The organism is Acinetobacter portensis (assembly GCF_023158935.1).
Lineage (GTDB): Bacteria > Pseudomonadota > Gammaproteobacteria > Pseudomonadales > Moraxellaceae > Acinetobacter > Acinetobacter faecalis.
Genome location: NZ_CP096120.1, coordinates 1,093,272 through 1,208,614 on the forward strand (window position 1 = coordinate 1,093,272; position 115,343 = coordinate 1,208,614).

At 35.7% G+C, this 115,343-nt stretch carries 113 protein-coding genes and 2 pseudogenes (2 of these 115 cut by a window edge); 44 read left to right on the forward strand and 71 right to left on the reverse strand.

Going from position 1 to position 115,343, the window contains the following annotated elements:
• From thiS to MZO21_RS05470, 4 genes are all read right to left on the reverse strand, one after another.
• Window positions 1–82, reverse strand: partial view of a sulfur carrier protein ThiS gene (gene thiS / locus MZO21_RS05455; protein ID WP_171501214.1) — the 5' portion only. 116 nt of this gene lie to the left of the window's left edge; only the first 82 of its 198 coding nucleotides appear in the window; its start codon is at window positions 80–82; its stop codon lies beyond the left edge, outside the window.
• 21 nt (window positions 83–103) lie between these two features.
• Complete coding sequence (locus tag MZO21_RS05460) at window positions 104–469, reverse strand: DUF423 domain-containing protein (RefSeq protein WP_154772180.1); 366 nt, start codon at window positions 467–469, stop codon at window positions 104–106.
• A 121-nt stretch (window positions 470–590) separates the two neighbouring features.
• Window positions 591–1,460, reverse strand: a complete 870-nt coding sequence (gene rpoH, locus MZO21_RS05465) for an RNA polymerase sigma factor RpoH (protein WP_154772179.1) — start codon at window positions 1,458–1,460, stop codon at window positions 591–593.
• Window positions 1,461–1,584: 124 nt separating this feature from the next.
• Window positions 1,585–1,818: a sulfurtransferase TusA family protein gene (locus tag MZO21_RS05470; RefSeq protein WP_154772178.1), complete on the reverse strand. Its 234-nt coding sequence runs from the start codon at window positions 1,816–1,818 to the stop codon at window positions 1,585–1,587.
• A 380-nt stretch (window positions 1,819–2,198) separates the two neighbouring features.
• Between MZO21_RS05470 and MZO21_RS05475 the strand changes: the two genes are divergently transcribed.
• Both MZO21_RS05475 and rhlB read left to right on the forward strand, forming a co-directional pair.
• The gene (locus MZO21_RS05475) at window positions 2,199–2,414 is read left to right on the forward strand and encodes a cold-shock protein (protein ID WP_004280099.1); all 216 of its coding nucleotides are present in this window, start codon (window positions 2,199–2,201) and stop codon (window positions 2,412–2,414) included.
• A gap of 98 nt (window positions 2,415–2,512) precedes the next feature.
• Entirely contained in the window at window positions 2,513–3,664 is a 1,152-nt protein-coding gene (rhlB, locus tag MZO21_RS05480) for an ATP-dependent RNA helicase RhlB (RefSeq protein ID WP_154772177.1), read from the forward strand.
• A gap of 94 nt (window positions 3,665–3,758) precedes the next feature.
• Here the strand turns inward: rhlB and MZO21_RS05485 are convergent, their stop codons facing one another.
• Window positions 3,759–4,139: a hypothetical protein gene (locus MZO21_RS05485; protein WP_154772176.1), complete on the reverse strand. Its 381-nt coding sequence runs from the start codon at window positions 4,137–4,139 to the stop codon at window positions 3,759–3,761.
• Window positions 4,140–4,360: 221 nt separating this feature from the next.
• Between MZO21_RS05485 and MZO21_RS05490 the strand changes: the two genes are divergently transcribed.
• From MZO21_RS05490 to MZO21_RS05535, 10 genes are all read left to right on the forward strand, one after another.
• The gene (locus MZO21_RS05490; protein WP_154772175.1) at window positions 4,361–4,936 is read left to right on the forward strand and encodes a nitroreductase family protein; all 576 of its coding nucleotides are present in this window, start codon (window positions 4,361–4,363) and stop codon (window positions 4,934–4,936) included.
• Window positions 4,937–4,957: 21 nt separating this feature from the next.
• Entirely contained in the window at window positions 4,958–6,028 is a 1,071-nt protein-coding gene (locus MZO21_RS05495) for an NAD(P)H-dependent glycerol-3-phosphate dehydrogenase (RefSeq protein ID WP_154772174.1), read from the forward strand.
• A gap of 76 nt (window positions 6,029–6,104) precedes the next feature.
• Window positions 6,105–6,560, forward strand: coding sequence for a phosphoglycerate mutase family protein (locus MZO21_RS05500; protein WP_154772173.1), 456 nt, complete (start codon window positions 6,105–6,107; stop codon window positions 6,558–6,560).
• A gap of 235 nt (window positions 6,561–6,795) precedes the next feature.
• Entirely contained in the window at window positions 6,796–7,797 is a 1,002-nt protein-coding gene (locus tag MZO21_RS05505; RefSeq protein ID WP_154772172.1) for a quinone-dependent dihydroorotate dehydrogenase, read from the forward strand.
• A gap of 1 nt (window position 7,798) precedes the next feature.
• Complete coding sequence (locus MZO21_RS05510; RefSeq protein ID WP_154772171.1) at window positions 7,799–8,383, forward strand: CvpA family protein; 585 nt, start codon at window positions 7,799–7,801, stop codon at window positions 8,381–8,383.
• A gap of 24 nt (window positions 8,384–8,407) precedes the next feature.
• Window positions 8,408–9,946: an amidophosphoribosyltransferase gene (gene purF, locus MZO21_RS05515; RefSeq protein WP_154772170.1), complete on the forward strand. Its 1,539-nt coding sequence runs from the start codon at window positions 8,408–8,410 to the stop codon at window positions 9,944–9,946.
• Window positions 9,947–10,034: 88 nt separating this feature from the next.
• The gene (locus MZO21_RS05520) at window positions 10,035–11,924 is read left to right on the forward strand and encodes a M48 family metalloprotease (RefSeq protein WP_248102268.1); all 1,890 of its coding nucleotides are present in this window, start codon (window positions 10,035–10,037) and stop codon (window positions 11,922–11,924) included.
• Window positions 11,925–11,995: 71 nt separating this feature from the next.
• Complete coding sequence (locus MZO21_RS05525) at window positions 11,996–12,658, forward strand: hypothetical protein (RefSeq protein ID WP_248102271.1); 663 nt, start codon at window positions 11,996–11,998, stop codon at window positions 12,656–12,658.
• A 14-nt stretch (window positions 12,659–12,672) separates the two neighbouring features.
• Complete coding sequence (locus MZO21_RS05530) at window positions 12,673–13,650, forward strand: 2-hydroxyacid dehydrogenase (protein ID WP_154772167.1); 978 nt, start codon at window positions 12,673–12,675, stop codon at window positions 13,648–13,650.
• 74 nt (window positions 13,651–13,724) lie between these two features.
• On the forward strand, window positions 13,725–15,170 hold the full coding sequence (locus MZO21_RS05535; RefSeq protein ID WP_154772166.1) for a M48 family metalloprotease: 1,446 nt from the start codon (window positions 13,725–13,727) through the stop codon (window positions 15,168–15,170).
• Window positions 15,171–15,299: 129 nt separating this feature from the next.
• Here MZO21_RS05535 and MZO21_RS05540 read toward each other — a convergent pair whose 3' ends face one another.
• Both MZO21_RS05540 and rpsU read right to left on the reverse strand, forming a co-directional pair.
• Window positions 15,300–15,746: a GatB/YqeY domain-containing protein gene (locus tag MZO21_RS05540; RefSeq protein ID WP_154772165.1), complete on the reverse strand. Its 447-nt coding sequence runs from the start codon at window positions 15,744–15,746 to the stop codon at window positions 15,300–15,302.
• 34 nt (window positions 15,747–15,780) lie between these two features.
• A complete protein-coding gene (gene rpsU / locus MZO21_RS05545; RefSeq protein ID WP_001136722.1) occupies window positions 15,781–15,996 on the reverse strand; it encodes a 30S ribosomal protein S21 in 216 nt (71 codons plus the stop codon).
• A gap of 146 nt (window positions 15,997–16,142) precedes the next feature.
• Between rpsU and tsaD the strand changes: the two genes are divergently transcribed.
• The gene (gene tsaD, locus MZO21_RS05550; RefSeq protein WP_154772164.1) at window positions 16,143–17,159 is read left to right on the forward strand and encodes a tRNA (adenosine(37)-N6)-threonylcarbamoyltransferase complex transferase subunit TsaD; all 1,017 of its coding nucleotides are present in this window, start codon (window positions 16,143–16,145) and stop codon (window positions 17,157–17,159) included.
• A gap of 51 nt (window positions 17,160–17,210) precedes the next feature.
• Here the strand turns inward: tsaD and MZO21_RS05555 are convergent, their stop codons facing one another.
• The 18 genes from MZO21_RS05555 to MZO21_RS05640 all read right to left on the reverse strand — a co-directional run bounded on the left by MZO21_RS05555 (window position 17,211) and on the right by MZO21_RS05640 (window position 40,694).
• Window positions 17,211–17,567, reverse strand: coding sequence for a hypothetical protein (locus tag MZO21_RS05555; protein WP_248129650.1), 357 nt, complete (start codon window positions 17,565–17,567; stop codon window positions 17,211–17,213).
• Between the two features lie 219 nt (window positions 17,568–17,786).
• Window positions 17,787–18,104, reverse strand: a complete 318-nt coding sequence (locus MZO21_RS05560; protein ID WP_154772162.1) for a hypothetical protein — start codon at window positions 18,102–18,104, stop codon at window positions 17,787–17,789.
• A 167-nt stretch (window positions 18,105–18,271) separates the two neighbouring features.
• Window positions 18,272–20,893, reverse strand: coding sequence for a DNA mismatch repair protein MutS (gene mutS, locus MZO21_RS05565; protein ID WP_154772209.1), 2,622 nt, complete (start codon window positions 20,891–20,893; stop codon window positions 18,272–18,274).
• A 90-nt stretch (window positions 20,894–20,983) separates the two neighbouring features.
• Complete coding sequence (locus tag MZO21_RS05570; protein WP_154772161.1) at window positions 20,984–22,207, reverse strand: GGDEF domain-containing protein; 1,224 nt, start codon at window positions 22,205–22,207, stop codon at window positions 20,984–20,986.
• Between the two features lie 172 nt (window positions 22,208–22,379).
• The gene (locus MZO21_RS05575) at window positions 22,380–24,383 is read right to left on the reverse strand and encodes an esterase/lipase family protein (protein WP_154772160.1); all 2,004 of its coding nucleotides are present in this window, start codon (window positions 24,381–24,383) and stop codon (window positions 22,380–22,382) included.
• Window positions 24,384–24,494: 111 nt separating this feature from the next.
• Entirely contained in the window at window positions 24,495–25,331 is an 837-nt protein-coding gene (locus tag MZO21_RS05580) for an ABUW_2363 family tetratricopeptide repeat lipoprotein (protein ID WP_154772159.1), read from the reverse strand.
• Window positions 25,332–25,453: 122 nt separating this feature from the next.
• Complete coding sequence (cysE, locus tag MZO21_RS05585) at window positions 25,454–26,260, reverse strand: serine O-acetyltransferase (RefSeq protein ID WP_154772158.1); 807 nt, start codon at window positions 26,258–26,260, stop codon at window positions 25,454–25,456.
• 14 nt (window positions 26,261–26,274) lie between these two features.
• The gene (locus tag MZO21_RS05590) at window positions 26,275–27,102 is read right to left on the reverse strand and encodes an RNA methyltransferase (protein WP_154772157.1); all 828 of its coding nucleotides are present in this window, start codon (window positions 27,100–27,102) and stop codon (window positions 26,275–26,277) included.
• A 27-nt stretch (window positions 27,103–27,129) separates the two neighbouring features.
• A complete protein-coding gene (dnaE, locus tag MZO21_RS05595; RefSeq protein ID WP_154772156.1) occupies window positions 27,130–30,699 on the reverse strand; it encodes a DNA polymerase III subunit alpha in 3,570 nt (1,189 codons plus the stop codon).
• A gap of 268 nt (window positions 30,700–30,967) precedes the next feature.
• On the reverse strand, window positions 30,968–31,663 hold the full coding sequence (locus MZO21_RS05600; protein WP_154772155.1) for a methionine ABC transporter permease: 696 nt from the start codon (window positions 31,661–31,663) through the stop codon (window positions 30,968–30,970).
• Window positions 31,660–32,685, reverse strand: coding sequence for a methionine ABC transporter ATP-binding protein (locus tag MZO21_RS05605; RefSeq protein WP_154772154.1), 1,026 nt, complete (start codon window positions 32,683–32,685; stop codon window positions 31,660–31,662). The genes MZO21_RS05600 and MZO21_RS05605 overlap by 4 nt, the downstream gene beginning before the upstream one ends.
• Window positions 32,686–32,758: 73 nt before the next feature.
• On the reverse strand, window positions 32,759–33,628 hold the full coding sequence (locus MZO21_RS05610; RefSeq protein ID WP_154772153.1) for a MetQ/NlpA family ABC transporter substrate-binding protein: 870 nt from the start codon (window positions 33,626–33,628) through the stop codon (window positions 32,759–32,761).
• Window positions 33,629–34,148: 520 nt separating this feature from the next.
• Complete coding sequence (purD, locus tag MZO21_RS05615) at window positions 34,149–35,432, reverse strand: phosphoribosylamine--glycine ligase (protein WP_154772152.1); 1,284 nt, start codon at window positions 35,430–35,432, stop codon at window positions 34,149–34,151.
• Between the two features lie 161 nt (window positions 35,433–35,593).
• Window positions 35,594–37,168: a bifunctional phosphoribosylaminoimidazolecarboxamide formyltransferase/IMP cyclohydrolase gene (purH, locus tag MZO21_RS05620; protein ID WP_248102274.1), complete on the reverse strand. Its 1,575-nt coding sequence runs from the start codon at window positions 37,166–37,168 to the stop codon at window positions 35,594–35,596.
• Window positions 37,169–37,262: 94 nt separating this feature from the next.
• Window positions 37,263–37,532, reverse strand: coding sequence for a DNA-binding transcriptional regulator Fis (gene fis / locus MZO21_RS05625; RefSeq protein WP_001086304.1), 270 nt, complete (start codon window positions 37,530–37,532; stop codon window positions 37,263–37,265).
• A gap of 387 nt (window positions 37,533–37,919) precedes the next feature.
• Complete coding sequence (locus MZO21_RS05630) at window positions 37,920–38,780, reverse strand: DUF3426 domain-containing protein (protein ID WP_154772150.1); 861 nt, start codon at window positions 38,778–38,780, stop codon at window positions 37,920–37,922.
• Window positions 38,781–38,800: 20 nt separating this feature from the next.
• Complete coding sequence (gene prmA / locus MZO21_RS05635) at window positions 38,801–39,703, reverse strand: 50S ribosomal protein L11 methyltransferase (RefSeq protein WP_171501213.1); 903 nt, start codon at window positions 39,701–39,703, stop codon at window positions 38,801–38,803.
• A 118-nt stretch (window positions 39,704–39,821) separates the two neighbouring features.
• Window positions 39,822–40,694, reverse strand: coding sequence for a bile acid:sodium symporter family protein (locus MZO21_RS05640; protein ID WP_154772149.1), 873 nt, complete (start codon window positions 40,692–40,694; stop codon window positions 39,822–39,824).
• A gap of 290 nt (window positions 40,695–40,984) precedes the next feature.
• Between MZO21_RS05640 and mnmG the strand changes: the two genes are divergently transcribed.
• The 3 genes from mnmG (at window position 40,985) to MZO21_RS05655 (ending at window position 45,187) form a co-directional block, all read left to right on the forward strand.
• Window positions 40,985–42,865: a tRNA uridine-5-carboxymethylaminomethyl(34) synthesis enzyme MnmG gene (gene mnmG / locus MZO21_RS05645; protein ID WP_154772148.1), complete on the forward strand. Its 1,881-nt coding sequence runs from the start codon at window positions 40,985–40,987 to the stop codon at window positions 42,863–42,865.
• Between the two features lie 292 nt (window positions 42,866–43,157).
• A complete protein-coding gene (mhpT, locus tag MZO21_RS05650; RefSeq protein ID WP_154772147.1) occupies window positions 43,158–44,357 on the forward strand; it encodes a 3-(3-hydroxy-phenyl)propionate transporter MhpT in 1,200 nt (399 codons plus the stop codon).
• Window positions 44,358–44,524: 167 nt separating this feature from the next.
• Window positions 44,525–45,187: an IS1595 family transposase gene (locus MZO21_RS05655; protein ID WP_152875444.1), complete on the forward strand. Its 663-nt coding sequence runs from the start codon at window positions 44,525–44,527 to the stop codon at window positions 45,185–45,187.
• A 293-nt stretch (window positions 45,188–45,480) separates the two neighbouring features.
• On the opposite strand, the gene MZO21_RS05660 is transcribed toward MZO21_RS05655, so the two are convergent.
• The 3 genes and pseudogenes from MZO21_RS05660 to MZO21_RS05670 form a co-directional block, all read right to left on the reverse strand.
• The gene (locus MZO21_RS05660) at window positions 45,481–46,482 is read right to left on the reverse strand and encodes a helix-turn-helix transcriptional regulator (RefSeq protein WP_248104240.1); all 1,002 of its coding nucleotides are present in this window, start codon (window positions 46,480–46,482) and stop codon (window positions 45,481–45,483) included.
• A gap of 123 nt (window positions 46,483–46,605) precedes the next feature.
• Window positions 46,606–47,016, reverse strand: a pseudogene (locus MZO21_RS05665) (transposase family protein); the annotation flags it as partial.
• Between the two features lie 37 nt (window positions 47,017–47,053).
• A complete protein-coding gene (locus MZO21_RS05670; protein ID WP_152872730.1) occupies window positions 47,054–47,458 on the reverse strand; it encodes a transposase family protein in 405 nt (134 codons plus the stop codon).
• Window positions 47,459–47,741: 283 nt separating this feature from the next.
• Here MZO21_RS05670 and MZO21_RS05675 point away from each other — a divergent pair, with 283 nt between their 5' ends.
• The gene (locus MZO21_RS05675; RefSeq protein ID WP_154773457.1) at window positions 47,742–48,152 is read left to right on the forward strand and encodes a BLUF domain-containing protein; all 411 of its coding nucleotides are present in this window, start codon (window positions 47,742–47,744) and stop codon (window positions 48,150–48,152) included.
• Window positions 48,153–48,207: 55 nt separating this feature from the next.
• On the opposite strand, the gene alr is transcribed toward MZO21_RS05675, so the two are convergent.
• From alr to ppsA, 12 genes are all read right to left on the reverse strand, one after another.
• Complete coding sequence (gene alr, locus MZO21_RS05680; RefSeq protein ID WP_171501346.1) at window positions 48,208–49,281, reverse strand: alanine racemase; 1,074 nt, start codon at window positions 49,279–49,281, stop codon at window positions 48,208–48,210.
• Window positions 49,282–49,332: 51 nt separating this feature from the next.
• Window positions 49,333–50,778 carry a replicative DNA helicase gene (gene dnaB / locus MZO21_RS05685; RefSeq protein ID WP_154773458.1) on the reverse strand — a complete coding sequence of 482 codons (1,446 nt, stop codon included), beginning with the start codon at window positions 50,776–50,778 and terminating at the stop codon, window positions 49,333–49,335.
• Window positions 50,779–51,003: 225 nt separating this feature from the next.
• Window positions 51,004–51,450, reverse strand: coding sequence for a 50S ribosomal protein L9 (rplI, locus tag MZO21_RS05690; protein WP_171501347.1), 447 nt, complete (start codon window positions 51,448–51,450; stop codon window positions 51,004–51,006).
• Window positions 51,451–51,459: 9 nt separating this feature from the next.
• Window positions 51,460–51,687, reverse strand: coding sequence for a 30S ribosomal protein S18 (rpsR, locus tag MZO21_RS05695; RefSeq protein WP_004278792.1), 228 nt, complete (start codon window positions 51,685–51,687; stop codon window positions 51,460–51,462).
• A 12-nt stretch (window positions 51,688–51,699) separates the two neighbouring features.
• On the reverse strand, window positions 51,700–52,089 hold the full coding sequence (gene rpsF, locus MZO21_RS05700; protein ID WP_154773459.1) for a 30S ribosomal protein S6: 390 nt from the start codon (window positions 52,087–52,089) through the stop codon (window positions 51,700–51,702).
• A gap of 237 nt (window positions 52,090–52,326) precedes the next feature.
• Window positions 52,327–53,205: a heme o synthase gene (gene cyoE / locus MZO21_RS05705; RefSeq protein ID WP_154773460.1), complete on the reverse strand. Its 879-nt coding sequence runs from the start codon at window positions 53,203–53,205 to the stop codon at window positions 52,327–52,329.
• Window positions 53,206–53,215: 10 nt separating this feature from the next.
• A complete protein-coding gene (gene cyoD / locus MZO21_RS05710) occupies window positions 53,216–53,545 on the reverse strand; it encodes a cytochrome o ubiquinol oxidase subunit IV (protein WP_171501349.1) in 330 nt (109 codons plus the stop codon).
• A complete protein-coding gene (cyoC, locus tag MZO21_RS05715) occupies window positions 53,542–54,162 on the reverse strand; it encodes a cytochrome o ubiquinol oxidase subunit III (RefSeq protein ID WP_154773462.1) in 621 nt (206 codons plus the stop codon). Before cyoC ends, cyoD begins: the two co-directional genes overlap by 4 nt.
• Before the next feature lie 4 nt (window positions 54,163–54,166).
• On the reverse strand, window positions 54,167–56,155 hold the full coding sequence (gene cyoB / locus MZO21_RS05720; protein WP_154773463.1) for a cytochrome o ubiquinol oxidase subunit I: 1,989 nt from the start codon (window positions 56,153–56,155) through the stop codon (window positions 54,167–54,169).
• A gap of 3 nt (window positions 56,156–56,158) precedes the next feature.
• Window positions 56,159–57,199 carry a ubiquinol oxidase subunit II gene (cyoA, locus tag MZO21_RS05725; RefSeq protein WP_154773464.1) on the reverse strand — a complete coding sequence of 347 codons (1,041 nt, stop codon included), beginning with the start codon at window positions 57,197–57,199 and terminating at the stop codon, window positions 56,159–56,161.
• Window positions 57,200–57,505: 306 nt separating this feature from the next.
• Complete coding sequence (locus MZO21_RS05730; protein WP_154773465.1) at window positions 57,506–58,282, reverse strand: RDD family protein; 777 nt, start codon at window positions 58,280–58,282, stop codon at window positions 57,506–57,508.
• Between the two features lie 78 nt (window positions 58,283–58,360).
• The gene (gene ppsA / locus MZO21_RS05735; protein WP_154773466.1) at window positions 58,361–60,742 is read right to left on the reverse strand and encodes a phosphoenolpyruvate synthase; all 2,382 of its coding nucleotides are present in this window, start codon (window positions 60,740–60,742) and stop codon (window positions 58,361–58,363) included.
• A gap of 153 nt (window positions 60,743–60,895) precedes the next feature.
• Here ppsA and ppsR point away from each other — a divergent pair, with 153 nt between their 5' ends.
• Complete coding sequence (ppsR, locus tag MZO21_RS05740; RefSeq protein WP_154773467.1) at window positions 60,896–61,732, forward strand: posphoenolpyruvate synthetase regulatory kinase/phosphorylase PpsR; 837 nt, start codon at window positions 60,896–60,898, stop codon at window positions 61,730–61,732.
• A gap of 111 nt (window positions 61,733–61,843) precedes the next feature.
• On the opposite strand, the gene MZO21_RS05745 is transcribed toward ppsR, so the two are convergent.
• From MZO21_RS05745 to MZO21_RS05760, 4 genes are all read right to left on the reverse strand, one after another.
• On the reverse strand, window positions 61,844–62,407 hold the full coding sequence (locus MZO21_RS05745; protein ID WP_154773468.1) for a flavoprotein: 564 nt from the start codon (window positions 62,405–62,407) through the stop codon (window positions 61,844–61,846).
• Window positions 62,408–62,565: 158 nt separating this feature from the next.
• Window positions 62,566–63,567 carry an LLM class flavin-dependent oxidoreductase gene (locus tag MZO21_RS05750; RefSeq protein WP_248103442.1) on the reverse strand — a complete coding sequence of 334 codons (1,002 nt, stop codon included), beginning with the start codon at window positions 63,565–63,567 and terminating at the stop codon, window positions 62,566–62,568.
• Between the two features lie 131 nt (window positions 63,568–63,698).
• Complete coding sequence (locus tag MZO21_RS05755; protein WP_154773470.1) at window positions 63,699–64,196, reverse strand: hypothetical protein; 498 nt, start codon at window positions 64,194–64,196, stop codon at window positions 63,699–63,701.
• Between the two features lie 211 nt (window positions 64,197–64,407).
• Window positions 64,408–64,836: a glycine zipper domain-containing protein gene (locus tag MZO21_RS05760; protein WP_154773471.1), complete on the reverse strand. Its 429-nt coding sequence runs from the start codon at window positions 64,834–64,836 to the stop codon at window positions 64,408–64,410.
• Window positions 64,837–65,255: 419 nt separating this feature from the next.
• On the opposite strand from MZO21_RS05760, the gene prfA reads away from it, so the two are divergent.
• Both prfA and prmC read left to right on the forward strand, forming a co-directional pair.
• A complete protein-coding gene (gene prfA, locus MZO21_RS05765) occupies window positions 65,256–66,344 on the forward strand; it encodes a peptide chain release factor 1 (RefSeq protein WP_154773472.1) in 1,089 nt (362 codons plus the stop codon).
• On the forward strand, window positions 66,345–67,163 hold the full coding sequence (gene prmC, locus MZO21_RS05770) for a peptide chain release factor N(5)-glutamine methyltransferase (protein WP_171501348.1): 819 nt from the start codon (window positions 66,345–66,347) through the stop codon (window positions 67,161–67,163).
• A 62-nt stretch (window positions 67,164–67,225) separates the two neighbouring features.
• Here prmC and MZO21_RS05775 read toward each other — a convergent pair whose 3' ends face one another.
• Window positions 67,226–67,576 (reverse strand): hypothetical protein, encoded by a 351-nt coding sequence (locus MZO21_RS05775; protein WP_248103440.1) that lies wholly within the window; start codon window positions 67,574–67,576, stop codon window positions 67,226–67,228.
• A gap of 419 nt (window positions 67,577–67,995) precedes the next feature.
• Here MZO21_RS05775 and MZO21_RS05780 point away from each other — a divergent pair, with 419 nt between their 5' ends.
• The 4 genes from MZO21_RS05780 to MZO21_RS05795 are packed head-to-tail and all read left to right on the forward strand — an operon-like array spanning window position 67,996 to window position 70,926.
• The gene (locus tag MZO21_RS05780; protein ID WP_407061232.1) at window positions 67,996–68,769 is read left to right on the forward strand and encodes a HesA/MoeB/ThiF family protein; all 774 of its coding nucleotides are present in this window, start codon (window positions 67,996–67,998) and stop codon (window positions 68,767–68,769) included.
• A 58-nt stretch (window positions 68,770–68,827) separates the two neighbouring features.
• Window positions 68,828–70,126, forward strand: coding sequence for an ABC1 kinase family protein (locus MZO21_RS05785; RefSeq protein WP_154773474.1), 1,299 nt, complete (start codon window positions 68,828–68,830; stop codon window positions 70,124–70,126).
• Between the two features lie 31 nt (window positions 70,127–70,157).
• Complete coding sequence (folB, locus tag MZO21_RS05790) at window positions 70,158–70,538, forward strand: dihydroneopterin aldolase (protein WP_154773475.1); 381 nt, start codon at window positions 70,158–70,160, stop codon at window positions 70,536–70,538.
• A complete protein-coding gene (locus MZO21_RS05795) occupies window positions 70,495–70,926 on the forward strand; it encodes a 2-amino-4-hydroxy-6-hydroxymethyldihydropteridine diphosphokinase (RefSeq protein WP_154773476.1) in 432 nt (143 codons plus the stop codon). The genes folB and MZO21_RS05795 overlap by 44 nt, the downstream gene beginning before the upstream one ends.
• Before the next feature lie 71 nt (window positions 70,927–70,997).
• Here MZO21_RS05795 and MZO21_RS05800 read toward each other — a convergent pair whose 3' ends face one another.
• Window positions 70,998–71,483: a transposase gene (locus tag MZO21_RS05800; RefSeq protein ID WP_227557093.1), complete on the reverse strand. Its 486-nt coding sequence runs from the start codon at window positions 71,481–71,483 to the stop codon at window positions 70,998–71,000.
• Window positions 71,484–71,530: 47 nt separating this feature from the next.
• Window positions 71,531–71,836: an IS630 transposase-related protein gene (locus MZO21_RS05805; RefSeq protein ID WP_087547287.1), complete on the reverse strand. Its 306-nt coding sequence runs from the start codon at window positions 71,834–71,836 to the stop codon at window positions 71,531–71,533.
• Window positions 71,837–71,912: 76 nt separating this feature from the next.
• On the opposite strand from MZO21_RS05805, the gene MZO21_RS05810 reads away from it, so the two are divergent.
• From MZO21_RS05810 to MZO21_RS05820, 3 genes are all read left to right on the forward strand, one after another.
• A complete protein-coding gene (locus MZO21_RS05810) occupies window positions 71,913–72,461 on the forward strand; it encodes an Ail/Lom family outer membrane beta-barrel protein (RefSeq protein ID WP_154773477.1) in 549 nt (182 codons plus the stop codon).
• A 250-nt stretch (window positions 72,462–72,711) separates the two neighbouring features.
• Window positions 72,712–73,251, forward strand: coding sequence for an Ail/Lom family outer membrane beta-barrel protein (locus MZO21_RS05815; RefSeq protein ID WP_248104181.1), 540 nt, complete (start codon window positions 72,712–72,714; stop codon window positions 73,249–73,251).
• A 244-nt stretch (window positions 73,252–73,495) separates the two neighbouring features.
• Window positions 73,496–73,729, forward strand: a complete 234-nt coding sequence (locus MZO21_RS05820; RefSeq protein ID WP_154773517.1) for a hypothetical protein — start codon at window positions 73,496–73,498, stop codon at window positions 73,727–73,729.
• A gap of 62 nt (window positions 73,730–73,791) precedes the next feature.
• Here MZO21_RS05820 and MZO21_RS05825 read toward each other — a convergent pair whose 3' ends face one another.
• Window positions 73,792–73,980 (reverse strand): hypothetical protein, encoded by a 189-nt coding sequence (locus tag MZO21_RS05825; RefSeq protein ID WP_154773516.1) that lies wholly within the window; start codon window positions 73,978–73,980, stop codon window positions 73,792–73,794.
• 284 nt (window positions 73,981–74,264) lie between these two features.
• Here MZO21_RS05825 and MZO21_RS05830 point away from each other — a divergent pair, with 284 nt between their 5' ends.
• Window positions 74,265–75,425, forward strand: a complete 1,161-nt coding sequence (locus MZO21_RS05830) for an MFS transporter (RefSeq protein WP_171501353.1) — start codon at window positions 74,265–74,267, stop codon at window positions 75,423–75,425.
• 13 nt (window positions 75,426–75,438) lie between these two features.
• On the opposite strand, the gene MZO21_RS05835 is transcribed toward MZO21_RS05830, so the two are convergent.
• Genes MZO21_RS05835 through MZO21_RS05845 form a run of 3 tightly spaced genes read right to left on the reverse strand, consistent with a single transcriptional unit; the run spans window position 75,439 to window position 77,743 of the window.
• On the reverse strand, window positions 75,439–76,869 hold the full coding sequence (locus tag MZO21_RS05835; protein ID WP_248104178.1) for a sensor domain-containing diguanylate cyclase: 1,431 nt from the start codon (window positions 76,867–76,869) through the stop codon (window positions 75,439–75,441).
• Between the two features lie 35 nt (window positions 76,870–76,904).
• Window positions 76,905–77,390, reverse strand: a complete 486-nt coding sequence (locus MZO21_RS05840; RefSeq protein ID WP_227557093.1) for a transposase — start codon at window positions 77,388–77,390, stop codon at window positions 76,905–76,907.
• A 47-nt stretch (window positions 77,391–77,437) separates the two neighbouring features.
• Window positions 77,438–77,743, reverse strand: coding sequence for an IS630 transposase-related protein (locus MZO21_RS05845; protein ID WP_087547287.1), 306 nt, complete (start codon window positions 77,741–77,743; stop codon window positions 77,438–77,440).
• A 210-nt stretch (window positions 77,744–77,953) separates the two neighbouring features.
• On the opposite strand from MZO21_RS05845, the gene MZO21_RS05850 reads away from it, so the two are divergent.
• Window positions 77,954–78,439 (forward strand): hypothetical protein, encoded by a 486-nt coding sequence (locus tag MZO21_RS05850; RefSeq protein ID WP_154773514.1) that lies wholly within the window; start codon window positions 77,954–77,956, stop codon window positions 78,437–78,439.
• A 73-nt stretch (window positions 78,440–78,512) separates the two neighbouring features.
• On the opposite strand, the gene accC is transcribed toward MZO21_RS05850, so the two are convergent.
• The 5 genes from accC to MZO21_RS05875 all read right to left on the reverse strand — a co-directional run bounded on the left by accC (window position 78,513) and on the right by MZO21_RS05875 (window position 83,626).
• Window positions 78,513–79,871 carry an acetyl-CoA carboxylase biotin carboxylase subunit gene (gene accC, locus MZO21_RS05855; RefSeq protein ID WP_154773513.1) on the reverse strand — a complete coding sequence of 453 codons (1,359 nt, stop codon included), beginning with the start codon at window positions 79,869–79,871 and terminating at the stop codon, window positions 78,513–78,515.
• Window positions 79,872–79,888: 17 nt separating this feature from the next.
• On the reverse strand, window positions 79,889–80,311 hold the full coding sequence (gene accB / locus MZO21_RS05860; protein WP_154773512.1) for an acetyl-CoA carboxylase biotin carboxyl carrier protein: 423 nt from the start codon (window positions 80,309–80,311) through the stop codon (window positions 79,889–79,891).
• 17 nt (window positions 80,312–80,328) lie between these two features.
• Window positions 80,329–80,784, reverse strand: a complete 456-nt coding sequence (gene aroQ / locus MZO21_RS05865; protein WP_154773511.1) for a type II 3-dehydroquinate dehydratase — start codon at window positions 80,782–80,784, stop codon at window positions 80,329–80,331.
• An 806-nt stretch (window positions 80,785–81,590) separates the two neighbouring features.
• Window positions 81,591–82,421 (reverse strand): hydroxyethylthiazole kinase, encoded by an 831-nt coding sequence (thiM, locus tag MZO21_RS05870; protein ID WP_154773510.1) that lies wholly within the window; start codon window positions 82,419–82,421, stop codon window positions 81,591–81,593.
• A 41-nt stretch (window positions 82,422–82,462) separates the two neighbouring features.
• On the reverse strand, window positions 82,463–83,626 hold the full coding sequence (locus MZO21_RS05875; RefSeq protein ID WP_248103364.1) for a hypothetical protein: 1,164 nt from the start codon (window positions 83,624–83,626) through the stop codon (window positions 82,463–82,465).
• A 354-nt stretch (window positions 83,627–83,980) separates the two neighbouring features.
• Here MZO21_RS05875 and pepN point away from each other — a divergent pair, with 354 nt between their 5' ends.
• Both pepN and MZO21_RS05885 read left to right on the forward strand, forming a co-directional pair.
• Window positions 83,981–86,590, forward strand: a complete 2,610-nt coding sequence (gene pepN / locus MZO21_RS05880; protein WP_248103355.1) for an aminopeptidase N — start codon at window positions 83,981–83,983, stop codon at window positions 86,588–86,590.
• 228 nt (window positions 86,591–86,818) lie between these two features.
• Window positions 86,819–87,043 carry a hypothetical protein gene (locus MZO21_RS05885; RefSeq protein WP_154773507.1) on the forward strand — a complete coding sequence of 75 codons (225 nt, stop codon included), beginning with the start codon at window positions 86,819–86,821 and terminating at the stop codon, window positions 87,041–87,043.
• A 44-nt stretch (window positions 87,044–87,087) separates the two neighbouring features.
• On the opposite strand, the gene MZO21_RS05890 is transcribed toward MZO21_RS05885, so the two are convergent.
• Window positions 87,088–87,534, reverse strand: coding sequence for a universal stress protein (locus MZO21_RS05890; RefSeq protein WP_154773506.1), 447 nt, complete (start codon window positions 87,532–87,534; stop codon window positions 87,088–87,090).
• Between the two features lie 127 nt (window positions 87,535–87,661).
• On the reverse strand, window positions 87,662–88,105 hold the full coding sequence (locus MZO21_RS05895) for a universal stress protein (protein WP_248103358.1): 444 nt from the start codon (window positions 88,103–88,105) through the stop codon (window positions 87,662–87,664).
• A 251-nt stretch (window positions 88,106–88,356) separates the two neighbouring features.
• Between MZO21_RS05895 and MZO21_RS05900 the strand changes: the two are divergent.
• Window positions 88,357–89,362, forward strand: a pseudogene (locus MZO21_RS05900) (alpha/beta hydrolase).
• 101 nt (window positions 89,363–89,463) lie between these two features.
• Here the strand turns inward: MZO21_RS05900 and MZO21_RS05905 are convergent.
• The 4 genes from MZO21_RS05905 to MZO21_RS05920 form a co-directional block, all read right to left on the reverse strand.
• On the reverse strand, window positions 89,464–90,639 hold the full coding sequence (locus MZO21_RS05905) for a benzoate/H(+) symporter BenE family transporter (RefSeq protein ID WP_154773503.1): 1,176 nt from the start codon (window positions 90,637–90,639) through the stop codon (window positions 89,464–89,466).
• A 127-nt stretch (window positions 90,640–90,766) separates the two neighbouring features.
• Complete coding sequence (leuE, locus tag MZO21_RS05910) at window positions 90,767–91,414, reverse strand: leucine efflux protein LeuE (RefSeq protein WP_171501352.1); 648 nt, start codon at window positions 91,412–91,414, stop codon at window positions 90,767–90,769.
• A gap of 71 nt (window positions 91,415–91,485) precedes the next feature.
• Window positions 91,486–92,475: a transaldolase gene (gene tal / locus MZO21_RS05915; protein WP_154773502.1), complete on the reverse strand. Its 990-nt coding sequence runs from the start codon at window positions 92,473–92,475 to the stop codon at window positions 91,486–91,488.
• 74 nt (window positions 92,476–92,549) lie between these two features.
• Window positions 92,550–93,455, reverse strand: coding sequence for a LysR family transcriptional regulator (locus MZO21_RS05920; protein ID WP_154773501.1), 906 nt, complete (start codon window positions 93,453–93,455; stop codon window positions 92,550–92,552).
• Between the two features lie 111 nt (window positions 93,456–93,566).
• Here MZO21_RS05920 and aceI point away from each other — a divergent pair, with 111 nt between their 5' ends.
• Window positions 93,567–93,992, forward strand: a complete 426-nt coding sequence (gene aceI, locus MZO21_RS05925) for a chlorhexidine efflux PACE transporter AceI (RefSeq protein ID WP_154773500.1) — start codon at window positions 93,567–93,569, stop codon at window positions 93,990–93,992.
• Window positions 93,993–94,703: 711 nt separating this feature from the next.
• On the opposite strand, the gene MZO21_RS05930 is transcribed toward aceI, so the two are convergent.
• Entirely contained in the window at window positions 94,704–96,233 is a 1,530-nt protein-coding gene (locus tag MZO21_RS05930) for an acetyl-CoA C-acetyltransferase (RefSeq protein ID WP_154773736.1), read from the reverse strand.
• A 241-nt stretch (window positions 96,234–96,474) separates the two neighbouring features.
• On the opposite strand from MZO21_RS05930, the gene MZO21_RS05935 reads away from it, so the two are divergent.
• From MZO21_RS05935 to dnaX, 6 genes are all read left to right on the forward strand, one after another.
• Complete coding sequence (locus MZO21_RS05935; RefSeq protein ID WP_154773735.1) at window positions 96,475–97,866, forward strand: 3-oxoacyl-ACP reductase; 1,392 nt, start codon at window positions 96,475–96,477, stop codon at window positions 97,864–97,866.
• Between the two features lie 142 nt (window positions 97,867–98,008).
• Window positions 98,009–98,863: a MaoC family dehydratase gene (locus MZO21_RS05940; protein WP_154773734.1), complete on the forward strand. Its 855-nt coding sequence runs from the start codon at window positions 98,009–98,011 to the stop codon at window positions 98,861–98,863.
• Between the two features lie 70 nt (window positions 98,864–98,933).
• On the forward strand, window positions 98,934–100,190 hold the full coding sequence (locus MZO21_RS05945) for a serine hydrolase domain-containing protein (RefSeq protein WP_154773733.1): 1,257 nt from the start codon (window positions 98,934–98,936) through the stop codon (window positions 100,188–100,190).
• Between the two features lie 86 nt (window positions 100,191–100,276).
• Entirely contained in the window at window positions 100,277–100,732 is a 456-nt protein-coding gene (locus MZO21_RS05950) for a copper resistance protein NlpE N-terminal domain-containing protein (protein ID WP_154773732.1), read from the forward strand.
• Window positions 100,733–100,765: 33 nt separating this feature from the next.
• The gene (locus MZO21_RS05955) at window positions 100,766–101,506 is read left to right on the forward strand and encodes a hypothetical protein (protein ID WP_154773731.1); all 741 of its coding nucleotides are present in this window, start codon (window positions 100,766–100,768) and stop codon (window positions 101,504–101,506) included.
• A 58-nt stretch (window positions 101,507–101,564) separates the two neighbouring features.
• Window positions 101,565–103,589, forward strand: a complete 2,025-nt coding sequence (gene dnaX / locus MZO21_RS05960) for a DNA polymerase III subunit gamma/tau (RefSeq protein ID WP_154773730.1) — start codon at window positions 101,565–101,567, stop codon at window positions 103,587–103,589.
• Window positions 103,590–103,657: 68 nt separating this feature from the next.
• On the opposite strand, the gene MZO21_RS05965 is transcribed toward dnaX, so the two are convergent.
• The 3 genes from MZO21_RS05965 to MZO21_RS05975 form a co-directional block, all read right to left on the reverse strand.
• Window positions 103,658–104,227 carry an OmpW/AlkL family protein gene (locus tag MZO21_RS05965; protein ID WP_248103361.1) on the reverse strand — a complete coding sequence of 190 codons (570 nt, stop codon included), beginning with the start codon at window positions 104,225–104,227 and terminating at the stop codon, window positions 103,658–103,660.
• A complete protein-coding gene (locus MZO21_RS05970) occupies window positions 104,228–105,091 on the reverse strand; it encodes an IS982 family transposase (protein ID WP_004679438.1) in 864 nt (287 codons plus the stop codon).
• Between the two features lie 88 nt (window positions 105,092–105,179).
• Complete coding sequence (locus MZO21_RS05975) at window positions 105,180–105,392, reverse strand: hypothetical protein (protein WP_228273455.1); 213 nt, start codon at window positions 105,390–105,392, stop codon at window positions 105,180–105,182.
• Between the two features lie 574 nt (window positions 105,393–105,966).
• Here MZO21_RS05975 and MZO21_RS05980 point away from each other — a divergent pair.
• Genes MZO21_RS05980 through MZO21_RS05995 form a run of 4 tightly spaced genes read left to right on the forward strand, consistent with a single transcriptional unit; the run spans window position 105,967 to window position 109,701 of the window.
• A complete protein-coding gene (locus MZO21_RS05980; RefSeq protein WP_154773083.1) occupies window positions 105,967–106,476 on the forward strand; it encodes a low molecular weight protein-tyrosine-phosphatase in 510 nt (169 codons plus the stop codon).
• Between the two features lie 10 nt (window positions 106,477–106,486).
• On the forward strand, window positions 106,487–107,530 hold the full coding sequence (murB, locus tag MZO21_RS05985; RefSeq protein WP_154773082.1) for a UDP-N-acetylmuramate dehydrogenase: 1,044 nt from the start codon (window positions 106,487–106,489) through the stop codon (window positions 107,528–107,530).
• A gap of 3 nt (window positions 107,531–107,533) precedes the next feature.
• On the forward strand, window positions 107,534–108,658 hold the full coding sequence (locus MZO21_RS05990; protein WP_154773081.1) for a YdcF family protein: 1,125 nt from the start codon (window positions 107,534–107,536) through the stop codon (window positions 108,656–108,658).
• Window positions 108,658–109,701 (forward strand): alpha/beta hydrolase, encoded by a 1,044-nt coding sequence (locus MZO21_RS05995; protein ID WP_248103685.1) that lies wholly within the window; start codon window positions 108,658–108,660, stop codon window positions 109,699–109,701. Before MZO21_RS05990 ends, MZO21_RS05995 begins: the two co-directional genes overlap by 1 nt.
• Before the next feature lie 59 nt (window positions 109,702–109,760).
• Here MZO21_RS05995 and MZO21_RS06000 read toward each other — a convergent pair whose 3' ends face one another.
• The 5 genes from MZO21_RS06000 to MZO21_RS06020 form a co-directional block, all read right to left on the reverse strand.
• On the reverse strand, window positions 109,761–110,207 hold the full coding sequence (locus tag MZO21_RS06000) for a VOC family protein (protein ID WP_432613356.1): 447 nt from the start codon (window positions 110,205–110,207) through the stop codon (window positions 109,761–109,763).
• Window positions 110,208–110,328: 121 nt separating this feature from the next.
• On the reverse strand, window positions 110,329–112,002 hold the full coding sequence (locus MZO21_RS06005) for an FMN-binding glutamate synthase family protein (RefSeq protein ID WP_248103688.1): 1,674 nt from the start codon (window positions 112,000–112,002) through the stop codon (window positions 110,329–110,331).
• A 163-nt stretch (window positions 112,003–112,165) separates the two neighbouring features.
• Window positions 112,166–113,326 (reverse strand): cupin domain-containing protein, encoded by a 1,161-nt coding sequence (locus tag MZO21_RS06010; protein WP_154773078.1) that lies wholly within the window; start codon window positions 113,324–113,326, stop codon window positions 112,166–112,168.
• A 422-nt stretch (window positions 113,327–113,748) separates the two neighbouring features.
• Entirely contained in the window at window positions 113,749–114,342 is a 594-nt protein-coding gene (locus tag MZO21_RS06015; protein ID WP_248103691.1) for a Maf family protein, read from the reverse strand.
• Window positions 114,342–114,725 (reverse strand): DUF2237 family protein, encoded by a 384-nt coding sequence (locus MZO21_RS06020; protein ID WP_154773076.1) that lies wholly within the window; start codon window positions 114,723–114,725, stop codon window positions 114,342–114,344. Before MZO21_RS06020 ends, MZO21_RS06015 begins: the two co-directional genes overlap by 1 nt.
• 141 nt (window positions 114,726–114,866) lie before the next feature.
• Between MZO21_RS06020 and MZO21_RS06025 the strand changes: the two genes are divergently transcribed.
• A protein-coding gene (locus tag MZO21_RS06025; RefSeq protein WP_248103695.1) for a phosphoglycerate kinase crosses the window boundary here: on the forward strand, window positions 114,867–115,343 show its beginning. It continues 711 nt past the right edge of the window; 477 of the gene's 1,188 nt are visible here — the first part of the coding sequence; it begins with the start codon at window positions 114,867–114,869; the stop codon falls past the right edge of the window.

A 115,343-nucleotide genomic window follows, 5' to 3' on the forward strand; every position in this document is an offset into this window, starting at 1 on the left:
CTTCTAATGCAAGTTCCTGAATAAGTTCTAATAAGTTGGAACATGTTGTATTTTGAAGTTCGCCATTTAAATAAATTTGCACGTTTTTATCCCTAAATTGTCATCATTTCGTGTATTTAAATGCATTCCATGCAAGGACTAGCCATCCTGCAATCATGAGTGCACCACCAATAGGTGTAATTGCACCCAAACCACGTGGTAATCCTAAAGCCATGATATATAAAGAACCGCAGAAAAATAAAATGCCAATTTGTATCAGTAGGAAACTAATTTTAATAGGTATTTGTGGAACAACTTTCGCAATAATTGAAAGTACCAATAAACCTAAAGCATGATAGAAGAAGTAGTCGGTTGCTGTTTGCCACCATCCTAATTGAGCTTCTGTTGCATATGCTTTTAAACCATGTGCACCAAATGCACCTAACATAACTGCAATTGCTAAATTTAATGCAGATATCGCAAGCCACATAAGCCAATCTCCTATACAAAATTTGCGCTTAACCTTAGCATATTTTCATTATTTGATTAAATGAAATAGAACGCCAAAGCATTAAAAAAGGGCACTAAGCCCTTTTTTAAATATTGAAAAATTAGTTCGAAGACATTGCAACTTTAATTTTTTCCATCGCATTTTTTTCTAACTGACGAATACGTTCTGCCGAAACATTATATTCAGCAGCAAGTTCATGTAGGGTAGACTTATCATCATCTAACCAACGACGTTGCAAGATGTTGCGTGAACGATCATCTAGTTGATCCATCGCATCGTGAAGGGCATTTGTACTTTGCTCTTCATAATCTTCATTTTCAACAAGTTTTGCAGGATCGTAACGGTTGTCTTCTAAATATAGTGCAGGTGCTACATAAGTAGAGCCTTCATCGTCATCATCGCCAGATGCTTCAAATGCAGCATCATAAGCAGTTAAACGACCTTCCATTTCTAGCACTTGTTCTGCGGTAACGTTTAAGTCCTTTGCAATAGACTGTGCTTCTTCAAGTGTGAGTTTTTTAGAAGATTTTTTTAAGCTACGTAAGTTAAAGAATAATTTACGCTGTGCTTTTGTGGTCGCAATTTTAACAATACGCCAGTTACGAATAACATATTCATGAATTTCGGCTTTAATCCAATGCACGGCAAATGAAACCAAACGTACGCCCATCGTTGGGTCAAAACGTTTTACTGCTTTCATTAAACCTAAGTTACCTTCTTGAATTAAATCGCCTTGAGGTAAACCGTAACCTGCATAACTGCGGGCAATATGAACCACGAAACGTAAGTGAGACATCACTAACATTTTTGCGGCGTCTAAATCTTGATCGTAGAAATAACGATCAGCCAATTCTTTTTCTTGTTCGGCAGTTAAAATTGGAATTTGGTTGACAGTACTAATATAAGCCCCAAGGTTTGAACCTGGTGCTGATAATGACAGGGGCATCAACTGATTGCGGCTGTCACTCATAGGAACTCCTTTAGGATGTGTCGATGAATTATCAATGACATTCATATTAATGTGAATATCCAACTAAATTAAGTGGAAATGGTGAAGAAATGTAATTTTTTATGCCAAAGGATTAAAAAATGAATTATTGAGCAATTATATAATGAAATTCATGATTTGAAATACTTTTAGCTTCACATTTTAATTTGTTGAGTTCGCAATATCTCAGCACATCTTGTTGGCTATGTGGGTCAGATGACTTCAGTAAGAATTGCTGACCTGACGCATTTTTGAGTGCTTTTTTTAGCATTAATAGGGGCATAGGGCAAGGTTTGCCCATTGCATCTATAATATCTAGAGTTTGTTTTACGTCTTGCATTCAATTTAAAACCGTTTAAAAACAGGTCAATTATACTAAAAATTGGCAGAAAAAAGCGAAAATGTGAATTTTTATTTATTCTGAATAAGATTAGATATTTAAATTAACTATCGAAAAATAAATATGATTAAATCTGAATAAGATATGTGAAAAAACTCTATTATTTGTAATAAACCCATGATAAGCTCAAAGTGAATTAGATGTTACGGTAACTATAAAGTTATTGGGCAACCTAGTTAGAAATGGATGTAACCGGATTTTGTTAATAGTTTTACAGAATGATTATAAGTTTGGAAATAAAAAAAATGTTTTTAAGCTTTGTTTGTCTGCTGCTTGCAACACCGGGTGGTCCTTCAATTAAGTCTATGAGGATTAACTAAATGACAGCTGCTCGCGAACAAGGCGTAGTTAAGTGGTTTAACGACACTAAAGGTTTTGGTTTCATTCAACGCAATGGCGGTGATGACGTATTCGTTCATTTCCGTGCTATTCAAGGCGACGGCCACCGTTCACTTCGTGACGGCCAACGCGTAGAATTCAGTGTTGTTAAAGGCCAAAAAGGCTTCCAAGCTGAAGAAGTTCAGCCGTTAGACTAATAGAAAAATTAGACTAATGAAAACGCTCCAATGTTTATTGGAGCGTTTTTTGTTTATAATGTATAAAATTTATTATTTATGAGTTAGAGCACATTAATATGTCAGCTGGTTTTGAAACCTTAAATTTACATCCAAATTTGAAAAAAGCAATTGATGCGTTAGGCTTCACTAAAATGACATCAATTCAAGAAAAGGTTTTAAAATTTACTTTGGCGGGACACGATGCAATTGGTCGCGCGCAGACAGGTACAGGTAAAACTGCGGCCTTTCTTGTTAGTGTAATTAATGACTTATTAAATAACCCGATTAAAGAACAGCGTTTCCGTGGTGAAACTCGTGCACTTATTTTAGCGCCTACGCGTGAGTTGGCATTGCAAATTGAAAGTGATGCAAAAGAACTTACTAAGTTTACAGATCTACATTTAGTTACTTTGTTAGGTGGTGTAGATTTTGACAAGCAAAAAGCTGAACTGAGCAAAAACTTTGTCGATATTATTGTAGCAACGCCAGGTCGTTTAATTGACTTTGTAGAGCAAAAAGAAGTTTGGTTAGATCAAATTGAATTTTTAGTGATTGACGAAGCAGACCGTTTACTGGATATGGGTTTTATTCCTTCAGTAAAACGTATTGTTCGCTATTCACCACGTAAAGAACAGCGTCAAACCCTCATGTTCTCTGCAACATTTAGCTACGATGTTTTAAATCTTGCACAACAATGGCTATTTGAACCCGTTACTGTTGAAATTGAACCTGAAAAGAAAACCAATGCAGACGTAGAACAACGTGTGTATATGGTGGCTAAAACTGACAAATACAAATTGTTAGAAGAAATTTTACGTGATGAACCGATTGAAAAGGTGATGATTTTTGCGAATCGCCGTGATCAAGTACGTAAGCTATATGATCATCTTAAACGTGATGGTTATAAAGTTGTGATGTTGTCGGGTGAAATTGCACAAGACAAGCGTTTGAAAATGTTAGATCAATTTAAAAATGGTCAACACAATATTATGATTGCAACTGACGTTGCGGGTCGTGGTATTCATGTAGATGGCGTGTCTCATGTTGTGAATTTCACTTTACCTGAGCAGTCGGATGATTATGTTCACCGTATTGGTCGTACAGGTCGTGCGGGAACACGTGGTGTGAGTATCAGTTTCTTATCTGAAGATGATGCGTTCTACTTACCAGAAATTGAAAAAGCGATTGGACAAAAATTACCACTTACGCGTTTAGATGGTTATTGCTAATTGCAACAGTTTTTAGAAAATGAAATCTAATGATTAAAAATAAATAAAAAACCGCTCAATTGAGCGGTTTTTTATTGCGTATTTCATTTGAAAATTATTTGGCTTGGCATTGAAATGTTAGAACTGTTTGATAGTCATCATCTTTTGAAATATCTGCACTTTTACCTGCAATAGTACCCAGAATTCCTGCGGCAGCTTGAATCATTTTTCCTGTTTGTTCATCTACAACGCCTTTGAGTGCACCGTTATAAGTGGTTTTTTCATCTAAAACGATAGCAATTGATTTACCACACGTTTTATTTGCAGCAAGCACAGCATTGTTTTTAGCAATGACTTCGGATTTTCCTAAGCCTGTAACTTCGTATTGGTTATTTGGTTTTTGAATAGCAATTGTATTATTAACAGGATTGGAGCTACATGCACCAAGTAGTAAAGCGCTGGCAAGTGTAGAACCTAAAATTAGAGTCTTATTCATTTGTTTATTCTCCTGATATATTAAATATATTGGAACATAGCTTTATGCTGAAATAATTAAGAGTTTGTATGAGATTAGCAGTCTTATATAAGAAAAATGTGATAAATCACATGCATTGGAAAAAATCATGATTTTATCCTATGAAATTACATAACACATTTGTCTTGAATGCCTGAGTTTATGCTAATCTTAATAAAATTTTTAAGTAGATTATGAAGTCAATGGCGGATACAGCGGTCGATATCATTCATCAAAATATTCATCAACGTCAGTCTATTGGTCACTTGGTTGAGCCAGCACCCAATTCAGAACAATTAGAAAAAGCTTTTCTTGCTGCACTTACAGCACCAGATCATCACCGTTTAAAGCCAACACGTTTTGTGGTGATTCCAGAAGATCAGCGTGAAGCATTTGGCGAGTTGCTTTCTCAAGCTTTGGCAGATACTGGGCAAACTGAAATTGCACAATTAGAACGTGTGAAAAATCATCCATATCGTGCGCCATTATTGGTTTTGGCGTTAACACAATTTGTTGATCATCCTAAAGTTCCTTATTTTGAGCAAACCTTAAGTACGGGTGCAGCAATTCAAAACTTTTTATTGTCATTACAATCGCAAGGTTTTTCTACCATGTGGCGTAGTGGTGCTGTGGTTGAATCGAATCATTTTAAACAAGCACTAAAATTAGGTGAAAATGATTTAATTTCAGGCATTATTTATATTGGAACAGCGGTAAAAGCGATTCCACCGCGCGGTGAAATTCATACAAATGAGTTTGTAAGTTTTTGGAATAAGTAATTTAGATTTTGGAAAATTAAAATGAGTGAATTGGATTTTGCAAGTTTTTTGAATAATGAAACTGAAGTAAAAAACACAGGCTTACGCGTAACTGTTTTAGGTGGTGGTAGTTTTGGTACGGCTATGGCAAATACAACCGTACGTAATGGTTGCGACACCATGATTTGGATTCGTGATGAAGCAACGGCTAAAGAAATAAATGAAACGCATATTAATAAGCGTTATTTGCCAGATTTCACCTTAGAAAAAGAGTTGAAAGCTGTATCGGATATTGAAGTTGCTGTTCGTGACCGCGATATTATTTTAGTTGCTATTCCAAGTCATTCATTCCGTGAAGTTTTACGTCAGATCCAACCTTATATTTCATCGCAAGCTGTAGTTTCTTTAACAAAAGGTATTGAGGCAGATACCTTTAGTTTTATGAGCGATATTATCCAAGAAGAACTTCCTGAAGTTCCTTTTGGTGTGCTTTCTGGACCAAACTTAGCCAAAGAAATTGTAGCGGGTCAGCCTGCGGGTACTGTAATTGCAAGTGATTCAGAGCTTGTACGTAATGCGGTTCAACATGCTTTGCATAGTGCGCTTTTCCGTGTGTTCGCAAGTGATGATGTAAATGGTGTTGAGCTAGGTGGTGCACTTAAAAATATTTATGCCGTTGCAATGGGGATGGCTGCTGCATTTGGTGTTGGTGAAAACACCAAAAGTATGATTTTAACGCGTGCTTTGGCAGAAATGAGCCGATTTGCAGTTGAGCTTGGTGCAAATCCATTAACCTTCTTAGGGTTATCTGGTGTTGGTGATCTATTTGCGACGTGTAATAGTCCACTGAGCCGTAATTACCAAGTGGGATATTCTTTAGGTAAGGGGAAAACGCTAGAGCAAGCAACAACTGAGCTTGGTCAAACTGCGGAAGGTATTAATACGATTATTCAAGTACGCACCCGTTCTGAAGCATTGGGTGTGTATATGCCAATTACGTGTGCCTTGTATGAAATTATTTTCAAAGGTGCGCCTGTTAATTCCATCGCATTTTCTATGATGAAAAATGGTCATCGAAGTGATGTTGAGTTTATTTTACCGCATCAACAATAAAAAATAGAAAGATGGCAATTTCATTAAATTGCCATCTTTGAATCGTTATACTTTAAGAAAATAAATAGGCAGTATTATGCAACTTACTCTTGTTCGTCACGGTGAAGCAGCTCCAGCAATTATGGGGAATGACAATAAAAGACCTTTAACAGCGCGTGGTCATAATCAAGCCAAAGAAACGGCTGATTTTTTAAAAGATGTGATTAAGCCTGAAGTATTTGTCGTGAGTCCTTTATTGCGTGCACAGGAAACACTTGCACATTTAAAAGCATATTTTAAAGATGTGCCTGTGGTTATTTGCAATACCATTAAACCTGAAGATGATGCAAAAGTTGCGGTCGAGTGGTTGTCTCAATTACCGTATGAGTCGATTGCTGTGGTTTGTCACATGAATGTGGTTGCGCATATTTCTTCTATTTTAACGTCAGAATCATTTCATCCATATCAATTGGCAGAAGCACGAATTTACGATCAATTGGTGATTGCAGATGGATTATCTACCTTAAATAAGGCGTTTATTCCAAGTAGTTAAGTATTCAATTTGGCTTGTTATTTGTGTTTGTAAATTTATTGTTAATAACTAGATTTATTACACAAATAACACAATTAAACTTAAGTGCTGAATAATTTTAGTTTATTACGCCAATTAGTTTAAATTAACAACAACAGGGTATTAAACGGTAAAAATAAAACACTGCAAAGCATGGTGTTTTCTACGACCTATGCCTATAATATGTCGACTTAAAAAGCAGTAGACTTTTACCGATATGTTGTATTCTCTTGCTCGCCCTTTGTTGTTTTCTTTAGCACCAGAGCGTGCACATGAGCTGACACTATCTTTATTGAAATCAACCCATAAAATGGGCTTGATGCGACAAAATGTTCCCGCAAAACCTGTAACCTGCATGGGAATTCAATTTCCAAACCCTGTAGGTTTAGCAGCAGGTCTAGATAAAAACGGTGCCTATATTGATGCATTAGCAGATTTAGGTTTTGGTTTTATCGAAATTGGTACAATTACACCACGTCCACAAGCTGGCAATCCGCACCCTCGTTTATTCCGCTTACCAAAAGCAAAAGCCATTATTAACCGTATGGGTTTTAATAATGATGGTGTAGATAAACTTATTGAAAATGTGAAAGCATCAAAGTTCAAAGGAATTTTGGGTATTAACATTGGTAAAAATGCCGATACACCTGTAGAAAATGCTGTAGACGATTATCTCATTTGCTTAGAGAAAGTTTATAACTACGCATCTTATATTACGGTGAATATTTCATCTCCAAATACAAAGAACCTACGTAGTTTACAAAGTGGCGATGCTTTAACAGAGTTATTATCTACACTGAAAAAGCGTCAACTAGAATTGGCTGAAGAAAATTCTCACTATGTACCTTTGGTTCTTAAAGTTGCACCAGATCTTGAAGCTGAAGATGTTCAATTCATTTCAAAACAGCTGATTGAATTTAAGATTGATGGTTTGATTGTGACAAATACAACATTGTCACGTGAAGGCGTTGAAGGTTTGCCATTTGCAGAAGAAGCGGGTGGTTTATCGGGTGCGCCTGTTTTTGAAAAAAGTACAGCATGTTTGGCTGCATTTTCAAAAGCATTGAATGGTGAAGTTCCATTAATTGGTGTTGGTGGAATTTTGTCTGGTGAGCAAGCTGTTGCTAAGCGTGAAGCTGGTGCAAGTCTTGTTCAGGTGTATAGTGGTTTAATCTATACAGGTCCAGACTTAGTTAAAGATTGTATTAACGCGCTTTAATATGAATACGATAGATATCTTTATATTGATCATTTTGCTCATTGGAGGGCTAAACGGTTTGCGACAAGGATTTATTAAAGCCTTTGCGAACTTGGTTGGATGGATTTTTGCATTAATTGTTGCTGCAAAATACTCATCTAGCTTAGCACCACTAATGTCCGCATTGAGCTCAGATCCTGTTGTTCAAAAGATATCTGCATTCGCTTTCATTGTTTTGGTTATTATTGTATCAACATGGATTGTGACCTACCTTTTAAATGGAATTTTAAAATCACTTAAACTTGGCCCTTTAAATAGATTGGCAGGTGGTGCTTTTGGAACGTTAAAAGGTTTGTTGGTTGTACTTATCACTATGCAAGGAATTGGACCTTGGGTGGAAAGCTCACCACATTGGAAGCAGTCTAAATTTATACAAAACTTGCTGCCATATGCGCCTTGGGCATCTGCATTGTCTAAAGAAGCTGCAAATGAAGCGTTAAAGCACATGAAGTCTGAAGATGCCCCGACATCTTCAGATTCAGCACCTGAAAACTCACATAAAAACAGTGAGAAATCGGGTGAATCAACGAATAATCCTTTTTATTAATCCTAGCTTGTCTGCGAGGTTGTTATGTGTGGAGTTGTTGGTATAGCTGGTAAGTCACCTGTTAACCAAATGTTGTTTGATGCTTTGACGATGTTGCAACATCGTGGACAAGACGCAGCAGGAATAGTGACATGTCACGATGGACGTTTATTCCTTCGTAAAGACAATGGTATGGTGCGTGATGTATTCCATACTCGTCATATGCGTGCCTTAAAAGGTAACTACGGTATTGGTCATGTGCGTTATCCAACTGCGGGTTCTTCAAGCAGTGCAGAAGCACAACCGTTCTATGTGAACTCACCATACGGTATTACTTTGGCGCATAATGGTAACTTGACCAATGCTAAAGAAATTCATGATGATCTATTCAAAACTGACTTACGTCATATGAATACAGATTCAGATTCAGAAGTATTATTAAACGTATTTGCACATGAATTGCAAAAACGTGGCAAGTTAAATCCAACTGCCGATGATATTTTCCATGTTGTAACTCGTGTACATGAGCGTTGCAAAGGTGGTTATGCAGTTGTTGCAATGATTACAGATCATGGCATTGTTGGTTTCCGTGACCCAAATGGTATTCGTCCATTAATTTTAGGTTCGCGTGATACTGTTGATGGTAAAGAATATATCTTAGCTTCAGAATCTGTTGCATTAACGGCATTAGGTTTTAAAGTTGAGCGTGATGTTCTACCTGGTGAAGCTATCTTAATTAATAACGAAGGTCAGTTATTCACGAAGCAATGTGCTGAAAATCCAGAATATCGTCCATGTATTTTTGAATATGTTTATTTTGCACGTCCAGATGCAACAATTGATGGTATTTCAGTTTATAAAGCTCGTTTGAAAATGGGTGAAAAGCTTGCGCAAAAAATTTCGCGTGAGTGGGGCGAAGAACACGATATTGATGTTGTTATTCCAATTCCAGATACTTCACGTACTTCGGCATTAGAGCTTGCAAACTTCTTGGGCGTAAAATTCCGTGAAGGCTTCATGAAAAACCGTTATATCGGTCGTACTTTTATTATGCCTGGTCAGCAGCAACGTGAAAAATCTGTACGCCAAAAGCTAAATCCTGTAGAACTTGAGTTCCAAAACAAGAATGTTTTACTTGTAGATGACTCAATTGTACGTGGTACAACGTGTAATGAAATTATTCAAATGGCACGTGATTCAGGCGCGAAAAAAGTATTCTTTGCTTCTGCTGCACCAATGGTGAAATATCCAAACGTGTACGGTATTGATATGCCGGTGAAATCAGAACTTATTGCATCTGAACGTAGCGTTGAAGAAATTCGTGAAATTATTGGTGCAGATCGTTTAATTTTCCAAGATTTGGAAGATTTAAAAGATGCAGTAAGAACGACCAAAGTTCCTGAAGTTAAAGATTTTGACTGTTCTGTATTTGATGGTGTTTATGTTGCTGGTGGAATTGACGAGCAATACTTAGATAACCTTCAAAAGCAACGCAGTGAATCTGCAAAAGCTAAAAAAGATCCTTACATCGACGTAAATGTTGATGCTGCTTCTGTAGATTTAACAGGTCTACAAGAAGGATAAAGATTTTCTTAGATTTAGAAAAGCGGGAAATTCCCGCTTTTTTAATTTATGATGTAGCTATACACTAAAAATATTGGGAAAATTTACATTGAATGATGTAAGTTGTTATTTTATAAAAAATAAAAATATGGTTTTAGCGACATTTATTTGGGCTATTGCTGTTATTTTAACACTCAGCATTTTAAATATTTTGCTTGGTGTTTTAGTGCATTATTTCGATGAAAGCCAAGCCATCTTATGGAATGATTTTAGCCTTAGTTTTGCAATTTTGATTTTATCTATTATGGGTATTTCAATTGCAATTGAGTGCTATGTATTTCGTTCTGGCGGTCATTCATTAGCTAGAAAGCTTAAAGCAAGATCATTAAATTTTTTAGAAAGCACGCCAGAAGAACATGCAGCACTTACTATTGTCGCTAAATTATCAGAAAAATTTAATATAGAAACACCTGCTGTTTATGTTCTGGCAGATGAAGTTGGTGTGAATGCATTAACTGCAGGGTTTTACCCCAAAGATATTGTGATTATTTTAACTTGGGGTGCACTGCAAAATTTAGATCGGCAAGAGTTATATGGTTTATTGAGCCATGAATTTAACCGAATTTTGTCGGGTGAAACGGCTGAAAATACCAAAATTAAGATTTTATACAGTAGTCTAACGTCATTTGGTCAACTAGGAAGTAAATTGGCTAAACGTGGATTTAATCGTAATTACATGCAAGATCCGCATAAACTTTCAACAGCTTTTATTGCGCTTGGTGGTGTAATTTGGCTATTTGGTAGTTTGGGTGTGTTAATTAATCGCTTGGTTAAATATATAACTTTAAGTGGGCGCACGTTTGAAAATGATTTAAGTACAAAAGAATTAATAAAAAATAATGCGAATATTCAAATTTTATTACGTATTTATGTTCATCATGCAGGTTCACAAATTCATAGTGAATTTTCTGAATCTATTTCACATATGTGTTTTGCGAACTCATTAAGCCCTCAAAGTTGGATGAATATTCACCCAAGTATTGAAGCGCGAATATTTGAATTAGATTCAACTTTGGTAAAAGACTTGCAACTTGAAAATTTAAAAAAGATACGCTATTTGCCTTGGTTTAGTTTGTTTAGACCACTTGAAGAATTTAGTAGTGAATATTCAGTGCCATGGCAATCACCACAGCCATTGCCGCTATTGCGTTTATCACCGATTAGTTTTGCTTTAAAAGATGCAATTAAGCCACTTAATCCAGAAGTACGTGCAAACATGGAACGTCCAGAGCTTATTCAGCGAGCCTTGCAAACAGCAACTGGTTCTCGGGAAGTTATGGTTGCTATTTTAATGATTCGTCAGTATAGAGAGTTTATACCGGCGGAGGCTGAAGTTAGTCGTGCAATTGTGGATGCACTTCTTAATGAAGATGGTCGTACACACGTGGCAATTTTCCATGAGGCATGTGGAAATATTGGCAGTATGCCTGCAAGTGTTGCACGTCAATTTTTAACAAAGCTTGCTAAAATTATTCAAGAAGATGGTGAAATTGGTCTGCTAGATGCATTGCTTTTAGAGCGTGTTAAATATGAAGTGAATTTATTGCCACCGCATATTCCAACGTCTTTAGAAGAAGTAAAAATGCATATAGTGCGTTTAATTGATGCGCTATTACACGTTCAGCAAATTAATAGTGAAAGCCAATTAGAAGTAAGAGAGCGAATTCTAAATCGAATATTAAGCCCTGAAGAAGCTATTTTGTACGAAGATATTTCCGATGAGCCGATAGATTTAGCAGAAATTTTGCAAGATATGTCTGGTTTGTTATTGCGTGAGCGTTTAAATATTCTAAGCATTGCTGAAGTTTGCTTGTGGAATGATCGAATTATCACACAAGATGAGTTAGATGTTTTAGAGCTTTTATATTGGCGATTGGGTTTTGAGAGTGATGAAATTGTTAAACTTATGCATAAGAAAAATAGTTTGATTATTATTTAACATAGTGATTTAAATATAAGAGAATATTAAACGTATTCTCGTTAGAATAGACATAGTAGTTTAATAGATAATTGAGTGTAGATAATTTGATGATTGGGCATTCACGTGAAGTATTAGCAAATTTAGGAATCGATATTTGGGTTTCTAAAGGAGCAATGTGCCAACAATTACCTCAATCTACAATTTGGCGAGATCAAAATACGCCTGAAGTAATGTTGGATATCACATCACATGTTGAAATATCTACAACAGATGAACTTCTCAATGATCCAATCTTGTCATTTGAAGCAGAACAGTCAAAACAAGTTCAAGGGAAGCTTGAACAAAAAGAAGAACCCATTGAGGCAGTCGAACAAGAACTACGTCCAAATGTTATTTTACAGCCATTTAATATTCAGGCTTTAGTGTTGTCACACCTTGTTATTCTTATGGAAGGTACGAATATTACTTCAGATCAGCAATTGTTGTGGTCGAATATTCAACGTGCTGTTCAAGCGGAATTTACTGAATTGAATTGGCCTTTTGCATTGCCTGAATTACAAGATGGTTATGGTGTGGAAAGCTTTATTCAAGGCTTTTTAGATGTTATTTCCACAGAAAAAACCGTGTTGGTTTTAGGGCAAGTTCCTCATTACACAAAATCAAATATAATGCATTTGGCAAGTTTACAGGAAATGTTAGATGAGCCACTCTTGAAAAAGAGATTATGGAAATTTATACAAAATAAAGTCTAAATATTGGAAAGGGAATGAAGAAAAAAGTTGTTGTATTTAGCCAAATAGATTTAGAAATATTAGAAAAACTTCAAGAAAAATATCAAGTCAGCATCATTAACCCTAAAAATGGGGATGTGAATGCACAGATTTTAAAAGAAGTAAAAGATGCCAACGGTTTAATCGGCGCAGGTCGCTTACTTAACGAAAGTAACTTATCTTCTGCAACTCAGCTAAAAGTTATTTCTAGTGTAAGTGTTGGTTATGATAATTATGATCTAAATTATTTGAATCAGCAGAAAATTCTACTTTGTAATACGCCACACGTACTTACAGAAAGCACAGCAGACTTAGCATTTACTTTGCTTATGAGTGCGGCTAGAAAAGTTCCATCACTCGATGTTTGGGTGAAAAATGGTGAATGGAAACGTACTGTTGGGGTGGGGCAATTTGGTTTGGATGTGCATGGAAAGACACTTGGAATTATAGGGTTAGGGCATATTGGTGCAGCAATTGCACGACGTGGTTTTTATGGCTTTAATATGAATATTTTATACCATAATAGAAAACCAAAATTAGAAGTTGCTCAATCTTTAAATGCAGAATATTGCGAACTGAATGATTTACTTAAACGTGCAGATTTTATAGTTGTAGCTGTAGATTTAAATGCAGAATCTAAGGCTTTAATAAGTGAAAAAGAATTTAATTTAATGCAGAAACATGCGGTCATTATCAATATTTCCCGTGGTTCTGTTATTGATGAAATCGCCTTAATAGAGGCATTAAAAAATAAAAGAATATTCGCAGCAGGTTTAGATGTTTATGAAACTGAGCCATTGCAAAGTTCTGAGTTATTTCACTTAGATAATGTGGTTACTTTGCCGCATATTGGGTCTGCAACAACAAGCACACGTAAAAAAATGGCAGAGCTTGCTTATCAAAATTTAGTCGATGTTTTGGAAGGGAAGCAACCACAATATATTGTGAATAAAGAAATTTCTGCAATCGAATAACAGATCTTTGCATTAATCTTCATATTTGAGTGCTATATTTTATAAGTTGAGTATCTTAGGGATTGAGTTTAATTTTGAAAAAAATTATTTTTGCGGTTGGGCTTGGATTAAGTTCGGCAATTACATGTGCCCATGATGATTCATTTTCATTCAATCAAAAAACTCAATTTACTGTTCCTGAAATTGGCAGTGGTGTTGGTCTGTTAGATCAACAAAATGAAAAATTTATTGGCGAAAAAGTATATCGAGAAGTTCATCGACAAATGCCAATTTTGAATAATCCGTGGCTAGAAGATCAATTATTTTCAACATTTTCACAAATTTTAAGCCAAACTCAACTTTCGAAACCTGTTGGTCTTGTTGTTATTAACGATAATCAAATTAATGCCTTTGCGGTGCCTGGTGGTTTATTTGCTTTAAATACAGGATTGATTACTTCAGCAAGAACAATGGATGAAGTGGTAGGGGTAATGTCACATGAAATTGCACATGTAACACAACGTCATTACAGTCGGTCACAAGAAGCATTTAAAGGGCAAGGTTTATTGGCTTTGGCGGGTATTTTAGTTGGTGCTTTGGTTGCAACGCAGTCGGACTCAAATGCTGGTGCTGCTGTGATGTTAGGCTCGCAAGCAGCGTTAATAGACAAACAACTTTCGTATAGCCGTAACCAAGAGCGCGAAGCTGACCGTATTGGCATGCAATATATGTATGCGGCAGGTTATAACCCTGAAGGTATGGCAGACTTTTTTGAGGTGATGAACCGTGCTACTGCGCGTGTGAGTTATCTACCAGATTTTTGGTTTACCCATCCGCTCACAACTGAGCGAATGAGTGAAGCGCGTTTACGTGCAAGACAACTTCCAAAAGTACGTCAAAAACTAGATCAAACAGATTTTGAAATACTAAAACAATATACTGCGGTTTTATCGAATCAGCGTACAGAGCAACAGCTTAAAAATATGGCTGCTCGCAATACTTTGCCTAGCCAAATTGCATTGGCAGCTTATTATTTAAATTCAGGGGAATATAACTCCGCTCAAAATGCGTTAAATGCGGCTAAACAACATAATACGCCACATAATCTTTTAACTTTAATTCAGACAGATATTTATTTAGCCCAAAATAAAATTGATTTGGCTTTAAGTGAAATTCAGTCAATTGCTAAAGTCACGCCTGAAAATAGAGCCTTAAATTTTAAACTTGCAGAAGTGTTTATTCGAAAAAATATGCAAGCTGAAGCGCAAGCGACTGTTCAAAGATTTATTCGAAAAAATCCGATTGATTCTAATGCATGGTTGCTTATGCAGCAGTCTGCAAATGCAGATAAAGCCAATCCTCTACGTACAGTTAACGTATTGCGATACAGGGCGGAAGTGCAGTATTGGTCAGGCTTGGAAGATAATGCGATTAAATCACTTTTGCATGCACAACGTTTATCTAAAGACAATTTAGCTATGTCAGATACAATTAAAAAGCGTTTAACGGAAATGCAGAAAGAAAGACAATATAAGCTTTAACAGGTGATTTTATTTGGGTTTTCGATAGAACTAGATGAACTTTATTTTTATAATTTTGACGTTATGAACTGACTTTTTATAAAGACAGTTCAACGTAATTTTATTGATTTAAGATATTGATTTAAGATATTAAGCCAGTTTCGCTTTAATTTTGCTAGAAACTAGAGAAGGATCGGCGCGCCCGGCTATGAGCGGACGCAGAGAGTTCATCACCTTACCCATATCTTTCATGCTAGTAGCTTCTTGCGCAATGATCGTTTGCGCAATGATAGAATCAAGCTCTTCCTCAGTCATAGCTTCTGGTAGAAATTGAGATAAAACCTCAAGTTCGGCTTGCTCTTTACTAGCTAAATCATCTCGATTAGCACCTAGAAAGGCTTTAATCGATTCTTTACGTTGTTTTATTTGCTTTTCAATAACCGCAAGAACTTGAGCGTCGTCAAGCTCTTTACGATCATCGACTTCGATTTGCTTAATTGCCGCCTGTAAACTACGAATTACCGTCAATTTGTCCATTTCTTTAGCACGCATTGTTGCTTTCAAAACGTCCATAATTTGGGTTTTTAAAGTAGTCATTTATTTAGTCCAGGCAGTCAATCACAAATTAATCTTAGTAAAGGCGAGTAGTACGTACTGATTCACGCGCCAATTTCTTTTGGTAGCGTTTAACAGCAGCAGCTTTTTTACGTTTACGTTCTTGAGTTGGTTTTTCGTAGAATTCGCGTTTACGAACGTCAGCTAAAACACCAGCTTTTTCGCATGAACGTTTGAAACGACGGATAGCTACGTCTACTGGTTCGCCTTCTTTCAATTTAACTTGTGGCATGAAGAATCCTCATTAAGTTATGGATAAGATCTAGACCGAATTGTCTTAGATCACAAGTGAAGTGCAGTATTTTACTCATTTACATCTCATACCACAAGTCTATAATAGGCTTCGCATTTGATTTGATATAATTTATAGGCAATTTAATGATCGTTTTGGGCTTAGAAACTTCTTGTGATGAAACAGGACTTGCTTTGTATGACAGCGAGTTAGGGTTACGAGGGCAGGTACTTTATAGCCAAATTAAATTGCATGCCGAATATGGTGGTGTAGTACCAGAGCTTGCATCTCGTGATCATGTGAGAAAGTTAATTCCATTAATTAATCAGTTACTTGATGAAAGTAACGTAAAAAAATCTGAAATTGATGCGATTGCTTACACACGTGGTCCGGGCTTAATGGGCGCATTAATGACAGGTGCTTTATTTGGCAGAACGTTAGCATTTGCTTTAAATAAACCTGCGATTGGTGTTCATCATATGGAAGGTCATATGCTTGCACCATTATTATCGGAAACTCCACCGGAATTTCCGTTTGTCGCTTTATTGGTCTCTGGTGGTCATACACAACTTATGGCTGCGTACGGAATTGGGCAATATGAATTACTTGGTGAGTCAATTGATGATGCGGCAGGTGAAGCATTTGATAAAGTGGCTAAAATGTTGAAATTGCCTTATCCGGGTGGACCAAATATTTCTCGTTTGGCAGAAAAAGGCAATAAAGATGCCTTTGAATTCCCACGCCCAATGTTACATCAAGGTCTAACTTTTTCATTTAGTGGTTTAAAAACTGCAGTTTCAGTGCAACTTAAAAAGTTAGATGGCGAAAAACGTGATGAAGATATTGCTGCAAGTTTCCAAGAAGCTTTAGTGGATACTTTGGTTAAAAAATCTGTAAAAGCCTTAAAGCAAACAGGTTTAAAACGTTTGGTAATTGCAGGTGGTGTAAGTGCAAACAAGCGTTTACGTGAACGTTTAGAAGCAGATTTAAATAAAATTCGTGCATCTGTTTATTATGCAGAGCCAGCTTTATGTACAGATAATGGTGCAATGATTGCATTTGCAGGTTATCAACGTTTAAAAGCGGGTCAGCAAGATGGATTATCTGTAACAACTACGCCACGTTGGCCAATGACTGAACTAACAAATCCAAGTGAAGTTTAATATTTAAATAAAAAAGAGGCTTTAGAGCCTCTTTTTTATTTATAAAAGTGATTATTTCTTAAAATGTTTTAAAGCTAAATGTAAGCCTATTCCAACTTGCATCAGTACAAAACTTAATCCTAAAAACTTCCATAAATTTGTCGGAACTTGTTTTACAACATCTAAAAATAATGCCATAAATGCAACAAGAATAAGCGCTAAGACCGTTGAATGAATATATTTGTTGGGCAATGCTTTTTGCGCAATAAAAAAACCAATAACAACAAAACCAAAAAAGAAAGTGGGTTCAATAAGTACGGATAATTGATCTTTTGTGAGGAATTGGCTTCCGATCATGGTTAATATGACCATGCAAACAACTAAGCCAAACAAGGCACTCATTCCAAATGCAAAAAATCTAAAATTCATAAAAGGAGAGTATGCATAAAAATAATGCGCTTACTTTAAGGAAAAATACCAAGATAAGCAAAAAATTATAAGAATATTCTTATTATTATGTTTGTAAAATAACGCTCTACATTAGACCATTTTCATCAAACTTTTATGTAAATTCATCTAGGAGAAAATGAATGAATTTAAAAAGTGATGATATTGATCTAATGTAATTACGTTTAAAGGGCAATAAGCTTATTTAGCTTCGTTAACGCCTACAAGAAATTGGCTACAGTTTGATTCTGGAGATGCAGCTTCAACTTGTTCTTTGGTTAAGGCAAATTTTGATGCTACAGAGGCATAATTTTTATTCATTTCTTGACCAGCCAAATGGCCAAGCTCTTTCACTTGATCGGTTGTAAGTAATTTATGGTTTACAGCTTCATTAACTATTGTACAGGCTGTTGTTGTGGCTACATAGCGTGCAGTAAGTTGTGAATATGCAATATAACCAGCAATTGAACCTAGTGCTAAACCAATAATAAATATTAAAGCGATTTGACCTTTTTTCATTATAAGAAACCTATTATTTATGAATAAAATAAAAGCTGTACTGTAGCTGAATATAAAGTGATCTAGTTTGTACTTTTATTTATAGCTTTGTGGTGTTTATGTACAAAAAATAAAGACCTATAACTGTGATTACAGGTCTTTAGATATTAAGTCGATAAGTAAAAAAATTAGAGTTTTTCTTTTAAAGCATAAAGTTGTTCAAGTGCTTGTCGTGGCGTTAAGTTATCTACATCAATAGAATGAAGATATTCTAAAGCAGGAGATTTCTTCTCAATTTCAATAACACGCTCAATAACTTCCACTTCTGGCTCAATTGCAAATAAGTCATTTTGCACAGAAGATGCCACCGTTTTTTGCTGTTGTTTCTCTAAAATTTTTAAACGGTTTTGTGCATCTTTAATTACATTTGCAGGAATACCTGCAAGTTTTGCAACCTGTAAACCGTGACTTTGACTCGCAGGACCTTGCTGAACTTTATGTAATAAAATTAAATTGCCATTTAATTCTTTTGCTGTTACATGATAGTTATCTATACCTGTTTCTTTACTTAGCTCTGTTAATTCAAAATAGTGAGTTGCAAACAAACATAAGCATTTAATACGTTTTGTTAAATCTAAAACACACGCCCAAGCTAAAGATAAACCATCGTAAGTACTTGTACCACGTCCAACCTCATCCATTAAAACTAAAGATTGATTAGTTGCGTGATGTAAAATTTGCGATGTTTCAGTCATTTCTACCATAAACGTAGATTTGCCTGTAGATAAATCATCGGCTGAGCCAATTCGTGTAAATACACGATCAATTGGTCCTAAAATTGAAGCTTGAGCAGGAACATAACTACCGCAATAGGCAAGCAAAGCAATAAGCGCTGTTTGGCGCATAAAGGTCGATTTACCACCCATGTTTGGCCCTGTAATAATCGCCATACGATGATTAAAATCTAGGGTTGTATCATTAGGGGTAAAAGCGGATTTACTTAATTCTTCAACAACAGGATGACGACCTGCAACTATTTTAAGACCAATTTCAGGGCTAAATTCAGGGCGGTTCCAACTACGTAAACGTGCTTGATGTGCAAAATTAGCAAGCATATCAATTTGTGCAATTGCTGCACTCATCATTTGTAAATTGCCAATATCTGCACGAAGTTCATCTAGTAGCATTTCAAAAAGCATTTTTTCACGTGCAAGCGCGCGCGATTCACTTGAAAGTACTTTGTCTTCAAAAGATTTTAATTCTGGAGTAATGTAGCGCTCAGCATTTTTGAGCGTTTGACGACGAATATAATGATCGGGAGCTTGCTCGGCTTGGGCGCGTGTAAGCTCGATGTAATAACCACTCACACGGTTATAGCCAATTTTTAAAGTTGAAATTCCTGTGTTTTCACGTTCTTGGATTTCTAAATCAATTAAGAATTGACCTGCGTGATCACGAATTTTACGCAGTTCATCAAGCTCACTGTCGAAACCTTCGGCAATCACATTACCGTCACGTAATAAAACTGGTGGATTTTCTACAATTGCAGACATTAAACGTTCATGCAAACCATGAAAATCACCTAATTCATCGTTTAATTGTTGAATAAGTTTAGATTGTTGAACCGATATAATGGGTTTAATTGCGTGACGTAAAAATGGAATTTGTGCACAAGTTTGACGTAATTGAACTAAATCTCGTGGACGTGCACTACCTAAAGCAATACGGCTTAGCACACGTTCAATATCCCCAATTTCTTTTAAAACTAAACGAACAGGTTCTTCGTGGTAGCCTTTTAAAAGCACAGTTGTTGCATCTAAGCGATCATCTAAAATTGCTGTATCACGTAAGGGTTGCATCAGGGTACGGCTAAGTAAGCGTCCACCCATTGCAGTTTTACAATCGTTAATCAGTTGAAATAAAGATGTACCATGTTCAAAAAGTGGTTCAATAAGTTCTAAATTACGACGTGTTACAGGATCTAAGGCAATAAAGTCACTGCTTTGTTCCAGCTGAATTGAGCGAATATGTGGTAAGGCTGTTTTTTGAGTTTCTTTCGCATAATGAATGAGTGCTGCGGCAGCTGCTTTTGCCAAAGGTAAATGATCGATACCAAAACCTGAAAGCGTAGATACACCAAGCTGATCGCATAATGTCTTTTGTGCATTATTTAAATTGAAATCGACATTTGGACGCTTGGTAATTGGGCAATCTAAAAGTCGTTTAATATCTTCCACAATATTTGGGTCGATAATATTCTCATCAATCACAATTTCACTTGGCATTAAACGTGAAAGTTCAATGCTTAATTGTTCTGTTTTGTATTCTTGTTGTTGAACTTTAAAAATACCTGCACTTAGGTCAAGTAGGGCTATACCAATTTGATTTTGCTGAATGCAAATAGAGACTAAGTTTGAGGATTGATGTGCAGTAAGAAGAGCATCATCTGTGAGCGTTCCAGGCGTAATAATACGTACAACACCACGTTCAACAGGGCCTTTTCCTGTTACTTCACCAAGTTGTTCGCAAATTACAACAGTTTCGCCTTTCTTTACTAAGCGCGCTAAATAACCTTCCGCTGCATGATAAGGAACACCTGCCATTGGAATAGGATTTCCGTTGGCTTTACCACGATGTGTAAGTGTAATACCTAATATTTTTGCTGCTTTTTGAGCATCATCAAAAAATAATTCGTAAAAATCGCCCATGCGATAAAACATCAATGAATGAGGATGCTGCATTTTTATTTTTAAATATTGCTGCATCATCGGTGTATGGTTAGAAAGATCAGTCATTGAAAAGTTCGTCATCACATTAATTAAGTCATTTATGCATTCGATTTTAGCAGTCTTTTAGCGAAAAACTACCTATTGACTGGGCTTATTCTGTTATAAAAATAATCAAATGACTATGCGATTGAGAGATTCAATTTGGTACCGATTACGTCCTAAGTTTTTAGCTTCGTATAATTTCTTATCAGCCTCTTCAATAAAATCACGTAATAGATCATCTGGATTAGGAATAGTTGTAACCACACCTAAACTAACAGTTATATTTGTGCAAATAGGACTATCTGGATGTTTTATTTCAAGATTTTTAATATTGTGTAAAATTAAACTTGCAATTTCCGCTGCCTTTTCTGTACTTGTTTGAGGAAATACCAATAAAAACTCTTCTCCACCATAACGAGCTGCTATTTCTGAGTGATTGTTCGTTATGCTTTTTAGCGCGACAGCAATAGATTGTAGGCAATTATCACCAGAAATATGTCCTAAGTTATCATTATAATTTTTAAAGTAATCTATATCTAACATAATGATAGATATAGGTTCTTGTTGTTTAATTGCTAAAGTCCATTCGGCTTCTAAAATTCGATTTAAATAGCGTCTATTGGCTAATCCTGTGAGTGGATCGAGCAATGAAAGTTCCTCAAGTAACTGTGCTTGATCGGATATTTCTTTTTGTGTGGTTTCAATAATACAGTTTTGAAGATAGTTTTCACGATGTTGCCGATCTATGACATAACATAAAGACATGCCTAAGAAACTGCTAAAAATATAAGTGTGTATTAAATAAGTCCAATCAATATATAAATTATAATAATTTGAAAAAAATACACCAACTAATCCTCCTATCCAGCCAGAAATAATAGCTGTATAGAAGCGAAGTCCGATAAAAGCATAAATAATAACAACCGCATACATCATGGCTGCATGTAATAGTGCTGTATTATAGGTTGTTGTTAATAAATTAATAATAACAAATGTTATAGAAACAGCACTTAGAGCACCTATCCCCATATAGATATCGAAATATTTAGACCATGATTTTTTGAATGAACATAGCCAAGCACTGAAAATAATAATACCAACCCATTTATATAAAGATAGCCATAAATTTTTTAAATAAAGGTCAGATATATTTTGATAAACGCCCCAAGTTAAAAAGGCATATAAAATTAAGACCAAAGGTGCTCGATACCTAAATTCAAAAGCAGCCGCAGAGCGATATTGCTTTCTATAGATATTTTCAATTGGTTTAGAAAAATATAAAAAATTTAATTTTTTAGTAATCAGCTTATTAATATGATCACGAGTTAAATTTTTTGTACCATGTAATTTCATATTAGGGTACTACTTATAATATGTTGTTTTTGTGGTTATTTATCAATCAATAGCATATTTAATTTGGTAGATGCAAGTTATTTCATTCAAGACGGATTTACAGCGTGAAAAATAAGAAAGCCCAACTTAAGTTATAAGTTGGGCTTGAGTAAAAATCTTGTATTGAATACGGTTATTTATGCAAACCTAAATCCATCAAATGAAGTTTTAAAACTCGACGAAGCTCTAAAACAGCTTCTGGTGTTTCCTGAATAGAGTGACCACCTTTAATGATTTTTTCAGAAATTGCACCATCTAAATGTGCACTACTATATGGAACAATATCATCGGAAATAATATTTAAATCATCACTTAAAGTATTGTTACCAATAATGCTGTGATATTTAAAGCCTTTATAAGGTATGACATTTTTCGTAATTTCAGTGAATTTCGAGTTATTGCTTAAATCACTCGGGCCATTTTGAATGAGTCCATTACCAACTTCTTTACCAAAGTTTTTCAAATTACCATCTTGTACTGTATCTGCAAGGGCACCAAGAAAAGCACCAGGGAGTTTAATAATTTTGCGTGCAGCCAATGTAAACCAGCGGTCAGCGAATTCGGTTCCTCTATGTGGTGAAGCAAGGAAAATTGCGCGGCTAAAATTAGGTACATGATTCATTTGCAAACGTGATTTAAATAAAGGGTCATTTTTATATTTGTTGGCACGACTATTATTTAACAGGGCAACTGCGGGCTTCACTAAGTCTGCATCACTCACAAGTAAGCGAGAAATAATACCACCCATACTATGACCAATTAGCACAGCATCTTTTTTTGCAGATGCATTTGGTGCAACTTGATTGAATGTTTGCGTAATAAGTGCATAAATTTGAAAGCGACTTTCTAAAATAGGCATATTGGTAGAATAGAAAACTTGCCAAACTTGGTAATTATCGCGTAATACAGGATCACCCATGATATCGTTTGTTAAGCGTACCCAAGCTTCAGGACTACTTGCCAAACCATGAACTAGAACAATAACTTTTTTATTTGGATTGTAAGGTTCAAGCATAAATAGATGGGGCAGTGTTATACGATCATCACGGTCAATCAGTGATAAAAATGCAGCACGAACAAGATTATTTTCAGCCAACCATAGACCATAAGGTGCAGAAAAGTTTGCAGCTAATGGATAAGATTTACCTGAAATTTGTGCAGTATCGTGATTGTAAGGATCATACACATTTAAATTTAATACTTTGCTATTTATAATTTCATCAACACTTGATGCTTTTTCAGGCTCAACGGTAACCGTGACTGCTAAATAACGCGCATCATGAATATTGGGGTTACTTCCATTTGGGTATTTATGGTTGAGTGGGTCTGTAATATAAGGTGTTTTTTTGCTGCGATTCGCTTTTTCATTTGCATCATTTAAAACCACAAGAAATTCTGAGCCAAAACCATCACGGCGTGTAATCGATCTCAACCCTGAAAAGTTCATGCTATAGGTAGACATGATACTTTCTATTTTTTGTGTTCTAAGTGACGGGTAATTGTCAAAATTGATGTTGTATAAGCTTTTCCCAATTTCAATTTGAGGTTTAAATTGGGTATTTTTATATCTTAGTGAATATGCATTTGAAAGTTTTGCAATCGCTTGATTATAGAAATCTCGAATTTGTACTTGTCTGTTGTCAAAAATACGATCATTCACATTACGCTTGGTTTTAAACATATATGCATAGCTATAACGAATACTTTGATCGAGCATATGCAGCTGATTGTCTAAGCAAGTATCATAATTTTGCTGAATGATTTTTTGTTTTTCTTCTGAGCGATGGCTCGTCAAGACACTTGTTTTACAGTGTGATGAATTTTCATAGGCAAGTGCTTTTGCAAGATAAAGTTCACTCGCTGTAGAGAGGAGTTGTTCATCTTGAATTTGAGAAATTTCTTTTAATTCTTTAACGCAATGTTCAGGATTGTCTGTACAAACTTTTGCCTCTCGACCAGTCATAGACAAAACATTTAGACTTGCTTCACTTAATTTATTACGTGACAAAATGCTATCACGTTCATTTGCGATGGTGGTATTTAGAGAAACATTTTTAACACTGACAACCTGACAACCTGAAAGTAATAACGTACTTAGGGCAGCAAGGAATGTTATTTTTTTTATAAGCGTAGCCATAGGTTTACTACATAAAATCCGATTTTTTATCATACGATTTTTTTGTGTGATTTCAATCGTTAAGTATAAAAAAAGACCGTATAAACGGTCTTAATTTGGTAACAAGTTGAGTTATTTAGTTGGATTCATAACTTGCCATACATTCCAACGACCTTTTTTCTCAATTTCATTAATTAAGCGATCTGCTACATTAGCTTCTTGAGGATATTGAAGTTTGTAATTTTTTAGGGTTTGAACAGCATTTTTCTTCTGTTCCATCGCTAAATAATTGTTTGTTGCAGATAAATAAGCTTCTTGAACGCCAGCTTTCATCGCTTTGTCTAAATAAGAAATTGCTTCGCGTTGACCACCACCTTCAGATAGTGCAAAACCAAACCAGAAATTAAGTTCTGGGTCATTCTTATTTAGTTTTTGCAAACGTTGTGCATAATTCATAGATTTAGTTGTATATGCAGAACCAAGGTCTAAATTACGTGCCATTACGCTTGCTTTAAATGCGCGAATAAGCACATCAAAAGATGCATTGTCTTTTGCTGTAAGTGCTTCAAGTTGTTGGTTTACTTGTTTTAATTTCTGTTCGAAACCTTTGCGTTCTTGGCGCTCAGTGAAACGTGGTGGGTAATGACGTGCTTTACCTTCGACCATTTGTAAAAAATCATCAATTTCAGTGACATCTACTTGATTGCTAGAAGCAGATTTTGCATAAGAAATTTCACGTGTTTTGCTGTTTGTAGCTGGAACAATTAAACGATTTTTCCCGTTTTCTGCTTTCTTTAAATCTAATTCAAATGCAGAAGGTGCTGCGTAGTTAAATGGATTAAGTGCATAAAATGGTGCAGAAAGAGTAGGTTCTTTGAAAACGATCGGTTCGTGACTTGTTGGTAGAACTGAACAAGCAGATAAAAGTGCTGCTGATAGTGCTACGCATGCCAACGGTTTAAGCATCATTATGATCATCCATTAATTTTTTTAAAGTGTGGTTCAAAGTGCAATTTTGAGCATATTTATCAGTCTAGAAAAACACTGATAAATATGCAAGTTACAGCTTGTTAATTTATAAAGGAAAAAGATTAGGCTTTAGATTGGCTACTTTGAGCTTCACATTCACGTCTAACATCTTCAATAATCTTAAGTTCTTCAGCACTAAAAGGTTGTTCTTTCACTTGCTGTTTTTTGAAAGTAGGATCAAGTAAGGATAAACGTTGACATAATGTGTTCATACGTTTTTCATTTTGTTGAATTCTATCGAGTAGAACGCGCATGCCATCAAGGATTGGATCGGATTGGTCTTGCGTTGCAGCGTACGGTTGAAAACCAATACTTTCTGCATAATCACGTCGACGTGCTTCTTCTTCACTTGGTTTATCTTTAGTAATAAAACGAGCAGGGTTACCAACAGCAGTTGTATTTTCAGGAACTGCTTTTGTTACAACAGCATTTGAACCAACTTTAGAGTTTTTACCTACTGTAAATGGCCCTAAAATTTTGGCACCAGCACCTACAACTACACCATCTTCTAGTGTTGGATGGCGTTTGCCTTTATTCCAAGTTGTACCGCCCAAAGTTACGCCATGATAAAGCGTAACATCATCGCCAATTTCCGCAGTTTCACCAATTACAACACCCATGCCATGATCGATGAAAAAACGACGACCAATTTTAGCACCAGGATGAATTTCAATACCTGTTGAAAAACGGCTAAATGAAGACAGTAAACGTGCTGATCCTTTACAATCTTTTTTCCATAATTCATGGGCAACACGATGCATCATTAATGCATGTATGCCAGGATATGTGGTTAAGACTTCAAGGGTGTTTCGTGCGGCAGGATCGCGCGCGAATACAGCGTTTATATCTTCTTTAAGCTGTTTAAGCATTGGATTGATCCCCATTATTTTTCAGACTTCGACTGTTTCCATGTGCCATTATTTAGTGCTTGTACACGGCTAAATATGCCACGAAGTAAATGATATTCCATACGATCTAATTGTATACGACCAAATAGGCGACGCAAGCGTAAAGGAAGTAATCGTGGGTTTTTAGGATCTAAAAACTCAATTTCTGCTAACATTTTTTCAATATGTGGGTAAAACTGTTCCATTTGTTCATGTGTAACAAGTGGCTCATCCCATTGCATATCTTCAGTTTCTGTTACATGCATAGTCGCTTCTGGATTAACTTCTTTACCCATTTTATCCATTGCTGCCATACGCATTTCATAACAAATGATTTGAATGGCTTGGGCAACGTTTAATACACCATAATCTGTATTCACAGGAATTGTCACGTGAAAGTTTGCAAGTGCAAGCTCTTCGTTGGTCAAACCACGGTCTTCACGTCCAAAGATAACAGCAACTTGTTGTTTGTCGTCAATTACGGCTTTTAACGATTTTTCAGCAGCAGGGCGCGCATCAAGTAAAGGCCAAGGAATGGTGCGACTACGTGCGCTTGTTCCAAAGACAATGTGACAATCTTTAATTGCATCTTCAAGTGTTTCAACAATTTCAATTTGATCAATTAAATCTGTTGCACCTGCTGCAAGTGCGTTGATGTCTGGGTGTGGGTAGGTTTTTGGAGAAACCAAAACCAACTTAGATAAACCCATTGTTTTCATTGCACGTAAAGCACTACCAATATTTGCAGGTAATGTTGTATTCACCATGACAATACGCACATGGGAGAGATGTGCTGAAACGGCAGCATTGTCAATATGACTCATATTTTTTCCACTTTGACAGTTTTTATCTTAAGAATATTGTTCGGCTTGTGCCTGAAATTGATCCATTGCATCGTCCATAGACACACCTTCAGGAGGTGGTGCAACTTGAACAGGTTGTGCAGCCTCATAGCTTACGGCTTTGGCTGCTTTTGACTTTACTTGATATTCGATGTGTAAGGCATCGGCACCAAAATAATCACGTAACTTACTGAGTAATTCATCTAAAGGAGCAACTTTCCAGTTAATTCCTAAATGTAATTCTGTTGTTGCATATTCAAAGTCGAGTTTTAATTGAACTGGAATATGGGTATGCATATCTACATTGCAGTAAGGAAGAAGTATTTCTTGTAAATCTTTATTTAATGTTTTGCTGAAATGTTCAGGTGCGAGTTTAATTTGAATGCTGTTTGCGCGTTTTTGACGAATTTCATTGAGGTTAAATGCTTTGGTTAAACGTCCCATTGGGCGATCAAAGCCTTCACGCTCGTAAATTTCACCTTCAATAACCACAACTTTTTCATTCACAATCACATCTTTAAAACGTTGGAAACGTTCGTGATTGGCAGAAATTTCAATACGCGCTGTGCCGTCATCTAAAGTAACCATCATGCGGTTAGGGAAGTTGGCAATATCTACAACTAAACCTGCAAATACAGTGGTTACGCCACGACGTGTTGGTGTTAATTCATTAATTTTATTTGATACAAAAGATTTAAGTTCTACTTTATAAACATCAATTGGATGTCCCGTTAAATATAAACCTAAAGTATCTTTTTCACCTTTTAAGCGAACTTCATCTGACCAAGGTTTTACAGGTTTAGCTGGTTTACGTTGAACTTCTTCAACTTCACCAAATAAATCCATAATACCTGTTTCACGGTTTGAGCGAGCTTGTTCGGCTGCTTGAACTGCTTCAGGAAGTTGAGCCATTAAACTTGAACGTTCAATGCCTAAACAATCGAGTGCGCCTGAACGAATCAGCGCTTCTAAAGTACGTTTATTGATTTTTTTCAAATCTACACGATGGCAGAAATCGAATAAATCTTTGTAAGGACCATCTTGAATGCGTGAGTCAATAACAGACTGCATTGCAGCTTCGCCAACACCTTTAATTGCACCTAAACCATAAACAATTGTCGATGGGCTACTTGCGTGGAATTGGTAAATAGACATATTGATAGAAGGTGGAAGTACTTCTAGCTTGTTAATACGACAGTCATCAATTAAGAATACGATGCTGTCTGTATTCTGCATTTCCGAAGTTAAAACGGCAGACATGAATTCAGCAGGATAATGCGCTTTTAACCAAGCTGTTTGATAAGCAACAAGGGCATAAGCAGCAGCATGTGATTTGTTAAAACCATAGCCGGCGAATTTTTCCATATAGTCGAAAATATGGTTGGCTGTTGCTTCATCAATGTCTTTTTCGGCAGCACCTTTAATAAAGATTTGGCGCTGTTTCACCATTTCTTCAGGTTTCTTCTTACCCATTGCACGACGAAGTAAGTCTGCACCACCCAAGCTATAGCCTGCACAGAACTGCGCTGCCTGCATTACCTGTTCTTGGTAAACCATAATTCCGTAAGTTGGTTCGAGTACTTTTTCGAGTAATGGATGTAAATATTCAAACTCGCCACCATGCATACGATGGATAAAGTCTGGAATAAGATCCATTGGACCTGGACGGTATAACGACACAAAGGCGATAATTTCTTCGAATTTACTTGGGCGTGCTTCCTTAAGCATTTTTTTCATGCCCACGGATTCAAACTGGAATACTGCTGTGGTATTTGCCTTTGCAAAAATTTCGTATGCAGGTTTATCGTCTAATGGAATATATGAAATATTGACAGGTTCGGTAACATCTTCACGTGCATTAATGTGCTTAATCGCATCTTCAATTACGGTTAAGTTACGTAAACCCAAGAAGTCGAACTTCACTAAGCCTGCGGCTTCTACGTCATCTTTATCGAACTGTGCAACACGTGATGTGCCATCTGCATCACACATAACAGCCGAATAATCGGTGAGTTTGGTTGGTGCAATTACAACACCACCCGCATGTTTACCTGTGTTACGTGTAATCCCTTCAAGCTTTAGTGCCATTTCCCAAATTTCAGATGCATCATCGTAGTCTGGGTTGGAAGGGTTGGTTACAATATCTTTAAGTTGTGGTTCTGCTTCAATTGATTCTTCTAAACTCAAACCTAAAGGTTTGGTTGGAATCATTTTTGAAATACGATCAGCTAAACCATAAGATTTACCCAATACACGCGCAACGTCACGAATTGCACCTTTGGCGGCCATGGTACCGAACGTTGCAATTTGAGATACAGCTTCGCGACCATAAGTACGCGCAACATAGTCAATTACACGGTCACGACCAGCGATACAGAAATCGACGTCGAAATCGGGCATAGATACACGTTCTGGGTTTAAGAAACGTTCGAAAAGTAGGTCGTAACGTAATGGATCAAGATCGGTAATTTTTAAGCTATAAGCAACAAGTGAGCCTGCACCTGAACCACGTCCCGGACCTACAGGTACGCCATTGCCTTTAGACCATTGAATGAAGTCCATGACAATGAGGAAGTAACCCGGGAAACCCATATCTAGAATAATTTTAATTTCAAAGGCTAAGCGTTCATCGTAAGGCTTACGAACTTCTGCCCAATCATCATCACGCTTTTCAATTGGATAAAGGAAATCTAGGCGTTCTTCTAAGCCTTCTTCACACAAGTGTGCAAAGTAAGTGTCAATGGTATGACCTTCAGGAATTGGATAATCAGGTAGGTCATTAAAGCCTAAACGAAGCGTTGCATTACAACGCTGTGCAATATAGTAAGTATTTTCAATTGCTGAAGGGATATCTGAAAACAGCTCAACCATTTGTTCAGATGTTTTGAAATATTGTTCAGGCGTATAGTTTTTTGGACGGCGACTATCACCTAAAACATAACCATCTGCAATACAAACACGTGCTTCATGTGCTTCATAGTCTTCACTTTTAATAAAGTGAACATCATTGTGTGCAACAACACCAATATTGTATTTTTTAGCAAGTTTTACCGCTTCGTGAATAAAATCTTCTTCACCAGGATGATTGGTACGTGTAAGTGCAAAGTAAACACGATTGCCAAATTTCTCAACCCATTCTTCTAAGAGTGGTTCCGCTTTTTGAGGATTAGAAGTGCACAGCATTTTACCAACGTCGCTGTGCATACCAAGCAGTAAAATGAGGTCTTGGTTTTGTTCTAATATTAATTCTTTTCTTACACAAGGGATATCAAGTTGCTGACCTGAAATATAACCTTCAGATACGAGTTCGGTAAGATTACGCCAACCTTTGTTGGTCATAGACAGCAGGGTAATACGATGTTCTGCATCATTCAGGCGTAAAATTGAACCTAAAATAGGTTTAATACCTTTGCCTAAACACTTTCCATAGAATTTTACAGCTGCGTGTAAGTTAGATAAGTCTGTAATGGCAAGTGCAGGCATGTTGTCATCTGCTGCAGCTTTCACAAGTTCAGGTATACGAACAATAGATTCCGTAATTGAAAATTCTGTTTGAATACCAAGATGTACAAAGTGCATAAATGAGTCCCTGCAAAAACACCCGCTATTTTAGCACGCTCTATTGTTTTTCTGAGTGTAATTGAAATGAATTGGTGAAGTTTTATCAAATATTTCATAGAAATATAACATGATCAAAACTTTAACAAATGAAAAAATATTGACTTAGCATCACTTAAATTAAATAAGCTTAGACAAATTTAATATTTTTAATGAAAATGAAAGCGAATATAAAAAATTAAAGCCCTCGAAAGAGGGCTTTAATTTATCAAAATTTATGTAATGTTGATTATCTTAAACGAGATAGCCGTTCACCTAAAGATTGAACAATTTGAACCAAAATAATCAGCACAATTACTGTCAGGTAAATCACGCTGTCATCAAAACGTTGGTAACCATAAGAAATAGCAAGGTCACCAATACCGCCTGCACCAATTGCACCTGCCATTGCAGTTGCACCAATTAAGCTAATAAGGGCAGTGGTTAAGTTTAAAATAAGCGAGCTACGAGCTTCAGGAATGACAAACTTAAATACAATTTGTAATGGCGTTGCACCCATTGCTTGAGCAGATTCAACAATACCACTATTTACTTCAAGTAATGAAGACTCAACCAAACGACCAATATAAGGACCTACATAAATAGTAAGCGGTACAATTGCAGCCCAAGTACCAATGGTCGTACCTGTAATAAACTTAGTTAAAGGGTAAACCGCAATCATTAAAATAATGAAGGGAAGTGAACGAAGAGCATTCACAATAGGGTTTAACGCCGTATAAATAGCTTTGTTCGGCAAAATTCCATCTGGGCGTGTCGCAACTAAAGCAATACCTTGAACAAAGCCCCAAATTGTTCCGAAAATCATTGAAAAGAACACCATATTTAGGGTTTCTTGCAATGCGGTAACAAACTGATCCATTGAAACAGAACTTGTCCAAAACGGTGCTGTTAAAGAAGTCAGCAATTGCACTATTAAATCTCTCATGCGATTACTCCTGACTGTTCAACTTGCACGCCGTGAGATCTTAAAAACTCAATCGCTTGTTGAATAAGTGCATCATCACCTAAAAGCTGAATAAACATTTGTCCAATAACAGTGCCGTTAATTTCGGTCATGTTGGCAAATAAAATATTCAAACTAATATCAAACTGTTTAATAACAGCCTGAATAACAGTTTCTTGTGCAGAGCTACCTAAAAATTTAAGGCAATACACGCTGTTATGATTTTGATTTTCTAAATTACTTAAAATGTTTACAGGAAGTTGTTGCTGTAAAACAGTCTGAATAAAGTTTTTAGTGGTTGGGTGCTGAGGTTGACTAAAGATTTCCAAAGTCGAACCAGACTCAATGACTTTACCTTGTTCCATAACGGCAACATAATCACAAACAGACTCAATTACATCCATTTCATGCGTTACCATCACAATAGTAATGCCTTGTTCTTTATTAATTTTCTTTAATAGTTCAAGAACAGATTTTGTTGTTTGCGGATCTAATGCAGAAGTTGCTTCATCACATAATAAAATTTTAGGATGATTAGCAAGTGCACGCGCAATACCAACACGTTGCTTTTGACCACCAGATAATTCATCTGGGAAGGCATTTGCTTTGTGCTTAAGATCAATAAATTCTAATAATTCATTTAAACGTTTTTCACGCTCTGTTTTGCTATAACCTAAAAGTTTCATAGGCATTTCAATATTGGCTGCAACTGTTTTGGTTTGCAGTAAATTGAAGTGCTGAAAAATCATGCCAATATTTGCACGTTCAGTACGAAGTTGGGCAGGGGTTAAAGCTGTGAAATCGGTTTGATTGATGATCACTTGACCGTCATTAGGACGTTCTAAAAGATTAATCAGACGAATTAAAGTACTTTTACCAGCTCCACTATAGCCAATAATGCCAAAAATGCTGCCATCTGGAATTTGAAGGTTTATCTGATCTAAGGCACGAATAGTCTGACCATTCAGTGTGTAATGCTTGGAAATGTTTTTAAATTCAATCATATCGTCTAAATTAATCTAAAATGAAAAACAGGCAAAGAGTGTTTGCCTGTTTTAGTTATTCTTAATTATATTACTATTTAGATTCAGTTAAATAGCTGATTGGTTTATTTACGTCAACTTTCGTGCCTTCAAATTTTTCTTTAATGAATTTTTGAGCTGCTTCAGTGTGATATAACGCACCAACTTTTTGTAAAACAGGATCATTTGCACGATCTGCTGCAACAGCTAAAACGTTTACATTAAGTTTTGTGCTTTGGTCAGCAGGTTCGTAGAAAATAGAATCTTTAAGAACGTTTAAACCACCTTCTAATGCAAGCGTATTACCTAAAACAATTGCATCTACTTCGTCTTTAACACGAACAGCAGTTGCCATTTGAATTGGCTTAATCACAATTGCTTTTGCATTTTCAGTGATGTCAGCAGGTGTACCTGTTGCCGAGTCAAAGTCAGCTTTTAATTTAATTAAGCCAGCAGTTTGAAGAAGTAATAATGCACGAGCTTCATTTGCAGCATCGTTAGGAATTGCAATTGTTGCGCCGTTTGCAAATTCTTCAACTTTTTTAACTTTGCTTGAGTAAATACCCATTGGTTCTAAGTAAGTTGTAGATATAGGTGCAATTTTATCTTTGTTTGATGTATTGAAAGCAACAAGATATGCATAAGATTGGAATGCATTGATATCAATTTCTTTGTTTGCTACAGCTGTGTTCATTGCAACATAGTCTGTGAAGCTTTTCACTTGAAGATCAATACCTGCTTCTTTAGTTTCAGGTAGGCTTGCAATGTGATTCCAAATGTCAGCATCTGAACCTGTAGAAGCCATTACAACTTTTTGTAATTCTGTTGTGTCTTTTTGCGCTGCTTCAGTTGCAGGAGCTTCAGGCTTTGAACAAGCTGTTAAGCCAACTGTAAGACCTAAAATAAGTCCGAGGATTTTTTTCATTTTTTCATCCTAAGTAAATTTATAAAATATAGATTTACTATAACCAATGTTGGAGAGATTACAGATTAAATAATGATTTAACTTATTGATATTAAAGTTAATCATTATTTTTTGATCAATTGCTTATATGGTTGCTTCCATACTATACAAAGACTTTATAGCGATAGCTGAATAAAGGCAAATTTTGTATAACTTAGAAATATTCATAACTTGGTAATATCATAGCAATAAATAATTATTCAATATAGTGATTAAAAACAGAATACTTAGCTGATTTGCTGGATAAGAGCGGATTTTATGGTTGCTAAAAACATTTAAAAACAATGAATTATAAAACTATTATTTTAATTAGACTTAATAATGTGTGTTTATTCATCTTTATAAGATTTTGTCTGATCTAAAGATGAAAAATGAATATAGAAATAAACTCGTAAATAAAAATATTGAATGAATACAGTTTGATAAAATACCTCAATTAAAAACCCGCATTTAGCGGGTTTTTAATTAATCTATATTTAGATTAAGCATTTTCACGAGCAATTGCACGGTAACCAATATCTTTACGGTATTGAACGCCATCAAACGTTACTTTTTCGCAAAGTTCTAAAGCTTTTGCTTGAGCTTCGCCAATTGTATTGCCAAGCGCAGTTACGCAAAGAACACGACCGCCAGCAGTAACAATCTCGCCATTTTCATTGGCTTTAGTGCCTGCATGGAAAACTTTAGCATCAGTCATTAGTGTATCTAAACCTGAAATCACATCGCCATTGCTAGAAGTTTCAGGGTAACCTTTAGATGCCAAAACGATACCTACAGTTTTACGCTCATCCCATTCAGCTTCGGCAGGTAAGTTACCATCTAAACCTGCTTGAACTAAATCAACTAAAGATGATTTTAAACGCATCATAATTGGTTGAGTTTCAGGATCACCAAAACGACAGTTAAATTCGATCACTTTAGGTTGACCTTGTTCATCAATCATCAAGCCTGCATACAAGAAACCTGTGTAAACATGACCATCTTTTTTCATGCCTTCAACAGTTGGACGCATAACTTCGTTCATTGCTTTTTCAAAAACGTCTGAAGTTACAACAGGAGCAGGAGAGTAAGCACCCATACCACCTGTGTTTGGACCTTGGTCGCCTTCAAAAATACGTTTGTGATCTTGTGACGTTGCCATTGGTAAAATGTTGTCGCCATCAATCATGCAAATGAAAGAAGCTTCTTCACCAGCAAGGAATTCTTCGATTACAACGCGAGAACCTGCATCACCAAATTTATTGCCTGCAAGCATGTCATCAATTGCATCAAACGCTTCTTGATTTGTCATTGCAACAATTACGCCTTTACCCGCAGCAAGACCATCTGCCTTAATTACGATAGGAGCGCCATTTTTTTCAACAAATGCTTTAGCTGCATCTACTTCTGTAAATACGTCGTAAAAAGCAGTTGGAATGTTGTGGCGTTTTAAGAAATGTTTAGCGAAAGCTTTTGAACCTTCAAGCTGTGCAGCAAATTTCGTTGGACCCCAAACTTTAACACCTGCTTCGCGGCAAGCATCTACAACACCATTTACAAGTGGTGCTTCAGGACCAACAATAATCATTTCTACTGCATTATTTTTTGCAAAATCAATAATTGCAGGATTGTCGAGAATGTTTAAAGCAACATTTTCACATTTATTTTCAGTTGCGCTGCCTGCATTACCTGGGGCAACAAATACTTTTGCGACTTGATCGTCTTGTGCGATTTTCCATGCAAGCGCATGTTCACGGCCGCCACTACCCAAAACTAAAATGTTCATCTCAATATCCCTCAAAAGAATAGAATCCCCCATGCAAAGTAGCACTTCTTTCCCTTTAAAGGGTAAGGTATCGCAAATAAAAACAAAGTCCTATTATGCGAAAAGTCCCCCTTTTTACAAAGGGGGATTTAGGGGGATTATAAAATACGACTTCTAATCAATTAGTGACGGAAGTGACGCATGCCTGTGAATACCATTGCAATACCTGCTTCATCAGCAGCAGCAATTGTTTCTTCATCACGCATAGAACCACCCGGTTGAATAATGCATTTGATACCTGCTTTAGCAGCGTTATCAATACCATCACGGAATGGGAAGAATGCATCAGATGCCATTACAGCGCCTTCAACCACTAAGCCAGCATGTTCAGCTTTAATTGCTGCAATACGAGCAGAGTTTACACGGCTCATTTGACCTGCGCCAACACCAATTGTTTGACGACCTTTTGCATAAACAATCGCATTAGATTTCACATATTTTGCTACTTTCCAAGCAAAAATCATGTCATCAATTTCAGCTTCAGTTGGAGCACGTTTAGTCACAACTTTAAGATCATCTTTAGTAATCATACCTAAGTCTTGATCTTGAACTAATAAACCACCATTTACACGTTTGTAGTCAAGTTGAGCAGCACGTTCGTCAATTGCTGGTAATTCGCCACATACAAGTACACGTACGTTTTTCTTCGCACCTGTTACTTCAAGAACGCCTTCAGCAACGCTTGGAGCAATAATTACTTCAACAAATTGACGGTCAACAATTGCTTGTGCAGTTGCAACGTCTAATTCACGGTTGAATGCAATAATGCCACCGAATGCAGATTCAGGATCAGTTGCATAAGCTAAATCGTAAGCAACTTGAATACCGTCTAAAGAAACAGCAACGCCACATGGGTTTGCATGTTTAACAATTACACAAGCAGGTTTAGCGAATGATTTAACACATTCAAGTGCTGCATCTGTATCTGCAATGTTGTTATAAGATAATTCTTTACCTTGTAACTGTTGTGCAGTTGAAACAGAAGCTTCAGTTGCAGTTGATTCAACATAGAACGCAGCAGACTGATGCGGGTTTTCACCGTAACGTAAGTCTTGAGCTTTGTTTAATTGCGTGTTGAATGTACGTGCGAATTTGTCAGCTTGACCTTCTTCTTTACCTACGCGAGCGCCTAAGTAAGAAGCAATCATGCCATCGTATTGAGCAGTATGTTCAAATGCTTTAACCGCTAAATCAAAACGTGTAGCTAGAGATAAAGCACCTTCAGCTTTAAGTTCAGCAACAACAGTAGAATAGTCAGATGCGTTTACAACAATACCAACAGATGCATGGTTTTTAGCAGCAGCACGAACCATTGTTGGACCGCCGATGTCGATATTCTCGATTGCATCAGCAAGTGAACAGTTTGGTTTAGCTACAGTTGCTGCAAATGGATAAAGGTTAACAACAACTAAATCGATAGCATCGATGTTGTGTTCAGCCATCACAGCTTCGTCTAGACCACGACGAGCTAAGATACCACCATGGATTTTTGGATGAAGTGTTTTTACACGGCCGTCCATCATCTCTGGGAAACCAGTGTGCTCTGAAACTTCAACTACAGTCACATTATTGTCTTTCAACAATTTGTATGTGCCACCAGTAGATAAAATTTCTACCCCAAGAGCAGCAAGTTCTTGTGCAAACTCAACAATACCAGTTTTGTCGGAAACAGAGATTAAAGCGCGTTTAATAGTCATGATCTTCGTCACAGTCTTTAAGAAACAGATTAAAACAAATTAGCTAATATACAGATAAAAAAAATGCCTGCGGAAGCCGCAAGCATTTTATCATTTATTCACTCATTAAACCGTGAGCTTTCAACTTTTTACGTAAAGTACCACGGTTAAGTCCTAGAATTTCAGCAGCACGAGTTTGGTTACCGCGTGTATATTCTAAAACTACAGATAAAAGAGGTTTCTCCATTTCTGCCAACACCATGTCGTAAACTTGTGATGGTTGCTCACCTTGCAATTGTGCAAAATAGTGGCGAACTGCGCGATCTACGTGAATACGAAGAGCAACATCAGATTGAGCAGTAAAAATAGGAGATTTGCTATTCATGCGAATTAATCCGAAACAAATATCACTTGGGTAAAGTGATATATAAATATGGTCTATAAAATTTAACGAATATTTGGTTCTAGATTCTAAAACCGAATATTTTAAAACTGGCATATAGCTTGCCACAACTCAGAGCTTTGGTCGAAATTTAAGCGTAACAATAGTTAAAGATTTGTTACAGACCTTTCTCAAACAAAAAAATCTACTCGATACGCATTAATATTCATAAAGCGCATTTTGTGGATTTAATTATGTTGTGAAATAAGCGAGGAGTTAGCAGAACAAAGCTTTCGTGGCGCGTATCATACCATTGTATAAGAAAAAGTGAGCAAGAAAACTGCATTTTTTTTACTTTTTTTTGTGATTTTTAATAGTTTTTTTCAATATTCAGGGGCGAATGATTTGTATCTCATAATCATTGAAGTCTTTTTTTGCAATTGGAACAATAATATTGAAGTTGAATGGACTATTCTGAGGGATTCGTTCGACATTGACTAAGCTTTTAATGAGGTATTCTTTTGGATGATAAATCTGCGAATGCACTGTTACATTATTATTTAATAAGTTTACATGAATAAGGGGAAGTGTCAGGCTATGTTCATTATGGTTAATGAGATAACCTGAAATATTTGTTGCTTTATTATTTATGGTTGTTATTTTGACATCGACTAAATCGACTAAATAATACTGTTGAATAAGATTGTCACATTTAAAAATGCTACAGATTTGTGTGTAAGCATTATTTATAAATGAATTATTATTTAGCGTTCTAGGATTAACCATTAATATTTGGATTACAAAAATTGCGATTAAAGAAAAGTTAATGATTCCCCAAACTGTGTAATAACGAACGCTATTTTTCTTCTCGACAATAAAGTCAGTGTCTTTAGATAGATTAATTGAAGGGAATGTATTAATTGGTTCGGGATTAAATGCATTTAAGTTGTTTAAATAGGTTCTTAAATTAATTGTTGAGTTTTCTACTGTTGCATCAAAAATTTTAGATACATTGGCTGCCAAAGTGGGTACATATTGCGTGACACCATCACTTGCAAATTTTTCTGCTTCAGTAAATTGATAAGAAATAGAAGTATCAATTTCGCTATGAACAGATGTTAAATAAGAAACAGCGTTAAAGGTTTCATCGCATTTTGGGCAACAAACCATGCCCTGAGCCGCAGTAAGCTGCGGCACAGTAACTTTGTATGTTGTTAAACATTCAGGGCATCTAGTTTGTTTTTCACTCATAAATTATACGTATTGTGTTATTAGAATGAATGACGCTTTCCAGAGATTCTGCACCAGTATTCGTCGCGCGTTTCTACTTGTAATATATCAAAAAATTCTGAATATACACTAGAAACTTCTTCAACTTGTTCTTGAATAACACCTGCCAATGCAAATTCACTTTCAGGTTTAACAAGTGTCGCAAATTGTGGGGCAAGCATCATTAAAGGACCTGCAAGAATATTTGCTACAAATACATCTGCTTTTTGGTCTTTTAAAGTTTCGTAAAATTCGTCAGGTAAACCTACATATAGGTTATCTAATACGCCATTTAATTCAGCATTTTGTTGTGTTGCTAAAACAGCTTGCGGATCGATATCTGTGGCATAAACTTTTTTAGCACCTAATAAAAGGGCCGCAACAGCTAAAATACCTGAACCACATCCGTAGTCGATTACAATTTTATCTTTAACATCTGTTTGACCTAACCATTGTAGGCAAAGGAATGTAGATGCATGGTTACCTGTACCAAATGCTAAACCTGGATCTAATTTAATGTTTACAGCATCTGCTTCAGGTGGTTCCATCCATTCAGGAACAATCCAATATTTCTCACCAATTTGAATTGGTTCGTATGCATCCATCCAAGTGCGTTCCCACTCTTGGTCTTCCATAAATTCGCTACGCATAGGTTCTGTAGGAAGTTGAGTACGAATAAATGTTTCTAATGCAGCAACATCAATTTCTTCGTCATCTTCTTGCGCGTAAATGCCTGTAACAATAACTTTATTCCAAAGAGGTGTTTCGCCTGGAAGTGGCTCAAGCAAGTCTTGATTTTCAGCATCGTCTAAAGTAACGCTAACTGCGCCAAGAGATTCTAAAAGAGTTTCGGTGAAATCGACTTGAGCTTGTTCAACAGTAATATGAATTTGTAACCACTTCACGGGAATAACCTAAAAAATTTTATATCTTGCGTATTGTAGCCGATCTGAAAGCACACTGCTGAAAAATTGGAGTGGTGATGTGTAGATACCGCTCCAATTATCATTTTTTATCTTACATTTAAGTATTTTGTTCAGTTGCTTGTTTGGTTCGAGTGATCATAAAACCAAAAGCAGCCGCGAAGATGTACATAAATATAGAGTAAACCGCAGCAGGCATGGCAATTGTGGTATTTGCCATAACAGTTAATGCAATGGTCATTGCCAGTGTACTGTTATGAATGCCAATTTCAAACGCACATGCACGTGCTTGAGTGCTACTAATACCTAAAAGCCGTGGTACAAAGTAACCAATTGCCAAACTACATGCACAGAATATTGCAGTTGCGAGCCCAACTTGGGTTAAATATGTCGCAATATTTTGGCGTTCTGCAAATATTGCAAGGGCAATAATTGCAATTAAAAAGACAATAGCAAATATACGTAAAGGTTTATTTAATTTTTCTGTAAGTTTTGGCGCATAGTGACGAATCAGCATTCCAATACCCACAGGAACAATAATAATGGCAAATACTTGCACTATTTTTGACAAAGGTAATGTAATTTGCTGATTTTCTTGCATGAAGTGCAAAATAGAAAAATTCATAATTAAAGGTAGAGTTATAGCTGCAACAACAGAATTTATGGCAGTTAAACTAATGTTGAGTGCAATATCACCTTTAAATAAGTAACTGAATAAATTGGCTGTACTACCACCAGGGGACGCTGCAAGCAACATTAAACCTACGGCAAGTAATGCTGGTAAAGAAAGAACTTTACAGAGTAAAAATGCAACACCAACTAAAATAACCAATTGGCAGAATAGGGCAATAAGTACAGCTTTAGGATGCTTAGATACACGTTTAAAATCGTTTAGTGTGAGTTCTAAACCCAAGCCAATCATAATAATGGCTAATGCGAGAGGCAAAAGCACAGTAATAATTCCCATGTTCATAGATTTACTCCTGTAAATATTGTCGTTTTGGCATATTCCATATGCATGTGTTTGTTGTAAATTTACTTGTAATTATTTAGCTGTAAAAAGATATAAACCATAGTTGTGAAAGGTATGTAAACCATAAAAGATGACTGTTCATTTTATTTTTGTGCGTTTAAAAATTAATCTATAAAGATGCGGTATTTTTCTAGTATGTTTTTATTACGATAAATTCGACTTAAATTGTCAACTTAAAGCCTAAATTTTGCTACAATATTCAGTCATTATTTTTTATCTCTCATACCACTATGCACTATCCTAAAGTTTACGATGTCATTGTTATCGGCGGCGGTCACGCAGGTACAGAAGCAGCATTGGCTGCGGCACGTATGGGTCGACAGACATTACTCTTAACTCACAATATTGAGACTTTAGGGCAGATGAGCTGTAACCCAGCCATCGGTGGTATTGGTAAATCGCATTTAGTGCGTGAAATTGATGCCTTGGGCGGTGCTATGGCACTTGCTGCCGATAAAGGCGGTATTCAATTCCGTATTCTAAATTCACGTAAAGGTGCTGCTGTTCGTGCAACACGTGCTCAAGCAGACCGTGTACGTTTTAAAGCTGCAATTCGTGAAACATTAGAAAATCAAGCAAATTTAGATATTTTCCAACAAGCAGCAGACGACTTAATTGTTGAAGGCGATACCGTTAAAGGTGTTGTTACTCAAATGGGCGTACGCTTCGATGCGAAAACTGTTGTTTTAACCACAGGTACATTCTTAGGTGGTGTAATTCACATTGGTTTAAATAATGCATCTGGTGGTCGTGCGGGTGATCCACCATCTATTTCATTAGCACATCGTTTACGTGAATTAAATTTACCAGTAGGTCGTTTAAAAACAGGTACACCGCCACGTATTGATGCACGTTCAGTCGATTTCTCTGTAATGACAGCACAGCCGGGTGATTTCCCATCTCCGACTATGTCATTTATGGGCGATGCTTCAATGCATCCTGAACAAGTGAATTGCTATATCACACATACAAACGAAAGAACTCACGACATTATTCGTGGTGGTTTAGATCGTTCACCTATGTATACAGGTGTGATTGAAGGTGTTGGTCCACGTTACTGCCCATCAATTGAAGATAAGATTCATAAATTTGCAGATAAAGATTCGCATCAAGTATTTATTGAACCTGAAGGTTTAGATACACATGAGCTTTATCCAAATGGTATTTCTACATCTTTACCTTTTGATGTTCAGTTTGAATTGGTTCGTTCAATTCGTGGTATGGAAAATGCGCATATTATGCGTCCAGGCTATGCAATTGAGTACGATTATTTCAATCCACAAGCTTTAAAATTCTCTTTAGAAACTAAAGCCATTAATAACTTGTATTTTGCAGGTCAAATTAACGGTACAACAGGTTATGAAGAAGCGGGCGCTCAAGGTCTACTTGCAGGCTTAAATGCTGCGCGCCGTGCATGGGATCAAGAACAATGGACGCCTAAACGTGATGAAGCGTATATTGGTGTGCTTGTAGATGACTTAATTACATTAGGTACGAAAGAACCTTACCGTATGTTCACATCGCGTGCGGAATATCGTTTGATGCTTCGTGAAGACAATGCAGATCAGCGTTTAACGGCTATTGGTCGTGAAATGGGTCTTGTTGATGATACGCGTTGGGCATCTTACTGCGAGAAAATGGAAGCGATTGAAACTGAAACAGGTCGTTTGCAACATCTTTGGGCTGCACCAAATAATCCTTTAGGTAAAAAGTTTGTTGAATTAACAGGTGATGATTTATCTAAAGAAACAAATGCGATTGATTTGCTGAAGCGTCCAAATATTAATTTCTCACAAATTGCTGAAATCACAGGTTCTGAAGTTTCTGCTTTTGTGGGTGAGCAAATTGAAATTGCTGTGAAATATGCAGGTTATATTAACCGTCAGCAAGAAGATGTTGCTCAAATGAAGCGTCTTGAAGAAACACGTATTCCTGCCGATTTTGATTACGACATTGTTTCAGGTTTATCTCGTGAAATTACGTTGAAGTTAAAGGATGTTCGTCCTGAAACTTTAGCACAAGCAAGCCGTATTCCGGGTGTTACGCCTGCTGCGGTTCAACTTGTGATGATTACCATTCGTAAAAATAACCAAGTGAAAAAATCTGCATAAGATTTTAAGCTGATAAAAAAACCCGCTAAATGCGGGTTTTTTTATATAAATTTTTAATGATTATAAAAAGTGATCGTACGATTATTTTAATATCTCATTTATATAACTATATATTTTATATAGATAATTTATTTTAAGTGGAATATCCAAAGTAAGTTTTTATGTATTAAATCATACTAATTTAGTCTATTTAAATTTTCGCAAGACTAACGTAGAGATACTTATTTCATTTCAAACTATAGAAAATACTGAAAATGGATTTGAAATAAATTCGCCAATTTAGGATGAAGAAATGAGTGTTCAGAGAACTAAAATACAAAAAGTACTCGTGGTATTTTTGTGTTTTTGGGTTGCCTTTTTTGAAGGGTTTGACTTGCAAGCACCTGGTATTGCAGCAAAAGGAATTGCCGAATCATTTAGTTTAGACCAAATTCAAATGGGTTACGTGTTTAGCCTTGGTGTATTTGGAATGTTGTTTGGTGCATTCTTTGGTGGTCGTGTAGCCGATTATATTGGGCAGAAAAAAGTTTTAATGCTCTCGATTGGTATTTTTGGTGTATTCATGTCGGTTACTGCAATCGCGACTAGTTTAGAAGTACTTTATATTGCTCGCTTTTTAACAGGCGTTGGTTTGGGTGCTGCTATGCCAACCATGATTTCTGTTGTGGGTGATGAAGCAACTGAAGAGAATCGAGGAAAGCTGAATAGTTTAATGTACTGTGGTTTGCCTGTAGGTGCTATTTTTGTTGCTGGTCTAGCAATGTTGATTACCGATATTAAATGGCAAACATTGTTTTTGATTGGTGGTTTAACACCATTGTTGTTAATTCCATTCATGGCATTTATTTTAAAAGATAAGCCTCGTGAAGTTAAACAAGCTCAGGATGAAGCTGTACCTGGTATGGTTCAGGTTCTATTTAAGGAACAGCGTTATAAGCAAACAGTACCATTGTGGTTTGGTTTCTTTTTTACGCTAATGATTAACTATATTTTAATTAGCTGGTTGCCAAACTTATTGATGCAGCAAGGTCTAGAAAGACAACAAGCTTTCATGATTATGTTGTTATTCCAAGTAGGTGCAGTGATTGGTACTTTAGGGTTAGGGTATTTACTAGATAAATTAAAATTGTGGCAAATGGCTACGATTATCTACAGCGGTTTATTTGTAGCACTTGTATTATTATTCACAACGACATCAATCCCACTGTTAATTTTGGCTGGTGTAATGGGTGGTATATTCTCTACAGGAGGACAGTCAATTCTGTATGGTATTTCCCCAATTTTCTACGCAGGTTCGGGTAAGGTAACTGGTGTTGGTAGTGCTATTTCCTTAGGGCGTTTAGGTGCAATGACAGGACCTTTATTAACAGGGAAAATTTTGGCGCTCGGTTTAGGCACAACAGGTATCTTAATGGCAAGTTTGCCTGCAGTTGTAATATCTGCAGTTGCTGTAACAGCATTATCTAAATATAAAACCAGTTTAAAAGATTGATAGATTAAAAAATAGTCGTTTAAAAGCTAAAGTAGCTACGGTTACTTTAGCTTTTTTATTTATAAGAAAAGTGAGTTTTATTTTTAATAGCAAAGATGATTTATTTAGCACATCAACTTATTTCACAAGGCTCTAGACTAGCAGAATAGATATGTTAGTCTAGAATCATGATAGAAAACAGTAAATTAAGTCACTATAAGATTAAAAAAATTATTCAGTGCTTTTGCATTGATATTCCTGCTTCTAAAACAGCCTTATTGCTTAACTTGAACCGTAATACCATCAACTATTGGTACATGCTTTTTAGAGAAGCAATCTACGATCATCAAACAGATTTAAGAGCAAAGTTTGTAGGTTCTATTGAAGTTGATGAGAGCTATTTTGGAGCAAAAAGACAACGTGGTTTTCATGGGAAATTGAAGCGAGGTCGAGGTACTTTAAAACAACCTGTATTTGGAATATTTGAAAGGAATGGTCGAGTTTATACAGAAATAGTCCCTGATTGTAAAAAGACTACATTACAACAAGTTATCTTAGGTAAAGTTGCACTTGAAAGTGTAATTTATAGTGATGGTTGGCGTGGATACAATGGTTTGGTAGATGTTGGTTACTCAAAGCATTTTAGAGTAAATCATGGAGCGAATGAATTTGCCAGAGGACAATGTCATATAAATGGAATAGAATCATTCTGGAGCTTTTGTAAAAGAAGGCTAGCAAAGTTCAACGGTATATCAAAAGAGTATTTTGATTATCATCTTAAAGAAACAGAATGGCGTTGGATGAGGGAGCCTAATGAGCTAGCAACAGAGTTGTGGGACCTCATTAGGTAAAACTAAGTGCAAATCTGCTAGTCTAGAGCCTTCACAAATAATATTAGAACAATTAAATTAGCCTTATGTTCACAACACGAAGTAAACACCATGACTATGAAAAGTATTCGTTATAACAATTCAGATTTAGCATGCCTATGCTTAAACTGAATTGTGAAATAACGCATATAAATAACAAAGAAGGTTGTAATGTCGGGGGCTTTGTTTACACGCTTCGATTTCTATAAACCAACAGCGCAAAAAATGAGAAAAATATAAGAATAAAATTATAAAGCCCCTTAACTGGGCTTCTTTTAATCTTCAATTTCATAAACTGCATTATATACATCAATCGGTTCAATATCTTGAATACGACGTCCGAAGCTACGTAACCACCAAACAAGTTGAGATGTAAAAGGAACGGAGGCTTGAACTTGAATTAAGCCATTGCCTAAATCTTCCATAATTTGATCTTTACTCAACTGACTTTCTTCAAAATATGCAGCATTTTCAAGTGTCATTGTGAGCTTTAATTTAACCAAATCTGTTGGCTTTGTATAATCGACACGGAAACCTAGTGCACCAGATTCAATATATTTATCTATATCAAAATCAACAGGATGTAATGCGCGTGAATTGAGGACTTTGGCTGTCTTAAAACGATGCAAGGCAAAAGTCTGAATATCTGTTTTGTCTAAACGAGTGCAAATTAAATAAATAACTGCACCTTTTTGAACTAATGCTAAAGGATTGAGAACATAGGTCTTTTCTTCTGCACCAGTTGTACGTGCATGATAAACACATTCAAGTTGTTTATCTTGCAACAAGCCTTCATAAATTGCTTGTTGAGAACCTCGATCAACCAACGGAGGAATAAGCGGTTGGTTTGCAGGCACAATGCGAACACGGTTAATCCATTGGCGCACATTATTTTGTGTCGATAAGCTACGACGTGCAAGATCAAACCAAGGATTCATTTCTTCAACCAAACTTGGCGGAAGTAAATGCTTCAAATGTTCTTCAACCATCATAAAAGTAACGGCTTGAGAGCTGGTCATGTGCGGTAAGCTTTGAATCGGTGCATCTGCACGCCAACGCCAGCCTTGTGGGACTGTACCGTTATTTTCAATAGGAAAACGTTGTGATATTTGGTTTAAATCACGCTGAATTGTGCGCAAACTAATATCAATGCCTTCACGCTGTAAAATTTCTTGTAATTCACGCGTACCCATCCATTTTCCCGTAGATAAGCGAGAAAGAATTTGCCATTGGCGATATAAAGTATTTGATGTTTCTTTTTCTTGTGCTTGCATAATGAATAAAAATACGATGAATTGAGAAAGACATAAATTGGCTACATCACACAATATGAAAACCGCATTGGTTTAGCAAGTAAATTTAACAAAATCATATTCAATTAAATTTTTAATAGACTTCCTTCATAAATCATTTTTCAACCAATTTAATTGTTTATCTTTCACCCAATCTAAATTGTATATGCCAGCAAGTAAATTAAACCGCAGGTTTAATCGTTTACGACGATTTCTATATACACAAGATAAAATCTTAAAACATTTCATCCTTCCAAATACATGCTCTACTTGAATTCGTCTACGACCAATCTCTTTATTTAACTTTTTTAATTCAGAATCTAGTTTTTCAGTTTTCTTTGCTTTAGATGGCATGAGGCATCCAAAACCCAATTTCTTTATCCCTAAATACCCCTTATCAACGATAAAAAAGGGCTTAAATTTTAATTTCCTCATGCTTTTTTTAAATATTTTAAAATCATGCATGCTTCCATGACTTCCACATACACTCAGTATTTCACCTGTTGTATAGTGCATAGATAGCTGAAATTTAAAGGTATGTCGCTTTTTTTTACCGCTATACCATTTCTTCTGTTTTTTTTGGACGTTGAACTAATATTTCAGTTGCATCAATCACAACAACTTCCCAATCCACTTCATCTCGATTAGGAAGTTGTTTTGGCAAGTTAAATTTTCCAGAACGGATTAAGGTATCTTCAATAACGCGTGTGATACGAATTGCACTCGTTTCAGATACACCGTAACTCATACCAAGATGGAAAAATGTTCGATATTCTCTCCAATATTCTATACATAAGAGTAAACGATCTTCCAACGGTAATTTATGTGGTCGTCCTTTACCAATATGACAAGGTAACTCCTTATTTAGCTCGGCCAACATGAGGTTAAATGTAGCCCAACTAACACCGGTAAGCCTACGAAACTTAACGTCTGATAATTTTTGAATATCTTTGAATTTCATCCAAAGATTATCCCTTGGATTAAATAATTTTGCTGATTAATTTAAGATCAAATAAATTGTACGTTTTTTGATTTATGACGGAAGTCTAATGAATAATTGCAAAATCAATAATTAAATGATAAATCTATTTAGGCGGAGACTTAATATGTAAATGTGGCTATTTGAATGTATTTTAAAGACGTTAGATTTTTTTGATTAAAATGTTTGCTTTTATTTTTAAAAGAATTACATTGTTAAAGCGAAATTTAACTATTTAATTTTTATAATAATAAAAGGAGCATGCATGTACCAATTATGTTATGCGAGTTGTTCAACTTCAGATAATGATAAGTTGTTAGAAGACTTAAGAAATATTTTAAAAGAAGCACGTGATTTTAATGTCGATCATGAAATTAGAGGTGTTCTTTATTTCGCGGATCAGTATTTTTTTCAATGTCTAGAAGGTAAAAAGGAAGCTTTAGATATTCTGATTGAAAAGTTAAAGAAAGATACGCGCCATAAAGGATTTACTCTTTTTGAATATAAGCCTGTAAACAAATCACATTTTGTAGATTGGTCAATGAAATATGTTAGAAGAAATAGCGTAATTCAGCAGTATATGCGAGATCAAGGGTTTGAATTATTTAGACCAAAATTATTGCAACCACATCAAGTTGAAGAGCTTATTACTTTATTGGTTGATATAAAAGATTGATTGATTTATAGAATTTTAAAAGCCCAAAGTATTTTGGGCTTTTTTATAGAGATTATTAAGGTTTTTTACGAATAGGGCGGTTGCTTAATCGGCATAATAATTCATAACCAATTGTGCCATTAGCTTCAGCAACATCATCAACTAAGCGATGTTTACCCCAAAGTTCAACCTGTGTACCTAATTGTGCATTTAAATCTGTGACATCAATTGCAATCATATCCATTGCAACACGTCCTACAACAGGCACTTTTTGGCCATTTATTGCAACATAATTTTGTTTGAAGAAAGCACGAGGGTAGCCATCACCATAGCCAATAGAAACAATAGCGAGTTCTGTTTCTTTATCTGCAATAAATGTAGATCCGTAACCAACGGATTCACCTGCTTGAATGGTATTTAAAGCAATAATTTCGGCTGTAAATGTCATTACAGGTTGAATATCTAAATCTTCTACGGTTTTGTCTGCAAATGGGCTTGCACCATAAAGCATAATACCAGGGCGTACAAAATCGAAATTTAGTTCAGGCCATTTAAAAATAGCAGCAGAATTACAACAAGATGCCAAAATTGGAGCGCAAGCTTCTTTTACATGTAAAAATTGTTGTTTTTGTTGTTCATTCAAAGGGTGATTGTCAGCATCTGCATTGGCAAAATGCATAGCAAGTACACAGTTAAAACCATCTGCTTTAAGTTGATGGATCACATCTATAATTTCATCAACTTTAAAACCTAAGCGATTCATTCCGCTATTCAGTTTTACCCAAATTTTAAGATTTTTAGCAATATAAGCATCTTTTTGTGCGCGTAACCAATCAAGCTGTTGTTGATGATGAACAACAATTTCAATATTTTGATCGATCACAATTTGCATTTCTTCAGCAGAAAAAATGCCTTCAATGAGCGTAATTGGTTGTTGATAGCCTAATTCACGAATTTCTAAAGCTTCTTCTAAGCAAGCAACACCAAAAGCATCTGTATTTGCTAAGGCTGCTAAACAGTCTTTAACACCATGTCCATAGGCATTGGCTTTGACCATACTGACAATTTTGGCAGTTGGAGCAAGCTGTTTAACGCGGTTTAAATTATATTGAAGTGCTTCGCTATCAATATAAACTGTTGCTTGACGCACCCTAGATACTCCTTGGGACGAAAAATTATAAAATGATGAAAAGAATAGATTTTATTCTTCGTCATCATATTGAGCATAAAACTCAGGTGATAAATTACTAAAACGAGTGTATTGACCTTCAAAAGCAAGGCGAACAGTACCAATAGGACCGTTACGTTGCTTACCGATAATAATTTCGGCAGTACCTGCTTCTTTTGACTCTTTATTATAAACCTCATCACGGTAAATAAACATAATCAAATCGGCATCCTGCTCAATCGCACCAGATTCACGTAAATCTGACATTACAGGGCGTTTATTTGGTCTGTTCTCTAGTGCACGGTTAAGCTGAGAAAGTGCAATAACGGGGCATTGCATTTCTTTGGCAAGTGCTTTTAAGCTTCGTGAAATTTCAGAAATCTCACCAACACGGTTGTCGCCCATACCAGGAACTTTCATTAACTGAAGGTAATCGACCATAATACATCCGAGTTTACCGCCATGTTGTTTTGCAATACGACGTGCTCGTGAACGTAATTCTGTTGGTGGTAATGCAGAAGAGTCATCAATATAAAGATTTTTTTCTTGTAAATGAACAATAGTGCTGGTTACTTTTGACCATTCATCGCTGTCCATTTTTCCTGAACGCAAATGCCCTTGATGAACACGTCCAAAAGATGAAATTAGACGCATTGCAATCGAATCTGCGGGCATCTCCATTGAGTATACAAGCGCAGGTAAGTTATTGTTAAACAGAACACTTTCAACCAAATTCATGGCAAATGTTGTTTTACCCATAGATGGACGAGCAGCCACAATAATTAAATCGCCTGCTTGCATACCTGAAGTTTTATTATCAAGTTCAACAAAGCCTGTAGTTAAACCTGTAATACTACCTTCCATTTGTGAAAGTTCATTTAACTTATCAAATACATCTGCAACAACGGAGTTAATAGGCTTTGGGCCTGCATTTTTTTTATTATTATTATGTTGCTCTGCAATTTGGAAAATATTGGTTTCAGCTAAATCTAAAATTTCACTGACATTGCGACCTTTGGTGTCATAAGCATTTTGTAAGATTTCAGAGCTGACCTTAATCATATTTCTTAACGTGGAAAATTCTTTAATTTTAGATGCATAGGTTTCAATATTATAAAAACTTGATGGAGAATCGGCCATCAATTGCATTAAATATTCTTCGCCACCCGCTGCATCGAGTAAATTTTGCTTAATAAGCCAATCATTTACCAATACGGCATCGTAAGGTGAGTTTTCTTTTGCGAGTGTATCAATGGCACGGAAAATATATTTGTGTCGTGTTGCGTAAAAGTCAGATTCTTGAAGTACATCACCTACTTGTTCAAAGGATTCAGCAACAGTCATAAGAGCAGCAAGTACAGCTTGTTCAATCGCCAAGTTATGTGGAGGCGTACGAAATTCTTTAAGCTGAGCACTTTCGCTAAGCGTAGGTGTTGTTTTTGTTGAATTTTGCTTTGAGTTGGCAGTAGCCTGTGACATATAAATCCCTGATTTTAAAACAGTATATGCAGAATTATTAAATTTTGATTAATCAATAAATTATCAATTATGATTTTAAATCATACGTGTTCTGCACACAAAATGCGACTTGAATTTGAATATTTCTCGAAGCAAATAACGTGAAATATTAATAAGAGTAGAGAAGGGTATTTTTAAAGATAAAAAAAGAGCATGCGAATGCATGCTCTTTTTCTTTGCAGAAAATTACTCAGATACGATAGTAACGAGAACTTCAGCAACAACATCATGATGCAATTGGATTGCGATGTTGAATTCGCCAGTATGACGAAGCGCACCGTTTGGTAAACGAACTTCAGCGCGGTCTACAGAAAGACCAGCATTCGTTAACGCATCAGCGATGTCACGAGTACCGATTGAACCGAATAATTTACCTTCGTCACCAGCTTTCGCAGTGATTACGATATTTACTTCGTTCAATTGGTCAGCACGTGCTTGAGCAGCAGCTAATACTTCAGCTTCTTGTTTCTCAAGTTCAGCGCGACGAGCTTCAAAAGCAGCAGTGTTTGATTCTGTTGCAGCAACTGCAATACCTTGAGGGATAAGGAAGTTACGGCCGTAACCAGCTTTAACTGATACTTTATCGCCTAATTTACCAAGGTTTTTAACGCGTTGTAATAAAATAATATCCACAGCTCAACCTCACTTATGATTGTCAGTGTAAGGGATCAAAGACAAGTAGCGAGCTTGTTTAATAGCAAGCGCCAATTGACGTTGGTAACGAGCTTTAGTACCTGTAATACGGCTAGGAACAATTTTGCCGTTTTCAGTGATGTACTGTTTTAAAGTATCGATGTCTTTGTAATCGATGTACGTAACGTTCTCAGCTGTAAAGCGGCAGAACTTGCGACGACGGTAAAAACGTGCCATGTTATGTTCTCCTTAAGCTTCAGCAGAGTCTTGGTTAGCGTGTTGTGCTTCTTCACGTTGAGCTTTACGCGCACGTTTTTCTTCAGCACTCTTAGCCAATAACGACTCTTCAGTGATAGCGTTTTCACGACGGATGATAAGATTACGAAGGATTGCATCGTTGTAACGGAACAACTCTTCTAATTCATCAAGCGTAGTTTGACCACATTCAACGTTCATAAGAATGTAGTGCGCTTTGTGAATTTTGTTAATTGGGTAAGCCAATTGACGACGGCCCCAATCTTCAAGACGGTGAATTTGACCTTCAGCTTCTTTGATGTGAGTTAGGTAACGTTCTACCATACCCACTACTTGATCGCTTTGATCAGGATGTACTAAAAGTACGATTTCGTAGTGACGCATTGTCAGCTCCTTACGGATTATACAGCCTGTAACAAAAGTTAAAGGCAAGGAGTCACAACCGAAGTTGTGTCGCAAAAAAATGCGAAGCGTGATTTTAGTGCTTTTAAGTGGAAATTACAAGGAATTGCGTGAAATAAACTACAAATGCAATTAGGAAAATTAATATTGAGTGGAAGATATAGTTTTTATATTTAAAAATGGAAAACTCTAATAAAAGATAGAGGAGAGCTCTATCTTTTAAAAAAGTACAAAATTTGTAGTTGGTGTAATTGAAGTAAAGCTAAAGCTAATACTTAAAACAGTAATTAAAATAACCGAAAATAGGAAAAAGCGTTTTGCCCATAATTGATCATTTTGTGCTTTGAAGCCAATAACCGCAATATACAACCAGTAAATGCAAAGTGCATTTAATATTACAAAGTAAATCCAATTTGCATAGCCAAATACAAAGATAAGATTCATTGCAATTGTAAACAATACGACATAAATCAAAGATTCGATTTTTGTGCGTAAGATTGTGCGTGCTACAGGTAAAATTGGAATACCTGCATTTTTGTAGTCATCAAAACGGTAAATTGCAATTCCCCATGAATGAGGCATTTGCCAGAGTGCATATCCTATAAATAGAATTAAGGCACCAACGTCAAATTGTGCTACAACAGCCGTATAGCCTATAACAGGAGGGCTTGCACCAGAAATACTTCCAACTACAGTTTGATGAATTGTCGTTCTTTTTGTCCAAAGACTGTAAAAACATACATAAACTACAAAACCAATAACAGCAAATAAAAAGGCATAGGCATTTACAGCAAACCATAAAATGCTAAAACCAAATAGACCTAAAGCAAAGGCAAACGCGAGTGCGACAGGAACAGAAATGGCTTTAATGACAAGCGCACGATTTTGAGTGCGTTGCATTTTTTGATCTATGTCTTGATCAATAACGTTATTGATCACACATCCAGAGGCAACAACAAGTGTTGTACCAATGAGGGTGATGAGTAGGAGAAGGAAATCTACAGAACCTTGGGCGGCTAAAAAGAAGCCGCCCAAAGTGGTAACGAAGTTACCAAAGAGAATTCCTGGCTTAGTCAGGAATAAATACTTTTTCAGCATGACGACCAGTTTAGATCATCATGTTGAGGTGTAAGTAGTTCATGATCCATACAGAACCAATTAAAAGCACGGCGATACAAACAATTGTATAAACAAATGCAATTACGTTCCAACGTTGCTCTGAAGATGAGTTCATGTGCAAGAAGTAAACTAATTGAATCAGTACTTGTGCAATAGCAGTAATTGCAATAACGGCAACCAATAAACCACGGCTAAATCCGCCAGCCATTACCATACCAAAAGGAATAATGGTAAGGATAACTGAAAGAATAAAACCAATTGTATATTGCTTAACGTTACCGTGTGCAGCACCTGCAGCGTTATGTTCGTGACTCATTATAGTACTCCTAATAAGTAAACTACGCTGAATACACAAATCCAAACGATATCAAGGAAATGCCAGAATAAGCTTAGGCAAGCAAGACGACGAGTGTTTGCAAGTGTCAAACCATATTTCTTGATTTGAACCATTAACACGATCATCCAAACTAAACCTGAGGTTACGTGGATACCATGCGTACCTACCAGCGTAAAGAACGCAGATAAGAATGCAGAAGTGCTTGGACCATGACCAGCGTGAACTAAATGCTGAAATTCATAAAGTTCCATACCGATGAAGATAGCACCAAATACCCAAGTTACAGCTAACCAAGTTAATACTTTAGCAACGTCTTTTTTGTATGCTGCAAGAACAGCAAAACCAAACGTTACTGAAGAGATTAAAAGAGCAAAAGTTTCAGTTAAAACGAAGCTTAAAGAATCGCCAAACAAATCTTTTGCGCTTGGAGTGCCAACAGGGATATGGCTACTTAAAACAGCGAATGCAATGAAGAGTGTTCCGAAAAGGATCAAGTCACTCATCAAGTATGTCCAAAAACCAAAGACAGTGATGTCTGTATCATCGTGGTGATGATGCTCATCGTGTCCGTGATTTTCGTGATGAAGTACGTCAGCCATTGTCTTAGTCCTTCTTCAAATGTTTTTCAAGAATCGCATAGCGTTCGTTTTCAATACGTTCAACTTCAGCAGCAGGAACGTAGTAGTCAACTTTCTTCGTGAATGAAGAAACAATGAAACTCACGATTGCAGCAACGAAGGAAACAATAGCTAACCACCAAATGTGCCAGATTAAAGCAAAGCCCATTAATGTGATGATTAGACCAATAACAATACCAGCGGCACGGTTAGTTGGCATATGAATGTCTTCGTATTGAGTTGGTTTAACGTATGCAACACCGTTTTCTTTGTCAGTCCAGAAAGTATCAATACCATTGATTTTTGGAAGGTGAGCAAAGTTATAGAACGGAGCAGGAGAAGAAGTAGCCCATTCAAGCGTACGACCATCCCAAGCATCGCCTGTATAGTCGATACGTTGATTGCGTTGTAAGAAACCAACAACAATTTGCATAACGAAGCACAGAATACCAATTAAGATTAGTACTGAACCAAATAAAGCGATAGCTAAGTACGGATCCCATTCAGGGTTGTCATATGTATTCAAACGACGAGTCATACCCATGAAACCAAGGATATAAAGTGGCATGAATGCAAAGTAGAAACCGAAGAACCAGAACCAGAAAGATGCTTTACCCCAAGTTTCATTTAATCTCCAACCAAACATTTTTGGCCAGTAGAAAATGATACCCGCGAACATAGCGAACACAACACCACCAATAATTACGTTATGGAAGTGAGCGATAAGGAATAAAGAGTTGTGTACAAGGAAGTCCGCAGGCGGAACAGCCATTAATACACCAGTCAAACCACCGATACCGAAAGTCACAAGGAAGCCAAGTGTCCAAAGCATTGGTGTTGTATACGTAATACGACCCTTATACATTGTGAATAACCAAGAGAAGATTTTCACACCTGTAGGAATCGCAATGACCATAGTCATGATACCGAAGAACGCGTTAACGTTGGCACCAGCACCCATAGTAAAGAAATGGTGAACCCATACCACGAACGCAAGAATTGTAATCGCGATCGTTGCATACACCATTGATTTGTATCCAAACAAAGTCTTGCGACAGAATGTAGATACAACTTCTGAGTAAATACCAAAAGCAGGTAATACTAAGATATAAACTTCTGGGTGACCCCAAGTCCAAATCAAGTTCACGTACAACATTGGGCTACCGCCTAAGTCGTTTGTGAAGAAGTGGAAATCGAAGTAACGGTCAAGCGTTAACATTGCAATTGTTGCAGTTAACACAGGGAATGATGCAATGATTAACACAGCAGTACATAAAGATGTCCACGTGAAAATCGGCATATCCATAAGACCCATGCCAGGCGCACGCATTTTGATAATGGTAACAAAGAAGTTAACACCAGTTAACAACGTACCAAGACCAGAAACCTGTAATGCCCAGATGTAGTAGTCCATACCTACGCCAGGAGAGTACTCGATACCTGACAATGGAGGATAAGCCATCCAACCAGTTGCAGCGAACTCACCAAGAGCAAGAGACACCATCATTAAGCCAGCAGCACCGGCGAATAACCAGAAGCTTAAAGAGTTTAATAATGGGAATGCAACGTCACGAGCACCAATTTGAAGTGGTACCGAGATGTTCATTAGACCAACAACAAGACCCATTGCAACGAAGAAAATCATGATCACGCCATGAGCTGTGAAGATTTGATCGTAATGTTCTGGGTGTAAATAACCTTCACCACCACCTTTTGCAAGGAATAGTTGAAGACGCATCATAATCGCATCAGCAAAGCCACGAAGTAGCATGATGATAGATACGAAAAGATACATGATACCGATTTTTTTATGATCTACAGATGTGAACCATTCGTTCCACAAGTAAGACCATTTTTTGAAATAAGTAATACCGCCAACTACAGCAATACCACCTAAAATCATTAATGCAACTGTCACCAACACGATTGGATCGTGTGGAATTGCATCAGGACCTAACTTACCTAATAAGCTCATGTGTTATTCCCCTTGAGAAGCAGTTGCATGTGCTTCAGAAGCTGAATGATCAGCGCCATGGTAGTTTGACATATAAGTATTGATCACAGATTCAAACAAACCTTGCTCAACAGAAGAATAGTAAGTCACAGGGTGTGGCTTAGTCGGATAAGGACCTTCTGCTTTAGCAGTCGCAGCAAGTTTCTTCTCTAAGTCAGTTCTTGCAGTTTCATTCATCACTTTGATTTGGTGCGCAGAGCGGTTACCGTCACGTAAAGTAGCAAATTCAGCTTTGTCTAAAACAGTTTTTTGAACTGCTTCTGGATTTACTGAATTACCTTTACCTGCTTTAACACTTGCAACCCATTCAGCAAATTGAGCATCAGTCACAGCATGTGCACGGAAGCGCATTTGTGAGAAGCCATAGCCAGAATAGTTAGAAGAGAAACCACGATATCCTTCAGCAGGACTTGTTTCATCTGATAATAAATGAAGATGAGTCTGCATGCCCGCCATTGCGTAGATTTGACCACTTAGCGCAGGAATGAAGAAAGAGTTCATTGTAAAGTTAGATGTTAAACGAAGGTTTACAGGAGTTTTTTCCGGGAAACGTAATTCGTTTACAGTCGCAATGCTTTGCTCTGGATAGATGAAGATCCATTTGAATTGTTCTGCAATAACTTGAACAGTTAATGGCGCTTTATCAGATTCAAGTGGTTTGTATGGATCGTACTTGTGTGAACCAACCCAAGTTAGAACCGCTAGAATACCAATAATAATCACAGGAATACCCCAAACTACAATTTCAATTGCAGTAGAGTGTGCCCATGTAGGTTTATAGTCTGCATCTTTATTTGACGCGCGATATTTCCAACCAAACCACAAAGCCATAATGATTGATGGGATTACCACCAATAACATTAGGTAAATCGCAGTCATCATCAGGCTACTTTGACCTGCTGCTACTGGACCTTTTGAGTTTAGAAGTACTAGATCACCACCGCAACCTGTTAACAGTGCGGCCATCATTGATAAAGACAATACAGCTAATGTCGTTTGTCTCATTTTACAACCTCGGTGAAGAGTCCCATTCCCTAATTAAATATGGGATAGCGATTAAAGTGTCTGATGTATTCAAGCCTTAATGTTCAAATTAAACTAAAAATACTTTAAATCATTGGACACCGCTACGTTGTAGGGCATTATGCCTTATATCTATGAACTAAGCTATATCTAAAGGTGCTTTAAATGACTGTAATAAAAACCAATTTTGTTAGTCGGAATTAATTATATTTATAAATTTTTATTTGAAATATCAAGGCAATGAAGGGTAACAAGGACATTATTATGCCCTTGTGTGTTTTCGGTAACTTATTGCTTTACGACTTTGGTTTTAGCGAGTTTGTCATGCAAAGTTTGACGATTTTTGTTGAAACTAAACGCATAGTCGATAATAGAGAAGAACGGTAGTAAATAAAACGTTGGTAAAATAAACAAAACACTGCGTAAAGTGAATCCACGCATTAATGAAACCTTTTCATTTGAGTTTACATCTACAATTTTAATCTTTGCTAAACGCTTACCAATACTTTGACCATGTTTAGCCAATAAAATTGCTTGAATTGCGAGCATGCTAACAATGTAAATACCAACAGCAATCCAAGCTTCATTTGGAATGAGTTGAAATAATTCAGATTGAACTCTGAGTGCTTGTTCTGAAGTTGTAGCGGCCTGCATTTTCTGCTGAATTTCAGTGAGCGCAGTGAACTGAGTTTGGTTTAAGAAAAATGAAGGGATAACTGCAGCAGGAATCCAAAGTAGAATATCTAAGCCTTTAGCCAATGCACGTGAACCAATTGATGCAAGTTCAGGCTCAATTTTTTTATTCACGCTAATATTGTGAATACTTGGGTTTTGATAAGTTTGTTGTGTTTTATCAAAATTTGGTACAGATGGTGGTGCTATATAACCAGCAGGTTCGTACACAAGTTTACCTTGTGTGAGTTCGCCCAATGCTTTCCATTCAACCATACCTTCGTGCCAAGCTAAATCCGTAAGTAGAATTTGTTGGCTCGTGAGCATTTGATTAATTTGTTCAACAGTATATGGACCAGCTTGTTGATTATTTCGTGCCAAATAAATCTGCATAAATTTTAAATCTCAAAAACGTGCTAAGAGTATAAATGAAAAAAGACCCTAATTAGGGTCTTTTTTTAACACAGATTCTTATGCTTGTTGAGCTTTTTCTTTCTCAGATAAGAAGAACCAAGTTTCAAGCACTGAGTCTGGGTTTAAAGAAACAGAGTCAATACCTTGTTCCATTAACCATTTTGCTAGATCAGGATGGTCTGATGGGCCTTGACCACAAATACCTACGTATTTTCCAGCTTTACGACATGCTTGAATAGCCATAGAAAGAAGTACTTTCACAGCAGCATCACGCTCATCAAATAGGTGAGAAACAATACCTGAGTCACGGTCTAAACCAAGAGTTAATTGAGTTAAGTCGTTTGAACCGATAGAGAAACCATCGAAGTGTTCAAGGAATTGTTCAGCCAATAATGCGTTCGTTGGAAGCTCACACATCATGATCACTTTAAGACCATTTTCGCCACGTTTTAAGCCATTAAGTGCTAATAACTCAATTACGCGTTTAGCTTCAGCAACTGTGCGTACGAAAGGAATCATGATTTGGATGTTTGTAAGACCCATTTCATCACGTGCTTTTTTCAATGCACGGCATTCAAGTTCGAAGCAGTCACGGAAGTTATCTGAAACGTAGCGGCTAGCACCACGGAAACCAAGCATTGGGTTTTCTTCTTCAGGTTCGTATAACTTACCGCCAATTAAGTTTGCGTATTCGTTTGACTTAAAGTCAGACATACGAACAATTACTGGTTTATCAGCAAATGCAGCAGCAAGCGTTGAAATACCTTCTACTAATTTCTCTACATAGAAATCGATAGGAGACGAGTAACCCGCAGTACGCGCCATTACGGCAGCACGAGTTTCGCGAGGTAAGCTTTCAATGTTTAGTAATGCTTTAGGATGCACACCAATCATACGGTTGATAATGAACTCTAAACGAGCAAGACCAATACCTGCGTTTGGAATTTGAGCAAATGAGAATGCGCGATCTGGGTTGCCAACGTTCATCATTACTTTGAATGGAAGAGGTGGCATAGATTCAACAGAGTTGCGTTGAATTTCGAAGTCTAAAGCGCCTTCGTAAATAAAGCCTGTATCACCTTCAGCACATGAAACTGTAACTTCTTGACCATCTGTCAAAATTTCAGTTGCATTGCCACAACCAACAATTGCAGGAACGCCAAGTTCACGTGCAATAATTGCAGCATGACAAGTACGACCACCACGGTTTGTGATAATCGCAGCAGCGCGTTTCATTACTGGTTCCCAATCTGGATCTGTCATGTCAGATACAAGAACGTCACCGTCTTGTACTTTATCCATTTCTTTAATGTCAGTAACAATGCGAACTTTACCAGAACCGATACGTTGACCAATTGAACGACCTTCACAAAGAACAGTACCTTTTTGTTTTAATAGGTAGCGTTCCATTGTGCCGACATTTTCACGGCTTTTTACAGTTTCAGGACGTGCTTGAACGATGTAGATTTCACCGTCATCGCCATCTTTAGCCCATTCGATGTCCATTGGAGCACCGTAATGGTTTTCGATAATAAGAGCTTGCTTAGCAAGTTCTTGTAGTTCGTGGTCATTTAACGCAAATTGTTGACGATCTGCTTTTTCAACATCAACGATAGAAACTGATTTGCCTGCAGAAGCATCATCGCTATAAATCATCTTTTGGTGTTTAGAACCCAAATTACGACGAAGAATTGCGTGTTTACCTGCATTTAAAAGCGGTTTAGAAATATAGAATTCGTCAGGGTTAACTGCACCTTGAACAACCATTTCACCCAAACCGTAAGAAGCTGTAATAAATACAGCATCACGGAAACCAGATTCAGTATCTAGTGTAAACATTACACCAGCAGCACCAGTTTCAGAGCGAACCATACGCTGAATACCCGCAGACAATGCAACAACATCGTGTGCAAAGTTTTGGTGTACACGGTAAGAAATAGCGCGATCGTTATATAACGATGCGAAAACTTCTTTAATTGCGATAAGTACGTTGTCGATACCGCGAATGTTTAGGAATGTTTCTTGCTGACCTGCAAACGATGCATCTGGTAAATCTTCCGCTGTTGCAGAAGAGCGTACCGCAACTGCAATGTCAGGATTACCATTTGAAAGCGCTTCAAAGGCAGTACGAACTTCTTTTTCAAGTTCAGCTGTCAGAGGAGTGTCGACAATCCATTGACGAATTTTTGCGCCTGTTTCTGCAAGAGCAATTACATCCTCAACATTGAGTGCTGCAAGCTCTGCATTAATTTTAGCGTTTAGGCCACTTTGCTCGAGAAATTCACGATACGCCGAAGCTGTAGTTGCAAAACCACCAGGGACAGATACACCAGCGTTAGATAGGTGGCTGATCATTTCGCCTAATGATGAGTTTTTCCCACCAACTAGCTCAACGTCATGTTTCCCTAATTTTTCTAGACCAATTACGCGCGCTTCCAAAGTTGTTACTCCACTTTTGCAGTATTAATCACTATCTTGGCATGAGATTATAACAAAATACTTAGTAATTTGGTTGAACTAAGCTACAGTCATGTAAGATGGCTTACTATAAAGATTTAATAGCACTAAGACAAATGTTTCGGGAGAATTTTAATGTCGGAAGAAAAAAAAATTAAGCGTAGTGTTTTCTTTGTTTCAGATGGTACAGCAATTACCGCTGAAACACTTGGACACTCACTATTAGCGCAGTTTCCGCATGTTAATTTTGACATACATATTATTCCTTATATTAGTTCAGAAGAATCGGCAACAAATGTCGTTGCTGAAATTAATGAATGTGCAAAAAGAGATGGTCAAAAGCCTTTGGTGTTCGATACATTAGTAGACCCGTATGTTCGAGACATTATTAATACTGCAGATGCTATAAATCTTGATGTTTTTGAAGGTCTTATTAGTAAATTGTCTGATGAGTTAGGCACAGAACCTACAACTTTAGTCGGGCAAACACATGCTGTAACAGATTCAGAGTCTTATAAATCTCGTATTGATGCTGTTCATTTTGCTTTAGATAACGATGATGGCGCTAGAACACGTCATTACGATAAGGCAGATTTGATTTTAATTGGGGTGTCTCGTTCGGGTAAAACACCAACATCAATTTACTTGTCATTACAATTTGGTATACGTGTAGCGAACTATCCTTTAACGGAAGAAGACCTCGATGACAACCGTTTACCAGCCGTTTTAAAAGAGCATAAACATAAGCTTTTTGGTTTAATGATTGATGCAGAGCGTTTGGTAGCAATACGTTCAGAGCGTAAGGCGAATAGTCGTTATGCAAGTTTCAGCCAATGCCAAATGGAACTTCGTGCAATTGAAGGCATTTATATTTCAGAAGGTATTAAATATTTAAATGTATCTGAAATGTCTATTGAAGAAATTTCTACACGTGTGCTTCAGATGACTGGATTAAAACGTCGCATTAGTTAAAACAGTTGTTGTATTTAAAAAAAGAGCCAAGTATTGGCTCTTTTTTATTAGAAATAATGAGTAAATAATCACAAAAAAATATAATAAAAATTGAGTTTTGCTCAGAAAATTTTAATTTTCATTAAAAGTAGTGATGATTAAATCGGCTGAAAAGCTTATACCGTCAATGCTTTGTATGTTTGATGATGAAATTTTTTGAATAGACCATGCGCTTAAAACACAATTTTCACGTTGTAAAGCAGCATAATAACTATCCGATTTTAGAAATACTTTAGGCAAATTGGCGCTATTAGGTGTAAGTAAATTTCTTAACCAAGGTGCTGTTACTTGAGATTCTAAAAAGCGTAATGACAATAATGTTTTAACTCTATTGTTAAATAAGCGACGATTTTTAATTAGAAGAGGGTGACTAATTAAGCGATTAATGCCTTTATCTGTTTTAGGTAAAATATAACGAGGTGTAATTTGAAAAACTTTTACATGATTTGCAGAGAGTGAAATATTTTCTAAATGTGAAACTGTATGTTGATCGGTGCCAATAATTGCAACATTCAGCTGGTCAAAACAGTAATTTACAATATCTTTAGATGAAATTATTGGAGCTTGAAAGTCTAAAAAATCTTCCTGTTGGTTTTGAAAAGACGACAATATTTCTCGCTGACTTTTGTATGCCATGCCAATTCCCCTAGAATCATTATTTTTTGAATTTTGGTTTTGATTAATATTTATACAATGATTTGACGCATTCGGAAATTCTTTTTTTTTAATAGGATATAAGCATGAAAAAAACAAAGGCTTATGTTTTTTCATAAGCCTTGTAGAGAAATGACGTTCTATTGATTTTTTAGATGGATAAGATGCTCGAAATTTTCTAATCTTTTGTCTGTGTCATAAATATCACAAGTAAAGATAAATTCATCAACATTATATTGCGCCAAGATTTTTTCTAAGCCAGCTTTTACAGTTTCTATGCTGCCAATTTGTGCCATCGCATAAAAGTTATCGACTGACATTTTTTCAGAAACAGACCATAAGCCATTCATACTCTCAACAGGTGCTTTAAGTTTTAAACTTTGACCACGTAATAAGCCTAATACACGTTGATATGCACTAGTTGCTAAATAGTTTGCTTCTTCATCTGTTTGAGCAACAACAGTTGGAATACCCATAGAAACATAAGGTTTATCTAAATATTCAGAAGGTTGGAAATTGTCTCTATATAGTTGTATCGCTTGACCTAGCATGCGTGGGGCAAAGTGAGATGCAAATGAATAGGGAAGTCCTAAACGTGCAGCAAGTTGCGCGCTAAACAAACTTGAGCCTAAAAGCCAAACAGGCACATTTGTATTTTGACCTGGTGTAGCAACAATACGTTGATTTGGTTGAGCTTCTTTAAAATAGCTAAGAATTTCTAAAACATCTTGTGGGAATTGATCTTCGGTTTCTTGGCGACCACGTCTTAATGCTCGCATAGTCACTTGATCTGTACCAGGTGCACGACCTAAACCAAGTTCTATTCGGTTTGGATATAAAGTTTGCAAAGTACCAAATTGTTCTGCAACTACAAGGGGGGCATGATTAGGTAGCATAATGCCGCCAGAACCGACTTTTAAAGTTGAAGTGTTCGCAAGAAGATATCCGAGCAAAACGGCAGTTGCTGAACTTGCAATGCCATCCATATTGTGGTGTTCCGCAAGCCAAAGTCTTTCATAACCAAGCTTTTCAGCATGTTGTGCAAGTTCTAATGCATGATGTAAAGAGAATTGAACTGACTTATCATCACGAACGGGAACAAGTTCAAGAATAGAAAATTTAATATCTTGCAATGAACGCATGATGTATTCCAAAAAGAGAAACTGACTTCATCATACGGTGTGAAAAGAGGTTTGTATATCGAAAAAAAACGATATATTGTTTTTAGCTGTAACTAAATAAAAAAAGCATCCGAAGATGCTTTATAAATGAATTAGCGATTTCCGTTTTTATACCAACCGTTATGGCGACCATTGTCTTTACGATATTTACGGTCGTTATAGCGGTAATCGTTGTATTTGTAATTATTGTCACGACGATCATAGCGGTCATCATAGCGACGATCTTCACTTACTTTTTTACCTAAAACTGATCCACCTGCAGAACCTGCTGCTGCACCAATATAACCACCATTTGTACCACCCATACTTTTACCAACAGTATAACCACCTGCACCACCTAAAGCACCACCAATAATTGCACCATTGCGGTCGCGTTTACTAGAAGATGCAGCAGCACCTGCGCCACCACCAATCGCGGAGCCAATCATTGCACCAGTTTGTCCACCCATGTGGTTGCCAATTGCTGCACCAACAAGACCGCCTAAACCAGAACTTATTGCAACACGAGTGTTATTGTCTGCTTGTGCGTTTGACATTGTTATTGCTGACGTTGCAATTACACTTGCGATTAAGATTGACTGAATTTTCATGAGTTTACTCCATACGAAGCATTATTTATCGATTAAGAATAATGTAATAAATGACTACGGGAAAATGATGGAGAGAACTGCAAACACAGTGTTTAATTGTTAAAAAATACTTTATATTTCTCCTTAATTTGTCTTAAGTTACTTTAATTTCAGAAATAAAAAAAAGCACCCGAGGGTGCTAATGGAGAACTGTCTAAATCAAAAGGTAAAATTAACGACGCTTACGGTTATGTTTTTTCCATTTGCTGTTTTTTGAACTTGAGTATTGTTTGTCTTTAGAAATTTTATTACCTAAAGCTGCGCCACCCGCTGCACCTAGAGCAGAACCAACATAGCCGCCATTTGTACCGCCCATGCTTTTACCAACGGTATAACCAGCACCGCCACCTAAAGCACCACCAATTGCAGATTCTGTACGGTTACGTCGATCACTTGCTACTGCAGCACCACCAGCACCGCCTAAAGCTGCGCCAAGCGTTGCGCCTGTGTTACCACCCATATTTTTACCAATTGCCGTACCTGCGACACTACCTAATGCACTTGCAGCTGCAACACGAGTTGTACTATCTGCTTGTGCTGTCATTGCAAACATTGAAGAAGCTGCAAAAGTTGCGCTTAATAAAATTGCATTAAGTTTCATGGTATCTCCGTATCCTTATGGATTTGAATATTTATCTTGATGAGTAATTTAGCAAAGGGATTACTTCACAATATGAAGAGATGCGAGTGCTTTTAAGCAGTTTAGTTTCTACATTGTTGCGCTTTGTTAATTAGCACGTGAAAGGTGAAGTAAATATGAAGAAATGCGATTAAGAAGTAAGCAAGTTGGAAAAAGGTGATTAATAATGAAGTTTAAAGCGTAAAAAATTCTACAATTATTTTATTAAAGTAAAGATTTTTTCAGAATAAGCATTTCATTATGTATAGATACATACTTTGCTTATATACAAGTTAAATATGTCATTTACATCAAAGAATCGTTAAACTAAGCGCAATTTTTATTATGCCGATCTTGTTATAAAAACAAGTTGTGGCTTTTGTATTGAGATATTTAAAAAAATGAAAGAATCGTTACGTTTACGATTAGATCAGCTTTGTGACCGTCATGAAGAGTTAGAGGCGTTACTGGTTGATGTTGAAGTTATTTCGGATAATAAACGTTTCCGAAATTTGTCACGCGAGCATAATGACTTAACAGAAATTACCAATGTTTGGAAAAAATATACGCAAGCGGAAAAAGATATTGTTACCGCAAGTGAAATGCTAGCCGATCCTGATTTTAAGGAAATGGCGCAAGAAGAGATTCAAGAAAATAAAGCGATTATTAGTCAGCTTGAAGAAGATTTAAATATCTTAATGATTCCAAAAGATCCAAATGATGCAAACTCTGCGTATTTGGAAGTTCGTGCTGGAACAGGTGGTGATGAAGCTGCTATTTTCTCAGGCGATTTATACCGTATGTATAGTAAATATGCGGAATCTCAAGGTTGGAGTTTAGAAGTTTTATCTGAAAACCATGGTGAACATGGCGGTTATAAAGAAATCATTTGCCTGATTAATGGTGAAGGTGTTTATGGTCGTTTAAAGTTTGAAAGTGGCGCGCATCGTGTACAACGTGTTCCTGCGACAGAATCGCAAGGTCGTGTTCATACATCTGCATGTACAGTCGCTATTTTGCCTGAAATTGATGTTGATACTACTGTTGAAATTAACCCATCTGAATTGCGTATTGATACTTACCGTGCTTCGGGTGCTGGTGGTCAGCATATTAACAAAACAGACTCTGCTGTTCGTATTACCCATTTACCAACAGGTACAGTGGTGGAATGTCAGGATCAACGTTCTCAGCATAAAAATAAAGCCAAAGCGATGGCTTTGTTAGTATCACGTTTAGAGAATGCCAAACGTGCTGTTGCTGATGCTGCAACTTCTGAAATGCGCCGTGATTTAGTAGGTTCAGGTGATCGTTCAGAGCGTATTCGTACTTATAACTATTCCCAAGGTCGTATGACAGATCATCGTATTAATTTAACTTTATATAAGTTAGATGCTGTAATGGAAGGTGATTTAACAGAACTTTTAGATAGTTTACATCGTGAATATCAAGCAGATCAGCTTGCAATGCTAGCTCAACAGAATGGTGGTTAAGTGAATATTGGACAGGCTTTAGCCTTACGTGGTGAACCAGAAAGTTACGAGCGCCAAGAAAATGCTTGGTTGCTTGAACACATCACAAAAATTGATTCATTTGACTTGGTCATGAAAAAGGCACAAGAGCTAACAGCTGAGCAAGAAAAAGCATATACATCTGCGCTTGAGCGAATTGCAGCAGGCGAGCCTTTAGCTTATGTAACGGGGTCTCAGCCATTTTGGACTTTAGACTTAAAAGTAACGAAAGATACTTTAGTACCACGTCCAGATACGGAAGTTTTAGTTGAAACTGTTTTAAAACTGGATTTACCTGAAGATGCTCGAGTTGCAGATTTAGGTACAGGAACAGGCGCAATTGCATTATCGCTTGCTTCTGAACGTTCTGAATGGAAACTTGTGGCTTCAGATATTTATGAGCCAACGTTAGAAGTTGCGAAATTTAATGCAGAAGAACACGACATTGAAAATGTTGAGTTTGTATTGGGTTCGTGGTTAAAACCATTTGGACGTCAATTTTTTGATGTGATTGCATCAAATCCTCCTTATATTGATGCCAATGATGCACATATGAAGGATTTAGCTACAGAACCAGAACGTGCTTTAGTTTCGGCTAAAAATGGTTTAGCAGATATTGAAGAAATTATTGTTCAAGCGAAAAAACATTTAACTGTAAATGGTTGGGTTGTTCTTGAACATGGCTATGATCAAGCAGATGCAGTTCAACATTTGTTTAGACAAGCTGGTTATAAACAAGTGCGAACAGTGAAAGATTATGGTGGAAATGATAGAGTGACTTTAGGCTGCTGGCCACAGTAATTCATAGTAAATATGAATTAAAAAAGCGACTTTTAAAGTCGCTTTTTTATGTGCTAAATAAATTACATCGGATAATCTTTTAAGCTATCAAATACTTCTACTTTAGAAAAAGCATCTGTTTCCATAGCTAGATAATACGCCACAATTTTAGCAGTACTTTCTAAATGAGTTTGAGTTAATGCTTCACCTGCAAGCAAAGCTTGAATTTCGTTTTGTTGCAAATCTAAAGCAATTGCAGTTTCTTGTGCTTGAGGCTGTGCAAAGAAATTCGCAATTATCGATTTAAGATCATTTTCAGACGTATTTTGAATATTCTGATGTAACTCATTTTCGATAGAGTCAGCTTTTGAAAAGAAAAATTGCGAAAAGTTTTGAACCAGATTTTGTTCAAATAGATCAATCATCTTAGACATGGGAGTACCTCTAGGGCAGGTTGATTTAGAAAATCGGATTAAGCAAATGCTTTAAATTGAGTGAAAATTAATCTATTGAGGCTGTTTATACAATATGGAAGCGATGAACGTTCAGTTCATTAAAATATGAAAGTAAGTCTATTCAGTTGTTTATTTTACAGAATTGTAATTACATTGAAGTGATATGTGTTTCTCTTGTAATTACAAATAATTATTTTTAGTTGGTATTTAAGCTGTAAAATCATCATGCATTATTAATGCAAGTTGAATTAGATGCTGAGAATCAGTTTTAGAGCCAGAATCTTTAAGTTATAAATTTTTAAAGATTAAATTGAATTTAATGAAATATTTGTAAAAATAGAACAGACTTTAGAAGCATTATTTGTATCATCTTCCATAAACTTGGCTGAGTAATTGTTTTGACAGAAATATTAGATTCAAATTTAGAACTTTCAGATGCAGAAATGCACTTATATTCACGTCAAATTTTACTTGATGGCTGGGATATTGAGGCTCAAGAAAAGTTAAAACTTGCCAATGTTTTGATTGTAGGCTGTGGTGGTATTGGGTGCACAACAGCAGAATTGCTTGCGCGTGCAGGTGTGGGTAAAATTACCTTAATAGATTCAGATACAATTGAAGTAAGTAACTTACAGCGCCAAATTGCATATACAGAACAAGATGTTGGTTTTTATAAGGCAGAAATTCTTGCAAAGCGTTTACAAGCAATTAATCCATTTATTGAAGTTCGTGCAAAACTAGAAAAGTTAGTTGAATTAAACAGTGAATTGTTAATTTCTCAGCAAGACCTTGTGCTAGATGGTTGCGATAATTTTAGTACACGTTATTTAGTAAATGCTGTTTGTCATCAGTTTTCAGTACCTTTAATTAGTGCTTCAGCAATTGGATTTCAAGGTCAACTATTTATGGTAGAGGGCGAATCAGCTTGCTACGAATGTTTATTCCCAAAAGAAGATCATGCGAATGAAAGTTTAAGATGTGCTGATTCAGGGGTTTTAGCAACTACACCCAACGTTATGGCAAGTTTGCAAGCACATCACGCATTACTTTATCTAGGTTTAGGTTTAACACCATTAAAAGAGAAGTTATTACTTTGGGATGGTTTAAGTATGAAACAACGTATCGTTAATTTTCAAATTGATGAAAATTGTTCGACATGTCAGGTAATTTAATCCTGCATAAGTTCAAAATTTTGCTACACTCGGTGCAATTATTTTTTCCTAAGACATTATGAAAAAGAAAATTTGGTTAGATGGACTTAAGTCAGTTGCCCGAATGGGTGAAACTGCGGTTGTTGCTGCGAAGGCTGGTATTAAATACGCAACTGAAAAACCAAGTAACGCAAAATTAATGCGTGAAACTTTTGAATCTTTAGGTTCAACTTATATTAAGTTAGGGCAGTTTATTGCCAGTACGCCATCACTTTTTCCACGTGAATATGTAGAAGAATTTCAGGGTTGTTTAGATCAAACACCAAAATTGCCATTTAGCTATATTGAAGGTGTTTTAGCATCTGAATTTGCAGGGCGAGATTTAGGTGAAATTTTTGCATCTATTGATGAAACACCGCTTGCATCTGCATCTATTGCACAAGTTCATGCTGCTAAATTAGTGAGCGGTGAAGATGTTGTCATTAAAGTTCAAAAACCTGGTGTAGAAACTATTCTTTATACAGATTTAAATGTATTACATTGGTCTGCAAAAATTTTAGAAAAAGTTGTTCCAAAAGTGAAGTTTGCTTCACTAGCAGATATTGTTGAAGAAATTAAAAACCGTATGGTTCGTGAAGTCGACTTTATTGAAGAAGCAAAAAACATTGACGATTTTTCTCAATATTTAGAACTTACTCAGAATAAAACTGCAACAGCGCCCAAAGTTTATCATCTATATTCAACACGCCGTGTTCTGACTATGCAGCGCTTTTTTGGTGTGCCATTAACAGATTTTAATGTTGTTAAAAAAGTATCAAAAGATCCATCTCAAGTGCTCATTACAGCCATGAATACTTGGTTTGGCAGTTTGATGATGTGTAATAGTTTTCATGCAGATTTACATGCAGGAAACCTGATGCTACTTGAAGATGGTCGAGTTGGCTTTATCGATTTTGGTATTGTTGGACAGCTCAAACCTGAAGTTTGGACAGCATGTATTGCATTTATGGATGCACTGCAAAAAACGGATTTCCCATTAATGGCAGAAAATATGCTGAAAATGGGTATGACGGATCGAGAAATTGACACCAAGATTTTAGCGGATGATTTAGAACGTCTATTTAGTGGTGTATTACTTGCAGATCCACAAGACATTTTGTCGTCAAATCCTGCCGATTTAAACGATATTATGATGGATATGGTTGCTGTAGGTGAACGTCATGGAATTCGCTTCCCGCGAGATTTTGCTTTGCTCTTTAAACAAATGCTGTATTTCGATCGCTTTATGCGCATTCTAGCGCCATATACAGATATTTATGCAGACCAGCGTTTACAGATGGTGCAAACTATAGACCCAAATCTTTTATTAAAACATTAATAAAGATTTAATTTAGATATAAGGTTGAGTTATGGATGCAATCATCATTGAAGGCTTAAAAGTGGATACAGTAGTTGGATGTTTCAATTGGGAACGTCAAATTATTCAACCACTCATGCTTGATTTGACTTTGCAAACAAATCTTGAACAGGCTTCAAATTCAGATGAACTTGAAGACACCATGAACTATGCTGAAATTTGTGAAATTTCAGCAAAAGTGATTCAAGAAGCTCAACCAAAATTGATTGAACATGCTGCAAAATTGGTGATAAATGCATTATTTACACAATTTTCTGCAATTGAATCAATCATCATCACGATCCGTAAGCCTGCAATTATCCCGCAAGCAAATTCTGTAGGAATTCGTCTTGAACGACACCGAAACGATTTTCGCGCTAGCATTAGCGAGTAATTTCGAGCCTGAATTTAATTTTAAAAAAGCCTATAACAGAATCCTAACGCTAGGTGATGTTCAGTTTTCTGATATTTATTTAATACCATGTCGTGATGGTGTTGGTGATGATTATTGGAATTCTGCATGCTTAATTAAAAGTAAATATGCTATAGATGAAATTCTATCTATTTTAAAAAAAATGGAAGAAGAGTCGAATCGTGTACGTCCATCTCATAAAATTTCATTAGATGTCGATTTAATTGCATGGGGAATGCAATTAGATGATATGCAATTTAATCCGAAAAAATTACCTTTGGCTTTAGATGTGAAAGTTCCAATGTCAGACATTTGGCATAACTCTTTGTTTGAATCTCCTAATATTTCATATCCAAAAATCCAAGATTGATATATCACATGAAAAATGTAGCTTATTACGCATTAAATTAATTTTAGTGTATATTCCGTTTGTATATATAGCTAAATACTAAATAAATCATTACAGTAATCTTTAAATAATTTATCAATATCTTTAACTCTAAACTTATTTCGAATCGCCTTGACTCGCGACCACATATTTTCTATTGGATTTAAATCTGGACTATATCTAGGAAGCCACACAATGTAATGGCCCGCACAACGTACCAACTCCTGAAGTCTTTTCCCTTTGTGAAAGGTCGCATTGTCCATAATCAAAACACTGCTTTCTTTCAACTTAGGTAATAAATCCTGTTCAATCCAACATTCAAATACTTCTGTGTTCACTGAACAATTAAACACACCAACTGTCAGCAATCTATTTTCAATGATTGCACCGATCACATTACTGCAATTCTTCAACTGCCAGTTAAATTTACCTTCAGCACGTGTTCCTTGAAGGCTATAACTATGAGTTCTGGTACTTTCACTTTGAAAACCACTTTCATCTATGTAAATCAGAGGCAATTTCCCTTCTAAACACTCTATGAGATTTTGAAATTGCTGACGTTGATTTTGATCTGCTTTAGGATGCTTTAACGTCTTTTTTTACGCGATATTCCTGCGGCATGTAACGCATTAAATACCGCATGAGTGCTTACTCCTAAACGTTCAGCTCGCTCATACTGATAATCATCAGGATATTGTTCAACATCCTTCAATATTTGCTCTCTGCTAATTTTAGCTGGACGGCCAGGAATAGGTTTGTTTGTAGTGGACTTTTTCCAGTTCTGAATTGTCTGTATACAGATGTTAAAATGCTGTGCTGCTTTTCGCACAGACATTTCATCTCGAATCATAATTTCTATGACTTTGTCTTTAAAATCTTTTGAATATCCCATATCTCTATTGTTCTATAGTTTTTAGGATTTGGCTATAGATACATTTAAATAAAAAATTTAGATAATGAGAACGGATATGTTAAATAACACATTAAAATTAGGTTTATTAGTTGCTGCTGTAGCTGCATCTTCATCTGTATTTGCTGATAACCATACATTTTCATTAGGTTATGCACAAACTGAAGTTGAAGGCTTTACAGATTTGAAGGGTATTAATGCTCAGTATCGCTACGAATGGGATTCTCCATTTAGCTTATTAGCATCTGTATCTTATATGGAGCGTAAAGTGACTATGGTTGATGCTCCAGATGAAATTTATAAAACAAAAGTAGACTATACTTCATTTTTATTAGGTCCAGCTTATCGTTTTAATAATGTTGTAAGTGCTTATGCGCTTGTTGGTGTTGCTAAGATTGATTCAAAAGATGATGAATATGATGATGTTGGTTTTGTTGGGTCTGAGAGTAACTCAGCAACAGAATTAGCTTACGGTGCAGGTGTTATTGTTAATCCTATTCAAAATTTATCAATTAATGTGGGTTACGAAGGCTCTAAACTAACAAGTAAAAATTCTGATAAGCAAGCATTTAACGGCTTTAATGTAGGCGTTGGCTACCGCTTCTAAGTTCAAATAATGTTTTAAAAGGCTCAGAAATCTGAGCCTTTTTCTATTGATAAATGAGGGATTATTTGATGGCTTATAAAAACAAGAAACCCTTAAAAAAAATAAGATTTATTTGTAAAACTCATAACTATTATCAATTAATCAAGTTTTAAAATGAAAGTACTTATATTAACTTTCATGTAATGCTTAATTGTTTTTTAATAATATCTAATTAATTGGGCAGTTTTTTACAATAATTTTAGGATATAACATGTTAGTTAAAAATATTAGTCTGGGTTTACTATTGGGTTTCGTGGCTTCAACTTCTGTTATGGCTGCAACACATACTGTTTCATTGGGTTATGGCCAGTCAAAAATTAATGAAAGTGAAGGGCTAAAAGATTTAAAAGGTGTCAACGTTCAGTACCAATATGAAACCCAATCTCCATGGGGCGTAGTTGTTTCATCTTCTTATCTTACGGGAGATGAAACATTGGCATATGATGGTGGGCGTGAGAAAATAGATGGAAAATATTTTTCACTTTTAGCAGGCCCATCTTATCGCTTTAATGAGTATGTGAGTACATATGTACTTGCTGGTTTTTCTCATATTAAAGCAGAAGTAGATGAGCTTGATTTTGATGGTACATATCATTCAATTGAAAAAGGCTCTGAAACAGGTTTTGCCTATGGTGTTGGTCTTACTGTAAATCCTATTCAGAATATCGCGATTAATGTGGGTTATGAAGGAACCAATGTAGACAGTACTAGATTTAACGGATTCAACGTAGGTGTTGGTTACCGTTTCTAAGTGTAAAACATTTAAAAAAGGCTCAAAAATTTGGGCCTTTTTTGTAGATTGATCTAACACTTTTGAGTTTAAGATTTGTTTTGAGATTTGCATTGAAATAAAAAGAATAGGAATGATATATGAATAGGTAAATAAATAATTTATTTGTTTAAGGATTAAACTTTTTTTGAAATTAAAGGTTTATTCATTGTCTAAACAGTGGTAAAAATAAAAATAAAGTGTTCAGTGAAAGTAGGTACATCTTATGAAAACCACAGTAAAGTATGTTGTATTAAAAAGTTTAGATTACCAATTAGGAACGCCATTATTTCAAGAAGAAATTGATGCAGACTCACAATATTTTGATCAAATTCCTGCTGTTATTTCGTTTCAAAATCATCAATTTAAAGTAAAGTCAAAAGAGCAAAAACGTATTTACTTAGCTGAAGAGCAAGAAGAAATGCAAACAATTATCGTAAAAGTTATTTCACAGATTTAAGTTTTATATTTTTATTTGAAGTAAAAAGCTCGCATTTGCGAGCTTTTTATCATATTTGTTAATTAATCAGTAATTTGTTCTGTTTTACTGATTAATATAGCTGTAAAAATTGGCACACCAAAACTTGGAAGCATAAGTAAAATCCAAAACTCCACAAGATTATGGTCACTCAGTGTTTTTATGAGAATAGTACCAACGACAAGAACTAAAGCTAAACAGCTCGCAAATAATACAAAGAATTTTTTAAGCATAAAATAATTCCATAAAATATTTAAGGATTTAATTACTATACGCCTAAATGAATAGAAATACATCTGAATATGCTTAAAAGAAGGGCAGTATTTTTAAATCAATAATATGATGAAGTTCTTGTTTCATAATACGTAAATTAAAATATTTTGTATTTTATGTCGTTAGTTGGTTATTCATATCTCATGTACTACTGATATCTAGATGTCTGTATAATATTTAAATTAGTTTATATATTCATACCTTATGTGAATATTGATGAGAAACACTTAGGGATTATATTTTAGTGAAAGCACTTCCAATTCAGCATAAATTAGGTGCATTTTACTTTTTTTATTATGCAATTGTTGGCACATTTATGCCTTTTTGGGGCCTTTATTTAGAAGATCAGGGTTTCAATTTTCAAGAAATAGGTTTGTTATCATCAATTGCTATTATTACACGGTTTTTCGCACCATTTATATGGGGGTGGATTGCAGATAAATCGGGTAAAAGAATGTTGCTGGTTCGTATTGCAACTTGGATGGAAGCTTGTGTTTGGTTTATGATTTTTATTATTCCAAATAGCTTTCAATCTATTGCATTACTTATGCTTATTTTTAGTTTTTTTCAAAATGCAATTTTGGCGCAATTTGAAGGTGTTACTCTATTTTGGCTGGCAGAAAAACGAACTGAGCTGTATGGTAAAGTGCGTAAATGGGGCTCTGTTGGTTTTATTGTTGGTGTATTTGGCATAGGTGCTTTATTAGAAATTATTTCAATTTCTATGTTGCCAATTTTATTATTATGTATCGCTTTTTTAGCATTCATTTGGTCATTTACAATTAAGGAACCGAGTGAAGCACCAGTATCTCAAAAAAAATTAGAACCTTTAATTCCAATATTAAAAAATCCTATTGTTTATTCATTTTTCATTATTGAATTTATAATGCTTTTTTCACATGCACCATTTTATAGTTTTTATAGTAACTATTTAAATCATGCCGGTTTTCAAACTTCTGTTATTGGATTTTTATGGGCAGCTGGCGTAATTGCTGAAATTATCATGTTCGCATATGCAAATGTATTTTTAACACGTTACTCATGGCGAACATTGGTTTGTGTTTGCTTAGTAATTACAGGATTACGCTGGTGTATTGTTGGTATATTTCCCACAAATTTTAGTATGCAATTCTTAGCACAAATTATTCATGCATTTAGTTTTGGATTATTTCACATGATTGCAATGAGAATTATTTTTCAAAATTTTACAATGGGTCAGCAGGGACGAGGGCAAGCAATTTACAGTACAATGTGGGGCTTAGGTGTTGCACTTGGTAGTTTACTTGCAGGTCATTATTGGGAGCAAATTGGCGGTTCTGCAATATTTATAATTGCAGGATTATCTACACTTTTAGGTATATTTTTTATTAAAAAATTACCAAATAATATTATGAGGTTAGAATAAGTATAAGCACATTTTAAGCTAAAACAACGCAATTTCGACCGCTATCTTTTGCTCGATAAAGTGCTTGATCTGCAGTATTAATAAGTTGTTGTAATTCCAAACGTGATGGAAGATAAGTATGCGTAACACCCATGCTGACAGTAATTTTAATCGGGTTCTCTTGTTCAATATGAATAAAAGTTTCAGATAGTTGTACTCGAATACGCTCAGCAATCATTAATGCTTCTTCTTTATCGACATTAGATAAAAGTACAACAAACTCTTCACCGCCATGTCGGCAAAAAAGGTCTTCGCTTCTTAAGTTTTCTTTCACAATATCGGCAAATTTTTTAAGTACAATATCACCTGCGTGATGTCCGTAGTTATCATTCAGTTTTTTGAAAAAATCGATATCAAGCATTAGGAAACAAGCTTCTTTGTATTTTTTACTTGTTAGTCTTTGTTCACTCAGTCTAATAAAACTACGACGATTCATAGTATCTGTAAGAGTGTCATGATTGGCTAAATAATAGATTTCTTTAAATAATAGTTTGCGATTTTGACTAATAATACACAGAACAATTGTGGCTAATCCCAGAATAGCTAAGCCAATACGAATAGATGTGATTTCTTTTAAAAATGAATTGGTTGTGTCATATAAATATAAATATGACACGCTGTGATATAACGTTAGGCAAACGAAGCTATTAATAATAGCAATATTAAAGAGACTGTAAATAGAAGCAGCCCAAACAAGTGTTGCAAGTGGATAAAGTAAAGCACCTGGTCCGTAATAAGAATGCGTTAATATCATTGAAAGTATAACAGCAATAAACGGCAGTGCATCAAAAGGATTAAATGACCTTGAGCGTTTATTTATGAAAAAATGTTTAATTTCAATGAGCTTTGGAAAAGCAAGCACTAAAGGCAAAACAATAACTGCATTTAAAAATTCACCACTCCACCAATTCGTAAAATCTACTAGTAATTGGGTCTTTGACATGAATGTGCCTGGTACATAAGGAATAGTATTAACGGCAAATGTAGATCCAATTAATGTTCCTAAAATCAGCGCAAAAATATAAGGATAGATGATTTGAGGCCCATCTTTGAAATATTTAAATTGGTTTTGAATATAAACCAATATACTGATTGTACTAAGCACAGCAACAAAGTTAGTCATTGTTAATATGAATGCCAAAGCAAGACCATTCCCAGTAAGAAGATCTGCAATCATATATCCAGAGAATGCACCCCATAATGCACTTGCCGTTCGCATTCTAGGGAAGCGAATAAGTAAACCTAAGAAAACTGGATTTGCTGGCCAAAAAAATGCAGAGTAAGCTAAAGGTCGTGTAAAAATTCCAATAAGCGCCGCACTAAAAATTGCCACAGCAAAAATGACAAAGATATAGGAATGTCTTTGAATTTGCTGGCGACTTAGTTGAATTAATTTAGCTTGCAAATTTACACCTCAACAATTATGAAACTTATATATAGCTAAATACTAAATAAATCATTACAGTAATCTTTAAATAATTTATCAATATCTTTAACTCTAAACTTATTTCGAATCGCCTTGACTCGCGACCACATATTTTCTATTGGATTTAAATCTGGACTATATCTAGGAAGCCACACAATGTAATGGCCCGCACAACGTACCAACTCCTGAAGTCTTTTCCCTTTGTGAAAGGTCGCATTGTCCATAATCAAAACACTGCTTTCTTTCAACTTAGGTAATAAATCCTGTTCAATCCAACATTCAAATACTTCTGTGTTCACTGAACAATTAAACACACCAACTGTCAGCAATCTATTTTCAATGATTGCACCGATCACATTACTGCAATTCTTCAACTGCCAGTTAAATTTACCTTCAGCACGTGTTCCTTGAAGGCTATAACTATGAGTTCTGGTACTTTCACTTTGAAAACCACTTTCATCTATGTAAATCAGAGGCAATTTCCCTTCTAAACACTCTATGAGATTTTGAAATTGCTGACGTTGATTTTGATCTGCTTTAGGATGCTTTAACGTCTTTTTTTACGCGATATTCCTGCGGCATGTAACGCATTAAATACCGCATGAGTGCTTACTCCTAAACGTTCAGCTCGCTCATACTGATAATCATCAGGATATTGTTCAACATCCTTCAATATTTGCTCTCTGCTAATTTTAGCTGGACGGCCAGGAATAGGTTTGTTTGTAGTGGACTTTTTCCAGTTCTGAATTGTCTGTATACAGATGTTAAAATGCTGTGCTGCTTTTCGCACAGACATTTCATCTCGAATCATAATTTCTATGACTTTGTCTTTAAAATCTTTTGAATATCCCATATCTCTATTGTTCTATAGTTTTTAGGATTTGGCTATAGTTTCTTTTATTATGATGCTTTTATAAGTATTACCCAAAGATTATATTGTTAAGTGTTGAAATGCAAAATAATTTTACTGAAATTAAATTATTTGTTGGTATTTGTTTTTGTAATATATCATTTTTTTGTAAATATGATAACGTTAATATAAATGGAATAACTTTAAATCCTTATGAAAAAAATAGCGCTATTGGCATTAATTAATTTATACGGTTCTATGATTTATGCTGAAAATTTAAAATCAACTGAAGTACAACCAAATTCAAAAGCCAATTCATCTGTTACTGAAAATACCATTCGTATTCAAACTAGACCTGAAATAGTCGGGCTTTGGGGGATGCATATAGCAAATAAAAACAAATGTGTGGAATATTATAATTTTAAAAGTAATAGCGAATTATTGGTTAAAAGTGGGAGTGAGTGGTCAACAGGCATTTATGACTATCAACCAACACCCGATATAAATTCTGTCTTATCAGCATTAACTTTTCAAATTCAATTTGATAATAATGCCGTCGATTGTTCAGGTATTCAAGAAGATCAAACTGGTGAAATAAGTCAATATTATGTGAAATGGAAAAATCCAAATACTTTAAGTTTATGTAATGGAGAAAACTCTGATCAATGTTTCGCAACATTAAAACGTGTTTTACCTTAACGTTTCAAATATATATAAAAAAACCGCTCATTGATAGCGGTTTTTTTATATAGCAATTTATTTGGGATTAGAATTAGTCTTGATGACCTTCTAATTGTTTTAATAAATGCTTTTCTAAATAATGAATATCCATCGCTTTTTCACGGAAGTTTTTATCTTCTAGAATTAAGTCTTTGTGTAATGGAATATTTGTTTTAACGCCAGTTAAAATCATTTCATCTAAAGCTTGTTTCATACGAGCCATAGATGTCGCGCGATCTTTACCATGTGCAATAAGTTTAGCAATCATTGAGTCATAATATGGCGGAATGCTGTAGCCATCATAAATATGAGAGTCTAAACGAATGCCTGCACCGCCTGGCGCATAGAAGTGCTCAATTTTACCTGGTGAAGGTAAGAAAGTTGTTGGATCTTCTGCATTAATACGACATTCAATTGCATGACCTTTAACTTCAACATCTTTTTGTTGGATATTTAAGCCTAAGCCACCAGCAATTAGAAGTTGCTGCTCAATAATGTCGATACCTGTTACCATTTCAGTTACAGGATGCTCAACTTGAACACGTGTATTCATTTCAATGAAGAAAAATTCACCATCTTCAAATAAGAATTCAAACGTACCAGCACCACGATATTGCATTAATTTACAAGCTTTTACACAAGCTTCTAAAATATCTGCACGTGCTTTTTCAGGCAAGTTTGGAGCAGGTGCTTCTTCAAGTACTTTTTGATGGCGACGCTGTAAAGAACAGTCACGGTCATATAAGTGAATTGCATGGCCGTTACCATCTGCAAGAATTTGCACTTCAACATGGCGAGGCTTTTGTAGGAAACGTTCCATGTAAACAGTATCATCACTGAACCACATTTCAGCATCGCGTTGAGCAGCTTGAACAGACTCAAGTAATGTATCTACGTTTTCAACAATACGCATACCACGACCACCACCGCCAGAAGCAGCTTTTACAATAAGCGGGAAGCCAATTTCTTTTGCTTCAGCTAATGCATTTTGTGGTGTTACGGCATGTGCAGAACCGGGAACTGTAGGAACGCCAGCTTTACGCATTGCGGTAATTGCCGAAACTTTATTCCCCATAAGGCGAATATGTTCAGGGCGAGGACCAATGAATGTAAAACCTGAGTTTTCTACAATTTCTGCAAATTCAGCATTTTCAGCTAAGAAACCATAACCTGGGTGAATTGCATCTGCACCTGTAATTTCAGCAGCAGTAATAATCGCAGGAATGTTTAAGTAACTTTCACTACTTGCACCTGGACCAATACATACGGCTTCATCACAAAAGCGAAGATGCATAAGATCTTTATCGGCACTGGAATAAATACCAACGGTTTTAATTCCTAAAGTTTTGCAAGCTCGTGTAATGCGTAACGCAATTTCACCACGGTTTGCAATTAAAACTTTTTGCAACATTGTGAATCCCCGAGGTCTTAAGCGCGGTAGCGGAATAATGGTTGACCGAACTGAATTACTTCGCCATTTTTAACTAAAATTTCTTCAATCACGCCACTTTGAGTTGCTTCAATTGGATTCATGATTTTCATTGCTTCAATAATACCAAGTGTTTCACCAGCAGAAACAGTTTGACCTACTTTAACGAAAGTTGGTTCGCCTGGGCTTGGTGCTGTATAGAACACGCCAACCATTGGTGAAGTTTCAACTGCACCACGTGGAGATTTAGCCGCAGGTGCAGCAGGTGCTGCTGATGGTGTTGGCATAGCTGGAATCGCTGCTGCGACAACCGGATTACGACGAGTTAATGCAATCGATTGATCGCCTTCTTTAACTTCAATCGCCTGTAAGTCAGACTCAATCATCAAATCGATGAGTTTTTTGATTTTACGGATATCCATGAGACAGTATTCCTAATTTAAGATTGTGTAGAAGATTGAATTTTTTCAATAGCAAAGTCGAGGGCAGAGGCATAACCTTTTGCACCTAAACCACAAATTACGCCAACAGCTTTATCTGATAAATATGAGTGATGTCTAAATGCTTCACGTGCATGTACATTAGATAAATGAACTTCAATAAAAGGTATTGCTACCCCAAGTAACGCATCTCTAAGCGCAACCGATGTATGTGTTAGTGCTGCTGGATTAATAATGATAAATTGTGTACCGTCTTGTTTCGCTTGATGAATGCGATCCACAATTGCACCTTCCCAGTTACTTTGGAAAGTGTCTAAAGAAATAGAAGCTTTTTGTGCTTGGTTTGTGAGCTGTAAGTTGATATCTTCAAGAGTAAGATAACCATAAACTTCAGGTTCACGTTTTCCCAATAAATTTAAATTCGGTCCATGAATGACCAAAATGGTCGCACTCATTCAGCCTGCTCCAATTATAAGTTGCAAAGTTATTTTGCAAGATGTCTGCAAAGTTTGCTAATTATGGCATAAAATTCTACATTTTTTTTATAATTTCTTTTAATTGACGCAGAAGTCTTTTGCCAAAACTTGGCTATATAATGTAAATTTTGCAAGTAAATGGCAATGTTAAAAAATGACAAATTATCTATTTGTTACTAATTTTTACATTGTAGGGCAATTGGCGAAAATGATGAAATAAAATTATGTAGCCTAAGTGTATTTAATTGATTGTGATAATAAAGAAATTAACAAACAAGCTTACATAATTGATCTGATCAACAAACCTATATGGCATGTGATGATTTTATGCATAATATTTAGTCATATTTTTGCTTGTAAAAAATAGCTTTGAAAGCGATTTTTAATTTTTAAATTCTTTTGTATTTTATAAATAAATGAAATAAAACATTAGTTTAAGTGGTATTTTGGGTTTTTTAAGCGTAAGTGAATTCATCTTTTTTTGAATGAGGAATCTAATATCGAATTTTTTAAATTTAGTTCTTATAAAAAAGTGGGCTTACGATATAATGTCCAATTATTTTCATTTATGCTTTTTATATTTATTTTAAGATATTTTTATTTATAGAAAAGAACTGACGATTTATCTCAAATATTCGAATATTTTTAAGATAAAAATATAAATTGAGAAATTATTGGATTGGCAAAAAATACGTATTTGCCATTTATCATTGAGAGTTTTAAAGCAAATTTTTGTATTTTGGGGGGAATGGAGATTTGATTTAACGTAAATCTCCATAATTAAGTTACTGTATTATTTCAATATCTGCGTAATTTTTAAGTTTTTCGGCATTCATTGTGTAAATTTCATCTAAAAATGAAACGCCAAAACTTCCTACAGAGGTTGCCTTCTCAAAAGCTAATTTACCTGCAATTGCAAAGTGAATGTGAGCCGCAATAGCAGCAATACTTGGTTTACTAACAGCACAATATGCAGCAATTAATGCACCTAAAGCACAACCTGTCGCTGTTAATTTTGGTTGTAAGAATGACCCACCATTAATTTGAATGATTGCAGGAATATCTTTTGCCACAATAAAATCTGATTCGCCAGAAATTGCGACACAATCAGTTTGCTGTAAAAGTACATTCGCTTGTAAATAAACATCTGCACTATTTAATGTGCTGTCTACGCCTTTAGATTGAACCTGATTTCCAGCAAGTGTGCTTATTTCAGAAGCATTGCCGCGAATTACAGTAGGGTTAAACTTAACAAGTTCATCAACTGTTTGTGAGCGCCAAGCCAAAATAGTACCATAACCAACAGGGTCAAGTACCCAAGGTTTATTATGATTTGAACAAGTTTGAGCTGTAATTTTCATTGCTTGAGCTTGTTCTGTTGTAGGTGTGCCTGTATTTATACTAATTGCACCAGAAATTTTGGCAAAACTTTCAGCTTCAAATGGGTTATCAATCATTGCAGGAGATGCACCTGCTGCTAAAAGAATATTAGCAACATAATTGGCTGCAACACTGTTGGTAATACAATGAACCAATGGTTGTTGAGCTTGTAGCTGATTCCAAGCTTCAATGACTTGTTCTAAAATTTCAGATTTTAGTTGGCTAGAATCATTCATAAGATAAATTTGACTCGTACTATTTGGGGCAAAGTAAGGTGTTATTGAGTGAAGTAATGGTCTTGATGTTTACAGTTTCTGCAAAATAAAGACACATAATCTTCTGCGTCATAATCGACAGTGAGTTCGTTGGAACCACAGTGCATACAACGCTTGAGAGAGTAAAATTTTAAGCGAGGTTCAATTTTTTTCCATGAGCGCCAAAATGGTTGGAAAAAGATTTTTTCATCGTAGCCTAAAAATTTATAAAATAAGATTTCACTCATTTTACTTAATGGAATATTGTAAGGACGCGGTAAAGTTGTTGTTTCCCATTTTTCTGTTAATGCACGTTCACGGTATTGTTGTAAGGTTTTTTTTAATAAATTGGTGTTAATGAAATTTTCATTTCTAGGTTTTAATGCATTTTGTTGATGTAAATATTCCAAAGCATTTTGAATTAAATAATAAATTTGTCCAACGGCAAGAGATTCCATTAAGCGGTAACAGAAGCTTTGAAAACTTTGATTTCCTGCAATTTGAATGCCCCAGGTTCTGCAATAAAATTGCATAAATTGCACAATTTCTTGGTAAAGCAAAAGTTGAAGAGTATCTTTAACTTCATCTGAAGATTGAAAAGGCACACCTAATGCTAAGTTTTCATAAAACCAATTTCTTAATTGTTGCGTAACACTAAAAAGGCTAGGTTCCGAATAACCATCTAAACGTACATTTATATAGTATTGTTGTGCTGAGTCGCTAAATTCTTTAGCCACAAGAACATTATCTTTAACCAGTTGTTTAATTAAATAGCTTTGAAATAAATAACTTGGGCTAATAGGGCGATATTTAAGTTGATCCCAATCAATGAATTCTTGATGTCCCGTATGTTCATCAACTAACTCATCTAAAATACCCAATAAAAATAATTTATTTAAAAAGCTAAGATGATTCAGGTCATATTCAAAAACATCTTGGGTTTTTTGCTTAATTTTTCGTTGTTCTTGCTGCATTGTTTCTTTCATCAGCTTTTTACGTTCTGATGTACATTTATCGCAATGACAATTTTGCTTGTTGTCTTGAAAGACTTTATGGAAGCAGCTTATACATTCGTGATAATTCATTTCTTTATCGAACTGTTCTGCTTCAATCCAATTCATAGATGCGCGACACAAAGGGCATTGTGTACTTTCATCAAGCTGTTTTTGGAGAATTTGAAGCATAATAATCCATAAGAAAAATTGTCTAATTGAATTATACACAAGACCTAGAGATAAAATTGTTTTTCTCTATTTTGAATGAATTTACAAGAAATTAGCATCTATTCATTAAAACTGAAAGAATGATGGTTTTAAGATTCGAACGACTGTTTACATTTGTATCGAATGTTGTTTAAACGTATCTAGAAAAACTGCTGTAAATAAAATAAATGCATTAATTTCAGTGCTTTTGTGTTGAAAAATACTGCTCAAGTCCCATATATAAAGACAGATGAATTGCAAAGACAATCTCTGTAAGTTTGAAGTATGATCGAATGACTTCACAGGAAAGTTAGAGCTAAAACAACAGTAGGATACAATATGAATATTGCGGCAAATCCAGTAGTAGAAGCAGATCAAACAATATATTTGAAAGATTATCAAAAACCATCATTCTTGGTCGATTCTATTCATTTGGATATTCAAGTTTTTGCAGATCATACCAACGTAAATTCAAAATTGGTTATGCAACGCCAAACTGCTGGTGATTTGGTTCTTTTAGGTCGTGACCTTGAACTTAAAGCGATTCGCTTAAACGGAAAAACGCTGGACAATACAGAATATTCGCTTAATTCAGAACAATTGGTTATTCAAAATGCGCCTGAAAATAGCATTATTGAAACAGAAGTTGTTATTCATCCTGAATCAAATACTATGCTTGAAGGTTTATATCAAGCAGCTTCAGATTTGTTTGTAACACAAAATGAGCCTGAAGGATTCCGTAAAATTACTTTCTATCCAGACCGTCCAGATGTTTTGTCTGTATTTACCACACGTGTAGAAGCAGACAAAAAATTCCCTGTATTACTTGCTAACGGTAATTTAATTGAAAAAGGCGAAGCAGGTGAAGGTCGCCATTATGCAATTTGGCAAGATCCAACGAAAAAACCAGCTTATTTATTTGCATGCGTAATTGGTGATTTGGCTGTTTTAAAAGATACTTTTGTGACTTCTGAAGGACGTAATGTTGCTTTAGAAATTTATGCAGAAGAAAAAGATATTCCAAAATGCCATATTGCAATGCAAGCTTTAAAACATTCTATGCGTTGGGATGAAGAGCATTATGGCTTACCTTACGATTTAGATATTTACATGATTGTTGCAACAAGTGCATTTAACATGGGTGCAATGGAGAATAAAGGCTTAAACATCTTTAATACTTCATGTGTGCTTGCAGATGAAGAATACACAACTGATGCTGCAATTATGCAAGTACAAGCGGTAATTGCGCACGAATACTTCCATAACTGGACAGGTAACCGTATTACTTGTCGTGACTGGTTTCAATTGTGTTTAAAAGAAGGCTTAACGGTTTTCCGTGATCAATCTTTCACAGAAGATTTACAATCTGCGGCTGTTCAACGTATTGATGACGTTGCAGTATTAAAAGGGCATCAATTCCCTGAAGATTCAGGTCCTTTATCGCATCCGCCACGTCCAGATCACTTTGTAGAAATTAATAACTTCTATACAGCAACTGTTTATGAAAAAGGTGCGGAAATTAACCGCATGATGGCAACATTATTGGGCAAAGAAAAATTCCGTAAAGGTACAGACGAATATTTCAAGCGTCACGATGGTCAAGCCGTTACAGTTGAAGATTGGGTTGCTGCGCTTACAGCAGGTTCAGGTGTCGATTTATCTAACTTCCTAACTTGGTACAACCAACCGGGTACGCCAAAATTAGAAGCAAAAGGTGAATATGATGAGACAACTCAAACGTATCGTTTAAACCTAAAACAAAGCTTAAAAGCAAATGCCAAATATCCAAATTTAAAAGCTGTGCCAATTCCAGTTGCTTTAGCTTTGTTTGACGCTGCATCAGGTGAACAGCTTGTTCTTGAATCTGAAGCTTTAGTTGAAAATGCTGTAAAAGATGGCGTTTACTTATTTGAACAAAATGAAGCAAGCATTGAATTTAAAAATGTAATGACAAAGCCTGTTGTATCGTTGCTTCGTAATTTCTCTGCACCTGTAAATCTTGAATTTAACTATTCAGATGAAGACCTTGCATTCTTATTGCAGTATGAAACCAATGGTTTTAACCAATGGCAAGCAACGCAGACTTTACTTGAACGTATTTTATTAAATGGTCATTCATCTGACATTTATGTTCAGGCAATGAAAAATGCATTACCTGAAGTGATAAAGAAAGATCCGCTACTTGCTTCTCGTTTGTTTGATGTACCAACTGAAGGTTATTTAGGAAGCCGTATAGACGCGAACTATAATCCTCTAGAGATTCAAGAAAAACGCAATTCGTTGTTAGATACATTGGCAAATGCATTTGGCGCTTTCTGTAAAGAAGCGTATTTAGCGTTAGACCCTGCAAATGAAACAGAGTTTTCACAAGCAATGGGTGTTCGAGCGTTAAAAAATATTCTTTTGGCAATGATTGCGCGTCAAGGTGATGAATCTGCATTTGAATTGGCAGATGCACAGTACAAATCAACAAAAAATATGTCTGAGCGTTTAGGTGCTTTACGTGTATTGGTTTGGAGTGATGCACCGCAAGCTGAAGCTGCATTAATTGATTTTTATCTACGTTTTAAAGATGAAGCTTTATCTATGGATCAGTGGTTCATGGTGCAAGCAGCACATCCTAAAGCGAATGCGGAAACCATTGCGTATTTAACTTCACATCCTGATTATGACCTTGGTGTACCAAACAGAATTCGTTCTGTAACAGGCGGTTTAAATGCAAATCCTGTAAACACTTGGAGTTTTGGTGTTCAGCATTTTGTAGGTTTGGCTAAGTATTTAGATGAAAAAAATCCAATTATTGGTTCTCGTTTATTGCAAGCTTTATCTCGTTGGTACACTTTAGCAGAACCTCAGCGTTCGCAAGTAAAAGCGGATTTAGAAGCACTGAAGCCTTTAGTTAAATCTAAAAACGTTTCTGAAACATTAAACAGCATTTTAAACGCGTAATTTCTGCTTATATTGTTTGTATATATTTAGAAGCCAAATGACTTAGGTTGTTTGGCTTTTTATATTGTTTAATAAAAATTTAAAAATGTGTTATAATATTTGGACAGATAATAAAAACTTCTATTTTTCCTCTCAATTATCGTTTTAGCGATATTTCTAGATGTCATAATTCTTCTGTTGTTGATGTTCCAAAAGGAACGATTTTTAAGTATTAAATTGGTGTAAATATTGAGTAATAGTAATCAATTGGTTGCGAAAGCAATTAATGGTAGTGAAATTGTAGTATCCCTAGTACCTTCGAAAAAAATGCAAAATACGCGAGAAGGGTTTATCTGGGTAAATGTTGGCTTAAATATTTTATTAGATTCTGGTCGTGAAATTGAGTTAAATCAAGACCGTCGTAGTTTTTATACAGCTTTAAACCAAATGTACTATCTACCGCATCGCGTATAGTTCATCTATATATAAAAAGCCCGTTTAAACGGGCTTTTATATTTTTATACTTTAACAATGAGTACGGGGATGTGAGATTGTGTCAGCACGTTTTGTGCAACACTTCCAAGCACCATCTTTTTAAAGCCCGTGTGACCATGTGAACCCATAATAATTAAATCGGCACTAACTTCATTAGCAATAGCCATAATGCCTTCAGATGCTGCAACGCCACGAATCACTTTCGTATTTACAGATACGCCATCTCGAACAAATAATCGTTCTATGTCTTTTAAGCGAAGCTGAGCATTTTCTTCGGCTTGCATAAAATAATCTGTAATTGCAGGTGCAACTTTATAAAAATCGACCCCTTTAAATGGATCTACAGAAATAACGCTCATTACTGTTACTTCACTTTTTAGTTCTTTGGCTAGAGCAAGTGCTTGTTCAACTGCTGCATAGGAAATAGGAGATTCATCTACAGGAACCAAAATATGTTTATATGTTGTCATCTGTTTTTCCTAAATTTTTAACTGAAATAGTATCGTTTGTATTTAAAAGACTTATTGAGTATGAGTATTTATAGTGGTGCAGAGTTGAATAAAGCTCAATTTAAATTGAGCTTTATTCTGATGGAATTTAGTTTTTAACAACAAGCACAGGAATTTCTGTTTTGTTTAATACGTCTTGAGCAAAACTGCCTAGAATTAATTTTTTGAAACCTTTACGACCATGTGAACCCATCACAATGAGGTCAACTTTTTCATTTGTTGCTGCTGTTGAAACGCCATCAGCATTTACTTGTCCTTTTACTACTTTTACATTAGCTTCAACGCCTTCAGCTTTTGCAAACTCACTTGCTTCTTTTAAAGCTGCTTCTGCATTTTCATAAGCAATAACAAAATATTCTTTCATTACAGCAGAAGAGTAATAAAAATCTGCATCTGTAAATGGGTCTTCAGCAACAAGGCTAATTAAGCTTAGTTTGCTGTTAAATGCTTTTGCAATTTGGGCTGCTTTTTTTACAGCAGAAAAAGAAATTTGTGAACCATCTACAGGAACTAAAATATGATTATAAGACATTAAAAAATGCTCCAAAGTTATCGTTATTACCCTACTAATTAATTGATAACACATTGTTAGAAATGGTTCAAACCTTATAATACGATCGTAGAAAAATCATTAATTTTAGTTAAATTTTTGTTATGGAATTGGCAAAATAAGTATATGAATTAGGTTGGTTTTTGGGTTGTTTTGAAGCATTGTTTTTACATATTTATATAGGTTCAAATTTAAAAATAAATTAAACTCCACACAATATTTTTTATATATGAATGAAAGGATTAGTAGTGCAATTTAAATTTGCTGTTATGAGTTTGGTTTTATCTTTAGCCATTAGTGGCTGTCAAAATACACAAAACAATAGCAAAATAATTGCAGGTGCATTTAATGCATCTACAAATATTCAAAAAAAAGTTTATTGAACGTCATGCGCCTGAAAATATTAAAGTTACGCGTAATATTCAATATATGGAAACTCCAAGTTTACATTTCGATTTATATCAACCTGAAAATATTGCTGAATTAGCTAAGCGACCTGTTGTTGTTTGGATTCACGGCGGTGGTTGGATTTCTGGTTCTAAAGAACATGCCAGTGGATATTTCAAGCGTTTGGCAGAGCAAGGCTACAATATTATTTCAGTTGAATATCAAGTTGCACCTACAGAAATTTATCCTCAACAATTACTACAAATTGATCAAGCTTTAGAGTTTATAAAACAGCATGCAAATAAGTATCAAATTGATGCGAGCCAAATTTACTTAGCAGGAGATTCTGCGGGTGCGAATATGGCAAGTCATTATGCTGCACTTGTTGCAAATTCTGAGTTTGCGCAGGCTTCATCTTTATATCCAAAAACTTCAATTGAACAATTAAAAGGTTTAATTTTGCATTGTGGGATTTATGATTTAGAAAGTTTTATAAATAACAGTTCGAGTGAAATGAAATTGCTTGAATGGGGGATTACAAATCTTGTTCAAGCTTATACAGGTGGCAAAAAGGATGATGCAAAATTCTTGGCAGATATTTCGCCAAGTCAGCATTTAACAAAGAGTTATCCACCTGTATTTATAAGTGGTGGAAATAAAGACTTTTTAACTGAAAGCCAGTCTGTGCCTTTTGTTCAGCTGCTTAAAGAAAAGAATATTCCTGTGACTGATGTTTTTTACCCAAATTCAAAAGAGTTACTTGTGCATGAATATCAATTTATGATGAGTAAAAAAGCGAGCCAAGAAACCTTTATTAAAACCATTGAGTTTTTAAAGCGAACTTCAGACTAAGTTATTTATCTTTACTTAAAGAATAAATAGCCTAAGCATTATTTATTCTGAGTTTAATAAAAGCAAACCGAGGTTTGCTTTTATTTTCACGTTATTCTTCGTTAAGATTTCTTTGCTTTAAATTTGAAAATTAAAGAAACTGCAAAACCAAATAATAATCCCCAGAATGCAGAGCCAATGCCAAAAAATTGGACACCTGAAGCACTAAATAAGAATGTCAGCAAAGCAGCTTCGCGTTCATCTACATTTTGAAAAGCAATTGCGATGTTATGACCAATGGTGCCAAAGAGTGCAATACCTGCAAGCGCTGTAATAAATACCAAAGGAAATGCCATTAAGAAGCTTGTTAAAGTCGCGGCAAAAAGTCCCATTAATATGTAGAAAAATCCACAACTTATTCCTGCAATATAACGGCGTTTTTCATCAGGATGCGCTTGGTCATCTAAGCTAATTGCGGCACTAATTGCAGCAATGTTCACAGTGAAACAACCAAATGGGGCAAGTAAAGTTTGGGAAAGACCTGTAAATCCAATCAGTTGATTTACATGTGGTTGATAGCCATAACTACGAATCATTGCTAAACCGGGTAAATATTGCGATGCCATATTAATCACAAATAAAGGCAGGGCTAAACCTAAAATTGCAGATACAGAAAATTCAGGACTAATCCAAACAGGTTGTGCCAAAGACCATTGAATATTGGGTGTGTTGAATGTAAGGAATAAAGGACACAGTAAAATACCTGCAATTACTGTAATAACAATGCTATAACGAGGTAAAAGGCGCTTGGAAATAACGTAGCTTGCAAGTAAAGCAAGAATGAAACCCCATTCTTGTTGCATAGTTGCAAAAATACTAATACCAAATTTAAGAAGTACACCTGCAAGCATGGCACTTGTTAAGCTTTGAGGAATATATTCCAACGCTTTTTTAAATGCGCCTAAATAGCCAAGAACTGCTGTAAGTAAACCACAAATTAAAAATGCACCAATCGCTTGATTTAGCGTATAGCCACTACCAGTTGCAATAATGAGTGCTAAACCTGCGGTAGACCAAGAGGTTGCAACAGGATATTTATATTTCCAAGATAGAAATAAACCGCTAATACCAATACCAAGTCCAAGTGCCCAAAACCAAGACGTAATTTGTTCGGGGCTAGCACCTAAAAGTTGCGCAGCTTGAATAACCAATACAGATGAAACACTTATACCTACGAGAAAGGTAATAAATCCTGCAAAAACTGCAGGTATAGAAAAATCTTGAATGAGCTTTTGCATGAGTCCTTGCAACATTATTATTAATGAGTAATTTATTAATGGATAATTCGAGTAGTTATCATACGCTTTTCATTAGTGTGGTTAAAGAATAGTTCTGATAAGGATTATCTAAAAAGTGAGTAAGGAACTAAAGAGTTGATGTTGCGAGTTTTAAGCCAAAACCACAAAATAATATTCCAACACTTGCTACACAAATGGCGGTAAGTTTAAATCTGTTTGAAAAGTAAGATGCTAATTTTGCACCAGAAAAAATAAGAATAGTTAAGTAGCTCATGCTGATAATTTGTAAAATAATTGCAAGTGCTGTGAAAGTAATTGCAGGGTATGTATAAGCAGGATCTACAAATTGCACAAAAAAAGACAAATAAAATAAAATCGCTTTAGGGTTTAAAATGCTAATTGTTAACGCCGTACTAAATGGCTTAACTTGTTCTAAAGATTGCTTTTCTTCTACTCTTTCAGGTATTTTTACCGCGTTAAATGTATGGTACGCAGCAATAAGTAACTTAATACCTAAATAGCTTAAATAAGTTGCACCAACCACTTTTAATAAAATGAATAGCCACGGAAAAGCATGAAGTAAAGATGCAGCACCTAAGGCAGTTAATATAATTAAAATCATATCGCCGGTGTAAACGCCCAAAGCACCTTTGTAACCAGCTTTAATACCAAATCGAGAAGCAACAGACATTACAAACAATGAGTTTGGGCCTGGTAATATCACAATTAAAATTGTGCCAATAATATAGGTTGCTAAATCTGTGATACCAAACACGAGGCAGAACTCAAATAAAAAGCCGATGTGAGTATATCAACATCGGCTATAAAAATGGTTTAAAAGTGTGATTAAGCTTTTATTTCAGCATCAATTCCGAAAGATTGACGCAATAAACTATTTAATTGTTCACGTGCTTTAATAAAGCCATCTATACCACCTTGTAATAATTGAGATGACATCAAGTCATGTTCAATTGCTTGTTTAAAACTTTCTTTGTTTAACGCTACAAGATCTTGTGGATTATTTTCAGATACTTGATTTTCAGAAAGTTGAGCTTTAACTATGCGAGTATCTTGGTCTAGTTCCGCAAGTAAGTTTGGCGCAACGGTTAATAAATCACAGCCAGCTAAACCTAAAACTTGGTCAATACTTCGGAAGCTTGCACCCATAATTTCCGTTTTAATATTGTGTTGTTTGTAGAAATGATAAATCTGTTTTACAGACAGTACACCAGGGTCTTTATCGATAGGGTAAGCATCTACATTTTCTGCTTTTTTGTACCAATCTAAAATACGACCCACAAATGGTGAAATGAGCGTTACTTTTGCATCGGCACATGCCTGAGCTTGGTGTAAGCCAAAGAGCAGGGTTAAATTACAGTGAATGCCTTCAGCCTCTAAAATACGCGCAGCTTGAATGCCTTCCCATGTAGATGCAATTTTAATTAAAATTCGGTTTTGATCTACGCCATATGCTTTGTATAAAGCCAATAATTCTTTTGCTTTAGCAACCGTTGCTTCTGTGTCATAAGACAAAGCAGCATCAACTTCTGTAGATACACGACCATCAATGAGTTTTAAAATTTCTACACCAAACTTAACAGTTAAAATGTCGATAGTGCGTTCAATCAGCTCATCATCTTCATATTTTTCATTTCTAGCTTGAGCAAATGCACTTTGAATAAGTTCTAAGTTTTCTGCTTGGTTTGCTGCGGCCGTAATTAAAGATGGATTTGTCGTTGCATCTAATGGGCGGAACTTTTCAATTGCTGCTAAGTCACTACTATCTGCAACAATGGTGGTCAATTTTTTTAATTGATTTAAGGCTGTAAGTGTCATTCGTTTCTATTCTTTAAAGTTGTTTACCCATCATTTATTTATAGCACAAACTTTTGATTGGCAAAGTATCTTCCTTAATTTTGTTCAGTTAAATTCGGTTTTTTTCGTTCATTTCTTATGTGATTAATCAAAAAACGAGCAGCTGCACCCAATTGGCTTTCACGACTCCAGACTAAATCTACAAAATATTCAAACTTTGGCGTGAAATCTGAAAAGTTTAAAATCTTTAATTGATGCTTCAGTTCTGGATTTTCATTAAACATTTCAAGAGGTAAAACACCCCAAGCTAAGTTTTGTAAAATAATAGAACATGCAGAGTGATGATTATCTGTACGCCAATAAGATTTTGAATAGAGCAGTTCAGGTTTAATCGATTTATCTCGGCTTGCAACAACAATTTGACGGCTTTGTAAAATTTGCTCAAAACTTACATGATCAAATTTAGCCAACTCAAAATTTTTAGATGATACAGGCACCAATACTTCACGTTTTAATTCTACAAACTGTTCATTGCCTTCCAAATGTTCACGTTCAAACATTAAGGCAAGTTGCGCCGTGCCATTCAGTAGCATTTTTTGAGCATCTTCTTGCGGGGCACTGAAGATATTGATTTGTAATTGTGGGAATTTTGTTTCAATAATTGAAATATAGTCTGTCCAGTTAGTGTGTAAAAGTTCCGAAACCACCACAATATTCAGTGAAGATTCTAAACCTGTGCTAAGTGCAAAGGCGTGTTGTTTCCATTGTTTCATTTCAACAAGAAGCTGATCTGTTTTTTCAAAGAGCACCATTGCTTCTTCAGTTGGAATTGGTTCACGCCCAACTCGTTGAAATAGTTGTAAGTTTAAATCTATTTCTAAGTTAGCAATAGACATGCTTACTGCAGATGGAACTTTTCCAAGTTTTCTTGCAGCAGCAGAAAATGAACCCGTTTCAATGACGGTTTTAAAAATGAGCAGTTGATCTTGATTGATATTCATAATTATAAATTTCTTATCTTTCAAAATAATTGATAGATTCTAACTTAATCATTCAAATAAGTGGAAATATAATTCACTCATCTTAAACAAAGAACTTTAGAGAGAATTAAAATGTTGATTTCCAAAAGAAGGATTATTCATGCTTTGAGCTATGAAATTATCCTATTGGTAATCATTGCTGTAGCTTTGAGTTTCATTTTTCATATGCCATTAGAAGTTACAGGCTCATTGGGTATTGCCATGGCGGTTACTTCAGTAATTTGGAATATGATTTTTAACCATTTTTTTGAAAAGTTTGAGGCAAAACGTAAGCTAAAAAGAACTATAAGAGTTCGTATTTTGCATGCAATTGGATTTGAAGGTGGCTTAATGCTAGCAACAATTCCTATGGTGGCTTATGCAATGGATATGACAATTTGGCAAGCAATTGTGCTCGATTTTAGTTTAACAATGTGTATTTTGGTTTATACATTTATCTTCCAATGGTTTTATGACCATATTGAAGCGCGTTTAGGTTATGGCGTAGTTCATTCTTAAATGTAAAAATAAAAGGGAGCTATTGAGCTCCCTTTTTTATATTAACGATATTTACGCATATTGAGTGCATATACAAAATAAAGTGTGAAAAATACAATAAGTAAATATTGAAGACTTACTGCAAAAACACTGATATATGGATGTGCAAAATTAGTTATATAACTGAAAAAGTATCCTTTAGAATTTTTACTAGGTAATGTATCTGAAATAAACAACCAGCTTATACAAAAGAAAAATAGAATAAATATTAAAAAAGCTAAACCAAGAAAACCAAATAATGATTGCTGTTGTGTGGTTAATTTACGATAGTTTAATCTAAGTTGATTTTTGTGTGCGCGATCTAAATTGAGCCTAAAATAGTTGAAGAAAATTAAAATCATGACTGAATAAGAACAAATAGCAAAAAAATCGTTAATAAATTTATGCTTGCTAGAAAGTGTTGAATTGATTGTTTCTGTAAAAATTCCATGAAATTGAAAATCGAAACTTACAACAATAAGGCATAAAATAACTGGAATAAGATAGCAATAATAATAGGGAATTAGTGAGTTTATATAGAAGAAAAATGGCTGAGGACTCTTCATGATTATTTTTTCTTATTCGTGTGCCAAGGAATATATCTTATTTTTATCAAAAAGTTAACTGATCGATTTACTTGATTTTTAAATTAAAAAAGCACCTCAAGAGAGGTGCTTTTTATAAGGTACTTTATTATTTTTCAATAATAGCAGTAACGCCTTGACCACCCGCTGCACAAATCGAAACCAATACACGACCTGAACCTTTTTGGTTAATCAGTTTTGCAGCAGTTGCAATAATACGACCACCTGTTGCAGCAAATGGATGACCTGCTGCAAGTGAAGAACCTTTTACATTTAGTTTGCTACGGTCAATTGAACCTAAAGGCGCTTCTAAGCCTAAACGATCTTTACAAAATTTAGGATCTTCCCAAGCTTTTAATGTTGAAAGTACTTGAGATGCAAATGCTTCGTGAATTTCGTAATAATCAAAATCTTGAAGTTTAAGACCAGCACGTTCAAGCATACGAGGCACCGCATAAGCAGGCGCCATCAATAAGCCTTCTTTCTTGTTTACAAAATCTACAGCAGCAGTTTCAGTAAATGTTAGATAAGCAAGAACTTCATGACCATTTGCTTTTGCCCATTCTTCAGATGCTAAAAGCACACATGATGCACCATCTGTAAGTGGTGTAGAGTTACCCGCAGTCATAGTACGTGCATCGCCTTTACCAAAAGCAGGGCGTAATTTTGCAAGTTTTTCTACGGTTGAATCTGCACGTAAGTTGTTGTCACGTTCTAAACCTAAAAATGGCGTAATTAAGTCATCGAAGAAACCTTCTTCATAAGCTGCTGCCATTTTTTGATGTGAAGATGCAGCAAGTTCATCTTGCGCTTCACGAGAAATACCCCATTCAAGCGTAGTCAATGCTTGATGATCACCCATAGAAAGCCCTGTACGAGGCTCACCATTTTTAGGAGCATCCATTAAGTCTTTAATATTAATTTTTGCTAACGCTTTAAAACGATCTTTTGCAGTTTTTGCAATATTTAGTTCAAGTAGGGCTTTACGTAATCCATCACCAAAAGCAATTGGTGCATCCGATGTCGTATCTACACCACCTGCAACACCCACTTCAATTTGACCAAGGGCAATTTTATTCGCCACTAAAAATGCAGCTTGTAAACCAGTACCACATGCTTGTTGTAAGTCAAAAGCAGGTGTTTCTGGTGCAAGGGCTGTATTTAAAACACATTCACGAGTCATGTTGAAGTCACGGCTATGTTTAAGAACTGCTCCAGCAACAACTTCACCAAGTCTTTGACCTTGAAGGTTAAAGCGTTCTACTAAACCATTTAATGCAGCTGTAAACATGTCAGAGTTTGAAGCTGAAAAATATGCACCGTTAGAACGAGCGAAAGGAATACGATTGCCGCCAATAATAGCTACGCGACGAACTGTGTTTTGACTCATGGATTGACCTTGTTGAATTTTAGGTTGGGTTTTTGGTTTAACTGTTTTTGTAGCTGCAGTTTTTGTAGATGTAGCAGTGCTAGCTCTACGTGTTGAAGGAGTTCGAGTCGTTGTTGTTTTAGTCGTTGTGTTTGTAGCTTTAGCAGCTGTGCCAGTACTTTTAGCGCGAGTTGTACTTTTTGATGTATTTGACACAGGCTTTACTACAGAATTATCGACTGCTGGATTTTCTTGAGTTATCTTGCTCATAAGGCTTTTCCAAGCATGTTAATCATCAATATATAGCGTACATTATCATACTAGAGAAAAAGCTCAATTGACTAAAATGACGCTGTGGTATGCATTCAGGTCAAGACATATAGACTTTAACTCAAGTATTATTCAAGAGAAACTGACGGATCTGTTGAAATATAAGTATTTGGCATCACATTGAAGTTAAAAGATGACATCCAGATTCATCAAAAATTAATTTGCATGAGAGATAATAAACATGAGTGACCAATATCAAGCATTCGCAAAATCTACCATTGGTAAACTTGTCATTAAAAACTTAGGTTTGCCATCACCAACTTCTTTAGATCGTTTTGTATCAGCAACGCCTGTGGTTCAAGGTGCAGTTTTATTTGGTGCGTCATCTTCAAGTAGTTTGTCAGGTTCGATTGCTCAAGTATTGGCAAATGTTCATGCAAATGCTTATGCAGGAAATAATGTAGAATTACAACAAGCTGCGGCAAAAGTAGGCTTAAACCTAAGTGCGTTTAATGAAGGTGATAAAGAGTCTAAATTTAAAGTTGTGATTTTTGATGCTTCAGGTATTGAAAATTCAGAACAGCTTCACGAGTTGTATGCATTTTTCAATCCAATTGCACGCCAAGTTCAAGCTTCTGGTCGTGTGATTGTTGTGGGTATTAACCCTGAATCTGCAAAAACAGTGAAACAAGCAATTGCACAACGTGCGCTTGAAGGTTTTGTGAAATCTGTTGCTAAAGAATTTAAGAAAGGTATTGCTGCCAACTTAGTTTATGTAGATCTAACTGCTAAAGACAATTTAGAGTCTGCATTACGTTTTACGATTTCGCCACGCTCTGCTTATGTTTCAGGTCAAGTGATTCGTGTTTCTAAAGCAAAAACTGTCGATATTGATTGGACAAAACCACTTGCAGGTAAAACAGCAGTGGTAACAGGTGCAAGCCGTGGTATTGGTGAAGCAATTGCACATGTACTTTCACGTGATGGTGCACATGTTATTTGTTTAGATGTACCGCAACAACAAGCAGATTTAGATCGTGTTGCTGCTGAAATTGGTGGTTCTACATTAGCCATTGATATTACTGCTGCGGATGCAGGTGAAAAAATTAAAATCGCTGCTGCTGAACATGGTGGTTTAGATATCATTGTTCATAATGCGGGTATTACACGTGACAAAACCTTGGCAAATATGAAGCCAGAGCTTTGGGATTTAGTAATTAACATTAACCTTTCAGCAATTGAACGTGTAAATGATTATCTAATTTCTAACGATGGTATTAATGAAAATGGTCGTATTATTTGCGTATCTTCAATTTCAGGTATTGCAGGTAATTTAGGTCAAACCAACTATGCAGTTTCTAAAGCGGGTGTAATTGGTGTGGTGAAATTTACTGCGCCGTTATTGAAAAATGGTGTAACCATTAACGCAGTAGCGCCAGGTTTCATTGAAACGCAAATGACGGCAGCTATTCCATTTGCTATTCGTGAAGCAGGTCGCCGTATGAACTCTATGAGCCAAGGTGGTTTGCCTGTAGACGTTGCAGAAACAATTGCGATGTTTGCATCAACAGCATCTTCAGGTTTAAACGGAAACGTTGTTCGTGTTTGTGGCCAAAGCTTGTTAGGGGCTTGATAGAATCATGTGAAAGTTCCCTCTCTTTTAAGGAGAGGACTAGGGAGAGGTAACTGATTTATGATGACCCTCATCCCAGCCTTCTCCCAGAGGGAGAAGGGGCTTTTTATAATATGTAATAATAGAATTCCAAAGGCTCATTATGAATACTCGCCATTTTAATCAACTTCCAAAGCCTTATTTAGCTTATCCAAAAGTTATTCAAGGTTTGATTTTTAAAAAGCCAAAAGGTGAAAAAGTCCTGCCGCAAGTTGAATATGTGGTGGACTCATTTAAAGTCGATGCAAAACATTTAAAAGCCTACAACGAAGTGACGGGCTTTAAAAATAATGGTTATATTCCTGCAATTTATTTGGCTGTTTTATCACAAAGTTTACAAATGCATATGATGACGCAAGAGGCGTTTCCATTTGCAATTTTAGGTTTAGTGCATATTCGAAACCAAGTGAAGCAATTACGTAAAATTGGTGTGAATGAACAACTTTTATTGTCATGTAAATTTGGTGATTTAAAACCACATGATAAAGGTGTTCAATTTGATTTTATTACCACTGTTAAAGTGGGCAATGATGTTGTGGTTGAATCTTTAACAACATATTTAGCACGTCAAAAAACAGGCAATAAGGTATCTGCTAAAGAAACTAAAGCGAAGAAGCCAGAGTATCAAATTACGAGTGAATGGAATGTATCTGAAAATACGGGTCGTCGTTATGCTTTAACTTCAGGCGATTTTAATTTAATTCATATTCATGCAATTACTGCAAAAGCTTTTGGTTTTAAGCAAGCCATTGCACACGGAATGTGGAGTAAAGCAAAGGCATTATCTCATTTAAGTTTGCCAGATGCTTATGAAGCAGATGTGTCTTTTAAATTGCCAATGTATTTGCCATCTAAAGTTGAGTTTTTAACTACCCAAGATGCAAATGAGACAAACTTCTTAATTCAAAATGCCAAGAATAAGAAGCCACATGTAGCAGGAAGTGTAAAAGCACTTTAATCTAAGAAGCCTAAATCAAGTGATTTAGGTTTTTTTATATAAAATAAAATTTATGCAAAGGATTGTATAGATGAACCGAATTCCGCAGTATTTATTTGCTAATCAAAAAAACTATAAGGGATATGTTGACCCACGTTTTAAAGATTTAGCAAAGCAATTTAGCCAAATGCAAGATGCGCGTACAGGATATGGTGGCGCTGCATTGGTCGTATTTTTCCAAGGTGAAAAAGTTATTGATATTTTTACTGGGAAAAAATCAATTAGTGAAAACTGGCAGTCAGACACGCTGTCTGTATGCTATTCGACAGGTAAGGGCGTATTAGCAACATTAGCACATATTTTGGTGAGCGAAGGCTTCTTAAATTACGATACGCCAGTTGCACAATATTGGCCTGAGTTCGCTCAAAATGGTAAAGAGAAAATTACTTTGAGGCATATGCTGTGTCATCAAAGTGGTTTGTTTGATATTCGTTCAAATATTCAAGATGCTGTAGAGATGACCGATTGGTCGTACATGTTGCAAGTTATAGAGCAAGCAACACCTAGATTTAGCGTGGGTGCAGACGCTGCCTATCAACCATTTACATTTGGTTGGCAAGTGGGTGGGTTACTTGAAAAAGCTACAAATAAATCACTTAAAGAATTAATGGAGCAATATTTAATAAAACCGCTGAATTTAGATGGTGCATTTTATGGCGTGCCAGAATATGAAATGAACAGAGTTGCTAGACCATTACCCACAAATAAAAAAGAACTAAAACCATTTAATCCAAATGCTAAAAAAGTAAAACGAAAAAAAACGCATATGGATCGCTTAATGGAATTTAGTGGACATAATCCTTTAGATTTTCAAGATGCAATGATTCCTAAGGGTATGAGTAAATTAAGCATGTTTAATGAGAGTGCGCTAAAAGCGATTATTCCTGCTGCAAACGGTGTATTTACGGCACAAAGTTTAGCGAAAATTTATGCAATGCTTGCAAATAAAGGAACATGGAATAATCAACAATTTATTAAGCCTGAAATATTCCAACAATTATCGACTATTCAATATATAAAACGAGATCGAGTTATGCCTATTGCTATGCATTGGCGTTTGGGATTTCACCGTTTGCTAACTTTAGGTAAAAAAGCGCCACATGGTTTTGGGCATATTGGCTTTAATGGTTCAGGTGCTTGGTGTGATCCTCAAAGACAATTAAGTTTTGCATATACTCATAATTTTCAAACAGGTTCTATTACAGGTGATTACCGTTTGTGGGGACTCACTCAAGAAACCTTGCGCTGTGCAGATGCTGACTTGTATGGTTATAAGGGATGGTTTTAGTTTTATTAGATAAAAGTAGGTGGTTTTATTCTGAGCTTTTATTTAGCTATGTTATATTGTATCAAATATTTTAATTATTTTGTTTTATGAAAAATCGCATACTTATTCCATTATTTGCATCTTCTGTATTGTTGGGTTGTCAGGAGTCAAATCAGCCTAATACTCAAGTAAGTGAAGTGAATGATAAATTGGTGGAAAAGAAAATTATTCCTCAATGGGTAGGGTATTATCAGGGAACTACGCCGTGCATGGGCTGTTTTTCTAGATGTGAAGATTGTCCAGGAATGGCGGTAGATGTAGAGCTGAAAGATGATATGACCTATGTGCTTAAGCGTGAAAGTCTAAGTGGGCACAATGAAATTGAAACGCTTCAAGGTAAAATTGTATTTAAAGATTCAGCACAAACAAAATTAGAGTTGTTGAATGTTCAAACAAGAAATCAGTTGTTTGTAGATTTAGAAAATAAAATGTTAGAAATTCGTGTTGATAAAACAGCCGAGCCTTACCAAGCACAAAACGATTTTTTATTGGAGCAAATTTAAATATACTAATATTTTAATTTTTAATAATTGATCATGAGTAATAAGAAGCTTTCAGTTGCCGACTTTATTACGATAGTTACAGCTATTTCAGTTGCTATAACTGCTGTCACACAAGCTTATTTTTATTTTAGATTAGATGCATTATGGTTAATGCCATTAATTAATCCAAGTATTTATTTTCTTGAGGTGGTAAAAGTTTTTTTATTTTTACTAATTATTATTTTAGCAACCTTTGCTTTGGAGGAGTTGTACGCTTATATAATAAGAAAAACTAGAGTTAAGCATAAGCTAAGGTTATCTGAAATATCTACTCAAGAATTGAGTAAAGCATTAATAAATAATAGAAAACTTTATGAGCGTAATTTTCTGTGGTTTTATCTCGTTGTTATAGTAATTTTATCTTTTGTATTTATTGTACTAAATCCTATAATTTTTATTACTAATCCATTTGTATTTGGAATGATTATTGGTGGAGTGTTAGGGTGTATTTTAATTATTTTTTTAGAAAAGAGTTTAGCTAAAGTTTTAAGGTTTGGTATTTTGGGAATAGCGATAATTCTAATCTCGATTTTTAATGCTGAAATGAAGTTTGGTCAATTAAGGGATGCACCTTACGTGTATGTAAAAGGTGAATTGAATGAAAAATATAGGGTTGTAGAAATCACGCAAGATCAAGTTATTGCATTAAATGATAAAAGTAAAAATTTAGAGATTAGACTGATTAAAGCAGATCAGATTAAAAAGATTGTTGCAGAAGTAAGCCCAAATCAATAGTTTTCATTCACTCTTTATCAAAAAAACAGTATCCTTATACCTATAAAAAGGAGCATACATGTATCAAGTACTCGCACGAAAATACCGTCCTCGTAATTTTAATGAGTTAGTCGGGCAAAACCATGTGTCACGTGCATTAACAAGCGCATTGGAACGTGGTCGTTTGCATCATGCTTATTTATTTACGGGAACGCGCGGTGTTGGTAAAACAACAATCGCTCGTATTTTGGCAAAGTGCTTGAACTGTGAAACTGGCGTTACATCTACGCCGTGTGAAGTATGTCCAACATGTAATGCGGTAAATGAAGGTCGTTTTATCGATTTAATTGAAATTGATGCAGCATCACGTACAAAAGTTGAAGATACACGTGAATTATTAGATAACGTTCCTTATGCACCTACGCAAGGTCGTTTTAAAGTTTACTTGATTGATGAAGTACATATGCTTTCAACGCATTCATTTAATGCGTTACTTAAAACATTAGAAGAACCACCAGAGCATGTGAAATTTCTTTTTGCAACGACAGATCCACAAAAGTTACCAATTACTGTAATTTCACGTTGTTTGCAATTTACATTACGTCCATTAGCTGTAGATGAAATTACAACACATTTAACAGATATTTTGGCTAAAGAAAGTATTCAGTCTGAACAAGACGCACTTTGGCAAATTGCCGAATCTGCGCAAGGTTCATTGCGTGATGCATTATCTTTAACAGACCAAGCGATTGCTTATGGTCAAGGTGCAATTCATCACCAAGATGTTAAAGAAATGTTGGGATTAATTGATCGCACAATTATTTATGATCTTATTCTTGCAATACATCAAAATCAAAAGCAACGAGTGAGCGATTTGCTTATTCAATTTAGACAACAAGCTTTAGATGTATCATTGGTTTTAGATCAGTTTATTTCGACATTACATGAACTTGCATTATTACAGTATTTACCAGATTTAAGCCTTAAATATAGTGCTGAAATTAATCAAAAAATCATGCAATTATCGCAGTTGGTTTCTGCACAAGACTTACAACTGTATTACCAAATTACGTGTAAAGGTCGTGCAGATTTACAATTATCTGTAACGCAAGAACAAGGCTTTGAAATGTGTATATTGCGTTTACTCGCATTTAGACCATTACAGCCAAATGAAGTTATTGTGAGTCAACATCAAGCTATTCAACAAACGCAACAAGTTGAAACAGTAACTTTAACTGCTCCAGTAGTGCAAGCTCCAACTTTGGCAGTTGAGCAAACTACGGCAGAATATGTGGCTGAAGCTCCTGTAGAAGAAAAACCACAAGCTGAACCAACTCCAACTGTTGATATTCAAATTACTCATCAAGCAGAAACAGATCAAATTGTATTTGATCCATCTACAGGTGATGAGTTATTTGGTTTAGATGAATCTGAAGTTGAAGAAACTGTTCATCAAGCAGATGAACCATCGAGTGATGATTTTTTAGAAGAAGATTTTAGCCTAAGTAGCTTTGATGAACAGCCAGTGAATCAAGCTGTTAGTACGATTATTGAAACTAAAGAACAGCCTCAAATTTCTGTAGAGCCTGAAACTGAGCAACTTGTAGAACTACCTAGTTCATCTGAAGTGAATGTTCAAATTGAACAGCCTGCGAAAGTTGTAGCTGTACAAAAAACCTCTTTAATGCCACAAGATATTTTGCGCTTAGAAGATCAGGTTTTAGAAGGTGAATGGAACGTTGATAAGTGGGAGTATTGGTTCAGAAATAGTGGACTTTCACCCGCAGTTCAAGAAATTGCGCAATATGGTGTAATCCAAGGTCAAATTAATGGCGAGTCTGTGTTTCATGTGCCTGAAAAATACCAACATTTAGTCACTCAAATGCAAGCTAATTTGGAAGATGCATTAAAGGCAAAATGGTGTAATACCTTATTCAAAATTCAATTTGGCGCTGTAGAGGGCTCAACGCCATTCGCTATGCAAAATAAGCGTAAAGAACGAGCTTATCAACGTACAGTTGAGTTATTAAATGAAGAGCCAATTGTTCAAGATTTGATGAAAACTTTTGATGGTGAGTTACAAAATATTCAGATTAAAGCTTAATATTTCTCATTATTGAGCATAAAAAAACAGGCTAAATAGCCTGTTTTTTTATTTAATCTAATAAAAGATTAGAAGCGGTAACCAAGACCAACGTAAGTTATGATTGGATTGATTTCTATTTCACTTTTACCTGTAACGAGTTTGCTGCCAGTAGAAGAATTAATTGTTAATGTTGCATCAGTAGAAAGATGGGCATATGAAACAGATGCTGTAGCAAACCATTCTTTGTTGATATTGTAATCAATACCAGCAACTACTACAGGCGCAATAGCATCATCTACAGAGACATTGCCAATTTTTGCACCCAGTGGTAGAGCAATGTTTGGATCGGTTTTAATGTCGCTGAAGTGTGCATACATCAAACCACCACCAAGGTAAGGACGGATCTTGCTGTTAATCGTGCCAAATTGGTATTTTGCTAAGACAGTAGGTGTGTATGCACGAGTAGTAGCAATGTTGTCATAGTCACCTAATTCAACGCCAAGATTACCGATTAGGTTTACTCGTCCAACACCAGATAATTTCATTTTAGGTGGTGCACCTAAAACCATTTCTAATGAAACATTGTCATTTACAAAGTAATCAAAAGCTAAACCAGCAGTATCTGCGTCTTTTAACCTGAGTTCGATGAAATCCACTTAACCTTTTAGCATATTTTGGAAAGTTGGCTTATTGGGGTTCAAACAATAAGCCACTACAGCAGCCATGATATTCACCATGAAGTTATTTACCGAACGATGACGTGAATGTTCAAGTTGATGTAAATTTTTTAATTGATCATTCACTGTTTCGATCAATCCTCTTCTGCAAAGTAATTGTTTTTCTTCTTCAGTTTGGATGGGTTTATTTTTCATATTCCGACGTGATGGGGTCAATATTTTCAGTCCTCTTGCTGCTAAAGCTTCGGCTTTTGCTTTGCTCAAATAGCCTTTGTCTCCGAGTAGGATCCCTTTTAATTCTTGAGTTAAAGATTCTAATATAGCAACATCATGAACATTTCCCGATGTCAGCTTGAGATTAATAATTTCACCTAAATTATTGATAACGAGATGTAATTTAAAACCATAAAACCAACCCGTGCTACTTTTTCCACGACCGGCCAAGCCTTTAAATACACGATGCCTTTTAATCCGAAGATTATGGCAAACTACCAATTTAGTGGAGTCAATGATACTGATTCCCGTATCTTTTCCTTTCACCTGATGGAAGAAACTACTCAGAGCTTGCAAACAACGGGGCATGATTTCAATAAATCGGTTGTAGCTAAGCAGTTTAGGAAAAGCAGATTTCCAGAATGGAACGATCATTTGGCAATAAAAATATTTGAAGAATCTAAAACCGGATTGATGAAATAAAATGACAATGGTCATTGCTTCAGACAAGCTTAAAGCTGACTTTTTCAACCTGGTTTTTTGATTAGAAATTAAAGCTTTCTCTAAAGATTCATTAAATTTTTTGCAGAAATCATCCAAAATACAAAATAATTCGGTAATATGATCCATTGAGAAGCCTTGTTTTATAACATTTTGTCTTGAGAACCAATATGTTACAAAAACAGGGCTTTTTTTCTACTCTTTTTTTATATCGAACTCAGGTTTTTACTTTAAAGCCTGCATTATCTGTCATATTCCAATTGTTACCAAGCTGATTGTTAACACCTTGTTCCGAGCTTTGTGGCATTACGTGTAACCAACCAGCAGATACACCAAATGTTTTACCATCTGAAGTTTCAGCATGCGTTGCTGTAACAGCAGTTAAACCTAAAAGTGCAATTGGGAGAATCGTTTTAAAAGATGGCTTCATATATATTCCCTTAATAGAAGTAGTAAAGTAGTTTTGAAAGTACTGTGAAGTGTATGGATTTAATTTATAAATGGAACGATTGGTTAATAAAAATTACATAGTTATGAGTGTTTCACTAAAAATATTAAAAATAAAAAAATTTATAAAACAATTATATATAATTAGATGATGGTGTGTATTCAATCAATATATTGAATTTTAACATTATTATTTTAGAGTAATTATTCGGTTATTGTTTAATCAGTTATTTTGTACTTTTGTAAACTATAAATAAGAATAAGAATCTATTAAGTATTTCTAATATATTTATTGTGATAAAAATCATTTAAAAAAGATAATCAATAATGCGATTTTGAACCAAATATTCGCTTTTTTACTGCGATCAATTAGTAAGATATTAAAGGGGTAATCGGTTCGGCTTAATCACTAATCAAAATTTCAATTTAGGAAAATACAATGGATTCAACATTGAAATTAATACTAAATTCAACATTATTATAGAAATTCTATATAGGATTAAAGCTTTAAATCACTTAACATAAGGCAGTTAAAAATAAATATTGATGAGGTTGTTATGTCGTCCAAAACGCCATACAAGGTGTTATGTGTTTGTTTGGGAAATATCTGTCGATCTCCTACGGCGGAAGTTGTTCTTAGACAATTTTGCGATCAACAACAGCTTAATATCGTGATCGATTCTGCGGGGACAAGCAATTATCATCCAAATAAATCGCCTGATGAACGTAGCCAAAAGCATGCGTTAAAACGTGGTTATGATTTATCATCCTTAAGAGCAAGACAACTGAACATACAAGATTTTATCGATTTTGATTTAATTTTAGCTATGGATCATGAAAATTTAGATAATATTCAAACTCTTCAACAGAAAGCTTTTAGTGTGTTTGGAAAAACTAAACTTCGTGCACAGCTTGCTTTAATGAGTGAGCATGATGAAGTATATAAACAACAAGCATTACCAGATCCATATTATGGTGGTGAAAATGGATTTGAACGTGTGTTAGATCAATGCGAGTCAAGCAGTCGTGCTTGGGTTGAAGTTTTTAAAAATAAATTAGCGGTATAGGTTTCACAATATGAATATTCAAACACAAATTCAACTGAAACCTTTTAATACGTTAAGTTTGGATGTAATTACATCGCACTACATTGAGGTTCAATCACAACAAGAGTTGGTTGATGCATTGGCTTATGCAGAAGAGCAAAAATTGAATGTGATGATTTTATCTGGTGGTAGCAATATGCTTCTGCCTAAAGAAATTCATGCACTTGTTATTCATATGAATATTCAAGGTATAGAAGATATTTCTGAAGATGAAAAATCTAAAACAATTCGTGTTGGTGCAGGACAAGTTTGGCACGATTTTGTGCTATGGACGACATCTCAAAATTTATTTGGCTTGCAAAATTTAGCACTCATTCCTGGTTTAGTAGGTGCATCACCTGTACAAAATATTGGTGCTTATGGCGTGGAAGCTAGTGAATTTATAGATTCTGTGCAAGTTTATGACCGTTATTCAAAAGCGTTTGTTTCAATTCCTGTATCGGATTGCAAATTTTCATATCGTCATAGTATTTTTAAAGATGACCCAAATCGTTATGTGATTATTTCAGTAACTTTTAAACTTTTAAAACACGAAGATTTAAAACTACATTATGGCGATTTAAACACTGCGGTTGGTGAAGATAGAACAGCCTTAAATTTACAAACGCAAGTGATTCAAATTCGCCAAGCAAAATTGCCAGATCCGAAAGAATATCCAAATGTAGGAAGTTTCTTTAAAAATCCTGTTATAGATGAATCTGTTTATTTAAAATTGGCAGAAAACTTTCCAAATATTCCTCATTATCCGCAGCCGAATAATCAAGTGAAAATTGCAGCAGGTTGGTTAATCGATCAAGCAGGATGGAAAGGCAAAAAGCTAGGTACAGTTGGCATGTTCCATAAGCAAGCATTAGTTTTGGTTAATTATGCGGATGCGAATTTAAAAGACGTTCAATCGACTTATAAAGCGGTACAACAAGATGTTTATGCTAAATTTGGTGTATCTTTAGAACCTGAGCCTGTTTTATATAATGAAGAAGGCTTGATTATTAAACACAATGTAATTACAGGATAATAAATGGCTAAAAAGCATTTAATGGTGAAATTAGTACAAATAGCTTCTTTGTTATTTGTACTTTTAGGCTGCCTGATGCTTTTTGTTTATTCTCCATATTATTCAAAATTAGTGGTTAAAGCTTTAAATACTTTTGTACCTGTTGAAGTCAATGAATTGGCTGCCGAAAGTCAAAAAATGGCATCTTTAAGTGAAAATGATACTTTGGAGCCAGGTTCTGAGCTTTGGATTGCGCGACAAGCTTATTTAAAAGTGATGGAAACTGAACTGAAAAAAGGTTCAGAATCTGATTTAAGTACGATTCAAGCTCGGTATAAGATTTTACAAATCTCTATTATTAATGAACAAGAAGAGCAAGAAAAAGATGAACCTGCGAAGTCTTCAATTCCTTTGTTAGATGTAACATCAAGCTCTGAAGCTCAAGCAGAATCAACACAAGCGGTTCGTGAATTACTTGAATTAAATAATTCTGAAAATAAAGCAGCCATGGAAAAATACACAGAATTTTTGCTCAAGCATGAAATTGTCGAGCCTATAAAAGAAGAAATTAACTTACAAACGCTAGAAGATGTTCAACAAATTCAGGATCAAGGCAGTACTCCAAGTAATGTGCAAAAAATGAAACCTTATGCCATCGTTGTTTTAGGTGGTGGTTTGACTTTAGACAAAGATTCGAAGACTATTGTAGTAAATAATTACACCAAATTAAGATTAGAAAAAACTTTAGAAATAGAAAAACAATATCAACTTCCAATTGTTTTAAGCGGTGTAGAAGCACCTTATATGCAAGCATGGCTTAAAGAACGTGGTGTTGATGCAAAATTATTAGAAGATAGAAGTATGAATACTTGTGAAAATACACGGTTTAGCTCTTTGCTATTACAAAAAAAAGGCGGTGCGCCAACAGTGATTTTAGTGACAGATGAATATCACATGCCACGTACACGTCGTTTATTTGCTTTAAATGGAATTGAAACGATTCCAGTAGAAGCTCCAATGCCGACACAACTTACAAACTGGCGTCCTAGTGCTAAAAATTATGATCATAGCCGTAGAGCAAATTATGAAATGCTTGCATCTATTCGAGATGTTTTCTTGGGATCAAGTGATTGTAGAGAGATTCCATAATGCCTGATATTCCATTTTTGAATCCTAACCAATTAAAATTATTAGATTTACCTGTACCAAGTAGAGAAAAAACGCCACTGCAACTTGAAGCTTTAAACTTAAATCGTAAATTTTCGCCAAATTCAGAATTACAAGCATATCGAAAATTATATGGTTTTCATTTATTAGATTGTGAACATTGGCAAGGCTATGTATCTATGCCTTTTTTTAAATTACATGTGCAGGTTTTTCAGCCAAATTTAGACAATTCACAATTTAAAGCTATTCAAGGCACTGTATTTTTACTACATGGCTATTTGGAACATAGCGGAATTTATCAGCCAATTATTAAAGAATTACTTGAACAGGGTTTTAGTGTCATTACATTTGACTTGCCTGGTCATGGTTTGAGTGATGGTTCACCTGCAAATATTAAAGATTTCGACCATTATCAAGACGTTTTGCATGCAGTTTATCAATATGTAAAAACAGCAGATCAATTACCAAAACCGTGGCTAGGCATTGGACAAAGTACAGGTGGTGCAATTTTAATGCATCATTTACTTGAGTTTGCAGAGCGTCGTGTAAATCCTTATGTCGATCGTGTTTTGTTACTTTCACCTTTAGTTCGACCCGCAAAATCTGCTTGGTGGCACAATGCAGTAGGTTTAGGCATTATTCGTCGTATAAAAAAACAAGTGCCACGTCATTTCCGTCGAAATAATCATAATCCTGAGTTTTTAAGATTTATTCGTTTAAAAGATCCACTACAACCTAAAATGATGGGGATGGATTGGATTTTGGCCATGTCAAAATGGATGCATGAAATGGAGCAAAGACCGTCTTGTCGTATTCCTGTTTGGTTGGCGCAAGGTGCTCAAGATCAAACAGTCGATTGGAAATACAATGTTGATTTCATTCGTAAGAAGTTTAGATTACAAACGACGCTGATGCTTGAAGAAGGTTCGCATCAGTTAATTAATGAACGTGCGGATATTCGTGCTGCATTAACAGGCTTAATTCCTGCATTTTTACATGCCCAGCAAAGCAAAGTTTATTATTAAATAAATTCCCTAAAAAAGCTCAAGTTGAAAATGCTTGAGCTTTTTTATGTTTTGAATAATTACTCAATAATTAACATATTATGATCATCAAATTTCCAATCTGCTGAGTATGCGACTTCCCAATAATAACCATCTAAGTCTTGGAAATACCCGCTATAACCACCCCAAAAAACTTTTTGAGCAGGTTTAATGATGCTTCCACCGTGCATTTCAACTCTATGTAAAATGACATCGACTTCATTTTCTGATTTTGTGTTGCAAGCAAAAGTAATACCGCTAAACCCTTGATTTATAAAAGGTGGATTTTCAGCATTGATATCTTTAGCGAGTTGCTCTATTGGGTAGAGTTCAAGCTTCGAACCCTGATTATCAAAGAATACTATTGTAGGATTTGCTTGAGTTTGATAGGTTTTAAAACCAATATTTTTATAAAAATCCAAAGAGGCTTTAATATCTTTTACGCCCAAACAGATTAGATTTATTCGATTCAACTTATATCTCCCCAATCAAGAAATAATTTTGATTAAGTTAGATATTAGGCGATAACTAAGAGTGAAAGTTATATCGTTACTTAATACAACATAATAAAAAAGAGGCCGAAGCCTCTTTAATTTTAATCGTTTAGTTTTAAAACTTATTCACATCTGCAACTTTCCACATACGATAATAGAAATTATCTGAATCCATATTTTGGTCGCAATTGAGAAGTTCACCTTCTTTTAACCAAAAATGAAGTTGTGCATAGTTGTTGATTTCACGGTCATTGACACGTTGTGCTAAATGATGCGCTTTGATGTCAGAAGGGTGCTCTAAACCTGCTGAAGCTAGTAATTCGGCTAAAGCATGCATGGTGTTTTTGTGGAAATTATGAACACGTTCTGCTTTGGTTGGAACATGAATTGCTTTTTGGCGTTCTTTATCTTGTGTTGCAACACCAACAGGACATTGGTTGGTATGACAACTTTGAGCCTGAATACATCCAACAGCAAACATAAATCCACGTGCTGAGTTCACCCAATCGGCACCAATTGCAAGAGTACTTGCAATGTCGAAGGCACTAATAAGCTTACCACTTGCACCAACTTTAATATGCTTTCTTAAACCTGCGCCAACTAAGGTGTTGTGCACAATACGTAAACCTTCACGTAATGGAACACCCATATTATCAATAAGTTCGATAGGCGCTGCACCTGTACCACCTTCAGAGCCATCTACCACAATAAAGTCAGGCATGATTTTGGTTTCAAGCATGGCTTTTACAATTGCCATGAATTGCCAAGGTTGACCAATACACAGCTTAAAGCCGACTGGTTTACCATTTGATAATTCACGTAATTGCTGAATAAATTGCATCAATTCAATTGGATTAGAAAATGCCGAATGTGTTGAAGGAGAAATACAATCACGATCACGGCTAATACCGCGAATTTGAGCAATTTCTTCTGAAATTTTGTCTTTAGGTAAAATACCACCATGACCTGGTTTTGCACCTTGAGAAAGTTTAATCTCAATCATTTTTACTTGTGGTAATTGTGCTTGTTTGGCAAACATTTCAGGTGAGAACTGACCATCTAAAGTTCGGCAACCAAAATAACCACTGCCTAGTTCCCAAACAATATCGCCATCATTTTCTAAGTGATAAGGGCTAATACTACCTTCACCTGTATCGTGATAGAAATTACCAAGCTTTGCGCCTTTGTTTAATGCACGAATAGCATTGGCACTTAAGCTACCAAAACTCATTGCAGAAATGTTCATAATAGATGAGCTATAAGGCTGCGAACATTGCTCATTACCAATATTAATGCGGAAAGTAGATGGATCAGCAGGTTTGCAAGGCGACATCGAATGCATGATAAAGCGGTAATCTTGCTGATATACATTGATGATTGAACCAAAAGGTTTATCTGCATTTTCATTTTTTGAACGCTGATAAACTAAGCTACGTTGCATGCGTGAAAACGGCAAAGCATCTTGATCTGATTCAATGAAATATTGACGAATTTCTGGACGAAAATCTTCAAATAAATAACGGAAATGCCCCATAATTGGGTAATTTTTTAAAATTGCATGACGTTTTTGTAAGATGTCATAAATACCTAAAATACTAAGCGCAAGAGTTGTTAACCAAATGCTATTAATAACGGTATCTGAAAGGAAATAATGTAAATAGTGAACTTCAGAGAAAACTCTTAACCATGTGAGGGAAACAGCAATAATAATGCTAAGAAACCAAACAGAGTATCTTGAAAAAAATGTATTTAAAAATTTATGTCTTACGCTTTGAGATATGCTGGACACTTTTTAACCCAAAAAATTAAATATGTGCTAACACTGCAACTTTTAGAAATAATTTTCAAGTGTTGATTTGTCTATTTGCAGATAGATGTAATAAGTTATCTGGTTGAAATTTGATGAATTAATCAGGTCTAATACGTAAAAGACATCAGACCTGATTGTGCTTTTATTCGACAGGAACCAATATTAATATCGACTCATTGAGCAGTTGTGCGATGTCTTCTAGAATCTCTGCATCGTAAAGCTTTTCATCAAGATTAATAATTTGACCATCTGCCAATTGTTTTAAAATAGGTGTAAATACATCTGAAATGCAGATACCTTCACCATTTGCCCAGAATAGAACGTCACCATCTTGCTCTGTATAAAGTAAGCGAGATGATGGCTCTAAGCAAAGTTTATAACCTTCTTCGAGTGCTTCTTCTAAGTCGCCTGAACCAATTTCTTCTGCTTCAGGAATATTTTCAGGATATTTAGGCTCAGACATTAACGTCATGATTGCATCTTCAAGTACATTTGAGTTTTGAAGTTGCTCCATAATTTTTTCTTTCAAATATTCCAACTCGTTATTCGTAACTTCGCCAACAGCGCTCATTTGATCACGAATAATATCAACAAGTGGATTACGCAGAACTTCATTTTCAGAGAATTTGTCGCCTACGCGATCCATCATATCGCTGACATTTGGCATACGGAAGCCAAAGGAGAAGGTGAGGCAATCATCTTCAGCTACGCCATAGTGCGATAAACCTGGTGGAACATAAAGTAAATCGCCTGGTGCGAGAACTTCATCAAAATGAATATCCATGTCGGCTAATAATTTAAGCGGTTGTCCTGCAACAAAGTCTGTTTCAGCATCGCACATTTGCCCAAGCTGCCAACGACGGTGTCCATAACCTTGAACTAAGAACACATCGTAGAAGTCGAAATGTTTACCAACAGAGCCGCCTTTAGGTGCATAAGACACCATAATGTCGTCACGGCGCCATTGTGGAATAAATGAAAATTTCTTCCAAAGTTCTGCAAGGTCAAATGAATAGTGATCTACTGCTTGAACCAATAAAGTCCAAAGCTTTGGCATTTTTTGGAAATCGGCTTTTAATAAAGGTGAAGATTTCACTGACCATTGGTTTGGGTCACGGTCTTTTTGCTTAATAAGACGAGCAGTAATATTTTCGTCTAGCGCAAGTTCCATTACATCGTTAGGTTCTAAGATGTTTGCAATTTCAGGCATTGCATTACGAACAAGGAGTGGTTTTTTTTGCCAATATTCGGCAAGGAATTGTTCAGCGGTAATTCCGCCTAATACGTCTAAAGCTTGTGACATTGCAATAACTACAAATAAATTTTACTTATTGTCCCTTGAGATAAGATTTGGTGCAAGTTAATAGGTCTAAATGCTTGTATTTTATTTTTAAAGATTGATATAAATGCACACACAACTAAATATGGCTGTTTTTTAGGAAATTGAATCTTTCTACTTTTGAGTTCGAAATTTTTATTTTTTATAAATTTCAGTATTTTATGTTTGTGCTAGAAGCTCGATTGGTTGTATTCGAGCTTTTAAAGTAATTTTTTATGTTCAATGCTTAATTTTTAAGTAATGTTCCACGAATTTGTGTAGAAAAATTAATTACAATCAGCTGTAATGATTTGAGCTAAAAAGGGAATTAGATTGATTGTAATTTGATGATCAACGGACATTCATTAAAAAACCGAGTCATTGAACTCGGTTTTTTAAAGCTTAGATTAAGGTACTAAAATTTTTAACTCTCTTAAAATGCCACATAGCTTAATCATAGGCATGCCCATTAAAGTGGTTTGGTCTTGTCCAATCATTTCTTCAAAAAGGCTAATACCAAGGCTTTCACATTTAAAACTTCCTGCACAATGCAAAGGTTGTTCAACTTCAACATAGCGCTCAATTTCTTCTAAATTCAGCTTGCGGAATTTCACTTTGTAATGCTCAACCAACGTTCTTTCAAACCCAGAAGCTTTATGTTGAACACTTAAAGCAGTACTGAAATAAACAATTTTGTCCGAGTTTGCTTGAAGTTGTTTAATTGCTTTTTCATTGCTTAAAGGTTTACCCATAAAAATATCGGGAGCGCCTTCACGCCAAGCAACCTGATCCGATCCAATCACAATTGCATTTGGATGTTGATCTGAAATAAATTTTGCCTTTTCAAAAGCAAGTCGTTTGGCTAAATCATCGGCATGGTTTTCACCACGTGGAGATTCGTCAATATCGGGAACAATAGATTGATAGTCAATGCGTAAACGATCCATCAATTCTTTACGAGTTTGGCTGCTAGACGCCAAAATAAGTTGCATATTGTTCATTACACTGCGTAATCCATAAGAACATCAAGCGGAACATAAGATAGCGCCGCTTGGTGGCATGCTTGAATTTTAATAGGAGGTGCGTAACCATCTTGGTAGGCATCGACCCAACGAGTCACACAAATACACCAAAAGTCACCCGGTTTTAAGCCTGGAAAACCAGCTTCAGGAAAAGGAGTAATTAAATCGTTCCCTACTTTTTGAGAATAATTTAAAAATTCAGATGTCATTTGCGCACAAACGGTGTGTTGTCCTAAGTCTGTGGTGGCTGTATGACAAAAACCATTACGGAAATAACCTGTAATAGGATCGAAGCAACAACTCGAAAGTGGTTCGCCAAGTACGTTTAAACGGTTGATATTTGGGTCTGGATGAATAGACATAAGTACGTATTTAGTAGTGACCTAGCACTATCATAATCAAAAGTTAAGATTTCTACATCAATTATGCAAAAGAAGCGGAGCATTTTTTTGCATAATCATTTAAAATCTTGGCGAATTTAATATCTATACAGTGAGCTATACATGAACTTTCAGCGTATGACTGACCTTGATTTAGCAGGCAAGCGTGTTTTAATTCGTGAAGATTTAAACGTACCTGTTAAAAATGGTGTGATTACAAGTGATGCACGTTTACGCGCAGCACTACCAACAATTAAAGCTGCCGTAGCGAAAGGCGCAGCAGTAATGGTTTATTCTCACCTTGGTCGTCCTGTTGAAGGTGAGCCAAAAGCTGAACAATCTCTTGCACCTGTAGCGGCTTATTTAACAGAAGCACTTGGTCAAGAAGTTAAACTTTTCACAGATTACCTAGATGGCGTAGAAGTTGAAGCGGGTCAAGTTGTTCTACTTGAGAACTGCCGTTTTAACGTAGGTGAAAAGAAAAACAATCCTGAACTTGCACAAAAATATGCAGCACTTTGCGATGTATATGTAATGGATGCATTTGGTACAGCACATCGTGCAGAAGCTTCAACTGAAGGCGTAGCACGTTTTGCCAAA

Excerpts from the sequence above, each read along its gene's own strand:
- MZO21_RS05475 (WP_004280099.1), top strand. The coding sequence starts at position 2,199 with ATGACAGCTGCTCGCGAACAAGGCGTAGTTAAGTGGTTTAACGACACT.
- MZO21_RS05955 (WP_154773731.1), top strand. The coding sequence starts at position 100,766 with ATGAGTAATAAGAAGCTTTCAGTTGCCGACTTTATTACGATAGTTACA.
- MZO21_RS05580 (WP_154772159.1), bottom strand. The coding sequence starts at position 25,331 with ATGATGCTTAAACCGTTGGCATGCGTAGCACTATCAGCAGCACTTTTA.
- pepN (WP_248103355.1), top strand. The coding sequence starts at position 83,981 with ATGAATATTGCGGCAAATCCAGTAGTAGAAGCAGATCAAACAATATAT.
- MZO21_RS05490 (WP_154772175.1), top strand. The coding sequence starts at position 4,361 with ATGGCGGATACAGCGGTCGATATCATTCATCAAAATATTCATCAACGT.
- MZO21_RS05935 (WP_154773735.1), top strand. The coding sequence starts at position 96,475 with ATGAGTGACCAATATCAAGCATTCGCAAAATCTACCATTGGTAAACTT.
- MZO21_RS05815 (WP_248104181.1), top strand. The coding sequence starts at position 72,712 with ATGTTAGTTAAAAATATTAGTCTGGGTTTACTATTGGGTTTCGTGGCT.
- MZO21_RS06020 (WP_154773076.1), bottom strand. The coding sequence starts at position 114,725 with ATGTCTATTCATCCAGACCCAAATATCAACCGTTTAAACGTACTTGGC.
- MZO21_RS05560 (WP_154772162.1), bottom strand. The coding sequence starts at position 18,104 with ATGAAAAAAGGTCAAATCGCTTTAATATTTATTATTGGTTTAGCACTA.
- dnaB (WP_154773458.1), bottom strand. The coding sequence starts at position 50,778 with ATGTCACAGGCTACTGCCAACTCAAAGCAAAATTCAACAAAAACAACA.
- MZO21_RS05745 (WP_154773468.1), bottom strand. The coding sequence starts at position 62,407 with ATGGCATACAAAAGTCAGCGAGAAATATTGTCGTCTTTTCAAAACCAA.
- MZO21_RS05570 (WP_154772161.1), bottom strand. The coding sequence starts at position 22,207 with ATGAAATTACATGGTACAAAAAATTTAACTCGTGATCATATTAATAAG.
- MZO21_RS05975 (WP_228273455.1), bottom strand. The coding sequence starts at position 105,392 with ATGAAGCCATCTTTTAAAACGATTCTCCCAATTGCACTTTTAGGTTTA.
- MZO21_RS05640 (WP_154772149.1), bottom strand. The coding sequence starts at position 40,694 with ATGAACATGGGAATTATTACTGTGCTTTTGCCTCTCGCATTAGCCATT.
- rpsR (WP_004278792.1), bottom strand. The coding sequence starts at position 51,687 with ATGGCACGTTTTTACCGTCGTCGCAAGTTCTGCCGCTTTACAGCTGAG.
- MZO21_RS05940 (WP_154773734.1), top strand. The coding sequence starts at position 98,009 with ATGAATACTCGCCATTTTAATCAACTTCCAAAGCCTTATTTAGCTTAT.
- MZO21_RS05820 (WP_154773517.1), top strand. The coding sequence starts at position 73,496 with ATGAAAACCACAGTAAAGTATGTTGTATTAAAAAGTTTAGATTACCAA.
- MZO21_RS05890 (WP_154773506.1), bottom strand. The coding sequence starts at position 87,534 with ATGACAACATATAAACATATTTTGGTTCCTGTAGATGAATCTCCTATT.
- rpsU (WP_001136722.1), bottom strand. The coding sequence starts at position 15,996 with ATGCCACAAGTTAAATTGAAAGAAGGCGAACCAGTAGACGTAGCTATC.
- MZO21_RS05670 (WP_152872730.1), bottom strand. The coding sequence starts at position 47,458 with ATGAAATTCAAAGATATTCAAAAATTATCAGACGTTAAGTTTCGTAGG.
- accB (WP_154773512.1), bottom strand. The coding sequence starts at position 80,311 with ATGGATATCCGTAAAATCAAAAAACTCATCGATTTGATGATTGAGTCT.
- dnaX (WP_154773730.1), top strand. The coding sequence starts at position 101,565 with ATGTATCAAGTACTCGCACGAAAATACCGTCCTCGTAATTTTAATGAG.
- MZO21_RS05810 (WP_154773477.1), top strand. The coding sequence starts at position 71,913 with ATGTTAAATAACACATTAAAATTAGGTTTATTAGTTGCTGCTGTAGCT.
- MZO21_RS05920 (WP_154773501.1), bottom strand. The coding sequence starts at position 93,455 with ATGAATATCAATCAAGATCAACTGCTCATTTTTAAAACCGTCATTGAA.
- MZO21_RS05990 (WP_154773081.1), top strand. The coding sequence starts at position 107,534 with ATGGCTAAAAAGCATTTAATGGTGAAATTAGTACAAATAGCTTCTTTG.
- MZO21_RS05750 (WP_248103442.1), bottom strand. The coding sequence starts at position 63,567 with ATGCGTTCATTGCAAGATATTAAATTTTCTATTCTTGAACTTGTTCCC.
- purF (WP_154772170.1), top strand. The coding sequence starts at position 8,408 with ATGTGTGGAGTTGTTGGTATAGCTGGTAAGTCACCTGTTAACCAAATG.
- accC (WP_154773513.1), bottom strand. The coding sequence starts at position 79,871 with ATGTTGCAAAAAGTTTTAATTGCAAACCGTGGTGAAATTGCGTTACGC.
- prfA (WP_154773472.1), top strand. The coding sequence starts at position 65,256 with ATGAAAGAATCGTTACGTTTACGATTAGATCAGCTTTGTGACCGTCAT.
- MZO21_RS05905 (WP_154773503.1), bottom strand. The coding sequence starts at position 90,639 with ATGCAAAAGCTCATTCAAGATTTTTCTATACCTGCAGTTTTTGCAGGA.
- MZO21_RS05655 (WP_152875444.1), top strand. The coding sequence starts at position 44,525 with ATGATAGAAAACAGTAAATTAAGTCACTATAAGATTAAAAAAATTATT.
- aceI (WP_154773500.1), top strand. The coding sequence starts at position 93,567 with ATGTTGATTTCCAAAAGAAGGATTATTCATGCTTTGAGCTATGAAATT.
- MZO21_RS05895 (WP_248103358.1), bottom strand. The coding sequence starts at position 88,105 with ATGTCTTATAATCATATTTTAGTTCCTGTAGATGGTTCACAAATTTCT.
- MZO21_RS05730 (WP_154773465.1), bottom strand. The coding sequence starts at position 58,282 with ATGCAGATTTATTTGGCACGAAATAATCAACAAGCTGGTCCATATACT.
- mnmG (WP_154772148.1), top strand. The coding sequence starts at position 40,985 with ATGCACTATCCTAAAGTTTACGATGTCATTGTTATCGGCGGCGGTCAC.
- MZO21_RS05460 (WP_154772180.1), bottom strand. The coding sequence starts at position 469 with ATGTGGCTTGCGATATCTGCATTAAATTTAGCAATTGCAGTTATGTTA.
- MZO21_RS05610 (WP_154772153.1), bottom strand. The coding sequence starts at position 33,628 with ATGAAAAAAATCCTCGGACTTATTTTAGGTCTTACAGTTGGCTTAACA.
- MZO21_RS05785 (WP_154773474.1), top strand. The coding sequence starts at position 68,828 with ATGAAAAAGAAAATTTGGTTAGATGGACTTAAGTCAGTTGCCCGAATG.
- MZO21_RS05775 (WP_248103440.1), bottom strand. The coding sequence starts at position 67,576 with ATGTCTAAGATGATTGATCTATTTGAACAAAATCTGGTTCAAAACTTT.
- cyoE (WP_154773460.1), bottom strand. The coding sequence starts at position 53,205 with ATGCTGAAAAAGTATTTATTCCTGACTAAGCCAGGAATTCTCTTTGGT.
- MZO21_RS05805 (WP_087547287.1), bottom strand. The coding sequence starts at position 71,836 with ATGGGATATTCAAAAGATTTTAAAGACAAAGTCATAGAAATTATGATT.
- MZO21_RS05575 (WP_154772160.1), bottom strand. The coding sequence starts at position 24,383 with ATGGCTACGCTTATAAAAAAAATAACATTCCTTGCTGCCCTAAGTACG.
- cysE (WP_154772158.1), bottom strand. The coding sequence starts at position 26,260 with ATGCTTAAACAGCTTAAAGAAGATATAAACGCTGTATTCGCGCGCGAT.
- rhlB (WP_154772177.1), top strand. The coding sequence starts at position 2,513 with ATGTCAGCTGGTTTTGAAACCTTAAATTTACATCCAAATTTGAAAAAA.
- MZO21_RS05825 (WP_154773516.1), bottom strand. The coding sequence starts at position 73,980 with ATGCTTAAAAAATTCTTTGTATTATTTGCGAGCTGTTTAGCTTTAGTT.
- MZO21_RS05995 (WP_248103685.1), top strand. The coding sequence starts at position 108,658 with ATGCCTGATATTCCATTTTTGAATCCTAACCAATTAAAATTATTAGAT.
- MZO21_RS05950 (WP_154773732.1), top strand. The coding sequence starts at position 100,277 with ATGAAAAATCGCATACTTATTCCATTATTTGCATCTTCTGTATTGTTG.
- purH (WP_248102274.1), bottom strand. The coding sequence starts at position 37,168 with ATGACTATTAAACGCGCTTTAATCTCTGTTTCCGACAAAACTGGTATT.
- MZO21_RS05760 (WP_154773471.1), bottom strand. The coding sequence starts at position 64,836 with ATGAAACTTAATGCAATTTTATTAAGCGCAACTTTTGCAGCTTCTTCA.
- mutS (WP_154772209.1), bottom strand. The coding sequence starts at position 20,893 with ATGACGAACTTTTCAATGACTGATCTTTCTAACCATACACCGATGATG.
- MZO21_RS05510 (WP_154772171.1), top strand. The coding sequence starts at position 7,799 with ATGAATACGATAGATATCTTTATATTGATCATTTTGCTCATTGGAGGG.
- MZO21_RS05930 (WP_154773736.1), bottom strand. The coding sequence starts at position 96,233 with ATGAGCAAGATAACTCAAGAAAATCCAGCAGTCGATAATTCTGTAGTA.
- rpoH (WP_154772179.1), bottom strand. The coding sequence starts at position 1,460 with ATGAGTGACAGCCGCAATCAGTTGATGCCCCTGTCATTATCAGCACCA.
- tsaD (WP_154772164.1), top strand. The coding sequence starts at position 16,143 with ATGATCGTTTTGGGCTTAGAAACTTCTTGTGATGAAACAGGACTTGCT.
- cyoC (WP_154773462.1), bottom strand. The coding sequence starts at position 54,162 with ATGGCTGACGTACTTCATCACGAAAATCACGGACACGATGAGCATCAT.
- ppsR (WP_154773467.1), top strand. The coding sequence starts at position 60,896 with ATGTCGGAAGAAAAAAAAATTAAGCGTAGTGTTTTCTTTGTTTCAGAT.
- MZO21_RS05945 (WP_154773733.1), top strand. The coding sequence starts at position 98,934 with ATGAACCGAATTCCGCAGTATTTATTTGCTAATCAAAAAAACTATAAG.
- MZO21_RS05555 (WP_248129650.1), bottom strand. The coding sequence starts at position 17,567 with ATGAATTTTAGATTTTTTGCATTTGGAATGAGTGCCTTGTTTGGCTTA.
- folB (WP_154773475.1), top strand. The coding sequence starts at position 70,158 with ATGGATGCAATCATCATTGAAGGCTTAAAAGTGGATACAGTAGTTGGA.
- dnaE (WP_154772156.1), bottom strand. The coding sequence starts at position 30,699 with ATGCACTTTGTACATCTTGGTATTCAAACAGAATTTTCAATTACGGAA.
- MZO21_RS05470 (WP_154772178.1), bottom strand. The coding sequence starts at position 1,818 with ATGCAAGACGTAAAACAAACTCTAGATATTATAGATGCAATGGGCAAA.
- MZO21_RS05600 (WP_154772155.1), bottom strand. The coding sequence starts at position 31,663 with ATGAGAGATTTAATAGTGCAATTGCTGACTTCTTTAACAGCACCGTTT.
- MZO21_RS05540 (WP_154772165.1), bottom strand. The coding sequence starts at position 15,746 with ATGACTACTTTAAAAACCCAAATTATGGACGTTTTGAAAGCAACAATG.
- MZO21_RS05485 (WP_154772176.1), bottom strand. The coding sequence starts at position 4,139 with ATGAATAAGACTCTAATTTTAGGTTCTACACTTGCCAGCGCTTTACTA.
- MZO21_RS05970 (WP_004679438.1), bottom strand. The coding sequence starts at position 105,091 with ATGGATCATATTACCGAATTATTTTGTATTTTGGATGATTTCTGCAAA.
- MZO21_RS05590 (WP_154772157.1), bottom strand. The coding sequence starts at position 27,102 with ATGAGTCATATTGACAATGCTGCCGTTTCAGCACATCTCTCCCATGTG.
- cyoA (WP_154773464.1), bottom strand. The coding sequence starts at position 57,199 with ATGAGACAAACGACATTAGCTGTATTGTCTTTATCAATGATGGCCGCA.
- MZO21_RS05850 (WP_154773514.1), top strand. The coding sequence starts at position 77,954 with ATGAAAAAAATAGCGCTATTGGCATTAATTAATTTATACGGTTCTATG.
- aroQ (WP_154773511.1), bottom strand. The coding sequence starts at position 80,784 with ATGAGTGCGACCATTTTGGTCATTCATGGACCGAATTTAAATTTATTG.
- murB (WP_154773082.1), top strand. The coding sequence starts at position 106,487 with ATGAATATTCAAACACAAATTCAACTGAAACCTTTTAATACGTTAAGT.
- MZO21_RS05755 (WP_154773470.1), bottom strand. The coding sequence starts at position 64,196 with ATGAAAATTCAGTCAATCTTAATCGCAAGTGTAATTGCAACGTCAGCA.
- MZO21_RS05495 (WP_154772174.1), top strand. The coding sequence starts at position 4,958 with ATGAGTGAATTGGATTTTGCAAGTTTTTTGAATAATGAAACTGAAGTA.
- thiM (WP_154773510.1), bottom strand. The coding sequence starts at position 82,421 with ATGAATGATTCTAGCCAACTAAAATCTGAAATTTTAGAACAAGTCATT.
- cyoB (WP_154773463.1), bottom strand. The coding sequence starts at position 56,155 with ATGAGCTTATTAGGTAAGTTAGGTCCTGATGCAATTCCACACGATCCA.
- tal (WP_154773502.1), bottom strand. The coding sequence starts at position 92,475 with ATGACACTTACAGCCTTAAATCAATTAAAAAAATTGACCACCATTGTT.
- purD (WP_154772152.1), bottom strand. The coding sequence starts at position 35,432 with ATGAACATTTTAGTTTTGGGTAGTGGCGGCCGTGAACATGCGCTTGCA.
- MZO21_RS05980 (WP_154773083.1), top strand. The coding sequence starts at position 105,967 with ATGTCGTCCAAAACGCCATACAAGGTGTTATGTGTTTGTTTGGGAAAT.
- MZO21_RS05675 (WP_154773457.1), top strand. The coding sequence starts at position 47,742 with ATGTACCAATTATGTTATGCGAGTTGTTCAACTTCAGATAATGATAAG.
- MZO21_RS05505 (WP_154772172.1), top strand. The coding sequence starts at position 6,796 with ATGTTGTATTCTCTTGCTCGCCCTTTGTTGTTTTCTTTAGCACCAGAG.
- MZO21_RS05530 (WP_154772167.1), top strand. The coding sequence starts at position 12,673 with ATGAAGAAAAAAGTTGTTGTATTTAGCCAAATAGATTTAGAAATATTA.
- MZO21_RS06010 (WP_154773078.1), bottom strand. The coding sequence starts at position 113,326 with ATGTCACAAGCTTTAGACGTATTAGGCGGAATTACCGCTGAACAATTC.
- mhpT (WP_154772147.1), top strand. The coding sequence starts at position 43,158 with ATGAGTGTTCAGAGAACTAAAATACAAAAAGTACTCGTGGTATTTTTG.
- fis (WP_001086304.1), bottom strand. The coding sequence starts at position 37,532 with ATGAATAGCAAATCTCCTATTTTTACTGCTCAATCTGATGTTGCTCTT.
- MZO21_RS05605 (WP_154772154.1), bottom strand. The coding sequence starts at position 32,685 with ATGATTGAATTTAAAAACATTTCCAAGCATTACACACTGAATGGTCAG.
- MZO21_RS05630 (WP_154772150.1), bottom strand. The coding sequence starts at position 38,780 with ATGAGTGAAAAACAAACTAGATGCCCTGAATGTTTAACAACATACAAA.
- MZO21_RS05845 (WP_087547287.1), bottom strand. The coding sequence starts at position 77,743 with ATGGGATATTCAAAAGATTTTAAAGACAAAGTCATAGAAATTATGATT.
- rpsF (WP_154773459.1), bottom strand. The coding sequence starts at position 52,089 with ATGCGTCACTACGAAATCGTACTTTTAGTACATCCTGATCAAAGCGAT.
- MZO21_RS06015 (WP_248103691.1), bottom strand. The coding sequence starts at position 114,342 with ATGAACAATATGCAACTTATTTTGGCGTCTAGCAGCCAAACTCGTAAA.
- MZO21_RS05500 (WP_154772173.1), top strand. The coding sequence starts at position 6,105 with ATGCAACTTACTCTTGTTCGTCACGGTGAAGCAGCTCCAGCAATTATG.